Consider the following 95,503-nt stretch of genomic DNA (forward strand, 5'->3'; position numbering starts at 1 on the left):
ATACCAAGAGGACGGGTAGAGCTTCAATAAAGGTGCTTTGGGAAGGGTGGTTTAAACTACAAACCATCCTTGAAGGCTACGAACTCGCAATGTCTCTTGATCACTAGACTTGTGATCAAGAGACAGCGCAAACGCGAGGCTTTTTATTGTAGGAAATCTTCTTAATGTCACCAGTTTTTAAGCAGAAATTAGAGGCAAATCAGCAGGCTTACGACCATGGTCTAATCCTTATTGCTATTGTTGTTTTTGTATCGGTGTTAAGCTTAATAAAAAGAGCAACAAGGATAGGTTATGAATTTCCCATACAGAAATATTGTCGTACTTACTGGCGCTGGCATCTCGGCTGAGTCTGGTATTCAAACATTTCGAGCTCAAGATGGTCTTTGGGAGAATCACCGAATAGAAGACGTGGCAACGCCAGAAGGTTTCGACCGCGATCCGGATCTTGTTCAAAGCTTTTACAACCAACGTCGTTCAAAACTTCAAGGCGAAGATATCAAGCCGAATGCGGCTCATATCGCACTAGGACGCCTAGAAGAGCAGTTGGAAGGCAAAGTGACTATTATCACTCAGAACATTGATAATCTGCACGAGAGAGGCGGTAGCGCCAATATCATTCACATGCACGGTGAATTGCTTAAAGCACGTTGCAGTGAATCCAACCAAGTCATCGAACATTCAGAAGACATTGAAACCGGTGAATTGTGCCATTGTTGCCAGATCCCAGCGCAAATGCGCCCTCACATTGTTTGGTTTGGTGAAATGCCACTACGCATGGGTGAGATCTATGCGGCTTTGGAAGAAGCAGACTTGTTTGTTTCTATTGGTACTTCTGGCGTGGTATATCCAGCTGCAGGCTTTGTACATGATGCGAAGATGCATGGTGCACATACGATTGAAATTAACTTGGAGCCAAGTGCTGTCGAGAGTGAGTTTGAAGAGAAGCGTTACGGCAAAGCAAGTATTGAAGTGCCAAAATTGGTTGACGAAATTCTTGCTCTGGAAAACGAAGCCAGCGCTTAATTAAACGGACAGAACCTTCATTTTAAAAAGGCATCGAGTGATTCGATGCCTTTTTGTATTTTGAAACGTTGTATTCTGATGCTTTGCAATTTGAGCAGTATGGATTGAGCCACAAATAGCGATCTTCAGATACAAGAAAAGCGGCCTAAGCCGCTTTTCTACACTATTTCGACAGACTGATTAGTTGTCTACTTTTAGCTTTTGGAAGTACTCATCGTAAAGCACACTTGCTTCACCAACTTCGTCTTGCCATGTACCGCTGTCCATCACTTCTTGTGGTGGGAAGATGCTTGGATCGTTAGCAAATTCTTTCGGTAGTAGGTCATGCGCTGTTTTCACTGGAGTAGGGTAACCAATCTCTAGTGCAATCTTAGCAGCATTCTCAGGACGTAGTAGGAAGTCGATCATCTTATGAGCTGCATCAACATTCTTCGCGCCAGCTGGAATTGCTAGGCTGTCCATCCAGAAGATAGTGCCTTTTTCTGGCCAGATGATGTCGATGTTCGCGCCTTCTTGACGAGCCATGTAAGCAGAACCATTCCAAAGCATACCAAGTGATACTTCACCTGCTAAGTATGGGTTCGCTGGGAAGTCTGAGTTAAATACCAACACGTTTGGCATTAGCTTTTTCAGTTCTTCGTAAGCTGCTTTGATCTCGTCTGGGTTAGTCGTGTTTGGTGAGTAACCAAGCTTAGTCAATGCAATATGGAATACTTCGCGAGAATCATCCATCAGCATTAGTTGACCTTCCCACTTGCTATCCCAGAAATCGTCCCACTTAGAAACCGATGACTTGTCTAGCATGTCAGCATTGATACCAATACCGGTCGCACCCCAAATGTAAGGGATAGAGTAGTTGTTGTTCGGGTCGAACGGCTTGTTCAGGAAGTTAGTGTCTAGATCAGCAAAGTGAGAAAGCTTCTCTTTGTCGATCTTTTGCAGCATGCCTTCTTTACGCATTTTAGATACGAAATAGGTAGACGGTACTACCAAGTCGTAACCAGAACCTTGAGTTTTCAGCTTTGCGTACATGCTCTCGTTAGACTCGTACGTAGAGTAGATAACCTTAATTCCAGTTTCTTTTGTAAAGTCTTCAAGAACTTCGTTTGGAATGTATTCCGACCAGTTGTAGAAATACAGTTCTTGATCAGCAGCCATTGCAGGGGAAGCGATTAGCGTCGCTGCACACAGTGCGCTTGCGTAGAATTTACTTTTCATTTTATTTCCGTTTTGTTCAGCAACAGGTCAAATCAATACTAGTAACAGATACCGATTTGAGCCAAGTTGCGATAAGCACAATCCTGTTTATTTGAGCACGAACGTTAAACATCATGTCTTCATCGACGGAGAATGTTGAAGCTGTGTCAAATAAACCTAGCAACGTGTAATTATATCAGTCAATTACGAAAATAGGCAGCGTATTGCTGCCTATTTTCATTTACTAGATGGCTTATTAAGCGATTATTGGCCCGCTTTAAGCTTTAGGAAGTAATCTTCGTACTTCGCTGTCATGTCCCCAACAGAGTCTTGCCATTCAACACGGTCAAGATCTTCTTGAGAAGGGAACAATGGTGCAACGTCTTTAAACTTAGCGTTAGACTCTGCAACAGCAGTCAGGTAACCCGTGTCAGCCGAGATTTGCTCTGCGATTTCTGGACGTAGTAGGAAGTCGATCATCTTGTGAGCAGCTTCTACGTTCTTCGCACCAGAAGAGATTGCAAAGTTATCAACCCAGCCGATACCGCCTTCTTTAGGGAATACAAGCTTTAGGTTCATGCCTTCGTTTTGAGCAGCTGCCGCGCTACCATTCCAAAGCATACCAACACCAACTTCGCCAGACATGTATGGAGCGCCTGGGTTATCAGAGTTGAATACTAGAACGTTTGGCATAAGCTTTTGTAGCTCTGCGTACGCTTCGTCGATTTGTTTTGGATCCGTAGAGTTACCTGAGTAACCTAATTTACGTAATGCGATATGGAAGACTTCACGAGTGTCATCCATCAGCATTACTTGACCTTCAAGCTCAGGTTTCCATAGGTCAGCCCAGCTTTGGAACTCGTTTGGATCGTACATGTCAGCGTTAACCGCTAGACCTGTAATTGCAACAACGTGTGGAATAGAGTAGTCGTTGTTTGGATCGTAAGGCTTGTCTAGGTAGTTAGTATCTAGGTTACCGAAGTTTTTCAGTTTAGTCTTATCGATCTTTTGTAGCATACCTTCGTCACGCATCTTCGCTACGAAGTAAGTGGAAGGTACCACTAGATCATAACCTTGGTTATGAGTTTTTAGCTTTGCATACAAGGTTTCATTCGACTCGTAAGTCGAGTAGATGACTTTGATGCCAGTTTCTTTAGTAAATTGTTCTAGGATATTACTGTTGATGTAAGGACCCCAGTTCATAAATACTAATTCTTTATCATCCGCTGCCGCTGTACCAGAGAACAGAGAAAGCGCACATGCACTACCAGCTAATAGAGTAGCCCATTTTTTCATTGACGTTAGCTCCAAACCAAACGTTGTCCAATTTTGGACGATAGATAGAAAAACAGAATGGCATGTAACCATTCTGTTTCGTGATGTTAACGGATGCGGATTCTACTTTACTTTTTCTCTTGCTAGCAACTGAGAAATCACTACCAAGACCAAAGAAACAATCAACATGACCGTTGCTAGGGCGTTCACTTCTGGTGAAATGCCCACCTTAACCATTGAGTAAATCTTCAATGGCAAGATTTCGTAAGTTGGACCTGTTACGAACGAGCTAATAATTACGTCGTCCAGAGATAGGGTAAAGCTCAATAACCAGCCCGCAGCTACCGCAGGTTTTGCAAGAGGAAGAATGATCTGTTTTAAGATTACCCATTCACTCGCGCCTAGGTCTTTCGCTGCTTCCAACATTTTCACATCAAAGCCATTTAGTCGGCTGTACACTGTTACCACAACGAATGGTAGACAGAAGGTGATGTGAGCAATCAATAAGGTAAAGAAGCCAAGCTGTGCACCTAATACAAGGAACAAAGCAAGTAATGAAATCGCCATAACGATATCTGGTGACATCATTACAACAAATAACATGCCGTTGACCGCGCCTTTACCTTTGAACGAGTAACGGAATAGGGCAACAGCCGTTAAGCTACCAATGATGGTTGCCGCTGTTGCAGAGAATACCGCTACGTTCAATGAATGCCATGCAGCCTGCATTAGGCTGTCGTTGTTTACTAAGGTTTCGTACCATTTCGTGGTGAAACCACCCCATTTCATACCAAATTTGTTGGCATTAAATGAGTTAACAATTAAGACGATAATTGGTAGATACAGAAAAGCATATACCAGCGCCATAAAGCTAAATCTAACTGTGCGTCCCATTAGTCTAGCTCCACTTTCTTATTCAATAGTTTGCCTGCTCTGTAGTAAGCATAAAGCATAACAGCCATTGCGAAGGTGAGGGCGATACTGGTCGCAGCACCAAATGGCCAGTCACGAGCGTTCAATACTTGGCTCTTAATTACGTTACCGATCAGTAGGTTCTTCGCGCCGCCAAGAAGGTCAGAGATGTAGAACATACCTAGTGCAGGTAGTAGAACCAATAAACAACCGCCGATAATGCCAGGCATTGTTAAAGGCAAAATTACTCGCGTAATGGTTTGAAACTTGTTCGCACCAAGATCTTTTGCCGCTTCAATGTAAGTGTTGTCTAGCTTCTCGATTGCCGAATAAAGCGGCAAAATCATGAACGGAAGCAGGATGTATACAAGACCGATCATCACTGCCGTTTCTGTATACATTAAGCGTATCGGCTTATCGATGATTTCCATTGCCATCAGCGATTTGTTTAAGACACCTTGTGTACCAAGAACAATCTTTAGCCCGTATGTACGGATCAGAGAGTTTGTCCAGAACGGTACGATAACCAAGAACAACATAAACGGACGCCATTTTTCTGGCATTTTCGCTACGATGTAGGCAAATGGATAACCGATAACCAAACACAACAATGTCGCAATGATCGCCATGTAGAAAGAGTGCATCAGCACTTTCGCGTACAGAGGGTCAAGCAAGCGAAGGTAGTTGTCGAAAGTAAACGTTAATTCAATTAGGTTTGCTTCATCACGCGTCAAGAAACTTGTACCAATAATCATTAGGTTTGGTACCAACACGAAAAGTGTTAACCAACTAACAATTAGGGTAATGATCGCGTTCTGAAGATTAAGCTTCTTGCTTATCATTTAGTACTACCTCCCAGCTCTCAACCCAAGTGATAGCGACTTTCTGGCCGAGTGAGTGGTCCACATCTGGATCATCTTCGTTAAAGAATTCGCTTACCATCACGCGCATGCCAGAATCCAATTGAATAACTGAATCTAGCGTCATACCTTTATAGGTACGCTCGGTCACGTGACCTACGATGCCTTTTTCTTCAGACTCTTTGATCTCTTCGATACGCAAGTCTTCTGGGCGAAGTAGTACTTGAAGTTTGTCACCGGCCTGTGCTTCTTGATCGTAGTAAACCACCGATTCAACACCTTCAATTTCTGCACGGATACGTTTCTCATCGATACGATCTAGCATGGTTGCGTTGAATACGTTGATCTCACCGATAAAGCGAGCAACAAATAGGTTCTTCGGTTCTTCGTAGATCTCACGTGGAGAGCCATCTTGTTCGATAACACCGTCGCGCATAACAATAATACGGTCAGACATCGATAGGGCTTCTTCCTGATCGTGCGTAACGAAGATAAAGGTAATACCAAGTTGACGCTGAAGCTGTTTAAGCTCGATTTGCATTTGCTTACGTAGTTTGTAATCAAGTGCAGATAGAGATTCATCTAGCAGCAGTACTTTTGGCTTGTTCACAACCGCACGCGCAATGGCGATACGTTGTTGCTGACCACCAGAAAGTTGATGAGGCTTACGCTGTGCCATTTTTTCTAGGCGAACCATGCGCAGCGCATCCATTACTCGTGGCTCGATCTCTGCAGCAGGTGTTTTCTGCATACGAAGACCAAATGCAACGTTTTCAAATACGGTCATATGAGGAAAGAGTGCGTAACTCTGAAATACCGTGTTGACGTGCCTTTGCTCTGCAGGAACCTGTGTTACATCTTGGTCATCTAATACGATTTGACCGTTGTCTGCCGTTTCAAAGCCAGCGATCATGCGTAAAACCGTTGTCTTACCACAACCAGATGGGCCAAGAATCGTCAGAAACTCACCATGATTAACATCCAGATTTAAATTACCGATGATTTCCTTGCCATCGAAACTTTTGCTAATACCAGATAGACGAACTACTGGCTTTCCTGCTTGCTGTTTAGCGTTCAACGTCTGTATTTCTCCCACGTTCAAATTGGGTTATATCCCATTGATGTGACATTAGTCATTCACTTTTGAGGCGCGCATCATAATCACCAAAATTGTGAAATCAAAGCATTTTCTTATCTTGAAACAGAAAAAATTTTGCAGGCAAAAGTAAACATTCCTTACCATACTGTTTTTATGGGGGTATTTACGCTTTCGCTATCGTTTTGTAGGGTTTTAATTTCGCCAGCAAATGTTTTCAATTTCATAGATTTGCGAGTGGTTAATTATCGACCAAATAGAAGATATTGCAAGTATTGAGGCCGAGATCTGATTTTAGACTTGGAAAGATTTCTTTATAATGACGCCCTTATTAATTGGCTGGTTTTCCAGAAAAAAATTTACAAGTTAGCCTTGGATAACATATGAACAACGATTTTGAGAAAGATTTCAATTTAGGAGGGAGTGTAGAGCGAGCTCTTTCTGGCAAGTATGAACTAAAAGCGGGTGCTGTTTTTAGTGAGGCTTGGCGCACGACCATTCAACAATTTTTGTCCTTCTCGCCAGCGATCATCTTGTTGCTTTTCGTTCAGTTGGGCATCTTCTATATCGCATTGCAACTTCAATTAGGTGACCCAGGTGTGATTCTTGATGCGTTGCAAGACCCTGAGTCTTTTACCACTGACATCGTCTCTGCTATTTATGTCGCTAACTTTAGTTACGAAGTGATCAGTGCGCCAATTTATGCGGGTATCAGTTTGATGGCTATGAGCCATGTCGCTGGGTTGAAAACAAAAGTACGTCACGTTGGTAAAGGCCTACAATTCACGGTGCCAGTGATTTTAGCGACGCTATTTAGTCTAATGCTGCAGGGCGTAGCTGGGATGATTTTTCCTCTGCTATCGTTATACCTTTCTTTAGCTTTTAGTCATTCTATCTTATTGATTTGTGAGAAAAGAGTGCCACCAATGCAATCATTACTATTGTCTCTTCGTGCAGTCAACAAGAAGATTTTTGTTCTTGCAGGGCTTTACTTGGGCGTGATGTTGATGTTTATTATTGCTGCAATGTTCTACGGAATTGGCTTGATCTTCGTGCTTCCGTTCTTCTTCCATTTGAAGGGAATCCTGTACCGCGAAATGTTTGGTATCAAGTTAAAGATCGTAGCGACACAGCAAAATGATAACGATCACGATGGTAACTCTCAGGTGTTTGATGCCTAAATCTTTAAAATCAATGAGTTTACGAGTGGCGGCTATCACAATAGCCGCCACTTTTGTTTCTGTAGGACCATATTTGCACTATGACCGCGAATATCGCAATGCGATTGACTCGCAGGTGGTACACGGCCCGGTAACACACCCAGACTTGTCTAACCTCCCTTATATTGGTGACATTCCTGATTTCAACTCGATTCAGGACACGAAAGATAAGAAGACAGCGTTCTTTGACTTCCTTCGACCGAAAATTACGTTAGAAAATCAGCGCATAGAAAAAGAGCGTGCCTTCTTAACGGCTTTGAAACTTGGCGAGTTAAGCTCAGAACAAACTTCATATGCTAAACGCTTGGCTGCACTTTACTCTTACCCATTGGAAGACGAGACGGTAACGGAAGCTTGGTTGGATGAAATGCTTAAGCGAGTTAATGTTTTGCCTGAGGCTTTGGTGTTAACACAGGCTGCGAATGAATCTGCGTGGGGCACCTCTCGTTTTGCAACCGAAGCAAACAACTTGTTTGGTCAATGGTGTTATAAGAAGGGCTGCGGAATCGTCCCTGCGAAACGCGGTGCAGGTAAAACGCACGAAGTAGAGAAGTTTGACACTGTACAAGAGTCTGTACATGGCTATTTTATGAATGTGAATCGTAATCGTGCGTATGCTGATTTACGTGATATTCGTGCGAATTTAGCAGGGAAACACAAGGATTTGTTATCTGTGGCGACGGCATCAGAACTTACTCACGGTCTGCTTGCTTATTCTGAACGCGGTATCGCTTATGTGAATGACTTGCGGGCGATGATTCGTCACAATAACGCTTACTGGACACAATAAAAGAAATAACGGATCGGATGAAGAAGTTAAGCCTAAGTTTACTGGGTAGTGCGGTACTGATCTTGGCATCGCCTATCACTCACGCTCAAGAATACATGTTTACGTATTCTAAACTTTACACGCAATTAAAGAACAATATTAAAGACGGCCATGATGACGTTAGAGTCGGTGTTTTCTTTGTTGATTCTGATACAAAACAATTGTGTGAAATCGAAAAAGCATGGATGGAAAAGGAAGAGCATTTTGAGGAGTTTGTGATACCAACTTCGAAAGAGCTACCGCTTCCTATAGATAAAAACCTAAAGTCAGCGAATCCACTTGTCTTTGTACAAACGCCCAAAGATACGCGCTGTGATTACTCTCTTGTAGTCATGACGAAAGAACCGTTACAGGGTAGCGTTACGTACGAAGAATTGAAGCCTTTGATGCCTCAAATGCAAGCCTTACTTGAAGATCTTGGAGGTATGTTTGCGGGTTGGTTTACGCCACAAGTACAAGGTGTAACCATGGAGTTCGCTAACGAACTTAATGATACTATTACGTTCTCTAACGGGGCTCAAAAAGCGATTGTTAATGGGAAGGTGCAAGTCGCAATGAGTGAAATTGGCGAAGGTGGTCATATGACATTACCTCAACCAACGACTCGTGTATTACCTTATCTACCGAATGCAAAAAAATAAGCATAAAGAAACCGAAGAAGAGCTGCAATTGCGGCTCTTTTTTTGTTTCTAACGTTCATGACGCTGTTTTTGAGTGCATTTATTGATGAGTCCGTCACACAAACATTTAATCCTGCGCAAAAAGCTCGTATAATCCTCGCCCCATAGAAATCCAAGTTAGGAAGCCCTAGTCGATTTATCGGCGATGTGAGAGCCCGCAATGAACCAAGTAGATACAAGAAAAGAAACCCTAGAATTCAACAAGCTTCAGAAACGTCTTAGAAGACATGTTGGAAATGCCATTACTGATTACAACATGATCGAAGAAGGCGATGTTGTGATGGCATGTATTAGTGGTGGTAAAGATTCATTCGCGATGCTTGATATCCTGTTGAACCTACAAAAGGCAGCGCCTATCAAGTTTGAAGTTGTCGCAGTTAACCTTGACCAGAAACAGCCAGGTTTCCCTGAGCATATTCTTCCAGACTACTTTGAAACGCTGAACATTCCTTACTACATCGTAGACAAGGACACTTACTCAGTGGTTAAAGAGAAAGTGCCAGAAGGCAAAACAACTTGTGGCCTATGTTCACGTCTTCGTCGTGGTACACTTTATTCGTTCGCAGAGAAGATTGGCGCGACTAAACTGGCGCTTGGTCACCACATGGATGACATTGTAGAAACAATGTTCTTGAACATGTTCCATGGCTCACGCCTTAAAGCGATGCCACCAAAACTTCGTTCAGATGATGGTCGTAACGTAGTTATCCGTCCACTGACTTACTGTCGTGAAAAAGACCTAATCAAATACGCAGAACATAAAGAGTTCCCAATCATTCCTTGTAACTTATGTGGTTCTCAAGAGAACCTTCAACGTCAATCGATTAAAGCGATGTTGATCGATTGGGATAAGAAAACACCTGGTCGCGTAGAAGCTATCTTCAAGTCAATCCAGAACGTAAGTCCAAGCCAGCTTGCTGACCGTGAACTCTTCGACTTTGTTAACCTGCCATTAGATCGTGAAGGGAGCCGTGAAGAGTATGAGTTCAGTGAAGCGGTAGTGTCATCGACGAACATTGATGAATCGATGTTTATCGACGTAACAAATATCTAATCCTAAGAGGAGGCTCAGTTGGCCTCCTTTTTTGTACATGATGTTTACTTGTAGTACGACGTATAAAAAATCCCCCAATCGTTGGGGGATTTCTATTTTAGGTAATAATAAAACCAGAAGGCGTTAAGTGGCGGTATTTGGATCAAGAGGACTGATGTAACCGTTTGGTTTCAATGCCAGGACGTCACAGTTAATCTTATCAATTACATGCTCAGCTGTGTTACCAATGAAGACTGCAGAAAGCCCAGTGCGACCAGTTGTACCAAGAATCACCATAGCTGCACTTAGTTTTTCTGCTGTTACTGGGATAATGTCTTCTGGTAAGCCTTGCTCGACGATCGTTTGCTCTTCATCCAAACCATGCTTTTGGCGCAGTGCTTTCATTGCGGTTAAATGATGCCCACGTACAGCGTCTGTATAGGTTGTAGGATCAAATTCCGGCAACTCAATTGTAATGTTGGCTGGCGTAACAGGGTACGCATTAACAAGGTACGGGTCGGCATCAAGTCGGTTACTGATTTCTTTAAGACGCTCTACCATCGAATCATTCAAGTCAATATGTGTTGGATTTTCCGAACCAACATGAACAGAAGCGAGTATCTTCGCATGCTCAGGCCAATCAGCGTTCTTAATTAAAAGTACAGGGATAGGGCACTTACGCAACAAATGCCAATCTGTAGGAGTGAAAATGACGGATTCTAGAACGTCGTGCTTACGCGTTCCTTTAATAACGATGTCGTGACCGCCAGCAAAGACTTCAGCGATAATCGCTTCATAGGGGCGATTATGCCAAACAACACAAACATCAAAGTCGAAGCTATCGTCTAAATACGGTTGGGCTATCTTACGCATCCATTGTTCACGTTGGTGGATAACACCGCGACGCATAGCATCTCTTTCATCGACCGACAGCATTGAGGTCATGTCATACGAAAAATCGTAGATTGACAGAAAGAAAGTGATTCGGCTTCTGGATACACTTTTTCGAGCGAGTTGAACCGCTCTTGCAAGTGCTGGCTGCTCATCATTATTGATGTCAGCAACAACAAGGATCTTACTGTATATACTCATATCTAAGCCCACTTATTATTGTAAAACCAAATACTGAATATAAAGTAAATCAGTATATTGGAGTACACAAGGTACATTTTTACTGTAGCTCAGTTTGAAGAAGAATTTGAGGACTTTCGAAGGGATTTTAGAAGAAATATGATGTAGCTCATTTTCGAGCTACATCAATTGATAGGGCAAATTAGTCTTTGCTAACGCCTGCAAGTTCCATCAATGCATCGTGATCTAAGATGGTGATGTACTTACCTTTTACGCTCAGAATTTCAGATTTCTGGAAGCGGCCAAGTAAACGGCTAATGGTTTCTACCGTTAGACCAAGATAGTTACCAATGTCACCACGAGTCATGGTTAAACGAAATTCACGAGGACTAAAGCCGCGCTGGGAAAAACGTGTTGATAGGTTGTACAGGAATGCAGCAAGACGTTCTTCTGCATTCTTTTTAGAAAGAAGCAGAATCATTTCTTGGTCGCCTTTAATCTCGTTACTCATCAAACGCATGATTTGTTGGCGAAGCTTAGGCATTTTTCCTGATAGGTCATCAAGGATTTCGTATGGAATCTCACAAACCATAGAAGTTTCAAGCGCTTGAGCAAAACTTGGGTGTTGGTCACCTGTTATTGCGTCAAAACCTACAAGGTCACCAGCTAAGTGAAACGCAGTGATTTGCTCATCGCCTTGCTCTGTAATGGTGTAACTCTTTATCGTGCCAGAGCGGATAGCGTACAGAGATTTTAGCTCATCACCTGCTTTAAAAAGCTCTTGGCCTTTTTGGATTGGCTTTTTACGCTCGATGATTTGATCCAACTGATCCAGCTCAGACTCGTTTAGAGTGAACGGAATACAAAGTTGGCTAATGCTACAATCTTGGCAATGAATCGCGCAACCACCTGATTGGATACGCTTTGTTGCAGGTTTTTCAGAAATCATAACAACCTTTCACTATTTGATATACATCAATATTTTATCACCGCTTACTTCTAAAGGGTAGCAAAAAAATTATTGAAAACGACTTTCATACTATATGAAACCGAGCATTCGCATAGCTCCGGCGGCAGTATACACGCCATAAGTTATTAAGATTAACGCTGAGATGTTTCTAAATATTAACGACTTTTGCAACTTCTGAAAGTGGCTCGCTCCGTATCCGATCGCGAGCATCGATGGAAGAGTACCAAGACCAAATGCCAGCATGATCATCCCTCCACTTAATGCGCTTCCTGACACTGCTGACCAAGTGAGAGCCGAGTACACTAAGCCGCACGGTAACCATCCCCAGATAAACCCAAACGGGAGGGCATGTAAAGGGTGTTTGAGTGGGAGTAGGCTCCTACCGGCAGGTGAAATCAATTTCCAAAGGGACTGCCCAAGTTTTTCAATAATCAGCAGGCCTTGCCACCATTTAGCAATATATAAAGCAACCAAAATCATGAATATAGCCGCAATAAAGCGGAGCCACGCTAATGATTGGGTTAATCCACTCAGTTCAGACAAGCCAGAAATAGCCCCACCAACCATTGCTCCAACACAACCGTAGCTAGCGAGGCGTCCAATATTGTAGAAGAGAGGGATAACAGGTGAAGGCTTAGTGTTTTTTGTGCCCATAGAGAGTAGTGACGCGATACCACCACACATCCCCATACAATGACCAGCCCCGACCAAGCCAATCATAAAAGCACCGATAAAATCTGGACTCATAGAGTAACGTTACGGTTTTTTGTTATTTGGTTTTTCATCTTCATCGAGAAGAATGTTGTGGCCTTGTCGCTCTAGATCTTCAAACTGATCACTGCGAACGGCCCATAGGAAAATAGCAACCGCCACACAGACCAAAACAATGGCGATAGGGATTAAAATGTAAAGACTTTCCATGTTAGCTCTCTTACTTTACTTCTCTTTAAGCAGTCGCAATGAGTTGGATACTACAATGATAGAACTCGCAGACATACCAACAACGGCAACATAAGGTGCGACAAGACCTGCAACTGCCAATGGCAAAATTAGCAGGTTGTAACCTAAAGACCAAGCCAAGTTTTCTCGGATTATCTTTCTTGTACGTATCGCAAGTAATCTTGCTTCTAATAGCTTCTCTAAATTATCGCCTAGAAGGGTCATATCTGCAGAAGCTTTGGCGACATCCGTACCACCACCCATCGCAACGGATAGGTGTGCACCTGCAAGAGTAGGTGCATCGTTAATGCCATCACCGACCATCATAGTGATGTCGTTTTTATCTAGTCCTTGAAGATACGCGAGTTTGTCTTCTGGTTTTGCTGAGGCGATCACATGGTCAATACCCATTTCGTTAGCAACTGGTTGAGCGTTTTGCGAAGAATCACCTGTCAATAGCGTTGTCTTGATACCTGCATCCGCAAAACGCTGGATGAATGCTTTGCTCTCTTTACGAATCGGGTCACGGTAATAGAAGGTCGCAACGTGTTTTTCGTCGACGGAGAGATAGACGGCGTTGCTTTCATCTCGGTTCTCACCAACCACAAAAGTAGCACTGCCGATCTTTACTGTCTTATTGTTCCAATTACCTTGAATGCCAGAACCAATGATGTTTTGAACATTACTTACAGTAACGTCTTCTTGACCAAACCCTGAGAATGCCCGAGCAATAGGATGGTTTGCGTGCGCTTCAAGTGCCGATGCGATCGCAAGTGCTTCACCTTCGTTAAAGCTAGCGAAGGTTTGAGTTTGATTAATTTCGATGTCGCCTTTGGTCAGCGTACCTGTCTTATCTACGACAAGATGATTAATCTTACACAACGTTTCGAAAACATGGCCTTTACGTAGCAAAATACCAAAATTACCCATTCGAGAGGTTGCACAAGTTAGTGCGGTTGGCGTTGCTAAGGATAGGGCGCATGGACAAGTCGCTACCAAAACAGACAGCATAATCCAGAACGCATCATCAGGTTTGGTTTGGTGCCAGTAAAGCCACGTGCCAGCTGAAATGATTAGAATCGCGCCGACAAAATAACGTGCTACTACGTCGGCAATTTCGGCGATTTTAGGCTTAGAATGCTGAGCTTCATCTTGAAGACGAACGATATTAGAAATCATCGAATCTGCTTTTGAATTCGTCACTTCGAGATCGAAAGACTCCTCGCCATTCAATGTGCCCGCATAAACGGCATCTCCCGCCTTCTTAACTACATGAACAGACTCTCCGGTCAGCATAGACTCGTCGATATGGATACGACCAGAAATCACTTTGCCATCGGCAGGAATATGTTCGCCAGGAAGAACGCGAATGCGATCGCCGACCTTTAGTGTTTTAACTGGGATTTGTTCACCGTCTAACGTGGTGGCAATCGCAGGGATGAGTTTAAGAAGGTTACCGCTAGCAGCCGCGGCTTTGCGACGAGCACGCATTTCTAAGAATCGACCAACCAACAAGAAAAAAGTAAACATCGAGATGGATTCAAAGAATACTTCACCTTGCTCTGTCACCGTTGCGACTAGACTTGCCACATAAGCAAAGATTAATGCGATGGACACAGGAACGTCCATACCAAGCGTTCGTCCTCTAATACTTCGCCATGCATTGAGGTAAAAGGGAAGCGCAGAATAGAGCAGTACAGGAGTTGCGAAGATTAAGCTTACCCATCGGAAGTAGTTTTTAAACTCCGGCTCTAAATCGCCAAAAACTTCCAGATACAACGCCACTGCTAACATCATTACTTGCATGGTTGCAAGGCCTGCAATGCCTAAGCGATACAGGTATTGCTTCATTGTGTGGTGATATGCGGCTTCTTGTTTATCCGCTTCAAAAGGTGCAGCCTTATAACCGAGTTTGTGAATCACAGAGAGCAATTCGCTGAGACGAACTTGTGTTTTATCCCACGCAAGTAAAGCTCGGTTCGTGGTGGTATTTACACGGATAGACACTAAGCCTTTTACGCCCGAGACTTGCTTTTCGATTAGCCAAGCGCAAGCTGCGCAAGAAACGCCATCCAAGGAAAGCGTGACTTCAGAGGTGTTCTCATTATTACGAACAAACTCCGATTGCACTTCTTCATTATCATAATGAATCAGCGCTTGGAGCTGTTCCGGAACTAAATCTGCTTTTTCAGCTGGTGCAGTGCGGTATTGGTAGTAGGAGACGAGCCCACTCTCGACAATGGTCTGTGCCACAGTTTCACAACCCGGGCAACACATGTCGCGAATTTCACCCAATATTTCTACTTTGAAATCCGTGTTGGCTGGTACATCTTCACCGCAGTGATAACAGGATTTACACATAGACTTACTTCATTAATATTGTTGGTTGTGCAGGGAATTCAACTCGACCTTGAATCATCCATTCTTTGTTGTGTGGTTCAAGTTCAACAAACCAAGGACCTTGAATAGAGTCTTCTTGCGTCAAACGATAGTTGCCTTTCGCATCGGCAGTGAGAAGCTTAGTAAAATCACGGTCTGGCAACGTGCGGTGTGTAAACGTCGCGGTTAGCGCAGGGAAGTGCGGCAGTTCCCCTTTGTTAAAAGAGATAACTACCGTGTTATCATCTGATGAAACGGTAGCGTTAAGACCAAGGTCTCGAGCGACATTCATTTTACTGATGTCGATGTTGATACCTTTGCCTTTTTTATAGTAATCCTCAGCGACCAAAGATACCGAGTTGTTGGCGAATACGACCACAGTAACGATTGTCCAAATCACCACAGTTAGAGGTAGGATGATCAGGAACCACGGCCAAAATTGTTTATACCAAGGCTTTACCATAAAAAAGTTCTCAACAGCTAAATGAAAAAATGTAAGGCTTTAAATTTAAAGGAAAGACAGCCCCTATGAAAGGGGCTGTTATTGAAATGTTACTTATTGTCAGAGTTGCTTAAACTCCAGACGTATGCCGCGACAAGTTGAACTTTGTCTTCGCCTAGAATGTCCTTCCAAGCTGGCATCACACCAGAGCGACCGTTCATAACTGTTTCTGTTACTGCAGCGCGTGAATCGCCGAATAACCAGTCTTGGTCAGTTAGGTCAGGTGCACCTACAGCAGGGTTACCTTTACCATCTGTGCCGTGACAAGCTGCACACACTACAAAGCGAGCTTTACCAGCTTCCGCTTCACGTGCATTCACTTTACGACCAGATAGGCTTAGCGTGTAGCTTACTACTTCTTGAACACCTTGTTCGCCAAGTGCATCTTTCCACGCAGGCATCTGCCCGATACGGCCTTGCATGATAGTAGTAACAATAGCTGCTGGCTCGCCACCGTATAACCACGCGTCGTCAGTTAGGTTAGGGAAGCCTTTCTGACCGCGAGCATCAGAACCGTGACATTGCGAACAGTTCTGTAGGAACAAACGTTGACCAACTTTAATCGCTTCAGGATCTTGCGCAATCTCAGGAATAGGGCGTAGACCTTCTGAATTATGAGCAAGTGCACGGAACGCTTCTCCGAAGTAAGCATCTGCATCATCAAGCTCTTTAGCATATTGGTTAAGCTGCTTGTTTTCTTGTGCTCGTGCGATGGCTTCTTTAGATTCTTCCAACGTACGTACGGTTTGATCTGAACTCTGCCAGTTGAGGACGCCTTTAAAGCTACCTAGACCTGGAAATAGAGTTAGATACACAGCTGCAAACACAAACGTGCTCACAAATAAGTATGTCCACCATTTTGGCAGAGGGTTGTTAAGCTCGCGAATACCATCGTACTCGTGGCCCATGTCTTCCCCTTCCTCGACGCCCATTTTATCTTTAGCGCACCAAGTCAAGAGGATCGCACAGCCTACCAGCGTACCGACAGTAATCACGATAATCCAGAGACTCCAGAATGTAGTCATTACTTCTTCACTCCTTGGTTATTTGGGGTCGTTTTTTGCTCTTCGTCTGCAAACACCAAGTTAGCATCTTCTTCGAAACGTGCTTTACGTTTCTTACCAAATGCCCACCATACGATGCCAATGAAACTCGCGAAGAGTACTACGGTATAAATACTATGAATTGTACCGAAATCCATGTAACCCCCTTACTTCATTGCATGACCAAGAGACTGAAGGTAAGCGATGATTGCATCCATCTCTGTTTTACCTTCTACATCTTTAGCCGCATTCGCGATTTGTTCATCCGTGTACGGAACACCGAACTGGTTGCGGAATACTTCTAGTTTCTTCTGCGTCAGTTTGCCGTCTAGTACGTTCTCTTCTAGCCAAGGGAAACCAGGCATGTTTGATTCAGGTACTAGTTCACGAGGATCAATAAGGTGAACACGATGCCACTCATCAGAGTAACGTCCGCCTACACGAGCCAAATCTGGACCAGTACGCTTAGAACCCCATAAGAATGGGTGTTCCCAAACACTTTCACCGGCTACAGAGTAGTGACCGTAGCGCTCTGTTTCAGAGCGGAAAGGACGAATCATCTGACTGTGACAAACGTTACAACCTTCACGGATGTAGATATCACGACCTTCCATTTCCAGAGGAGTGTAAGCGCGTAGGTTCTCTACAGGCTCCGTCGTTTGCTTCTGGAAAATTAGAGGAGTGATTTCTACGAGCGCACCCCAACTAATTGCAAAGACGATGAAAATTGCCAACAAACCGACATTACGTTCTAGGATTTCGTGGCGATTATTCGAATTATTACTCATTCTTTAATCTCCTTATGCCGGTTGAGGGATAGCTTTTAGGCTTTCTTTAGGCGCCGTTACTGTTTTGTACGTGTTGTATGCCATTAAGAACATACCGAATAGGAAGATGAAACCACCTAAGAAACGTACGAAGTAGAACGGGTAAGATGCTTCTACAGATTCTACAAAGCTGTAAGTCAGTGTGCCGTCAGAGTTAACTGCACGCCACATTAGGCCTTGCATCACACCAGAAATCCACATTGCTACGATGTAAAGAACTGTACCGATAGTTGCCAACCAGAAGTGAACATTGATTAGGCTAACAGAGTACATGCGCTCTTGACCAAATAGACGAGGAACAAGGTGATATACAGAACCAATGGAAACCATAGCAACCCAACCTAGAGCACCGGAGTGAACGTGACCAATGGTCCAGTCGGTGTAGTGCGATAGTGCGTTTACAGTCTTGATAGACATCATTGGACCTTCAAAGGTAGACATACCGTAGAAAGACAACGAAACGATTAGGAAACGTAGGATAGGGTCATAGCGAAGCTTATGCCATGCGCCAGACAGCGTCATGATACCGTTGATCATACCACCCCAAGATGGAGCAAATAGAACCAAAGACATCACCATACCTAGAGACTGAGTCCAGTCAGGTAGTGCTGTGTAATGCAGGTGGTGAGGACCAGCCCAAATGTACAGAGAGATCAGTGCCCAGAAGTGAACAATAGATAAACGGTAAGAGTAAACAGGACGTTCAGCTTGTTTAGGGACGAAGTAGTACATCATACCAAGGAAACCAGCGGTTAGTAGGAAACCTACCGCATTGTGTCCATACCACCATTGAACCATCGCATCCACGGCACCGGAGTAAATCGAGTAAGATTTACCAAGCGATACTGGAATTGCCATACTGTTCACGATGTGAAGTACTGCTACTGTGAGGATAAAGGCACCGAAGAACCAGTTAGCCACATAGATGTGAGACGTATTACGTTTGACCAATGTTCCAAAGAACACGACCGCGTAAGATACCCATACAATCGCGATTGCAATATCAATAGGCCATTCTAACTCAGCGTACTCCTTACCTGAGGTAAAACCTAAAGGTAAGGTGATTGCTGCGGCTAGGATAATTGCTTGCCATCCCCAAAAGGTGAAGGCAACGAGTGGGCCACCAAAAAGACGTGTTTGACAGGTGCGCTGAACAACATAATAAGATGTTGCGAACAGAGCACTGGTACCAAACGCAAAAATTACCGCATTAGTATGCAGTGGACGTAAACGACTGTACGTCAACCACGGCGTATCAAAGTTTAGCTGTGGCCAAACTAATTGAGCGGCAATCAAAACACCAACAGCCATACCAACTATGCCCCATAAAATGGTCACAAGGGTAAATTGGCGAACGACTGTATAGTTGTAGTTTTGTTCAAGCTGCTTTACTTGGCTCATTTGCATGCTTCCAATTTCTAATTAACTACACTTTACTTCCAACACGACTTGCGTCGTAACACCACCCAAGTAAACTCTAGAATTTAAGTGTTATCATCACTTTATTTCCATTGCTGACTTTAATAAAAAGTGGCATTTTCAGCGAGTCACTATACTTGAATTAACAATTCAATGACAGAGTAGTAACCTTACTAGGCCTCTGGAAATCATTTTTTATTTAAAAAGTTTGAAGTTTGTAACAAGGATATTAGGAATTATGGCTGCACAAAAGTTAACAAAGGCAAGACTTGCACAAATCTTAATCATGCTCAGTCTTTTAATTGGTGCATTTTTCTGGAGAACCTTTACTTATGAGACGAGTAGCGTTGTGGATTGTTCACAAAAACAACGATGTGATGTAACAATCGGAACAGAAAAAATCACGATAAACAAGGGTTCTGATGGCTTTTCGATCGAAAGCACAGAAAATGGCAGTATAAAAATTGATCTAAATCAATCTGGTGAGTTTATAGATCTGTCGGATAAATATCGCCAGAGTAATTGGAGTGATATTTCTGAGACTCGAGTAATTAATTTCAAAATAAGCGAAAACATTGTCCAAGTTCATTTATAAATCAGATCTGACGCGAGATAATGACGCTTCTTTATACAATTATTACTTTATTGTCTAGCGCTATATTGTCGTAATGGTATAACGGTTAAAGATCACACAATAATTAAACTCGTATGCAGTGCCAATCATTATTTACTCATATTACAGACGAATATTTAGCGATTAAGAAATTTCGCACGGAACTCTTTGAAGAGAACCTCTCTCACCTCATCTGCTATTACACTGAGGAGTATGACTTCCGTGCTATTCAATCAGCGTTTCGAGAGCTGTTTCCTAAACAGTCCCTCCACGGTGCGAGCTCGTGTCAGGCAATTATGACTAACCAAGGTTACCATCGTGGACCAGTCATCGCCGTTCTGGCTATCTATGATTCGGGGCCACATTCCTATGGTACTGGAATTTCGAAATGTGGTGATTCTGTCGATACTTATGTGGATGAAGCGCTGAACATGGCCTTATCTCATGCTAACCGGCTCGGCGAGGTACCCAACCTTATTCTTTTACATGCCACGCCAGGAAATGAAGAGGCTGTAATTGAAGCGATCGATCAGCGGTTTGGTACTTTGGTTCCCATTATTGGCGGCTCTTCTGCCGACAATAACATAGAAGGGAACTGGTCTATTATAACCACGCAAGGAAGTGAAAAAGCTGGCATTAGCTTAACACTATTTTATTCATCTCAACCTGTCGATATTGCGTTTAGTGCAGGGCATTCCCCAACGGATATTACGGGAACTGCAACGAAAACCCATAACCGATGTTTATTAGAAATTGACGGTGAGCCAGCACTAGATGTTTATCGAAGATGGACAAACCACCAAAATAATCAACCAGATAACGAACAATTTCTGTTTACTAATGCCAGTGCTTACCCGTTAGGTCGTGTTGCCGGGTACTTATATGAAAGGCCTTATTACAAGCTGTCCCATCCCATTCGCGAGACCTCACACGGTGGCATCGAGTTGTTCACAACTATCGAAGAAGGCGAGCAATTAACGCTAATGAAAGGGAGTAGGGAGCATCTAATTGCAAGAGCTGCAAGGGTTGTTAATGCCGCTTTTAATCAAAAATTAGAAGAGTCTCGAAAAATAGGTGTGATCAATATCTTTTGTGCTGGTCCTATGTTGCACTTAAAGCAAGATATAAACAGTGTTTGCGAACAAATTAACCAAGAATTAGAACACCTGCCTTTTATTTGCCCATTCACATTTGGTGAGCAAGGAAGATTCATTGGTGGTGAAAATGGACATGGAAACTTGATGATATCATCAGCGATTTTCCATAAACCTTATGAAAAATAAATATTTAGAGATATATCAACAAGAAGCGTTGCAAGAAGCGTTAGTCGAACTTAAAGAAGCAAGGCAACGAGAAAAACTTCTGGCAGATGAAAACAAAGCCATTCTATCTGCTATCTCTGCAATGAGTGAGGCTCGAAATCGACACGAGATATTTTCCGGCCTTAACAACGTACTTAAAAAGTACATCAATTTTGATGACTTCATCGTGATCACTCGAGACCATACTAGAGACGCATTTAAAACCTTAATCTCTACAAATAGTGTGTTCGATAACTTAGATTGGTTACAGGGTAGCGTTTCCGAGCGAGCTTTAAACGGTGAGTGTATTTTACTGTTTGAGCCGCTAAGGTTACGTGAGTTTGAAAACCTTAACAGCTTCATACAAAGCCATGTTAATTCAGTTGTCTTAACTGGGATTAGAACCGAGGTAACCCAAAATATCATCTTATTGATCGGTGCTCAAAAAGGGCATTTTAGCATCGAGAACAAAGAGACATTAAGACGCTTTAGCCCCTTAATTGAACGCGCTGTTATAGATATTGAAACCAAAGAGAAGTTACAACGTATCGTTGACGTGCGTACATCTCAACTCGCCAGAGCAAGAGAAGAAGCGGAAAAGGCAAACCAATCGAAATCTGAATTTCTTGCCATGATGAGTCATGAGATTCGAACGCCGTTAAACTCGGTATTGGGAATGTTAGATATACTGCGCCAATCCATGCTTACCGATGACCAGTCCGAAGTCCTTGATCAAATGGAATGCTCGGCAGAACTCCTATTAGCGATCATCAGTGACATCCTTGATTTATCTAAGATAGAGTCGGGCAGCTTTCAATTAAATGAACAGTGGGTTGATTTGAGTGACGCTGTAACATTTGTTATTTCCCAACAAAAACAAGTAGCTACCAGTAAAAATTTGAACTTTAATTTAAGCTTCGGATTAGAAAAAAGTAAACAATATTGGATAGATTCCACCAGGCTTTCTCAGGTGTTGTTCAACCTGATCGGGAATGCCATAAAGTTCACTGACTTTGGTGAAGTTAATGTTACGGTCGAAGAACAAAATAACGAACTTAAAGTTTCAGTTATGGATTCCGGTATAGGTATTCCAAAGGCAAAATTGAATCACTTATTTACTGCATTTCATCAAGGTGATGGATCAATCACGCGTCGTTTTGGTGGTACAGGTTTGGGGCTTGCAATTACCAAACATTTAGTGGAAATGATGCGTGGTTCGATTTCCGTGAGCAGTAAAGAAAATGTCGGGTCTCATTTCTCTATAAGGATTCCAGTTCTCACACGTAGTAACCAAGAGCGCCCAGTAAAGATTGAAGCGAACAGACCATCGAAGGCTCTGAATATACTTATTGTCGAAGATACCGAATCAAATCAGTTGGTGATCAAACTGATTCTAAATAAGTTGGGACATAATGTTTGTATAGCAAACAACGGATCTGAGGCCATCAAATTCTTGGAGCAAAATAGCCAAGAACTCGACATGGTACTCATGGATGTTTCAATGCCGGTAATGGATGGCATAACAGCGACAAGACTTATCAGAAAAAAAAGGATTTCAATTCCCATCATTGCTCTGACAGCCCATGCGTTGGAGAGTGATAAGAGAATGTGTTTGAAGGCCGGAATGGATGGCTTCATTTCAAAGCCAGTTCGCAGGCAAGATATTTATGAAGTGATTCAGTCACTAGTAGAAACTGCATAGCTCCTTAATATAGATCTTAACAATCGCAAGATTATTAAGATCTATATTAAGTATTTTATGGTAAATCACCATTATGTTTAATGAACCTAACAAACGATGTCTGAATTTGAAATCTGAGAGGGATAGGAGACCAATGTAGAGAAGATTTGGCGTACGTCTATACTGCATTTAACATAATATACATAATGCGCACTGAAAGTGTAGGCGCAAAGTTGTAATGTCACTATTTACCAAAGTTAAAATGTCTCTTTAGCTCGTAGTCACTAAGCTTTGCTTACAACCAGCTAAGGATGCGTTTAAGATGCTAGTGACTATTTGAGTGTTCGCCAAGTTCAAAGGCTTATGAATCGCCTGAGAGAATTCGGTGCTGTAGGATTGACTCACCAAGCTCGAGGTAAGCCAAGTAATAACCGCTATCCCAGTGACTACCGAGACACAGTTTTAAAACTGATTCGTGATCACTATTCTGATTTTTCTCCAACGCTTGCTAGAGAAAAACTATTTGAGTTACATAGCCTTCCAGTATCTAACGAGACCTTACGAAGTTGGATGATTGCAGATGGTTTATGGACGCCTCATTCGCAACGCAAACCTAAAGTTTACCAACCTCGCTACCGACGTGATTGTTTAGGCGAACTCATTCAAATTGATGGATCGCACCACGATTGGTTTGAAGGACCGTGACGACGTAACCTTGTGTTATTCAGTTCTATTTATTACGACATTAAAAAAGCGACTTGATATAGTCGCTTCAAACTTTTTGTGACACTGTCGCTTCTTTATATCATAAGAGTCATCTTCCCTGGAGCACTCATTCTAATTAATGATAATGCTTCCGCCGATATCTGGACGTTAGCAAACCAAAATGGTTTGTGCTTTTCTGCAAACACCGCACTTCTTGATAATCCATCATAGATTGCATATGCCCTAGCCTGCGCTAATGCTGCGCCATAGACACTACGCTCTAAGATGGGTTTGCTTTCGATGTCTTCAAGAACAGCAACTTTTATATGTTCTACATTCTTCGGCCATTGAAAGTTTTCTAAAAGTCTTTTTGTCACCAGAGCTTCCATATCGACAATGACTTTAGGCAAAAAAGCGGAATTTGGTCGGACATCTGCACAGGCATAATACTCATCTTTCCTGTTCGTTTTTCTATAGTTCAGCATGACTTCAATGAGTGCGTCTTCAAACGTATCTGTGAAGTGATTAATCAATACGATGCTACCTAAGCTACGAAGCGTTCCGATCAAAGCACCACAATCGGAATCTTGAACATCTGCCGATTCCAATCGCATTTTGGTGACGTTGGCAGTCAAAACCAATTGTTGCCAAAACTTGGGAGTCAGGATTTTAGTATTACTATCTGACCATCTCATCATTGGGCGCGCCATTAAAACTGGGAATAGTTTGCGGCAATTTTCAATTCCAAGGCGACCAATCGCGACTCTTGCATCTGAACTAGTTTTAGCAGCACTTCCTCGCTCACGCAGTCTTGAGTTTTCAATCAGGTCTATAATCGTTGAGCTTAGCTGATGGCTATTGTTAGCCAAGTCTGTCAGTTTTGAAAAGCTTAGAGATGGAGAATAGGCAAACGATGCGAACAGCTCAAATGCGGGTATAATGCTCGATAATTTATCAATTGGAAGCGTTTCAAGCTTTTTCATTAACATTCGATCGGCGACTTTCGATACATCGCTGATGACTTTTTGCAGTGTTTTCTGCTTGTCTTCCACGATTTGGCGCTTTTCTTTTACTCGCTCTTGTTCGCACATGAGAAGTATTCTTTGGTTGCGCGTGATTCTGTCTTCTTCACTAAAGATCACGTCGTCACAATATCGCCCCTGTAAACTAAGGAGCTTATCCACTTGTGACTGATCCACTTGGTGATTCATACTAGCTAGCCACTTGGCATGTCTAAGTTCGACTTCTTTCGATACCTTGACTGCGATGTCCATTGCTTCTGGTGTATAGTTTTTCTGCGTGAGCAACAAACTGCTATTCCTAACGTTGTTTTTATTTTCCTGTTGGCAAGTTTATCTATAAAGACACAAGCAGTAAATGGAATGTGACATTAATTCCACTTATAAATATATCCAAGTTATCGAAATATTATTAGTGAATGCTAATCACCCGTTGTTATGTGAAGTCGTATGTATTTTTCCGCAAACTTATAACGATATCGTTTACCAATTTTTAAGTTTGATTTTGCAAATTTACATACGCTTTTATCACCACTTCCCTTTACTTTTTTAATCTTCGCAGTCTTACCTTTATGCTCCATCTCAATCATTAGGTCACAATAACCTTCATAGCTATCAAATCGTCTATTGGTCTTCTTTTGCAATTCTGTTTTAATTTTCTTTGCAATGGGGTTCGTCTCTGAATCATCGGCTTTCGCGGCTGATGCCCCAATTAAAAAACAGATTAAAGTGACAGTGTATCGCATGGAGCTTCCTTATGATTCATAAAAGAAAAACTCTAACTTACTGACTTAATAGATATAAAACGGGGCGCAATTAATGCGCCCCATTTAACAAGAATAAGTAACTGATAGTTTTCTTAAGCTCTTTTTTTCCCTTTGCTTGACTTAAAGCCTTGATGAGGGAAGACGTTACGAATTCGCTGCTGCACTTTCTTCGGAACTTGTTTCGAAAAGGTCAAACGCATTCCTGTTCGCTGATTATAAACTTTCATCTCACCATCAAAAGGGTCATGCTCAGCAATGTCTTGCAAGTTGTGTTTAAAGGAAGGAGGAATATGACCTTTCACTTTTGTAATGTGCCCTTTCTCAAACGATATTTTTAAGACAGGTCTATCTACAGCGATAAGCCAAAAAATAACAACAGCAGCAATCAAGATTACATAAAGCATTTGATACTCCATTAACTAGACAATAGTTTATTTAAATCTTCTTTAATCGAGGTTACTTTTTGACTGGCCTTCTCACTGCGAGAAGCTTCTGAGAGTAAATATTCAATTGCGTCAGAGAGTGTACAACCTAACTCGTTCGCACGATTTGACAGTTTCTCCCAAACTCGATAGTCAAGATCAATCGATTTCTTTTTGGTATGAACTTGTTCAGCATTGAAATGGCGTTTACGCTTGGCACGAATTGCCTGTTTGAGTTTATTCTCTAACTCTTCAGACATATGATTTTCAATCCAAGCAAGCACTAAAGTTGGTTCATGTTCTAATTTTCGTAGTTCTGCAACGGCAGCATCCGCTTCACTGGTATCAATATACTTGGTGATCGACTCACCATCTTTCCATTTTTTGATCAGATATTTCCATTTCCAACCACACTCTAGATTTTCAAGCTGCTGATATTTCATCCTTTCGACCCTTAAAACACATCTGGTGACAGCGTAACCCAGATGTTGCTATACAGCAATTAAAACTCCATAAAGTATCGATGTTGATCACTCATTTGTCGAAGGTTTAATCATATGAATATTCAGTATTTTTATATTGCTCAAATTCTCGCTATGGAGTTATAGGACGTTTCGTTATAATGACCTCAACATTGAATTAAGACGATTATTAATGAACCAACTTGACTGGCAAGACGTAACTCCTTCATTTAAGCCATATGAAGCACTATTAGAAACCGCCCCATTTCTCCCTGCAAAGACGTTCACTGACCTACAACCTCGCTTGACGGCAACGTTGAGTCGATTTGCTCGGGTAAATGGCCTCACAAGAGTCCTACTCGTAAACTGCGCAGATAATGCAATTTACCGTGAATTCGTTCGAGAAGCTGTAATCGATATTGCGTCTTTGCCAGTGGTTTCAACAGAGTCTCTAGACGCAAAAGATCTATTTGATCGATATAGCGTCAATACTGAAGGTCAATCAACTTTCGAGAATGGCTTATTATCGAAGGCTCATGGTGGCTATCTAATCGTTCCTGCTAACCTCATTTTGGCAAACGCAGTAAGATGGCCGAGTGTGAAAGCTGCGATACAAGGGGAAGCTTTTGCTCCGATTAACTTAACCCCGAATCGTATTGCATCCTCACCTTTTGTAGCTCAGCATTATGACGTTAAGTTGATCATCACAGGTGACCGAACTCAATTGGCAGAGATTGAGTTTGTAGATGACGATTTTTCTACGGGAATGACTATGTACACCGAAGTAGAAGAAGATATTCACATCTCTGAGCGTAGCCTCGCTCTTTATTTCGGCTTAGTGAATTGGATATGTAAAAAATATCAGCACCCTAGTTTGGACGATTCGGCATTTAAACGCTTAATGCTTGCCGGTATGCGTTATACGGAAGATCAACATTACCTACCTCTTGGTGTTCTTTGGCACAATCAATTGATTAGTTTAGCCAGTCAATATACTGAATGTGACACTATCAATTTTACATCGATTGATGCTGCCATTGATGACAAATACTATCGTGAGTCATATCTACCACAGCGGGCCGTTGACGACATTCTTGATGGGCAAGTGATCATTGAAACTACCGGTGAACAAGTTGGGCAGATCAATGGCCTAACCGTTATTGATATGGCCGGACACCCTGTTTCTTACGGAGAGCCCGCTCGCATTTCTTGTGTGATTCATTTTGGTGATGGTGATATCTCCGACGTTGAACGAAAAGCGGAATTAGGCGGTAACTTGCACGCCAAAGGTATGATGATCATGCAAGCATTCCTGAGCTCGGCGTTAAACCTTGATGAGCCTCTGCCATATTCTGCATCTATTGTATTTGAGCAATCTTACAGTGAAGTTGATGGCGATAGCGCCTCATTAGCGGAATTGTGCTGTTTGGTGAGTGCCCTGTCTGAGTCTCCCGTTGACCAACAAATTGCGGTTACTGGTGCGGTTGACCAATTTGGCCGTGTCCAAGCCGTTGGCGGCTTAAATGAAAAAATCGAAGGTTTTTACCAAGTCTGTAAGCACCAAGGCTTTACCGGGGAGCAAGGGGTTATTTTACCTAAGTCAAACCTTAAACACCTTGCGCTACATAAAGATGTAATAGAAAGCATTAAAAATGGCGAGTTCCATATTTGGTCGGTTTCTACGGTAGATGAAGCTATCCCAATTCTGATGTCGAAGCCATTCCGTGGTGAAGATGACAGCATCATTGGCAAGATCGCCGAACGTATTGAAAACTTTGAAAGACATGAGCATCCTTTAGGAATTGTGGAGCGCATCAAAAACTGGTTTGTCTAGTACTGATCGGAGTTGTTTAGCGTACACGTGTTCACTAAGATGCAGCTATCAAAAATTGGAGTAATTGATAATGCAAAACAAACGTGATTCTTATAACCGTGATGATCTTTTAGCCTCTAGCCAAGGAGAGCTGTTTGGTCCTGGTTATCCACAGCTTCCTGCGCCGAACATGCTAATGATGGATCGCATCAGTAAAATGTCTGAAACTGAAGGGGATTTCGGTAAGGGTTTGATCCTTGCAGAGTTGGACATTACTCCGGATCTTTGGTTCTTTGATTGCCACTTCCCTGGCGACCCAGTAATGCCAGGCTGTCTTGGTCTAGATGCAATGTGGCAACTGGTTGGTTTCTTCCTCGGTTGGGTTGGCGGCAAAGGTAAAGGTCGTGCTCTAGGTGTCGGCGAAGTTAAATTTACTGGCCAAATCCTACCAACAGCGAAAAAAGTAACGTACGAAATCCACATGAAACGCGTTGTTAACCGCAAGCTTGTAATGGGCTTAGCTGATGGTCGTGTATGTGTTGATGGTAAAGAGATCTACGTTGCGAAAGATTTGAAAGTTGGTTTATTCCAAGATACTTCTAGCTTTTAATCCCCTGCTTACAGATTATTCTTAAGGCTCCTTTTTGGGGCCTTTTTCATTTCTACATTCATCCTCGTTACAAATGTAGAAAAGGCTCTTAAAGAGCCTTTTCAAATCCTTCTGTTTGTATGTGGAGAGTTATTTGTAGAGACCAGATTGTTTTTCATCTCTGGCATCACGCCAACCACCTAACCAATATGACCGAGCATCAATTTGTTGATACGGACAAGCCTCTTGAGACCTCCCATTCAACCCAGCTTTATAGCCTTGAGATTGAGCTCGTTCTAGGCGATCACGCTTTTGTCTCTTCATAGTTAATTCCTCATACAGGTCCATTTACTAACGTACAGCTGATATTGTGAAACTTTGATGGAGCTTTTATGACTCCACTTATAAGAATCGATCAATTTGAGGATTTTCTCAAGGCATAAAAAAACAGAGGCTCATTTCTGTGAGCCTCTGCTTGATTTAAAAAATACTGACTATTTTCTACGGAACCCGAACAAACCTAGCATGGTCAAAGCCAACCAACCTAGACCCGCACCTTGTCGTTCTGCCGAATCTTCTTCAACGCTACGCGTTTCAATATCAGCAGCCGTTGCCCCAGCAATTGGGATTAGCTTAACGGCAACGATCTTCTCTTCACCATCACATGACGAGTTATGCGAGGTCGTTTTATAGCCACCACTACACATCATCGCTGTACCGGAAATTACGCCTGCATCGTTGATGTCCGTAGCATTAATGATACGGAATGCATTGTTCTCATCAGAGTGATCACCACCATTCGTTAAGTTATCTAAGAACCATGGCTTACCATCAAATAGTGTTGTAGAACGATCACTTGTCAGCTGTCCATCTTGGGTATACGGATAAATGAAACCACGTTTACGGCGAGGTTTACCATCATCTTCACGAGTGGCCTCTGCATCTAACTGACCCACAATTTCATTGTAAGCGTTAATACTACCCATGTGACCACCGGCGCCACTGAAGAAAATCCCTGTTGTTGGATAAAACGCACTAACAGACTCAGCAGTCACGTTATCAACGATAAACAATCGATTAGGAGCAGAGCCTGTTGGCATTAAATAACCACCGGAACGTTTTGCTTCACCAATGGCGACAAAATTGTCATTGACGTCGGTTAAGCGAGAGTTTGAATGGACTGTATCACCATCTATACGTTGCTGTGCACCACTAACTTGTTTATTTTCCCAAGTAACGCCTGCGATAGAACCTGCTGTCGGCAATGTACCAACAAAAACAGTCGCATTCATGTAGTTGTCATCTTTGTAAGTGTTGTAACCTACGCCATACACCTTGTTACCACTTTCAGCGATACCACGCATGCTGCCTTGCGCTAAACGCTCACCATCTTTCGCAGTTCCGCTTGGCCATTCAACCTGACTGACGGCTCCAGTTTGATCCCAAATCGCTGCTTTTGATGTGTGATGGGTCCCGTTATCGTTTGAGGCTTTCTCTGAGATACTACCTACCGTAAACTTGCCATCAGTACGCCATGCACGGCTAGCGACGACGGTTGCATCTTCATCGCTTGGGACTATTGTTGGAAGAACAGGAGCTACTACTGTGTTTCGAGTTTCCAATTCAGAAGAATCAGAGCTACTCACAATACTTTGGTTACCAACAGCCTCTCCGTCCTCGGTAAGGCTGTTAATGACATTGTTGTATTTGTTTTCGTAAGCGTTTTCATCGCCTTCGACGAATGCAAAAGCATTTGTTGTAAAGTCTTTACTTAGCTCTTTACTCCATGGCTGCCAATGAACTGATGCCCAGGACTCACATGTTGAATAACGACGTTCGTTGTAACAATAGCGTTCGAAGTCGTCATATTCTTGTACATAATAGAAGCCAGAGTCCATCGCAAAAGGCACTTCCTCTCGGTAGCTAACACCATCAACGGCTTCACTTGCAGATAACGGTGTTGTACGAGTCTCGAGAGCAAGCTTGAATTGTTCTGGCGTACACCCTGCTGAATCGTTGAAACAACCTAAGGCATACGGAGCATCTGTACCAGGGTTTTCTACATCCCCCTGTTGGATCGCGACACCATAAGCTGTTGAGTAATCAATATTGTCCCCGTTGACTCCAGGATCCACCTCAACCACTTGATACAATGCTGCATTCGCATTCATTGCCGTGCCAACCATCATCGCGACGGCGGTCAATTTGAATTTGTTACTACAATTCATCGAATTCTTAACTGTCCTGTTGCATTGCTTCGAGTTCTTCCCATCTCTCGAATGCGATTTCCAACTCCTGCTCTACAGCAGTGAGCTGTTCCAATACCGGTTGAGTTTCTTCTACAGATTTGGCAAAAAACGATGGGTCATTCACCTGTTCTTGTAGTGCCTCAATATCCGACTCTAATTGTTCTAGTTTAGCTGGAAGAGCCTCTAATTCTCTTTGCAGCTTATACGATAACTTCTTCGAGTTGTTCTTAGGTTGCGTAGTTTTGGGAGTTTCCTCAACCACTTTCTCTTTCTTCGCTGTTTTTTCAACCGAGCTGCGCGAAGCAAGAGCTTGTTCACGTTGCTGTCTTGCATCGTGATAACCACCAACAAATTCCTCAATTATACCGTTACCTTCAAAAATCCAACTGGTCGTTACTGTGTTGTCGACGAACTCACGATCGTGGCTAACTAATAGTAACGTACCCTGATAATTGGCAAGCATTTCTTCTAAAAGTTCCAACGTTTCGATATCCAAATCGTTAGTTGGTTCATCAAGAATAAGTAAATTGTTTGGTTTCAACAATATACGAGCAAGTAACAAACGGTTCTTTTCACCACCTGAAAGTGCTTTAACTGGCGTTCTAGCACGTTTCGGAGCAAACAAGAAATCCTGTAAATAACTCAATGCATGACGCTGGCGACCACCAACCATCACTTCTTGTTTGCCGTCTGCTAGGTTATCGATAACCGTTTTTTCAGGATCGAGAATTTCTCGGTACTGGTCGAAGTAAGCCACCTCGAGTTTTGTACCGCAATGCAAACGGCCGCCTTGAGTTTCTAACTGACCTAATAGCAGCTTGAGCACGGTACTTTTACCGCAGCCGTTAGGACCAATTAGTGCAATACGATCGCCGCGCATAATGTTGAAGCTGAAGTTATCAACGATATTTTTACCGTCAAAAGCAAAAGAGATATTCTCTGCTTCAAAGACAATCTTGCCTGAACGAGAGGCATCATCGATGTTTAAGTTTACCTTACCCTGAACTTCACGGCGGTCACTGCGTTCTTCACGTAATTTTTTTAGAGCTCTTACTCGGCCTTCGTTACGAGTTCGACGTGCTTTAATGCCTTGTCGAATCCACACTTCTTCTTGAGCAAGTTTTTTGTCGAATTCTGCATTTTGCATTTCTTCAACACGAAGCATCTCTTCCTTCTCTACAAGGTAGTTCTCGTAATCTCCAGGGAATGATGCTAATTGACCGCGGTCGAGATCGACAATACGCGTTGCCATTGACTTGATAAACGTGCGGTCGTGCGAAATAAAGATGATCGAACCTTTAAAGTCTTTGAGGAAGCCTTCTAACCACTCAATGGTGGTCACATCAAGGTGGTTCGTCGGTTCGTCCAAAAGCAATACATCTGGATCGCATACAAGCGCACGCGCGAGTGCTGCTTTACGTTGCCAACCACCGGACAAATCCGTCAATTTTGTTTCGGGACTCAGCTTGAGAGCGCCCAAAACGTTATTAACGCGGTCATCAAAACGCCAAGCGTTCAAGTGGTCGAGTTGTTCTTGCACTTTTGCAAGACGATTAATGTTCTTTTCGCTCGGGTCATGCGTAACAAGATCAAGAAGATCATGGTAGATCTTGAGTAAATCGCCGACTTCTGCCAACCCGCCAGACACAAATTCGTAAACCGTGCCCTCTTGGTTACGAGGGGGATCCTGTTCTAAACGCGAAACCACCACATCTTGAGTCACTTGAATTTTGCCATCATCAAGCAAAATGTCTCCAGCGAGTACTTTCATCAAAGTTGATTTACCAGCACCATTTCGCCCTACTAAACAAACCCGTTCGTTTTCTTGTAGAGCAAATTCTGCTTTATCAAGCAGTGGATGGTCCCCAAATGCAAGTTGTGCATTATGAATGGTAAGTAATGCCATTATTTTCCAACCAATTTTTGAGTTGTTCCAAGTCAAACGGCCAGTTCAACTCAGAATTTTGATATTTTAACACAGGGATTGTGACGCCGTAACGCGAGAAGAGTTCATCATCTAGTGCAATATCGACAATGTTTGTGTGTTCGGCGAGACCTGCCTGACCCATAAGGTCATGTGCCATCTCACAGAGATGGCATCCTTCAGTGCTGTATAGTGTGAACGCTTGTAACATCCTTTTATCTTTAATCCTTTGTTTATTCTACGTGAGACACTAACCAACAGTTGTGAATATGTTTATTGCGAGAGAAGTCTAGTGGCAATGTTTGCGAAGAAATATTCTGCGCTTTTAGCCCTAACTCTGCCAACGCAGCTTCATCCATTTTAAAGTGGCGTTTATTGTTTGAGAAAACGATCGTGCCACCTGAACGCAACAAACGCTTGAGATTGGTCATCAGCTTAATGTGATCACGCTGCACATCAAATGAACTTTCCATACGCTTAGAGTTGGAGAATGTCGGTGGGTCAATAAAAATCAAATCATACTCGCCTTTCGCATTCTCTAACCATTGCAAACAATCTGCTTGTTCAAAACGGTGTTGACGACCAACACGACCATTTAACTGCATGTTGTCTTTTGCCCAGTTCAGATAAGTATTCGACATATCTACCGTGGTTGTCGAACGTGCGCCACCCATTGCTGCGTGTACGGTTGCGCTACCTGTATAAGCAAACAAGTTAAGGAAGTCTTTACCCTGAGCCATTTCACCCAAGCGACGACGAGTGATTTTATGATCCAAGAACAGACCTGTGTCTAGATAGTCGTGAAGGTTTACGATCAACTTCACGCCGTACTCGTTCACTTCAAGAGTTTCAGACTCCTGACCTAATTTTTGATACTGGCTACGACCTTTCTGCTTTTCACGAACTTTAAGAACAACTTTATTCGCCTCAACACCTGTCACCTGAATTGTGGCACGGATGATATCGGTCAAACGGCGTTTCGCTTTCTCTTCTGGGATATTCTTCGGAGCTGCGTATTCCTGAATCACAATTTGGTCGCCGTAAACGTCGATTGCTACGTTGTATTCTGGAAGGTCTGCGTCATAGATACGGTAACAGTCTAACTTCTCTTTACGAGCCCACTTACCAATCTTACCAATGTTTTTCTTCAAACGGTTTGAGAAGTCAGGTGCGATTTGAACTGTGCTACCGTTCGCTCCCTTCACTTCATCAGCGCTACGCTCTGCAATGCTGTAGTTCTTCTGGTGACACGGTAACGCACCGTTATTCAGTTTAAACTGTTTATCAGCACGCATGCGAAGACAACTTAATAGTTCGTCTGAACTAGAGAAGATAGACGCGTTACAACCGCCAAATTCTGCTTTTAATTGGCCACCAAATGCTGTGTATAGCGCAATCAGACCTGGCTCAGTTCCAAGACGTTCACCATAAGGAGGGTTAGAAACGATAACGCCTGCTTCGAAACCAGCCGGACGGGTAAGAGTTGCAGCATCACCCTGAGCGAATTCAATCAACTCTTCGACACCAGCTCTGCGAGCATTGTCTTGCGCTACTTTCAGAACTCTTGGGTCGTTATCGAAGCCGAAAAACTTAGCGTCAACTTTTTTGACGCCACGACGAGCTTGTACATTAGCTTCAGATTTAATCTCTGCCCAAAGCTCAGGTTCGAAGTCTTCTAACGCTTCAAAGCCCCACTGTTTACGTTTAACACCTGGGGCCATGTTAGCGGCCATCATTGCTGCTTCAATCAATAAAGTACCAGAACCACACATAGGATCCAAAAGCGGTTGGTGAGTGTCCCAACCGCTGCGCATGATAATAGCTGCGGCTAGCGTTTCACGAAGTGGAGCTCGGCCAGATTCTGGACGGTAACCACGTTGATGAAGACCACTACCCACCATATCGACACCAAGAATCGCTTTGTCTTTATGCAGACGGACGTGAACACGGATATCCGGGTTCTCTTTACTGATGTTAGGACGAGGGAGCCCTTTTTTCTCGAAGCAGTCTACGATGCCATCTTTTACTTTCATTGCACCATACTGGCTGTTGCGGATTTCGCGGTTAGTACCGTTGAAGTCAACCACAAAACGCTTTGAGCTATGGAATTGGTTTACCCAGTTGATTGCAGACGTTGACAGGTAAAGGTCCATGTCGTCGTTACAGGTAAACTCCGATAAAACACGTACAAATCGAGACGCCAAGCGGCTCCACAAACAGCAACGGTAAATCTGCTCATTCGTTGCTTTAAATTTTACGCCTGCCTGTACTGGTTTGGCGTTTTCAATGCCTAGTTTAGTCAGTTCTTCAACCAGCAAGTTTTCCATGCCATTTGAAGTTACCGCGAGATATTGATTCATAGTGTTCTTTCGTCGATAAAAAATGGCTTTGATTATACCTGACTTTACGATCAATGCCTCGTTTTTAAAGGCTTTTTCGATTTGTTAGCGCAATCCATCACCAACCCTTCCCGCTGAAAGTCAAAACACAACGCCTGTCATCAAGAAATAAGTCTCTTTTTCATTACCTAATAAAAACAAGCTCTCCAGAAGGAGTGAATACTTATTTACCTTAAACTTGGTCTATACCAGCTGAGAGTTGATCGTGTAATTTACTTACAAAGCGAACGTATAGGGGAATAAAAGGTGAAATATTAGGCGCAAAATTGCCTAATTTAAGGAAGCGCTAATATGAAAAAAGTGAAATAAAAGTGAGCTGCTTCATATATGAGATACGAAATCCCCCTCACCTAGGGGTGAGTTTGGAGCATGTACTAGGAGAGATTTGGAAAATTCTAGGCAAAAAAAATCGACCTAGTACGGTCGATTAATGCAAACAAAGGAACGAAATACAAAGAAAATCAAAAAGGAAACTACCCTACCATTGCCATTGGTGTCATTATAAATAAGTGATTAGCACATGACATTCTGTCATGCATGACTTTGATAGGCTGGCCGAAACCAAGTGCTTTACTTCCATTGAGCAAGAACTCTTCTTGCCCTACATAAGCACAAAGGCTAGAAGTATCACCTGCCTCAAGGACAATAAACACACCTTCGGAGTGTTGATTCGTTAAGAAAACCATATCCCCTTCTTCCGGTTCGTGATCGCATGCTTGAGCATCGAAGAACCAGCTCTTAGGCTGTACAGGTTTGTGGAAGCGTTTGGCGGCCACACAATAAAGTGTTAACTCTGCTTGGCGGTATTCGTTTATGTCGAGACAGCGAATTCGTTCGTTGTATGTTTGAAACGCGCTTGCATCATCAACTGTGAATTCATTTTCTGAGAAGGCGCAATTGACCAACAGCTTACGGCATAGATTGGTTTGGAAAATCATTTCCTCCCCTAAATCCAGCATTAAGCAAGCTTTGTGCTCGTCAAAATACCAATTCCATTTGTCGCTGGGTTTAAGCATTATTCCGTTCTCTTGTGACTAATTAAACAGCAATAAGAGGTAAGACGCTTAATTACCTACTCATGATTTTTAAATTTTACAAACGAACGGACAAAAAAAAAGAGGAAACGAATTCCTCTTTTTTAGTAACAAGCGTCGATTTCTCAACGATTTAGCGATTGATCTTATAGATTTTTAACAATATCGCGTACGAGACCAGGTCCGTGGTAGATAAAGCCTGTGTAAACTTGAACAAGTTGCGCACCTGCCATCATTTTCTCTTTTGCGGCAACGTATGAGTCAACACCGCCCACACCGATGATCGGAAGTTTGTCGCCAAGCTCTTCATGAAGTTTACGCACAACTTCTGTTGAACGTGATTGAACCGGACGTCCGCTTAGACCACCCGCTTCGTTTGCATGTTTCATGCCTTCAACAACAGTGCGATCCAGCGTTGTGTTTGTTGCTATAACGCCGTCAATGTTGTTCTTGATCAGAGACTCACAAATCTGGCTGATTTCGTCATCGCTCAAATCTGGTGCAATTTTCAGAGCAAGTGGTACGTACTTGGCATGCTTTTCTGCAAGTTCTGACTGTTTTTCTTTAAGTTCAGACAGTAATTCGTCTAACGCTTCACCGTACTGAAGTGAACGAAGTCCTGGTGTATTTGGTGACGAGATATTCACAGCGATGTAACCTGCGTACTCGTACACTTTTTCCATACAAATCAGGTAGTCCTCTGCCCCGTTCTCAATTGGTGTGTCTTTATTCTTACCAATGTTAATACCAAGAACGCAGTTGTATTTTGCCTTTCTCACATTCTCAACTAGATGATCCACACCTAGGTTGTTAAAGCCCATACGGTTGATGATACCTTCCGCTTCAACTAGGCGGAACAAGCGTGGCTTGTCATTACCTGGTTGCGGACGAGGAGTAACAGTACCAACTTCGACAAAACCAAAGCCCATAGCGTCAAATGCTTCGATACATTCGCCGTTTTTATCCAAGCCAGCAGCAAGACCAACTGGGTTACGGAATGTAAGTCCCATGCATTCAACTGGACGGTTCGGTAATTGTTGACGATAGAAAAGATCGAGAGGAGTGCCGTTGAAGCGTTGGAAGTTTTTGATTGCAAGATCATGTGCCTTTTCGGCATCAAGTTGAAAAAAGCCAGTTCTGGCTAGACGGTAAAGCATTGTGCCTCCGAAAGAAAAAAGCCCCGTGTAAACGGGACAATATTATTTACTGTTTTTCGTCTCAATTCAATGAAAATGAATGAATTCAGCAAAATTGTACTTCTTATTTTAATTTTTCTTATAAAAACAGTCTATTATAGCGCTAATACCTATACAAAACTGATGGCTTTTTCGTTAAAAGCAAACGATTTCACGCGATGAAAACTTAAACTCTACGTTACATTGTCACTAAGGTTTGTGGTTTCGATTGCTTTAAGCATTAAAAAGCCTCGCATTTGCGAGGCCTTTATCTGAGTCAACTTACCCTATTCGTTCGAGGAACAATTTAGGTTAAGCAAAACCAACTCTCGAAGTGCTACTGAGAACTTCGCAAACTCATGAACTGAACCGACTTTAAATTCGTTTAGAATACTCTCCCAACGATGTAAAGACAGCTCATTCGTTGACATCCAATCCTCTAACGCTTGAATCACATCAAGATCTTCGCTTGAACAACCACAAGTCAACACTTGAGCCGTCAACTGACGTTGTTGCCAGTCTAGATCTTCACGGAATGCCGCTCGCGCCAATGCCTGCCAATTATTATCAACGGCTTGGCTATTGATTTGCTTCAAGAACCAGTGAAGTGATAAACGGTCACCCAAGTTGAAGTACAACTTCGAAGCTTGCTCTACTGTTTTACCTGTTTCACTTGCTACTGTTGAAATATCCAGTGCTGATTGTAAGCTTGATAGACGAGCAACATGATGTGCTAGCTTCTCTTCTACTCCGCGTTCAACCCACTTCTTCGCAAGTTCGTTGTGCTCTTCTACTTCAGACTCAACTAGCATGGTGTCTAGTGTTTCAGTGATAGTGTGAACATCGTCTTTATACAAAGCAACCAGCTCAGTCACTGTGCTCTTACTGCTACGATTACGTAGTAACCAGCGAGAGATACGGCGCAATGCACGACGTACGTAGAACATGATCTCATACTGTGCTTCTGCGGTTGCAACGTTATCAAGTGCACGGGTTTGCTTAAGAATATCTTCCAGTTCGAAGATTTCACGCGTCGCACTGTAAGCGTTCGCAATATCAACCACACTCGCCCCCGTCTCTTCTTGAAGACGAGTCACGAAGTTACAGCCCATTTCATTAACCATTTGGTTTGCCAGAGCTGTTGCGATGATTTCGGCACGCAGCGGGTGGTTTACCATTTGATCTTTATAGTTACGGCGTAACTCACTTGGGAAATAAGCAACCAGTTGTTTTCCATGGAATTCATCATTTGCGATTTCGTCAGCAACCAATTGCTCTTTCAGAACCATCTTACCGTAAGCTACGAGCACTGAAAGTTCAGGACGTGTCAGACCAAGACCTTGTTTTTCTCGCTCAATCAAGGTTTCATCGTCTGGAATGTACTCAAGAGCACGATCCAAGTACCCTGCCTTCTCCATAGTGTGGATAAAGCGGATTTGCTCTTTAACGATGCCAACACCTTGTTGTTCAGTCACCGAAATCGACTCAGATTGACGGTATGCATCGTCCAATACGATTTCGCCTACTTCGTCTTCCATCGATTCAAGAATCTGGTTGCGTTGTTTAACCGTTAAATCGCCATTTGATACAAGGCCGTTCAAGAAGATCTTAATATTTACTTCGTTGTCCGAACAGTCTACGCCGCCAACGTTATCAACAAAGTCAGTATTTACACGACCACCTGTGGTTGCGTACTCGATACGGCCAAGCTGAGTCATACCCAAGTTACCGCCTTCACCAACGACTTTCGCTTTCAAATCACGTCCATCGATGCGAAGTACGTCGTTTGCACGGTCGCCAACATCGGTGTGTGTCTCGCTAGAAGCTTTAACGTAAGTACCGATACCACCATTCCAAAGCAGATCCACTTCCATTTGCAGGATCATCTTAATCAGATCGTTTGGCGCTAGAGACGCTTTTTTCGTGCCCAGCATTTTTTGGATTTCTGGCGTTAATTGGATCGATTTAGAGCGACGAGAGAAAATACCACCGCCCTTCGAGATCAAATCCGTGTTGTAGTCTTCCCAGCTTGATCGAGGTAGGTTGAATAAGCGATCACGCTCTACCCAACTGGTAGCAGAGTCAGGATTCGGGTCAATGAAAATGTGCATGTGGTTAAACGCAGCTTGTAAGCGAATGTGCTTAGAGAGCAACATGCCGTTACCAAATACGTCCCCAGCCATATCACCGACACCAATAGCCGTGAAATCAGTGGTTTGACAGTTGATACCCATTTCACGGAAGTGACGTTTTACCGACTCCCAACCACCTTTCGCAGTGATACCCATTGCTTTGTGGTCGTAACCATTAGAGCCACCTGATGCAAACGCATCACCTAGCCAGAAGTTATACTCGTCAGATACAGAGTTTGCCAAGTCAGAGAAAGTTGCAGTGCCTTTATCGGCTGCAACAACCAAGTATGGGTCGTCCTCATCATGACGCACGACACTCTTCGGCGGAATGACTTCACCTTCGATGATGTTATCGGAAACATCCAATAGTGCGCGGATGAAGCGTTTATAACAACGCTGACCTTCGGCAAAAATTTCATCACGGTTAGTTAGAGTGTGCTGACGTTTACATACGAAGCCACCTTTTGCTCCCACTGGAACAATCACCGTGTTTTTAACTTGTTGAGCTTTGACCAGACCAAGAATTTCAGTACGGAAGTCTTCTTGACGGTCTGACCAACGCAGACCACCACGTGCGACTTTACCGCCGCGCAGGTGAACACCTTCGATATCAGGCGCATACACAAAGATCTCAAATGCTGGCACTGGTTGAGGAATATCTGGAATTTCGCTTGGTTTCATCTTCAATGATAACCAAGGTTTTGGCTGCTTATCTTCGTCTAACTGGTAGTAGTTCGTACGTAGCGTTGCTGTGATCATTTCCATATAACGACGGATAATACGATCATCATCTAGGCTTTCAACGCGATCCAATTGCTCGGTTATTTTCTTTATAAGATCGTTCTGACCTTTCTCACTACCCTTGTGTTTTGGATCGAATCGCTTAGCAAACAGATTCACCAAACCTGTTGCCAAATCTGGGTAATGGCTCAGGGTATCCTCAATGTATTGTTGGCTGAATGGGAAGCCAACTTGGCGCATATAGCGAGCGTATGCACGAAGAATTGAGATTTCACGACCAGACAGTGAAGCGCCCAGCAATAAGCGGTTGAAGCCATCACTCTCTAAATTACCAGCCCAAATCGCAGCAAATGCTTGCTGGAAACGATCGCGAGCTTCACGAAGATCAACGGTCTTGTCGCTCTTATGCAGCATTGAGAAATCAAGGATCCAAAACGTTTGGCCATTGTTGGTTTCGATCTCATATGGAGATTCGCCGATCACACGTAATCCTAGGTTTTCCAACATTGGCATCACGTCAGATAGGTGAATTGGCTCGTTGCGGTGGTATAGCTTCAAGCGCACCGCTTTCGATTCTGCCGCCTCTTCTTGCGGGCGATAGAACAGCATGCCGAGTTTGTTGTCATCGCTTAACGCTTCTAGACGTTCGATGTCTGCAACCGCAGAACCTGGCATCATGTCTTCTTTATATGAACGTGGGAATGCGCTCATATACTCTTTCGAAAGCGGAAGACCTTTGCTTTCACCGAAGTTAGCAATAATAGATTCTTTTAGGCGATCATCCCATGAAGTCGATACTTCCATTAAGTTCTGCTCAATCTTTTTCACGTCTACATCAATGTTGTTATTGTCTACACGAACAATGTAATGGGTTCTCGCCAGCGGACTCTCTGAGAAGAAGGTTGTGAATTCAACTTCTTGCTCACAGCCAAAATACTGCTTAAGAATACGTTGTGTTTGACGGCGAAGCTCGGTGTTGTAACGATCTTTTGTCACATAAACCATGCAGCTGAAGAATCGGCCAAACGGGTCTTTACGAACAAACAGACGTAACAAGTCACGATCTTGCATTTGCACGACGCCCATCCCCACTTCTAGTAGCTCTTCTTCACGAGCTTGAAGCAGTTCATCACGTGGGTAGTTTTCTAGGATGTTGTGCAGGGCTTTGTACGAGTACGATCCGTTACGGTAGCCACTCGCTTCTAGAATACGATCCACTTTCTCGCGGATCAGAGGAATACTTTGTACGGCTTGGTTGTATACCGCAGAAGTGTATAGACCAGTAAAGCGATGCTCACCGACTACTTTGCCGTTCTCATCGAATTTTTTAACACCAATGTAGTCAGTGTATGCTGGACGGTGAATACGTGATGCTTGATTGCCCTTAGTGATGATCAGCGCGTAAGGTTTTTTCGCTTCAAGGCGCGCAGAGTCTGACAGCTCAGAAAGCTTGATGCTGCGAACGCGACTGTCATCAGCAAACATGCCAAGGCCTTTCTCTTTCACCGGCTGAAGCTCAGTATCACCATTGACACTGACAAGATCATATTCCTTATACCCCATGAAGGTGAAGTTATGATCCCCTAACCAGCGTAGGTATTCGATCGTTTCATCTAAACGATCTGTTTTCATTGAAACACGATCTTTATTCTTCTCAAGGTCGTTGGTGACGATCTTAAGTTTTTCAACCATTTGCTTCCAGTCATCAACGACTAAGCGCGTGTCAGACAAGATAGTGAGCAGCTCATTTTTTAACGCTTGCATTTCATCTTTACTGGTTAAGCGATCAACTTCGATGTGGAATAGAGATTGAAGGACGCCGCCTTCACCATTAATGTCTGTCACTTGCCCTTTCTTATCGCGTTCTAGTTGCGTTGGGTTGTTAAGCATTAAGTGAGAGACAAGATCGAGTCGCGTTAGCGCCATCTTGATGGAATCCACCAAAAATGGGCTATCTGGAACAACAATTTCAACAATAGTGTGAGTCGATTGCCAACCTTGGCGGCTGACTGCTGGGTTAAATACCCTTACAGAGATGTCTTCTGGTTTCTTTTCATTGACGTGATGCCACAGACTAACCACGGCACCATAAAGGTCGGATTCGTTTCGCTGAATCAAGTCATCATCAGCAATGTTACTAAATAAGTGTTGAGCAAGTTTAGTTACAAGCGGTTGGTGAGAAAGCTCGAGTTTGTCTTGAATTAGTTGGTATACCTTTTCAAGCAGAACCGGCACTACATTTTCACGCGCGGTCATATTCACACTCCACATTAGAATTGTTGTTTTGTAGGGGGACTTAGTTTGGGGTTTAACCCCGAAACTAAGCATAGGTAATGCATACACTTATTGTAAAAGCATAATTACAAATGTTTAACAAAAATTCGCAGTGGTAAGAGGTGAAATGTTTGATTATGTGACTAAGATTCCTGTTTAACTCACTAGGAATATCAGGCATCACAGAGTTTCTAACTTTAGAAACTTATTATTTTGGTCAGTTGTGAGTCTAAAACGACCTCTAACGCCTAATTGACTAAGAAACGGTCTAAATTTTGATGCATCTAGTTGCACTCTTAAACCATTGTCAGTGATGACTTGTACCGAACTAGCGGCACCGGAATAGTGTGAAAGAAATGTTTGATAAGAGATATTGAGAGAGAAGTAATACTGGTTCATTAGAATGGATTATTGTCAGAACAAAAAACTAGGGTGACCTTAACGACCACCCTATTCTTTTGTAGATTATTCGTCTAGTGCTTTAGTCACTTTTTCGAATAGGTCTTTCGCTAAATTGTCCATCGCTTTAAGCTTTTCAAGCTCTGCACGGATAAGCGCTTGGCGGCCTTCATCGTATTTACGGAACTTCAATAGAGGATCGATCATACGAGACGCCACTTGTGGGTTGGTATCGTTCAACTGACGAAGGATCTCACCAGCAAACTGGTAGCCAGAGCCTGATTTATCATGGAAGCGCACAGGGTTTGCGTTTAAGAAAGAACCAATCAAGCTACGCGTACGGTTCGGGTTCTTCAAGCTAAATGCTTCGTGGCTCATGGTTTCTTTCACTTTCTCAAGTGCGTTTTCAACCGGGTTGCTGCCCTGAAGAACAAACCATTTGTCCATAACCAGACCATCGTGCTTCCACTTGTCACTGTAGTCCGCCATTAGGGCTTCACGACATGCAAGTTGTGCATTGTTCGCTGCACTCATTGCCGCGATCGTGTCTGTCATGTTGTTTGATGACTCGTATTGCGCTTTAGCTAGTTCATTGCCCTTTTCAGTGTGAGCTAGGAACTGCAGACATTGGTTACGCAAAGCTCGTTTACCAATAGCGTCGTGGTCAATGCTGTACTCTGCTTGGTTCAATGCATGGTAAGTAGCACTCAGTTCATCTTCTAGCTCTTTAGAAAGTGACACTGTAATGTTATTCAGTACCGTATCTACCGCATCAATATCAATCTGCTTATACCAACCGGTGATTTCGTTAATTGAAGGTAAAGACAGAACTTGTGCGATAAACGCTGGCTCAAGATTCGCATCAAGTAACACGCCACGGAATGCATCGATTAAGTCTCCTGATAGCTTAACCTCATCACCCGCTTGAACGTTAGTTACGTTTTGACGAATGTACTTCGCTAGCAGCATTTGGCTTGCATCCCAACGAGCAAAATCGTTTGTTGCGTGCTTCATCAAGAAGATCAGTTCATCATCGCTGTAATCGTATTCCAATTTAACCGGTGCAGAGAACTCACGAAGCAATGATGGCACTGGTTGTTCTGCAACGTTTTCGAATACGAAAGTCTGTTTATTTTGCTTCACGTCCAGAACGTTGTGTACCGATTCACCGTTGATAACCAGTGGAATCACGTCACCGTTTTGCGCGTATAGCTCAATATCGAATGGAATATGTAGCGATTGTTTTTCTGATTGGTCGTGCGTTGCTTCAGTAAATTGCTCAACCGTTAGTGCGTAAGTTTTTGCTTCCGCATTGAATTCACTGTTTACACGAAGTGTTGGCGTGCCAGACTGGCTGTACCATAAACGGAATTGCTTAAGGTCAACGGCCGTTGCGTCTTCCATTGCAGAAACGAAATCTTCACACGTTGCTGCAGTACCATCATGACGGTCGAAGTACAGTTTCATGCCTTTTTGGAAACCTTCTTCGCCAAGTAGCGTATGATACATGCGGATCACTTCGCTGCCCTTTTCGTACACGGTTAGCGTGTAGAAGTTATTCATTTCAATAACTTTATCCGGACGAATTGGATGCGACATTGGGCTTGAATCTTCCGCGAATTGAGGACCGCGGATAATGCGAACGTTGTCGATGCGGTTTACTGCACGTGAACCAAGATCAGATGAGAACTCTTGATCGCGGAACACCGTTAGGCCCTCTTTCAAACTCAGCTGGAACCAGTCACGACAAGTAACACGGTTACCCGTCCAGTTGTGGAAGTATTCATGACCGATTACCGCTTCAATGCCAAGGTATTCGCGGTCAGTCGCGGTTTTTTCATTCGCAAGCACAAACTTCGAGTTGAAGATGTTCAAACCTTTGTTTTCCATTGCACCCATGTTGAAAAAATCAACGGCCACGATCATGTAGATATCTAGATCATACTCAAGACCAAAGCGGTCTTCATCCCACTTCATTGAGTTGATAAGCGAAGTCATCGCATGACCAGCACGATCTAGGTTGCCTTTGTCGACAAAGATTTCTAGGTCAACTTTACGGCCAGATGTCGTCGTGTATTTATCACGTAGAACATCAAAATCACCTGCAACTAGTGCAAACAAATAAGCAGGCTTTGGATGAGGGTCTTGCCATTGAACCCAATGACGACCGTTTTCTGCTTCGCCTTCTGCAACGCGGTTACCGTTGCTAAGTAGGAACGGATAAACAGCTTTGTCTGCAATCACTTTTGTTGTGTATTTCGCAAGAACATCTGGACGGTCTAGGTAGTAAGTAATACGACGGAAGCCTTCTGCTTCACACTGCGTACAAAACGCACCACCTGATTTGTAAAGACCTTCAAGTGCCGTGTTTGCTTCTGGGTCGATTTTAGTAATGATTTCTAAATCAAATTCCGCAGGCAAATTGGTAATAACTAAAGAGGCTTCTTTTACTTCGTGATGAGCCCAATCTTCACCATTTACTTTTACGGAGCGAAGCTCTAGCCCTTCACCGTCTAATTCTAAAGTTGTTGATTCACCCTTTTGAACTACTTTTGATACTGCGGTCACGATAGTGTCGTTGTCGTAAAGATCAAACGTTAAATCGATATCAATAATCGCATGCGAAGGCGCTTGATAGTCTTTGCGATATTTTGCTTGGGGAGCTTGAGACATGTCCATAAATCCTTGTATATAGAACCACAAAAATACCAGGACCGGAGGCTCAAACACCTCACACTGGTATCACGATATAAGCTATTTGTAGGGGTTGTGGTATCAGAATACAAGTCTTTCTATAAAAAAACGGAGCTTTTAGTGGCTTAGCTCCGCTTTCTGTTTAACATTTAATCAACATCAGAATATTTCACTATTAATAAACCAGCGTGAAATAATGGAAATGAATCATTTAGGGTGTGACTCGATTGAGTACCGCGTACATCTCTCCACTAGAATCCTCAATAGTAAGCTCGTTTTGGTTCAGCTTATAGCGCGTGCCATGCTCACCGTTTTCGTACAAAAGGACTAGGTGTTCACCCTCGGTATAAAAGACACCCTGTTTCACTGATTCTTCTCCAGATTCATTAGCGACACGGAACATAAAGACAAAATCAGGCTGGAGGATAAGGTCCATTTGGTTGATGTTGTTCGCCAACATACCATCTCCTGCAACATGAGAACTCGACCAAATACCAGCTAGTGCGTTGGAGAGTCCTTTGGTAAAAGTCACACCGTTTAGGTCAAGCGTGTTGTGGTTGTTTTGATAGGCGTAGATTTGCGGTTCATCTGTGTTTAACCCAAGAACAATGGTGTCCTCATTAGCGTTGTATAGTCCTTCCCAATGATCGATAGAATAGTCTTTCTTTTGGATATCTATTGAAAAAGTATAATTAGAACCAAGTGTCAGTTTGATTGCGCGAAAATTCTCCGCTGAATCCTCAGGGTTTGGGTTCATTAAGTACCAATCCCCTATGAGAAAAGGAGTATCAAAGTGACTGAGTTCGTCTTCTTTGTTGGTTTCCGCACTAGAAACGCTAAAGCAGCAAAAGCTAAGTAAAATAATGAACCATTTCATAACGGTATCCTTATCGTTTTCTTTTAGCTTAGGCTTTAGATCTCACTTTCGCGAAATATTTGATCTACATCACGTAAATTGTTTAAGAAAATTAAGCGCAGAATTAACTCATTTGCAGTGAATACTCCTAGCGAAAAGCGCATAAAAAAAGAGCGAATCACTATGACTCGCTCTTAAACAACAGAATTGCTAGTTGTTATGACTAAATTTTTAGCCTTTCAACATATCAACCATGACCGCTACTGATTCGTCCAGGTATACGTCTGGTGCTTCGTAGTCTTTCGGCACGTCATCCAAAGTCTTAAATGGTTTTTTGCCCATTGCAACTTGGCGTTCGTTGATGCGCTTCAAACGTAATGCTTCTGCTTCATCAGATTCTTCTTCACGAACTTTTTCGTTAAGAGACAATAAGTTATCATCCTTCTCTTTACGATACTTTTCGATATCTTCATTGATAAAACGGAACTCCATTTCATCAGCGATACGTTTGTTGTGAAGTTCTGTTAGTTTGGTAACCAAAGCGTCATTACTTGGGAACATCTGATATTTCGCTTTATCAATGCTGTCCCATGGTAGTGCATTGTCCTCAACACTCTCTCCAGTTTCACTTGGTTCCACAGGCGTTGGATAAGCAATATCTGGAGCAACACCACGGTTCTGAGTACTTCCGCCATCAATACGGTAGAACTTTTGAATCGTGTACTGAACATACCCGAGTTCTTTATCGAAAAGATCATAAATATGATTCAATGAACGATGTTGCTGAACCGTCCCTTTACCGAATGAGTTTTCACCCAAAATCACAGCACGATCGTAATCTTGCAGTGCTGCGGCAAAGATCTCAGAAGCAGAGGCACTATAACGGTTAATCAATACCGTCAGTGGTCCATCATAGCTGACTTGGCCATCAGTATCCGCGTTAACTTTGATGCGACCATAACTATCACGAACTTGAACAACAGGGCCTTCTTTGATGAATAGACCAGTCAGTGCCGTTGCTTCGGTTAGAGCACCACCGCCGTTGTTACGCAAATCGACGATAATGCCATCAACGTTTTTCGTTTTGAGTTCAGAAATCAGTTTATCTGTGTCTTTCGAGAGACCAACATAGAAACTTGGTACTTCTAATACACCAATTTTCTTACCGTCTTTCTCTATTATTTCAGATTTGACTGCCCTGTCTTCTAAACGAACTTTGTCACGCACAATAGTGACAACGTAACTCTTAGCTTCTTTACCATCCGGCAAGATTTCTAGGTTAACTTTAGTCCCCTTAGGGCCTTTAATTAACTGAACAACGTCATCTAAACGCCAACCAATTACGTCAACAACATCTTCACCATCTTGCCCAACACCGATGATGCGGTCACCCTCACCTAACTGCTTACTTTTAGATGCCGGACCACCTGCAACAAGTGAACGAATCACTGTGTAGTCATCCGTCATTTGGAGCACCGCACCAATACCTTCAAGAGAGAGGTTCATCTCAGATTGAAATTGTTCAGCGTTGCGAGGTGATAAGTAGCTAGTATGCGGGTCTACTTCTCGAGCGAATGCATTCATGTACAGCTGGAAGGCATCTTCGTTACGAGTCTGAGTGATTCGCTTCATTGCGTTATTGTAACGCTTCTCTAAAACCTCTTTAATTTCTGGCCAGTCTTTACCAGTCAGTTTTAGGTTTAGAGCGTCGTATTTAACGCGTTTACGCCAAAGCTCATTTAACTCTGCTTCGTCTTTAGGCCAAGTCGCTTCAGAACGATCCAGTTCAATAAAGTCTTCAGTATCGAATTTGATTTCTTTATCAAGCAGAGTCAACGCATAGGCAAAACGTTCGAAACGTTTTTGCATCGAAAGGTTATAAACATCAAATGCAATCTTGTTGTTACCAGCTTTTAGCTGATCATCAAGATTGATCGACCAATCTTTAAAAGAATCAATGTCCGCTTGAGTAAAAATATTTCTATTGTAATCAAGCATTTCTACGTAGCGTTCAAAGATCGCTTTAGAGAAATCATCATTCAGATTGAAGTGCTTATAATGAGAGCGGGTAAATCGAGAAGTTACTCGTTTGCTGGCTGTTTCATGCTGAACTTCAGGAGCAAGAACCGGCAAGTCATCTTTGTTTAGTTTGGCTTCGAGAGCCTGAGCTGATGCTGCTAGCCAGAAGCTAGCAGCAATCAGTGTCACTTTTGAACGGCAATTCATGCGTAGGAGTATCTCCCTTATGCGCGCAAGTGCTCCGCTTTCACAACCATTTGCAGGCCGTTAGCAAGTTGAACACGTACATCTTCCTTATTGACTTCAACAATGGTCGCTGCCATGTTTCCTTTACCCATGTTCACGTTTACTGCATTGCCGATTGTGATTTCATCAGCGTTTAGCGCGCGTGTTTCAACAGGCTTACTTTCTTTTTGTACTTTTGGTTTGTTAGTACGACGAGGCTGTTGTGGCTTTTTAGCCGCAGGTTTTGCTTTCGCCTTACCCTCTTCACGAGCTTTTTGTGCTTGTTCTTTACGACGAGCCTGAACTTTCGCTTTGCTTTCAGCTAGTGTTGCTTTTGCGTGTTCTACGTGTTCTTCCTCTAGCTCACCACATGGGTTGCCATCTAGATCAACACGTACTGCACCTGGTTTTACACCGTGTAGGTAACGCCATGATGAAGTGTACTGTCTTAACGCTGCACGAAGCTGAGTTTTGCTTACTTTTTCGTCTTCATTTAGACGTTCCGCAAGATCTTGAAAAATACCAATTTTCAGAGGCTTTGCTTCACCTTCTAAAGTAAAGCACTTAGGGAAACATTCAGCAATGTATGCGATAACTTCTTTGCTGTTTTTTAACTTTTCAGTCATGAGGGTTCCTGGTTTGAGCGGATTTCCGCGAAGCATTAAGAAAAAATATTCTCGTATTATAGTGACATGCCAAGGAAAAACCACACTAGAGGACGAATTTATGCGTCGTTAGCGTGCGAATTAAGCAGCTTTTCTACTTCTGACATAAAATGAGTGAGTCCTTCTTCGTCTGTTTCATCGAATCGGCCGATATTTGGGCTATCAATATCCAATACGCCAGCCACTTCTCCATTGATAGTAAAAGGAATAACAATTTCCGAATTACTCGCAGCATCACAGGCAATGTGACCTTCAAACTCATGAACGTCGTATACTCTTTGTACGGTATTAGTTTGAGCAGCTGTACCACAAACACCACGCCCCATTGGGATACGAACGCAAGCAGGTTTGCCTTGAAATGGCCCAAGTACCAGTTCATTTCCTTTTTTAAGGTAAAAACCCGCCCAGTTGAGCTCGTCAAGCTCCATAAATAGTAGTGAGCTGATGTTGGCAAGGTTCGCGACGTAGTCTTTTTCTGACTCGATCAGCGCTACGGCTTGTTTGGTAAGTCTTTGGTATTGTTCTATGTTCATATTAACTTCCTACTTTTTATTTAGGCTTCCATTCTTACAGTATGGCGCTACAATGCAGCCCTACTTTTTAATAGGACTTATTCTCAATTACAATGAATCCGAAAAACGACACTATTAGCCGTTCTTGGTTGATAACACAAGTCAAAAAGCACAAGTCCAAGTTGATTGTGGCGAACTTGATTGCTGTTCTTGCAACCTTGATTAGTGTTCCAATCCCTCTTCTTATGCCTTTAATGGTGGATGAAGTCTTATTGGACAAACCGGCATCAGGCCTTGCGGCAATGAATGCAGTCTTACCTGAAACGTGGCATACACCTACGGGATATATTTTCTTTACTCTCTTTTTGGTTGTGCTCATGCGGGCAGGCAGCCAAGCGTTCAATATTCTTCAGAGCCGACAATTTACTTTAGTCTCCAAAACCATCACGTTTGAAATGCGAAGTAAAATGATCGACAAACTCGGTCGCATCAGTATTCGACAATACGAGACAAAAGGCAGCGGTGGCATCAATGCTCACCTTATCACCGACATTGAGACTATTGATAAATTCATTGGTTCTACGTTAGCTAAATTTGTTATCAGTTTTCTAACGGTGATTGGTACCGCCATTGTCCTTCTATGGCTCGACTGGCGTCTCGGCCTCTTTATTCTTTTGGTTAACCCTATCGTTATCTACTTCTCTCGCAAACTGGGGAGCATGGTTAAACACCTAAAACGTAAGGAAAACCATTCGTTCGAAATCTTCCAGAATCGATTAGTCGAAACGCTAGATGGTATCTATCAATTACGCGCAGCAAACAAAGAGCGCGAATTTCTACAGCAATTGAAAAACAACGCTGACCAAGTTCGTATTGATGCGGACAAGTATGCATGGCAATCCGAAGCCGCGGGTCGAGTTTCTTTCCTCTTATTTTTAATTGGCTTTGAGCTGTTCCGTGCTGTTGCGATGTTAATGGTGATGTTCAGTGACCTCACCATTGGTCAAATCTTCGCAGTATTTGGTTACCTTTGGTTTATGCTCTCTCCTGTCCAGGAACTACTGGGTATCCAATTCTCTTGGTATAGCGCAAAAGCCGCACTAAAACGCATTAACGACCTATTAGAATTGGAAGAAGAACATAGACCTGTCTCTAAGGTAAATCCTTTCAAAGAAAATAAAGAAGTTGATGTGAAAATCGAACATGTTGATTTTTCATACAATAATGAAAACAAAGTGTTGGACGATCTATCGTTACACATCCCTGCTGGTAAGAAAGTAGCCTTGGTCGGTGCAAGTGGTGGTGGTAAATCGACGCTGATTCAGCTGTTGATTGGCGTATACAGACAAAACGCAGGTTCAATCCGTTTTAATGATGAACTGACAGACGACATTAGCTTTGAAGTGATACGCGACAAAATTGCCGTGGTTTTACAACAACCTATACTATTTAATGACTCGTTGAGGCATAATCTGACCCTCGGTGGGGATTTTGACGAAATGTCATTGTGGCGCGCTCTAGAAGTTGCGCAGTTGCAAGATGTAATTTCTCAACTAAACCACGGTTTGGATACGCAAATCGGACGCAATGGTATTCGCCTATCTGGGGGCCAACGTCAACGTTTAGCTATTGCACGAATGGTGTTGAGTAATCCACAATTTGTTATCCTAGATGAAGCAACGTCTGCATTGGATACCGCAACTGAAGCGGCTCTTCATAAGGCGTTAACTGAATTCTTACGTGGTAGAACGACACTAATCGTCGCGCACCGCTTATCTGCCGTTAAGCAAGCTGATTTGATTTATGTGCTTGAGGACGGAAGAGTGACGCAAACAGGAACCCATGGTGAGCTTGTTGAGCAAGAAGGCTTATATCAAACCCTATACGGGGGCATTCAGTCCCACGCTTAAACCATTCTTAGTGGAGAGGTCGTTGTGACCTCTCTGTCTAAACATGCGTCGCAACCCAATAATGTTCGCTTATGCCAAGGTTGCGAGTTACCTGTCGATATTGTCGATTTACCTAATCGAAGAAATGCGCACTGCCCACGCTGCGGTACTGAGTTGTATCGAGGTGGCAGTCCAAGCTTGTCTGGTAATCTTGCTATCGCGGTTACCTGCATTCTCCTGTTCATCCCTTCACATTTTTTTAATTTCATCAGCATTCGTCTGTTCGGTGTAATGATACCGGCAACACTGCCATCTGGGATGATTACGCTGTTTCAAGAAGGCTTTGTCCTTCTTTCTATCTTAATTCTGTTTTGCAGCTCCCTCGCCCCACTCATCGTATGCAGCTCTGTCGTAACCGCACATTGGTCATTACACAAGCGTTGGTTTAAAGGACTAAGGGTTTCACTGTGGCTAATCCAACACCTTAAACATTGGGTCATGCTGGATGTATTTTTGGTCAGTATCGCAATTTCCTGTTTCAAGCTTCAGGACTACTCTGACATTTTCGTCGGACCAGGATTGATCGGCCTCGTACTACTGCAAATCTTCACTGTTTTGTTGATTTCTCGTATTAGCGTCCGTCGCTACTGGGAGTCATGGCAGTCTGAGACGAGCTATGACTTTGAACACAAGGACGTACATTGTCACGAGTGTCACCTTTCTCAACCAGAAGGTGATAAATGCCGCCGTTGTAATCATGCGCTTTACCATCGTAAGCCAAATTCAATCCAAAAAACTTGGGCTTACCTAATCGCAGCAACCATTGCTATTTTTCCGGCGAACCTAATCCCTATCTCTATCTTGCTTACGAACGGCAAACGTTTAGAAGATACGATATTTTCGGGCGTTGCTGGTTTAGTCAAAAATGGGATGTACGGTATCGCAGTGATCATTTTTGTTGCCAGTATTGTCGTACCTGTGGCAAAAATCCTTGGTCTCACCTACATCTTGCTATGTATAAAATTTAAACGTTCGGTGTTTCGAAGACAGCGAATGATGGTTTACTTTGCAGTAAAGTGGATCGGTAAATGGTCCGTGATGGATTTGTTTGTTATCTCTATCATGATGACATTGGTCGATCGTGGACAAATTCTCGATTTCACACCAGGCTACGGTGCGGTAGCGTTTGGTGTAGTTGTCGTTCTTACAATGCTCGCCGCGGAGAGCATTGATCCAAGGCTTATCTGGGACCAAGCCCCAAAACAATCAGAAAAAGAGTCAATTAATGAGTGATCAGAACAGTTCTCAAACGTCATACGAGCCAGAGATAAAGAGGAGTAAAGGCATTTCTCCTCTTTGGCTCCTGCCGATCTTGACGATGATTTTAGCCGGTTGGCTCGTCGTTAAGTCCATTCATGACGCTGGACAGCGGGTACAAATCCACTTCTCTGATGCAGCCGGTTTAATTGCTGGCCGTACGACGATTCGCTATCAAGGCTTGGAAGTGGGTATGGTACGCGACATCAACTTGTCTGAGGATTTAGGCAGCATTTATGTCGATGCAGACATTTACCCAGAAGCAACCAAATTGCTTAATGAGAAAACACGCTTTTGGCTCGTTAAACCGACCGCAAGTTTAACTGGTGTATCTGGGTTAGATGCTCTTGTCTCCGGTAACTACATTTCTATCCAACCGGGTGACAGTAAAGAGTTTGAAACGTCGTTCCACGCACTTGACTCCGCACCTACTGATCTTCGCGTCACTCAAGGGCTCAATATCAAACTAAAAAGTCGTGACTTAGGCGGCGTTTCTATTGGTTCTCAGATTGTTTATAAAAAAATCCCTATTGGTGAAGTTTACAGCTACCAATTAAACGAAGATGCGAAATCCATTACGATCCAAGCCAACATTCAGGATCAATACCGACACATCATCAACAACCGCAGTCGTTTTTGGAATGTGAGTGGTATTGGTGCAAGCATCGGTTTTGAAGGCGTTGATGTCCGCCTAGAAAGCATGAGCGCCCTACTTGGTGGTGCGATCGCAGTCGACTCACCAGACGATGGTGAGCCAGTCGAAGATTATAAAGAATTTCGTTTATATAAAGACCTTAAAACCGCAGGCCGTGGTATCGCAATCAAAATTGCCCTTCCAGATGACAACAAAATCAGCGCTGAAGGTGCTCCGATCATGTATCGTGGGATTGAAGTCGGCCAAGTCACGGATTTAAACCTATCTGAAGGTCGTGAGGTCATTCTTGCTTCTGCTGCAATCCAACCCGCATTCAGTGACATGCTTACCTCTGGTACACGTTTTGTTCTTGAAGAAGCAAAAGTATCACTCTCTGGCGTCGAAAATATCGCTAACCTTGTTCGTGGCAATTTCTTAACCATCGTTCCAGGTGAAGGTGAACGTGCACGTCAGTTTACTGCTATTCGTAAAAACGTCTTTAATCAGCAGCAGGAGAAATCGATAGCGATTCGCCTTGTTTCGGATAACTCATTCGGCTTAGATAGCGGTGCAAACGTCCTCTACAAAGGCATTGTTGTGGGTTCAATCATTAAAGTAGGACTACTCGATGAAGAGAAAGCTCAACAAGCGAATCATGAAGTTTTCATGGATGTGTTGATTGATCAAGAATACAAACACCTCATCAAATCCAACAACCGCTTCTATGTAACAGGCAGTGCATCGGCCGAGCTCACTGAATCGGGCCTCAGTGTGACGGTCCCACCGGCCAAACAACTTTTAACAGGTTCAATCAGCTTTGTTAGCCAAGGCGCGGAAAAGATTCAAAAAGAGTACCAGCTATTCCAAAGCGAATCTTTAGCTGAATTAGCGCAATACAACCAGAGTGGTTCGAAAACGCTTAACTTATTTGCTTCTGAGTTGCCTCCGATTTCGAAAGGCAGTCCTCTGCTCTACCGAAATCTGCCCGTGGGCAGCGTGTCTGATTTCAATTTAGTCGATGGTGGCGTCATCGTAAAAGCCACGATTGAAAACCGCTACGCACATCTGATTACGGCTCAAACCGTATTTTGGAATCGCTCAGGCGTTGAGGTCGACGCTTCACTTGCTGGAATCACCGTTAAGGCACACCCGCTTAAATCCTTAATTAAAGGTGGTATCGCGTTCGATTCAATTCCAGGTATTGAGAACAAAATTGGCCAACGCTGGAAGCTCTATCAAGATCAAAAGCAAGCGCGTAAGTTTGGACGTGTCATCGCTTTGGAAACAGACGGTTCTCAGGAAGTTAGCAAAGGGATGCCAATCAAATACCAAGGTGTCAAAGTCGGTGAAGTCACTTTAGTGGTCCCTAACTTCCGCCGAGAAATGGTTGAAGTGGCTGCCCGCATTTTGCCTGAATATGTGGAAGATATTGCCGTTACCGGGTCACACTTTTGGCTAACTGAACCAGAAATTGGCTTAGGCGGCGTTAAAAACCTAGGCGCATTAGTGTCTAAATCCATTAGCGTAGAACCGGGCCAAGGTGCCGCGGCATTCAAATTTGATCTAGAGAAAGGTAATGCGCGCTCACAAGGGATGCGTTTTACCTTACAAAGTGAACAGCGTGGCTCAGTGCAGATTGGCACCCCTATCCTATACCGTCAAATGGAGGTTGGTCAGGTAACGGATGTGCATTTAGGAGAATTCGCTGATCGTGTGATTACCCAGATTGAGATTCAGCCAGAATATGCCTACCTAGTTCGTCAGAACAGTGTATTCTGGAACGTGTCTGGCGTTGATGTTTCGATTGGTTTAGGTGGAGCAAACATTAAAGCAGGTACAATTGATAGCCTTGTACGTGGTGGTATCGCTTTCTCAACACCAGAGCAATCTCAAATTCCACCAGCAGCAAAAAAAGGTCACTCTTTCTACTTGTACCCTCAAGCTGAAGAGAGTTGGTTGGAATGGCGCACAGCGATCCCCAGACCATGATTCATAGATAACCAAGATAGACTAAAGAGCAGCAATCGCTGCTCTTTTTTATTACCGTAGCCTTTGTGGCTATTCGTTTCTAACCCAGTTTCGTATATCATTTGCAGCAAATTCTGCAATCGAGATTCCACTTTGCATCCTAATGTTTACATCCCAGAAGCATTTCTGGAAAAAATCAAAACTATTCTTCCTGCTCACCTCAACATGGATGACTTCGTAACGTCGTGCCAAAAGCCGTTGCGCAAGAGTATTCGCGTTAATACGTTGAAAGTCAGCGTAGAAGCGTTTTTAGAGCGAGCAAAGGCAAAAGGTTGGAAGTTATCTCCTGTACCCTGGTGTGAGACTGGTTTTTGGATCGAAGCAGATGAATCGCTCGTACCATTAGGCAATACCGCAGAACACATGTCTGGGTTGTTTTATATTCAAGAAGCCAGCTCAATGATGCCGGTATCCGCCTTATTCATGAATGACGAATCGTATGACGCAGTGCTCGATACCGCTGCGGCTCCGGGCTCTAAAACAACTCAAATAGCTGCCTTAATGAACAATGAAGGCGTTTTGGTCGCGAATGAATACGCGGCAAGTCGTGTAAAAGTGCTACACGCAAACATCGAACGTTGTGGTGTGCGTAACGCAGCATTAAGTAACTTCGACGGTCGTGTGTTTGGTGGCTGGCTACCAGAACAATTTGATGCCGTTCTGTTAGACGCACCATGTTCCGGTGAAGGTACAGTGCGTAAAGATGAAGACGCAATGAAGAACTGGACGCAAACATCAGTCATTGAAATTGCAGACACTCAAAAAGATTTGATCGAAAGTGCGTTCCACGCCCTTAAACCCGGCGGCGTGATGGTTTATTCAACCTGCACGTTGAGCACGGAAGAAAACCAACAAGTTTGCCATCATCTTAAAGAAACATTTGGTGACGCGGTTGAATTCGAGAGCTTAAAAGATCTGTTTAATAATGCCGAGGCGGCGTTGACTGAAGAAGGCTTCTTGCACATCTTCCCTCAAGTGTATGACTGTGAGGGTTTCTTTGTTGCACGTATACGTAAGCTTGCTGCCGTAGAAGCACCAAAAGTCAAAAAACGCATGGGTAAATTCCCATTTGTTAAAGCGTCTAACAAAGAATCCACTGATATCGCTAACCAGCTTCAAAGCGCAATGGAAATCAAGTTACCTGAAGACAGTACGGTTTGGATTCGTGATAAAGATGTGTGGCTTTTCCCAGACGCACTAGAGCCGATGATTGGTGAACTGCGTTTCTCTCGCATGGGTATCAAGATTGCCGAAGCGCATAAGAATGGCTACCGTTGGCAACATCAAGTAGCAACGGCGCTGGTGACAGGTTTAGAGAAAAATGCGATTGAGCTTACGATCGACGAAGCTCGTGAATGGTATATGGGCCGAGACGTTCGCCCTCAAAACATTCCAGCTGAGATGAAAACCGGCAAAGGCGAAGTATTAGTGAAGTACGAAGGCGCGATCATTGGCCTTGGTAAATGGGTAAGTAACCGCATTAAAAACGGCCTTCCACGAGAATTAGTGCGAGATAAGAACTTATTTTAGTAGCAAAGTGAAATGCTATAAATAAATGAAAAGCCATCGTATTTACGATGGCTTTTTGGTTCTAAAGCATGATTGGAACTGGGTTCACTAGCGATTCGAGTCCCCTGTACTAAACTGAAGATATCAAAGCATCGCTTTGAAACGGCATTTCTCTCTATGTTCACCAACAATATGTGTTGGTCAAAAGTTTAGCGCAGGCTCTATGAAAGGAGCCGTTTCCCCTAGGCCCAAAATAAGGACGAGTTTGGGCCATTTTTTTGACTGCTATTTTCGTCCAAATCGAGTTTGAACGTGATGAACCTCCGCCACCAGCAACTTAAAGCTCTATTCAGCGAGACGAATACCGTCTTTTTCAATCACGAGCTTACCTTGCTTGTACAAAGCGCCGATGGTTTTTTTGAACGTGCCTTTACTTGTACGGAAAGCTGCAAAAATCGCTTCTGGCGTAGATTTATCGTTTAGAGGTAGGAAACCACCCTTCTTCTCTAAAAGCTCTAGGATTTTACTCGAAAGATCATCCATTTTCGCCACGCCTACTTTTTGTAGCGCAAGGTCGATTTTGCCATCTTCGCGAATTTGCTTAATGTAGCCTTTCAGCTTTTTACCAATAAACAGCTTACCGAACACATCCGATGGGAAGATCATTCCCCAATGCTCGCCGTTCACAATCGCTTTATAACCAAGTTGGCTACGTTCTGCGATGATTAGGTTAACTTCTTCGTTCACTTCATAGTTTGCTGGCGTTTTATCCAGCCACTTATTGAACTTAGTTGTACCGACAATACGACCAGATGCTTTATCTGTGTACACGTAAACCAGAATGTTTTGGCCAGCGGTAAAGCGCGCACGTTGCTCACTAAACGGGATAAGAAGATCTTTTTCTTTGATGCCCCAATTTACGAAAGCACCAGTGCTACTGACACCTTCGACTTGCATTAGGCCCCACTCGCCAACCTGAGCAATGGGTTTATCAATGGTCGCAGCTAGCTGACTTTCTGAATCAAAGTAAAGAAATACGTCAATATGATCGCCTACATTCGTACCTTCTGGTACATATTTATTAGGCAGCATGACTGAACCGTAATCATCACCATCCAAAAATACGCCAAAATCAGCCGTTTTAGTGACTTCTAAGCTGTTAATTTGACCAATTTTAATCATTGAATTTGTCTCTTTTTAAATTTACTGGGAATTATACCCAAACTGACAAGAAAATCAGAGAGAAATACCATCCTCTCTGCTATGCTGTCGTCGTTCAACTACTTATCCTAGTCGACCTTAAGTTATTGTGCTTAATGGACGCTTATGGGTATAGGATGCTTTAGCAAAATCAGGAGCCTTCCTTGGTCACCGTCGACAAACAGGATTCGATAACCTTAAAAATTAGCCACGCATTGGCAAAGAGCAAAACGCTTGATCTTGATATCTATATTTTTGTGCCTGGTGAATTAGGTTTAAACTCCGACATCATCAGCGAGTCTGAGTTCTATTACACTTCCATCACGCAAAAACGTTCTTACTACAGTACAGAAGTGCTACTCCCTCTCGTGCATAGCCGCTTGGCCAAACGAGGGCGCTTATCTAATCGACAGTATCGCGTAAGTTTGAGTTTGTTTGCGTATCAATACGTCACGGCTCTGGATAAAGCCGTTGCAGCATTGAATAAGCATGACAACGACAGTGTTACCGCAGAAGAAGTAGATGAAGTCATCGAATTGACTATCGACATTCTTAAGCGCTTGAGACGTTCCATTCCTTACGAAGAAAATCTCAAGCGTTATTACGTGAACATTGATAACTACTTGTCTTGGTACACAGAGCAAAAATTTTTGTCTCTTGTCGCGCACCTTCCTCGCGAAGGCGATTACAGCACAATTAAAGATCGTCTGATTACTTTATGTGAGAAAGAGCAAGCCCACCGTAAACTCAACAACTATAACTCGCCGAGTGTCGTTGAAGATGTAACTCGTTTGTCGAATAAAATGCGTTTGCTGAGACGTTTGATTGAGCACCCTATCGTTTTAAGCGAAAAAACGATGTCGATGGGAAACAACATCAAGCGTGCGATTAAAGGCATAGCCACCGGCTTGGTGATGGTCGTGGTCACAAGTACCGTTATTCTTGCCCGAGATTACTTAGGAGAGATTTCTGCATCTTTTATCATTGCGATGTCGTTTATCTATGCTCTACGTGAAATCTTTAAAGATGACCTACGCGACGCGATGTGGCGTTGGATCCGCAAAGGCAAACCGAAGTGGCGTAAGAAGTACATGGACCCGACAACAAAGAAAGTGGTGGGTCGAAAATTGGAATGGTTGGACTATCGCTCCCTTTCGAGCTTGCCTGATCGCATTCAGAACATTCGTAAGAAACGCGTCGTCCAACGTGAAGAACAAATTCTTCATTACCACGCAAAAACTGAGATGGCGACGTCGTTATTTTTGAGTGGCTATGAACAAACTCGTGAAACGCTAAACATCAGTTTGCGCCCAATTATCCGTTTGATGGACAAAAGCTCTAACCGCGTATATCGCCTGAACGAAGGGCAAGTGAGTAAAGAGTCTGTAGAGAAGCGACACTTGGTCAACGTGATTGTGAAAGAAGACAACCACACTGACGAGCCTGGCTTCTATCGTTGGAAAGTCGTGTTAAACCGTTCGAAAATCGTGTCTATTGAGAAAATAGAGTTGAATTAAACTAACGTCAGTCACCATTCTTAAGTTAAGCAGCCTGCTTTTGGGCTGCTTTTTTGATGGAGAGCGTTAAAGAGAACTCGGCCATTGGTTCATCACCATTAATCTTTGGACACAATGCGGTGATCTTCACATCTCGATTAACGCGTTCACCGGTTTCTAGCGTGATTTTGAGCATTTCATCAATCACAGGGCCATCATGACAGACAAAGTGTACGTCACCCTCAGGACGTTTTAAGAATTCAGCACTTACTCCTTTAAACGCGAGTGAAATCTTCTCTCCTTGCTCTTGTGCTTTACTCATAGCAAGAAAGCCACCAGCAACATCTGCCCCAACAGCCAATGCGCCAAAATACATACTATTAAGATGATTCTTGGTTCTTCGCTTGAGCGGGATTCTTACTTCGACATGCTGATCATCAATCGCAAGGATCTTCGGTCGACATAGCCAAATTAAAGGCACTTTTGAAAAGCCAAACAGATTGAGGTAAAGGTTTGCACGACGAACCGCTGAAAACATTTTGAAACTCCCCTTAAACTAGTCTGACCAGTCAATCAACAAATTTCAAAGATGTCAAAGAAATGTTAACGAGAAATCGATCTTGGTTAAAAAACAAATCGTTTGCGCATTTTCGCGTGACATGGTCACAACATATGAAACTCCCAACCTACAACGCTTTGCTTACGATTTGGCACAATTATTCTGTTAGTAAATAGAAAAAACGGTTATAAATTCAAACAACTATGTATTGATATCCAGAGCATGTTTTGTCATTTATATATAAGCAACACCAATGAATACCAACAGCAGTACATACAATTCGGTATTTACTAGATAAGAATCCCGTGAAACGGTTTATTCCTAACTATAATTCCGTTATCTTTACCGCTTCGCAATAGAGAATAAAGCTATAACATGCCTATAAAAACAGATGAATTGAGAACCCAACCTTTGGGTCCAATGCCGACACCCGCAGAGCTAGGTAGTGTACATCCAATCACTGATGATGTAGCTGACCGTATCGCTCAATCTCGTCGACAAATTGAAAAGATTTTAACTGGTGAGGATGACCGTATCCTCGCTATCGTTGGCCCATGTTCAGTGCATGATACTGAAGCGGCAATTGACTACGCGACGCGTCTTAGCGAAATTCAAGATCAGTACAAAGACGAACTGTTCATCGTTATGCGTACATACTTTGAAAAGCCGCGTACAGTAGTTGGTTGGAAAGGTTTGATTACTGACCCTAACCTAGATGGTTCTTATGCGCTTGAAGCCGGTCTTCACAAAGCGCGTAAACTGCTACTGGATATCAACAAGCTTGGTCTTGCGACTGCTACTGAGTTTCTTGATATGATTACAGGCCAGTACATTGCTGATTTGATCACATGGGGCGCAATTGGTGCTCGTACGACTGAATCGCAAATTCACCGTGAAATGGCGTCTGCCCTATCTTGCCCAGTTGGCTTCAAGAACGGTACTAACGGCAACGTGAAAATTGCCATTGATGCGATTCGTGCGTCTAAAGCATCACACTACTTCTACTCCCCAGACAAGAATGGGCGTATGACGGTGTACCGCACTAGCGGCAACCCTTACGGTCACATTATTCTTCGTGGTGGTGAGAAAGGCCCTAACTTTGAAGAAGCTTCTGTTAAGCAAGCTTGTGACGCGCTAGCAGAGTTCGATTTGCCGCAGCGTTTGATCGTCGATTTCAGTCACGCAAACTGCCAAAAACAACACCGTAAACAAATCGATGTTGCTCAAGACATTTGCGACCAAATTAAGTCAGGCAGCACACGTATTGCTGGTATTATGGCAGAGAGCTTCATTATTGAAGGCAATCAGCCAATGACTGATATTAACAACCTAACTTACGGTCAATCGATCACTGACCCATGTCTAGGTTGGGATGATACTGTAACCATGCTAGATATGCTGGCAGCCGCAGTTAAATCCAGTAAGTAATTTCCCTATAACAAGATAATCAAGGAATCTTCATGCCATCGTTTGATATTGTTTCAGAAATCGATACCGTCGAACTACGTAACGCGGTTGATAACGCTAACCGTGAACTGTCTACTCGTTTCGATTTCCGCAATGTGAATGCGAGCTTTGAGCTAGTAGAAGAAAATGTAAAAGTGTCAGCAGAAGGCGAGTTTCAGCTCAAGCAAATGCGTGACATTCTGCGTAGCCACTTGGCTAAACGCAACATTGATGCAAATGCTATGGACGCAAAAAATCCAGAAGCAACAGGTAAAAACTGGCATCAAAACGTTGCTTTCCGCCAAGGTATTGATACACCAACCGCAAAGAAAGTGGTTAAGCTAATCAAAGACGCAAAGCTTAAAGTTCAAGCTTCTATCCAAGGCGACAAAGTTCGCGTAACAGGTAAGAAGCGTGATGATCTCCAAGCGACGATTGCAGCGATCCGTGAAGCAGATATGGGTATCCCATTTCAGTACAACAACTTCCGTGATTAATTCGGTTCCTCAATTAACACCTGTCGATTGAGGAAACCGAGAATTGAAAACGCCGACGAGTTATTCGTCGGCGTTTTTTATGTCCGTAAACTATATGCAAAATAATCAGATAACTAGGTCTTGCCCTTGCAATAAAGAGAATTCACTCGTCCCTGAAGGTACAAACACGCACACACGTAAGTTTTCTTTTCTCGCTTTAGTCAACATATCAGAAAGTTCGGTGGCACTTCTAAAAGGTTCACGTTCAGCATCCCTTCTTACCAACTCCATGACGTCCACTTCGCACATCGTCGAATACAAGGCAAGTTCGGCTTGCTGCATGTAACGGACTGCTTTGATAGGCAGCATTTCGACATCTTGCCCAACTTGAATCCAGGTACAGCTTCCCTCCTCGTCCAAAGGTTTTGCCATGGTTTGTTGATAAATGATTTCCAATTCGCGATTATCGCGAGCGTTCTCTACTTCTGGATGAGAGAAATAACTTTCCCAAAATTTCCTGCGTAAGTCGACGCTCGGTAGTGCCTCTTTAATCGAATTGCGTTTGGAGTTAGCGAACTCCGCCATCAATCCCATATTTTGCGGAAGAATAGCTTCAAGCTTTTCACGAATATTTCGAATCAAAACAGGAGACGCGCCACCACTTGAAATGGCAATTTGAATGCGGCCACGATTAATCATTGAAGGCGTAATAAAATCACAGTACGGCTTGTCATCAACAACGTTAACTAATATGCCAAGCTCTTTAGCGTCTTTGTAAACCTGATGGTTTAACTCTGGATTATCCGTGGTTGCCCAAACTTGAATGAACGATTTCGTGACAATGTCACTAGAATAAAAACGTTGAATCCATCGCACTTGTTGCTCTTGCGCAAGCTTATCAAGAAAGTCGACAAGGCTTGGGGAGACAATCGTAACGTCCGCCCCAGCTTTAAGTAGGGCTTCTACTTTACGGCTTGCTACTTCACCACCGCCTACAACCAGCACGGGTTTATCTACTAAATCTAAGAACAGAGGAAAATATCGCATTTCAATCCATGATTACTTCAAATAACTGTCGAAATTCATGCTACCAAAAACAGGGCAACCTGTTCACCTAGTTTCGATGTCACAAATAATTTTTGTTCAAATTTTCGGCTTACTCAGCCCGCCTCTACTAATGACACTTTTAATAACAAATTATTATCCTTTTGTTTTTGACACTCTTTTAGTGATTGTTCTGATGCACTAATTTGACAACCAGTTGCACTATTTACAAACATTTAACATTTCGCCATTCTAAATCGCAAGGTTCTTTGTAAGTTCTCTCCAAAACTCTTTTTAAATTATATATTTGAGAATTAGCAGATCCTTACCTACGCTTATAACTGGTTGATTTGTCGATTACCGTTTCATTGAAAATCAACCAGATAGGACGATAACACAAATAAATTGGACACGTTGTATCAGGTCGCTCCTGATTAAACATGGATCATACAGGAAGGATACAAATGGCAAATAAACTCACAGTTCTTGCTTCCGTCGTAGCGGCTTCTACTGCCATGATGGCGACATCAGCGCAAGCAGCAGACACGACTCTGGACAAAGTCACAAAACAAGGTTTTATCACTTGTGGCGTAAGTACCGGTCTACCTGGTTTCTCAAACCCTAACTCTAAAGGCGAATGGGAAGGTATCGACGTAGAATATTGCCAAGCACTGGCCGCAGCCGTTCTTGGGGATAAAACGAAAGTTAAATATGTACCCCTAACCGCGAAAGAACGTTTCACTGCTTTACAATCGGGTGAAATCGATGTGCTTTCACGTAACACCACCTGGACACTTCATCGCGACACTGCTCTTGGTTTGAACTTCGTAGGCGTTAACTACTACGATGGTCAAGGCTTTATGGTGAAGAAAGATCTTGGTATCTCTAGTGCAAAAGAACTTGATGGCGCTTCTGTATGTGTGCAATCAGGTACAACCACAGAGCTTAACCTAGCAGATTACTTCCGTAACCAAGGTATGGCTTATAAGCCAGTGGTATTTGATACCGCCGCGCAAACCTCTAAAGGTTTCGATGCTGGTCGATGTGATGTTCTTACTACTGACCAATCTGGCCTTTATGCCCTTCGCTTAAACCTTAAAGACCCTTCTTCAGCAACCGTACTTCCAGAAATCATTTCAAAAGAACCACTAGGTCCTGTTGTTCGTCAAGGTGATGATCAATGGTTCAACATCGCTAAATGGACGCTATTTGCAATGGTGAATGCGGAAGAATATGGCATCAGTTCTAAGAACGCCGATGAAATGTTGAAATCGAAAGATCCAAACATCAAACGCATTCTTGGTGTTGACGGCCCTAAAGGTAAAGGTCTAGGTATCCGTGACGATTGGGGTTACCAAGTTATCAAGCAAGTCGGTAACTATGGTGAGAGCTTTGAGCGTACGGTAGGTACTGGTTCGCCTCTTAAGATTTCTCGCGGCGTAAATGCGCTGTGGAATGCAGGCGGCTTTATGTACGCACCACCTATCCGATAGAAACGAGTTAAATAAGGGCGGTGCATGCCGCCCTTTTTCTTGGCTGAATCTATTCTATATAAGGGTTTGAGGTTATCGCTGTATGAAACCGACGAATAATGCATCGCAAAGTACGATGTCCAAACCAAGCGGAAGCAAGAGTCTGATTTATAACCCAGCTTTTCGTTCTGCTATTTTCCAGATCATTGCCATCGCCGCACTGGTATTTTTCTTTTACACAATCATCAACAATGCACTAACCAATCTTGACGCTCGTGGTATCGCCACCGGCTTTGGTTTCCTTAATCAAGAAGCGGGCTTTGGTATTGGACTCACACTCATCGAATATGACGAAACGTTCTCTTATGGGCGTACGTTTGTCATTGGCTTACTTAATACTGCACTCGTGTCTGTGTTGGGTATTATCCTAGCAACCGTCATAGGTTTCGTTATGGGGATTGCACGCCTTTCTTCTAACTGGCTGGTCAGTCGTTTGGCGGCTGTTTACATTGAAACGTTCCGAAATATCCCTCTACTTTTACAGATCTTTTTTTGGTATTTCGCGGTTCTACAAGCTCTTCCATCTCCAAGACAAAGCTTAAGTCTTGGCGAATCCGTTTTCCTGAATGTGCGCGGTCTTTACTTCCCCTCACCGGTAATTGAAGCTGGCGGTGGTCTTGTGGTTGCAGCACTCATCATAGGTGTCATTGCAAGTTTCTTAATCAATCGTTGGGCTAAAAACAAACAGCGATTAACAGGTCAACAAACACCAATGGGACGAATTGTGTTCGGTCTAGTGATTGGTCTGCCTTTGGTGGTTTACTTTGTAACAGGCATGCCGATCTCTTTGGAGTACCCAGAATTAAAAGGCTTCAACTTCCGCGGTGGTATCAGCATTATTCCGGAGCTCGCAGCCCTTCTGTTAGCGCTAAGTGTTTACACTGCATCGTTTATTGCTGAGATTGTTCGATCTGGTATTAATGCAGTGAATCATGGTCAGACCGAAGCCGCTATGTCGCTGGGCTTACCAAGAGCAAAAACATTGAAACTGGTGGTGATTCCGCAAGCATTGCGAATCATTATCCCTCCTCTAACAAGCCAATACTTGAACTTGACGAAGAACTCTTCGTTGGCAATGGCAATCGGCTACCCAGACCTTGTTTCGGTCTTTGCCGGTACAACGCTGAACCAGACTGGACAAGCGATCGAAATCATCGCAATGACGATGGGTGTATACCTAACATTGAGCTTGATAACGTCGGCGTTGATGAACTTGTACAACCGAAAAGTAGCGCTGGTGGAGAGATAATATGAGCACACATCAATTTCAGCCTGATCTCCCACCTCCGTCCAATACCGTCGGTATTGTGGGATGGCTGCGCAAAAACCTATTCAATGGCCCAGTTAACTCGGTTGTTACCATCATCCTTGCCTACATCGTGTTTTCTGCACTTTGGAACATTGCGGATTGGGCATTCATTAATGCCGATTGGGTTGGCACAACGAGAGATGACTGTTCCCGTGAAGGCGCATGTTGGGTATTTATCAGCGTACGCTGGGAACAGTTTATGTACGGTTTCTATCCAGAAGCTGAACTGTGGCGGCCACGTCTGTTCTACATTACCTTGGCGATATTCACAGTACTCCTTGCTTACGAAAAGACTCCAAAACGTATTTGGATTTGGTTGTTCTTTGTGAACATTTATCCGTTCATTATCGCAGCATTGTTGTATGGCGGGGTATTTGGCTTAGAAGTGGTTGAAACACACAAATGGGGTGGCTTGCTGGTTACTCTGATCATCGCCTTAGTCGGTATCGTTGTCTCCTTACCTATTGGTGTGGCGTTAGCGTTAGGCCGTCGTTCCGATATGCCGATCATCCGCAGTATTTGTACTATCTATATTGAGGTATGGCGTGGGGTACCTTTAATTACAGTACTCTTCATGGCGTCCGTCATGCTCCCGCTCTTTCTTGCCCAAGGCTCAGAAACAGATAAGCTCATCCGCGCCCTAATTGGTGTTGTGATGTTTAGTGCCGCTTATATGGCAGAAGTGGTTCGTGGTGGCTTACAAGCCATTCCAAAGGGCCAGTACGAAGCCGCCGATGCGTTGGGTTTAAGCTATTGGAAAAAGATGGGACTGATCATCTTGCCTCAAGCTCTTAAAATTACTATCCCTTCTATCGTGAACACCTTTATTGGTTTGTTCAAAGACACCAGCCTTGTACTTATTATCGGTATGTTTGATGTACTGGGTATAGGACAAGCAGCGAACACTGACCCTGAATGGTTAGGCTTCGCTACAGAAAGTTATGTATTTGTCGCGTTAGTGTTTTGGGTATTCTGTTTTGGCATGTCACGCTACTCGATATGGCTCGAAAATAGACTTCATACCGGTCACAAACGATAACTCATCAAGATCAAGGACGTATTATGACGCAACAACAAGACTATATGATCCAGCTGAAGGACATGAATAAGTGGTATGGTGAGTTTCACGTACTAAAGAACATCAACCTCGATGTAAAGAAAGGCGAAAAGATTGTTATCTGTGGTCCTTCTGGCTCTGGCAAATCGACCATGATTCGTTGTATCAACCGCTTGGAAGAACATCAAGCAGGCAATATCTATGTGTCAGGCACCGAATTAACCGAAGACCTAAAGAACATCGAAGCCGTTCGTCGCGAAGTCGGCATGTGTTTCCAGCACTTTAATCTCTTCCCTCACCTAACGGTCCTCGAGAACTGTACACTTGCCCCAATTTGGGTGAAGAAGATGCCAAAGGAAGAAGCGGAAGCCATCGCGATGCAGTACCTAGAGCGTGTTAAGATCCCAGATCAAGCAGATAAGTATCCAGGTCAGCTTTCAGGAGGTCAACAACAACGTGTAGCGATTGCACGCTCTCTTTGCATGAGCCCAAAGGTAATGTTGTTTGATGAACCGACATCAGCGCTCGATCCAGAAATGGTACGCGAGGTTCTTGATGTAATGGTTGAACTGGCGGAAGAAGGCATGACCATGCTTTGTGTAACACACGAAATGGGCTTTGCTAAAGAAGTGGCTGACCGAGTTATCTTTATGGATGCGGGTGAAATTATCGAAGAGAATAACCCTGTCGACTTCTTCGAGAATCCGCAATCGGATCGAACCCAGAACTTCCTTGCGCAAATCCTTCACCATTAATTAGTCGCAAAAACGCTAAAATAGTGAAGCGTCGATTCGAAAAAATCGGCGCTTTTTGTTTGCCTCAGGTCGATGTTACTAAAATCCAGTTGATTCAATACGTTGTAAATTTGTTCGATTTTACAAAAAAGTTCGTGAGGTAACCTTCATCCCTTTGATTGCCAAGCCCTTCCTAACTATGCAAGACAGTAATATTGTGTTACAAGTTGCCACATACATAACACACTATTTCTATTATTATTTTGTTCTAGAGATAGACGTGTCGGGCTTGATTTTTTGAACTTTCGGGCCCATATATGTCTATATATCAAAGATAAGACGGTCCCTTATAGAGGAAGATTATGAACAGTCCTATGTTTTCACGCACTACTACTCAAGAGAGTGCTCTACAAACCAACAAAGTATTGCGTAATACATATGCACTACTTTCAATGACTTTACTATGGTCAGCACTGGTTGCTGGCGTTTCAATGGCGTTTAACTTGCCACGTCCGGGCATTATCCTGATGTTGGTTGGTTTCTACGGCTTACTATTCTTGACTGAAAAGAACCGTAACAACAGCATGGGTTTGGTATTCACATTCCTATTTACTGGTTTCTTGGGTTACACCATCGGTCCAATTCTAAACATGTACATCGGTGCTGGTATGGGCGATGTGGTTCTTACTGCACTTGGCGGTACCGCACTGTCATTCATGGCAGCTTCTGCTTACGCTCTAACGACCAAACGCGACCTATCTATGATGGGTGGCCTGATGTTGTCTCTATTCGTTGTTCTAGTGGTGGGCATGATTGCGAGCATCTTCATCCAATCAACTATCCTGCACCTAGCAATGAGCAGCTTGTTTATTGTTTTCTCTACCATGGCTATTTTGATGACTACACAAGGCATCATCCGTGGCGGTGAAACAAACTACATCTCTGCAACGATTACGCTATACGTTTCAATCTACAATATCTTCATCAGCCTACTAAGCATTCTAGGCATCATGAACGACGACTAATTCGTTAGATTGAATCCAAAACTCAAAAGCCCGAAGTTATACTTCGGGCTTTTTCTTTTCACTTTTTAGCAGTGTCTATTCTGGTTCATAGATGGGCGCATCGTAGTCATACCCTTCATCGCTGTATGCCGTAACCATCGCGTCTTCAACTAATCCTGTCTCGGCTTTCACTTGAGTTTCAAAGAAATGTTGAATCTGCTTTCTTCGCCCATGCGCTGCCCAAGATTCTGCATCTTCCCAAATTTCATTAAACACAATCGGATAGTCATTTCTCATCGCACTGGGGTGATCAATTTGCCGAGTGAGCATATATTGGATGCATCCCTCTTCTCGATAGGAATCTGGCTCTAGTGCTTTGAGTACTTCAAATAACTCGGCTTCTTTTCCTTCTTTTGGTTTAAATTGAGCTAAAACATAGACACGGCTTGTCATTCGATTTCCTTCATTGTTGAGTAGTGCTATCAAAAAGGTAAACGAACAATGAAAAAGTTCACGTCCAGTAACGATAAAGTGCGATACACATCGCCAGCAATAGCTGAATAAAACAAAAGGCAGTGAAATAACGATAACTCTGCTCTATTCCCACTAATAAAACAGAGACATTATTCCAAATTCAGCATAAAAATGCAGATACCAAAATACTCACCCCGATAATTTTCCAACAACGTGAATAAACTTACATTTTTGTGAATAATGAAAAAGTAGTTAGGCTCAACGCCTTTACCTTTACGTGAGCTCTCGATTGTGTAAATTTACTTCGCTCAGAAGCTTTCATAGATTCTTTTGTTGAGTCTAAGCTTCGCTCTACGCTACCCTATACACACCAGTGTTTACTTAGCGGATACAAAGCGATGTTCGTATACAACGGCAAAGAAATAGAAACCGATTCTCAAGGTTACTTACTTGATCACACCCAGTGGGAAGAAGGTATGATTGCGCTTCTAGCAAAAGATGAAGAAATCGAACTTACCGAAGCTCACTTAGAAGTAGTTCACTTCGTGCGTAATTTTTATGAAGAGTTCAATACATCACCAGCAGTTCGAATGCTTGTGAAGGCGATGGAAAAAGCGCACGGCCCAGAAAAAGGTAACAGTAAATACCTATTCAAATTATTTAAAAAAGGCCCTGCAAAACAAGCGACAAAATTGGCAGGATTGCCAAAACCAGCGAAATGCTTGTAGTACTCTAGTTTGCAAAAACACGACTAAAAAGATCACTGCTTATAAAACTATAAGATCTTAAATCCGCGGAAAGGTTTGTAAGATACACTCTCTTGGGTAACGCTATCTACTGTTGCCGTCCGCGGTCCATCCTCCAACCACGCCGAAAACGCTGCGATTTGCGCCTCTGTACCACAAGCGATTACCTCAACATCACCATTGTTCAAATTCTTTGCATACCCCGTTAAACCTAACTTCAAACCTTGATGTGACGTGTGGTATCGAAATCCTACCCCTTGAACATGCCCTACTATCAGAAACTTCTCACACTTTAGTACCATCCGTATACCGCTCCCTATATTTGAGTGATATATTATTTGCGTCTATTTACCCCACTAAGGATAGTGGGTTTTTATATGGTTATAATAATTATGAAAGAAATTCCCTTCCGTTGGATTGATAAGTATCTCATCCATTTAAAAATTCAAGAAAAGTTCTATTTACTCTTCTTTCTTCCTCTTCTTGCATTGGTCATTCTCACTTTAGTCTTAAACAGTGCTGCTGACTCCATGATTTCTGGTTTGTATCAGGAAGAATTAATGCTGATGAAAGGGCTAATCGAGGCTGGTAACCTTTCGCAATCTCAAGTTGCAAACCTTATTGCTGGCTCAGACACCATTACCTTTGGTACTGGTCCAGATTCCGTGTCCGTGCTGAATGGCGCATTTAGCCTTGTAGCAAACCATGAGCAGTCTTTATGGACCGCACTTTCTACAACGCAAGTCAGTATTATTCTTGTGACTCTATTCATCATGGCGATGGGTGTTTACTACATCATGACTTTCATCGGTGGTGCGATGTTTACGATGAACAAAGCGCTCAACACGCTGGCAGATGGTGATCTAACCGCGCGTATGAATTTCTTCCGTGTTCGTGATGAGTTCAGCGAAATCGCGATTACTATCGACAAAGTAGCGGATCGCGAACAAAAGATGGTTCAGTCGATTCAAGAATCCGTAGCGCTGATGCAGCAAATCAGCTCTGACCTTAACCTTTCGATTCACAACAGCTCTGAGATCTCTAATACCCAACAAGAGCACCTTAACTCACTAGCAAGTGCAACAGAGCAGATGGCTTCCACGATTCGTGAAGTGGCAACGCTGGCTCATGACTCAAGCACACAAACTGATGATGCTCGCAGCGTCGCGCAATCAGGTCAGGTGAAAGTGGAAAATACCCTTCACTCTATCTCGAACCTTTCTACTGAGATCCAATCGGCATCTCAAGCGGTTGAAGAGCTAGATGCAAACGCAGCGCAGATTGATGAAGTGGTCACAACCATCAACGGTATCTCTGAGCAAACTAACCTACTCGCCTTGAACGCTGCAATTGAAGCGGCTCGTGCAGGCGAACAAGGTCGTGGCTTTGCGGTTGTTGCTGATGAAGTTCGTGCTCTTGCAGGCCGCACTCAACAAGCGACAGTTGAGATTCAAGCAATGATTGAAGCGCTACAACGTAACAGCCAATCACTGACTAAACTGATGGAAGTAACGGTTCACAATGCGAACGAAGGCCAAACTCTGATGGCTGAAGTGAACCACGAAATCGGCTCACTAGCAGACAAGAACCAAACTATCTCAGACAGCAGCATTCAAATTGCGACAGCAGCTGAGGAGCAAGGTGTCGTGGCAGACAATATCGCATCAAGCGTTGAAGAGATTCGCATACAAGCAAACAATGTATGTACGATGATCAGCACAACGTCGCAAAACGTTGAGCAGCTTCGAGCTCAAAGTGACACCATGGAGTCGCTACTGACTGGCTTAAAAGCGTAATCGCTAAAACGAATAACTAGGGTCACTTCGGTGGCCCTTTTTTGTGTCTGGAAAACCCATCCGTTACTCCACTCATCAGTTTATAATTAAAGCCTCTACAAATGATTGGATTGTCGATGGATATTGCTTTTGCGGGCAACATCCCGGACAATACGCCCCTTTCAAAATTCAACAAGAGCTAAAGAAATGACAGCTGCTATCTATTTGGTAAAAGGTCGTGAGAAATCGGTTAAGCGCAAGCACCCTTGGATCTTCTCTCGAGGCATCAGTAAAGTTGAGGGCGAACCAGCGCTCGGCGAAACCGTTGATGTATTCACTCACGACGGAAAATGGCTAGCTAAAGCAGCGTACTCACCAGAGTCTCAAATTCGTGCTCGCATCTGGAGTTTTGAAAAAGAAGAAATCAACAAAGCCTTCTTCGTTAAGCGCTTCAACAACGCTCAGCTTCTTCGTGAAGACATTATCGAACGCGATGGCCTAACTGGCTACCGTCTTATCGCGGCAGAATCTGATGGTATGCCTGGCGTTACTATCGACCGTTACCAAAACTTCTTTGTGTGTCAGCTTCTAAGTGCGGGCGCAGAATACAACAAGCAAGTGATTGTTGATGCTTTGGTTGAGTGTTTCCCTGACTGCAACGTTTACGAGCGTTCAGACGTCGCGGTACGTAAGAAAGAAGGTTTGAAAGAAACCACTGGCGTACTGCACGGTGAAGAGCCACCAAAATCAGTGGTGATTGAAGAGAACGGCGTAAAAATCAGCGTAGACATCGTTGGTGGTCATAAAACGGGTTTCTACCTAGACCAACGTGACAGCCGCCAACAAGCGATGAAGTACGTGAAAGACAAAGAAGTTCTGAACTGTTTCTCGTACACCGGCGGTTTTGGTCTGTACGCACTAAAAGGCGGCGCAAAACGCGTTATCAATGCGGACGTGTCGCAACCTGCTCTAGACACAGCGAAGTTCAACGCAGAACTGAACGAGTTTGACATCTCGAAAAAACGCGCTGTGTTCCTAAACGCTGACGTGTTCAAACTGCTACGCGAATACCGTGACCAAGGTACGAAGTTCGATGTTGTTATCATGGACCCACCAAAGTTTGCAGAAAGCAAAGCACAGCTAAACGGTGCATGTCGTGGCTACAAAGACATCAACATGTTGGCGATGCAAATTCTAAACCCAGGTGGCACACTACTGACCTACTCTTGCTCAGGCTTAATGGACCAAGTTCTGTTCCAAAAAATCATTGCTGACGCCGCAGTAGATGCAAACCGCCAAGTTAAGTTCGTAGAGCGTTTTGAGCAAGCTGCCGATCACCCAACGGACACGGCTTACCCAGAAGGTTTCTACCTAAAAGGTTTTGCGTGTAAGGTCCTATAATCGGGCTTAGTCATAGCCAACGATAAAGAATTGAAACAAAGAAAAAGGGCCTGTTGGCCCTTTTTTATTATGAATCTAAATAAACTTTCGTGAGAGCCGATAAGACATCTCTTTCAAAGTCCATATTTCCGATGATCAAGTCGCTAAACTCGGAAGCTCCTTTTTCAATGACGATCGTTTGGATGGAATTACCCTCGTTGTGGGTGATTTCAAGCGATAGATCTTCGCCGTCCACATTTAGGTCGATACTATTGAGCAGCTCTTCAATGGTGTTATGCCCTGCATCTTCAACAACTTGGTTTAGATCTAGAGTGTCGAGGTCTCGTTCAAAGCCACGCACCAAGTCCGTGCCGGAATCTAGTGAGTCATTAACCCATCTAAATATGTCCGCTTCGTTGTCATTACCTATTAAAATGTCATGGCTTACATCCACTTCCGCTTCGATGATGTTCGCAATACCACCGCTCGCCGCGTTTACGCCACCATTTTCGTCAATCACAAACTGAAGTGTATTTTCAGATTGGTCACCATCGTTATCGGTCAGTACGTAATCGAAGTCTAACGTTTCTACTGTGTCGCCTACCGCACCATAGAAGGCATATGCGCCATCATCCAAATCGACTTCCAACGAGTGCTTACTGTCGATGTAGATAGTGAGCAACTTCGTGATATCGTCAAACGCATGTGAGATGTCGTTGTTGTTGTCTACAACCGTCAAGTCTGTACCGTCAAATGAATAAGTGACACCGTCATGTTCTATTTCGCTGATGTAACCGCCATCTGCACCAATACCTGTATCCGGTGATGTGGTGTACATGAGGTTACCACCAACAGGTTGAATCACGGACTGCAACATAACTGGAGGCAGCTGAGTAACGTCAGGCACGACTACACCATCAAGGTCTTGGTTTAAGAAACCATCGTAAGCAACACGGTCTAACTGATCAGGCATCAGGTTCACACCCATACCATAAGCCAGCGCCGTGATCTTATTATCAGAATCGGTCAAGTGATCTATCCAACTGTTCTCACGAGCATCGTTGATGAATGATGAGGCTGGATTTGGTTGACCATCAGATAAGAAGTAGCTCACGTTTGATGCACTAGGTAATTTACCCGCATCATCCCAAGAGTCCTTCGCTTCATTAATTGCGCGATTGTAATTGGTTGCACCGCCAGCACTAAGCGTATCAATGTACGCTTTCGCTTCATCTACGGTTAACCATGTTGCCCCAGCAATAGCGTACGTTGTTGCCGAACCACTGTATTTGATTATTTGAACCCGAGTTTGGCCAATCGATTCGTACTGATTTAATAACTGAGTTGCCGAGTCCTTCATTATTTGAAGTCGATTACCCGTACGCATCGAGCCTGAAACATCCATGATCAATTGAACGTTAGCGCTCTCTTTTGTTTCCGCGACCACATCATGAACAATGGATGTCGAATCAGGTGAATCATCTTCAATAACAACATTTGCTACCGCGGAATTCGTCAACCCAAGAGCATTCGAAACAACGACAGGCACCTCAATGTTTAAAGAGTCCTCGCCAGAAGTATCTGGATGATCTACTGGGCCAAGAAGTTCAGTAGAGATTGCCCCCGTATCACTAACCGAAATCTTAATGACCTCTTCTCCATCCGCTGAACCAACAAGCAATTGGTCGTTGTTGGACAAGGTCCATGTGATTGCCTCACCGTTACTGGTTAGGTTCGCAGTTGGGACATTCAGTGCGATAGAGTCAACCGTTTGACCAAGTGTTAACTGATCCATATCTAACGTTGAGTCTGTAGTGTCCATAAAACCATTCAGCGCGAAGTCATCGGCAATGGCATTACCCAAACCTTCTTCAGAAACATTAAGCGTGACGCCTTCAACAATCGGAGGCGCATATGGATTAACCGCAAAATTCCCCGTTTTACTGTCACCATCGTTATCGGTAATCGTGTAACTGAAGTCGATATCACCATCACCACTTGGAGAAGTCAGAGGTACGTACTGGAAGAATTCCCACTTCCCGGTACTTGGCGTTAATTGAACTTCAAACGCCAACTCGCCGTTCGCTTCACCGACTAACCTGTTTGGGTTTTGAGGATCAATCGCAACACTGATAGCCTCGCCATCAAGCGTTTCTAGACCACTCTCTGCACCATTAAGAACGATACTTCCTGGGCCATCAGCACCATAGAGTGCGCCTAAATTCCCCTCTGCTGTTGCAATTGGAATGGCGGAGTCAGCCCCAGTAAAGGTGATAGATTTGACGGTAAAGTCACTGTTGTCTGCGGTGTTTGACCCGTTACCATTACCTGTGGCTTCAAGAATAACCTTATCAAAACCACCCTGTTGAACACTGAAGTTAGCCGCATAATCACCACTTGCCGCATCAGAGTTAAAGGCTTGCTGTGCGATCAAAACACCATCTCGATAGAAAGATGCAAGACCTTCTTCTAACTCACCACCAAACATTTTCTCGAATTCGATCTCAGCACCAAAGGCAATCTTATCGCCCAAGTCGATGATCAGTTGTTCTGAGACACCGGTATCATTGGCAAAACGATAATCCACCTCATTAGCAAGCGGATAACCGTTATTACCGACACTTTTCACACCAATACCTGATGAAGTTTGATTAATCTCTGCGGCGCCAAGATCGGTAGACTCATTAGACAAAAATCCCAAGGCAGTCACTTCGACATCTCCGAAAGTTCGGCTGAATGCATCGGATTCATTACCAACAAAACTAATATTGCCGGTGAGGATTTCCGGGATATCTGCCAGCGACACATCTACGGCTTGAGAAGACGTTGGAACATGTGGACAGTCATCCTCGACAACCACGTTCATACTTTGGGAGCTCGTGGTTTGACCATCACTCACTGAGATCTGCACATCAAAGTCGATCAAATCTTCGACGTCATTAACTGGATGATCGAGTGGCTCTAAGAGTGTGATGGTGTAACCCCATGTTCCTTGCCCTGCGGCATTTGGTTCTGTCAACACGACTGTTGCTACACTGGCAATACTTGCCGTTGATGCGGTGAGTGTTTGAGTATTGGCGTTCCAAGACCAAGTAACAGGTTCACCTCCAGATGCCAATCCATTTGGTCCGGAAAGTACAACACTCACGTTCGTCGTATCAGGGTCACTGACTGTGAATGAGCCAACAAAGCTCGCCGAGTTCGTGGAGTCTGAAGGAGTTCCCATAGTATCGGCGATACCATCAGGTAACCCTTCTTCAGAAACAATCGCATCAACCACATTGCCGATGGCCGGAGGCGCGTCGTTATCTAAAATCGTACCAGTACCTTGCACTGGCGTATTTTGGATAGAGGTTGCACCATCAAGCGTGAAGTTTTCAGAACTCTCAAAGACAGTATCATTGATGGTGTTTACAGTAACGCTGTAAGTTGTATCGTTCGCCGGTACGGTAACGTCAAAAGTACCATCTGGATTCACAGCCACCACTTGCGTTGAATTGTCCGCATAAGTAATAGTTGCTGAGGTCTCAGTGTAATCAACGCCACCATCTGCTGTACCATCAGCGAGTGTCATACTCACAACAGTATCTGTCGTACTCGGATTGCTTAACGTGACATTTAATGTGGCAGGATCACCTTCATTGACTGTCGCGCTGCTAATTGCAGCAACAACTGGATGGTCGTCATCTGGCTCAGGACCTGGGCCAGTACCATCATCAACAATGGTCCCCGTGCCTTGTGCTGGAGTATTTTGAGTCGATGTTGCGCCAGACAATGTGAAGGTCTCAGGACCTTCGAAGACATCGTCATTGGTAGTATTCACAGTAACGCTGTAAGAGGTGTCGTTCGCAGGTACAGTAACATCGAACGTACCATCTGGGCTCACAGCCACCACTTGGGTTGAGTTATCCGCATAAGTGATGGTGACTGAGGTATCGGTGTAATCCACACCACCGTCGGCAGTGCCATCAGCAAGTGTCATGCTGACAACTGTGTCGGTCGTGCTTGGATTGCTTAGTGTGACATCTAATGTCGCAGGATCACCTTCATTGACTGTCGCGTTGCTAATTGAAGCAACAACTGGACGGTCGTCATCTGGCTCAGGTCCCGGGCCGCTACCGTCATCAACAATCGTACCGGTACCTTGGACAGGAGTATTTTGAGTTGACGTAGAACCAGTCAGCGTAAAGGTTTCAGGTCCTTCAAAAACATCGTCATCGGTGGTGTTCACAGTAACACTGTAAGTCGTGTCATTCGCAGGAACAGTCACATCGAACGTACCATCCGGATTTACTGCGACCACTTGCGTTGAATTGTCCGCATAAGTGATGGTGACTGACGTGTCGGTATAATCCACGCCACCATCTGCTGTGCCATCAGCAAGTGTCATGCTCACAACTGTGTCCGTCGTACTCGGATTGCTCATGGTGACATCTAATGTGGCAGGATCACCTTCATTGACTGTCGCGTTGCTAATTGAAGCAACAACTGGACGGTCATCATCTGGATCAGGTCCCGGGCCGCTACCGTCATCGACAATGGTACCCGTGCCTTGTGCTGGGGTATTTTGAGTTGACGTAGAACCTGACAATGTAAAGGTTTCAGGACCTTCAAAGACATCGTCATTGGTAGTATTTACAGTAACGCTGTAAGTTGTATCGTTCGCCGGTACGGTAACATCAAAAGTACCATCTGGATTCACAGCCACCACTTGCGTTGAGTTATCTGCATAAGTGATAGTCACTGAGGTGTCTGTGTAGTCCACACCTCCGTCGGCAGTACCATCAGCGAGTGTCATGCTCACAACTGTATCGGTCGTGCTTGGATTGCTTAGTGTGACATCTAATGTCGCTGGGTTACCTTCATTGACTGTCGCGTTGCTAATTGAAGCAACAACTGGACGGTCATCATCTGGATCAGGTCCCGGGCCGCTACCGTCATCGACAATGGTACCCGTGCCTTGTGCTGGGGTATTTTGAGTTGACGTAGAACCTGACAACGTGAAAGTCTCTGGACCTTCAAAGACATCATCACCGGTAGTACTAACGGTGACGCTATAAGTCGTGTCATTCGCAGGAACAGTTACGTCAAATGTGCCATCCGGATTTACAGCCACAACTTGGGTTGAGTTATCTGCATAAGTGATCGTCACAAAGGTGTCTGTGTAGTCCACACCACCATCTGCTGTGCCATCAGCAAGCGTCATGCTTACAACTGTATCTGTCGCACTTGGGTTACTTAACGTGACATCTAATGTGGCAGGATCACCTTCATTGACTGTCGCGTTGCTAATTGAAGCAACAACTGGACGGTCATCATCTGGATCAGGTCCCGGGCCGCTACCATCATCGACAATCGTACCTGTGCCTTGCGCTGGGGTATTTTGAGTTAAGGTAGCGCCTGACAGTGTGAAGGTTTCGGGTCCTTCAAAGACATCATCATCGGTCGTATTAACGATAACACTGTAAGTGGTGTTATTAGCTGGAACAGTCACATCGAATGTACCATCCGGATTTACAGCCACCACTTGGGTTGAGTTGTCTGCATAAGTGATAGTGACCGAGGTGTCTGTGTAGTCCACGCCACCATCGGCAGTGCCATCAGCAAGTGTCATGCTCACAACTGTGTCCGTCGTACTTGGGTTACTTAACGTGACATCTAATGTGGCAGGATCACCTTCATTGACTGTTGCGTTGCTAATTGAAGCGACAACTGGACGGTCGTCATCTGGCTCAGGTCCCGGGCCACTACCATCATCAACAATGGTACCCGTGCCTTGTGCTGGAGTATTTTGAGTTGAAGTGGAACCTGACAATGTGAAGGTTTCAGGGCCTTCAAAGACATCGTCATTGGTAGTATTTACAGTAACGCTGTAAGTTGTATCGTTCGCCGGTACGGTAACGTCAAAAGTACCATCTGGATTCACAGCCACCACTTGCGTTGAATTGTCCGCATAAGTAATAGTTACTGAGGTCTCAGTGTAATCAACGCCACCACCTGCTGTACCATCAGCGAGTGTCATGCTCACAACTGTGTCCGTCGTACTCGGATTGCTTAGTGTGACATCTAATGTGGCAGGATCACCTTCATTAACTGCCGCGCTGCTAATTGACGCGACGACTGGACGGTCGTCATCAGGATCTGGGCCCGGACCGCTACCATCATCGACAATCGTACCGGCACCTTGGACAGGAGTATTTTGAGTTGACGTAGAACCAGTCAGCGTAAAGGTTTCAGGTCCTTCAAAAACATCGTCATCGGTGGTGTTCACAGTAACACTGTAAGTCGTGTCATTCGCAGGCACAGTAACGTCAAACGTACCATCTGGATTTACAGCCACCACTTGTGTTGAATTGTCCGCATAAGTGATGGTGACTGAGGTATCGGAGTAATCCACGCCACCGTCAGCAGTACCATCAGCAAGCGTCATACTCACAACTGTGTCGGTCGTGCTTGGATTGCTCAGGGTAACGTCTAACGTTGCCGGATCACCTTCGTTGACTGTCGCGTTGCTAATTGAAGCAACAACTGGACGGTCATCATCTGGATCAGGTCCCGGGCCGCTACCGTCATCAACAATGGTACCCGTGCCTTGTGCTGGTGTGCTTTGTGTCGATGTTGTACCAGTCAGCGTGAAAGTCTCCGCACCTTCCAAAATATCGTCATCGAAGGTATCGACCGTAACACTGAAAGTCGTTGTGTTTTCGGGTACATTTACCTCAAACGTACCGTCTGGATTCAGTAACACGACTTCGCTGGTATTATCTGAAAACGTGATCGTGACGGTTGTGTCCGAAAAATCCACATCACTTGTCGCAGTATCACCTGCAAGTTGCATGGTAACTACGGTGTTTGTTGTACTCGGGTTACTGAGATTTACGACAAGCGTAGCCGCCTCGCCCTCATTTACCGTTGCATCCGTAATAGATGCAACATTAGGTCGATCATCGTCTGGATTTTGACCAGGACCATCACCATCATCGCTTACGGTTGCTGTTCCTTCTGCGGGCTCTTCTTGAGTAGGTGTACTTGCAGTGAGCGTAAACGTTTCATCCCCTTCAAGTATTTCATCATTGTTCGTTACGACCGTGATAGAAAAGTCAGTATCATTTGCAGGAACCATCACTGTGAAAGAACCGTCCTCTGCAACGCTTACAGATTGCGATGTACCGTCTGAGAAGGTAACCAAAACAGATGTGTTATCGAAGTCACTCCCTCCTGTTGCACTGCCGTCGGCAAGTGTAAGAGTGACAGACGTTTCAGATTCACTTTGATTGCTTAAGACGACCTCAAAAACCGCAGGCTCTCCCTCATTAACGGTGACATCTGAGATAGAAAGCACAGTAGGGCGATCATCATCAGGATTCTCTCCCGGACCATCCCCATCATCGCTGATGGTTGCTGTGCCAGTGACAGGGGCTTGTTGATTTGGCGTTGAACCACTGAGAGTGAAAGTTTCATCACCTTCTAAAAGTTCATCATTAAACGTTTGTACAGTGACAGTAAAAGTGGTCGTCTCACTTGGTACAACAATAATGAAATCACCATTTTCATCGACGCTCGCTTGCTGCTCTGTGCCATCTTCAAAAGTAATCGTCACGATGTTATTGAGGAAGTCAACGCCACTGTCTTCTTGTCCACCTGACGCACTGCCATCATCCAAAGAAAACACTAACTCGGTTTCTTCGCTTGTTGGCCCATCAAGAGTGACATCAAAGTTTACATCTTCACCTTCGCTTACCGTTGGACTTGATATGTCCTGTATGATGACGTCAGCAATTTGACTCGGTTGTGAGACAAAACCACTAAAATACAACTCTAACAAGGTTAAGATCTGTGTCTGTGAAAGGCCAAGAGAGGCCAACCCTACTGTTTCGAAATCAGTCGCAGCAAGACTTTCAGCACCAGTCCGATCGATTACGCCACTCGCCTGAGGACTCGAACCCTCACTCTCACCCGCTGCTGGTTCAAATTCTGTTCCTAACAGTGTTGGGTCATCACCTTGTGCTATCGCCTCTACAACTCTCGCAACGTCGTCTGTAATTTCTATAGGCTCCTGACTTTCCTGAGTCACAATCCGCACGTTAGGCGTAGATTCATTCGATAAATCAGAGACTAGCACTTCACCTTGAGCCGGAGCTTCGCCCTGTTCCAACTCTCTTAAATTACCGTCTAAACCGATAACCACTGTCTGGCCCAATAATGAGCGTAAGGTTGCATTATTCATAGTTACCTCGACTCGCATCGTGCTGCGTCAAAAGTTTGTCACCTCATCATTTACGACTATAGTTTAGTCAAAATAATCGCAAATTTTGCTTACCTACACGGTTCTCAGAGCTTTACTTTCCTAGGGGCGGGACAAGTGAAGATCGATCAAGCCAAACGGTTCAAAAGCGCTATGACCTTAAAAAATCAGGATTTTTTTTGAGGAATTTCGCTTAAAACATAAGCAAACTTAGTCATATGTGCTACGGTGTTATAAGGGGTCAGGCTGAGAATTAACCTCAAAAGCCTAGGGATAACAGTGAGTTGATAAATAATGCATTCAACCGCTGTTTAATGTCGTTGAATCTCATTTGTGAGAGCGGCAAATTGTATGGATTTTTCTGGGAGAATCGCCGTGAAGTGGAGCCGACTAAGCATAGCGTGCTGCAGTTGCCTAATAGTGTCATTTCCTATTTTCGGTCAAACGTTAGAACAGGCTGTAGCCTTAACGCTGAAAACAAACCCTGATTTGAAAGCTGCATTTAACGAATTCACAAGTAGTCGTTACGTTAACGACGCTTCATCAGGCGCATATTTACCACAAATTGATTTGGACGCTGGTATTGGTTACGAGGGAATTGATCCAGCCGAGAGTGTCGGACGTGGACAAACCGACTTAACCCGTAAAGAAGCGGCCGTGACCTTAACCCAACTTATCTGGGATGGGTCTGCAACTCTGAACGACATCGATCGAACTGCGGCAGACGCAGAGTCACTGCGTTATCAACTCCTTGCTGATGCATCGGACAAAGCGCTAGAGGTGACAAAAGTTTATTTAGATGCGGTGAAAGCCTATGAAATTTTGACCTTGTCTGAAAACAATCTAGCGGTGCACAAACGCATTTACTCAGATATTAAAAAGCGTGTGAACTCCGGTATCGGTTCCACTGCAGATTTGACGCAGGTAGAAGCACGTTTAGCAAAAGCGCACGGCAATCTTGCTGCTGCACAAAACAACCTCTATGACACACATACCATGTTTACTCGGTTAGTGGGTCAATCCCCACAAGGCCTAATTTTCCCTAGAGCTGATGAGAACTTCATTCCATATACTGTCGATGAAGCTGTAGGAATCGCTTTTGAGGAACACCCAGTGGTGAAAGTAGCGGTTGCTGATGTCGACTCAGCTAAGTTCCAGTACAAGCAATCCAAAGGGGTTAACCTCCCTACTGTCTCTATCGAAGCTTCACAAACTTGGCGAGATGATGCAGATGGTATTGAAGGTCGAAGTGACGAAACACTCGCAATGTTGCGTTTAAGATACAACCTTTATAACGGAGGCAGCGATGCGGCAAACTCAGAAAATTTCGCCTACCAATTAAACAAGGCGAAAGATTTACGCGCGTCCGCATACAAGAATATAGAAGAAGGGTTACGACTTTCTTGGAGTGCTTTAGATTTAACCTTGCAGCAAAAAGAATTCTTATCTGATCACGTAGACTCCGCAGCAGAGACCGTAATTGCCTACGAAAAGCAATACCGCATTGGCAAACGAACTCTCTTGGATTTGCTCAACACTGAGAATGAACTTTTCGAAGCACGTAAGGATTATCTGGATTCAAAATACGCCGAGCAATACGCAAAATACCGCGTAATGAATGCTACAGGACAACTGCTCAACTCTTTGCGCGTCGATATTCCGCAAGAGTGGCTAGAGAAAGTGGAGTATTAATATGAGAGTAATACCTATTTTTTTCATGGCGTGTTTGATTTCAGCGTGCAGTTCTAATTCTAATACCGAAACGGGCGATGAATACGAGTACATTGAAACACCCACCGCCAATCAAATTGCCGACCTGATCGATGATGATCGAGATGGTGTCATCAATGCTCGAGATTTGTGTCCTGGTACACCGATTGGTTCAGAAATCGATAATGATGGATGTGGGGAATTCTTAAAAACGTCCCAAGAAATGCAAATTCGAGTCTTGTTTGCGAACGATTCAGACGAAATCAATCCTATCTTTTCACAACAGCTCCGTGAGTTATCTGAGTTCTTAAAAGAATACCCAAGCACTTCTATTGAACTTCAAGGATATGCGAGCCGAACAGGGACTTCGCAACATAACTTAGACTTATCCAAACGCCGAGCTGAAAATGTAAGAAGAATCTTGCTTCAAAATGGCATATCACCGAACCGAGTAACCATTGTCGGCTACGGAGATACGATTCTGGCGTCTACTGGCACGGATGAAACAAGTCATGCGCTTAACCGACGAGTCACCGCTACCGTCGTCGGATACAAAGGAGAAGTGAAGAAAGAATGGACCATTTTCACCACTCTTCCTAAAAGCTAGCTAAGCCCATACGCTCACATAAACTAAAAAGGTCTAGTGTTTACTAGACCTTTTTGATTGATAGCGCTGCCTTACGGTTTACCTAGTTACTAGATAAATCGTTGATCTTAAGCAGATCATTCAAGATTGCACTGCCATCTATTGGGGATAATACGCCATCGTTAAGGTATTCACCGTACTGACTTGAGCCTCCCTCAATCACGAGTTTCTGGCTAGATGAACCATCCGATTCTGAAATCGTTAGGATCAGGTTCTCTCCATCGGCTTCCAACCCAATCTCATTGTTCGCAAGTAGTGAATCAATAGAGTCTGAATTATCAGTATGAAGCAAATCAGAAATATCAATCTTATCTTCGCCTTTAGTGAAGTCTGTGATCGTATCAATCTCACCATCTCGAATTCCGGAACCTTCATCGACAAGTTTAAAGATATCATCACCAGAACCACCTATAAGGATGTCGTCCCCTTCGCCACCGACCAAGATATCGTTCCCGCCGTGACCAAATAAGATGTCGTCACCTTGTTCTCCATAGAGTGAATCTGCTTTATCTCCTTGGTGGTTTTGATTAAATTCATCGATATGATCTTTCACATAAGTATGAATAGCTTCGGCATCAACTTTAGAAATATCTTGACCAGTTTCTTGTGCGACATGGGATTGAATTGCACTGATTCCCTGTTCATTGCCACCAAACTCGATCAAGTCACCAAGAAGGATGTCATCACCCTCTCCACCGCGGATGATATCCGAACCTTGTTTCAATGGAACATCTTGACCAAGTATCGTTTCTGCAAGTTTCGTAACATCAATTTCTGATTCGACAACGCCATCGGTGTCGTATTGTTGCAGTATGCTTTCCGATACGCCGCTTCCCAGACCGATTGCCTCCACACTCGAAAGGAGAGCTAGAACTTGATACATATGCTGAGCCTGAACGGAACTTCCACCTCTGTCATCGTATTCAAGGATTCCATTCTTACGGTCTATATCACCGATTTTCTGCCCCGTTTGAGGAGAGAAAAGATGCCCATCACTGTTGATTAAGACGTTACCTTTGTAACTAACGGTTTGACCAAAGCTGTAGCTGTTATCATTAACCACATCTTGCAACGTAACAAGCTGCCCATCGTCACCCACATCAAGTATGACTTTAGAGAATTCAGGACGCTTTATATTGTCGAGGTTATCGTATGTATTTGGCTGACCGTCGGTAATAAAGTATGTGATATTTTCTCCATTGACGTTTGGCTGAGTACCAAACCAATCGACTGCCGATTGCAAACCAGATTCATAGTTCGTATTACCACTACCGTAATCACCGATCTCATTGAGTTCCTCGACAAAATCAGTTCTTGCAGTTGCAGAACTCAGATCCACTTCAATCACCTTCGTCGCCCCAGTAGCAAACTCAGAAAGCAATATGTTTACCGTACCGGGCTCAACACCTTGGTTAACGGATGCAAGTAGCTCGTCAAAAACGTCCAGAACTTCATCTTTTGCACTACCAACCCAGCTGCCCATGCTGCCAGACGTATCAAGCACAAACGCAATGTTGTAATCCTGTCCTGCGATGATTTCTAAACCTTGGACATCACCAACAATGAGGTCATTGTCGGCATTACCTTTGATCGTGTCATCTCCGTGCGAACCTGACTTAAGCTCAAACTCACGAGCAGTAATGTCAACCGATTCCGTTGTCGTTGCGGCATCATTATTTGATGCTTCTACAGACGTTGCGGTAACACTCATAGGAAAATCAAAGCTGCCTTCATAATCGAATGGTACTTTAATCTCCAACGATGCGTGGCCTTGACTATCGATATTGACAAGGTAACTGCCATTGAGCTCTGGAGTAACTATCAGGTCATTTACGTATAGCTCTACGCCCGACGGTAAGCCGTCGATGAGAACAGTTTGGTTCAAGCTCTCGCTGCCATCAGCGTCGACTAAATCGACATTAATATCGATAGGAATCCAACGATCTTGCAGTATCTGATAAGTCCCGTCAGGGTTAAGTTCTACTACTTTGTCGGCAAAGACGACACGCTCGATCTCATATAAGTGATCTCCACGGTCTTCTTGTCCTGTATTGTCATTAACCGAATCGATGGAGCGGTTATCCAAGAAGATCCAGTATGGAACATCACCACCGTGGTTATTCTTGAAGGTAAACTCGTAGTCACTAAAGTTACCTGTTAAGTAAACCGTATCTGTCCCATCGTGTTCCGTGATGGTTGAAGCATCATCACCATAGAATGAGTCATTCTGCCCACCTCCAACAAAGACATCGTCACCGCCACCACCATAGAAGGTATCGTTGTAATCGGTACCAACAAACAGACTATCTGTATCTGAAATGTCGTTATTATTGCCGAGCATTACGTTTGCTGGTGGATTGTCTTCTTGATAAACACTGTCTAGCCCCAACCCAGCAGCAACTGATGCATTCTGGGGTTTGGTACTATCAATCGCTGATGTAACTAGGCTGTGGTTTGAATCAACCGCATCGTTCTTTGAAATATCGCCAACTGAAATCGTAACTTTTGGCGCGTCTGCGACAGCAACGACCTCAATATCCAATGTCTCTGTTGCGCCGGTGTTCGTGGTGTATGTAATCGATGGAACATCACCAGACCAATGTTCAACCGGTTCGAACTTGTAGCTACCGTCTTGGTTTACCACCAATGAACCACTATCTAACGAGACCGTTTCACCAACAGCGTAGTCTGTATTGTTAACGGTAATATGGTCGACCAATAGGACATTATCGCCATCAGTATCATTCAATAAAACATTACCCTGTAGCGACACATCTTCATTCGTGATGCCAACATCACTAGTTGTGTTTGTCGCTAGATTTTCATGCACGACGACATTAATCGTGGCATGTGAGTCTTCAGTATCACCATTCGAGCTTTCTGTACTTGTCGCCGTTACCGTAATGGTAAAGTCATCGTGCGATCCCGCTGGTGGTGTCACCGTCAAAGAGTCAAGTGACCATCCTGTAACATCCAGTGCTTCGTTCACTGTCGCTACCGTAATAGAATTCACTCCATCAGAGAGCACCGCCCCAATTGGCAAACCTTTTAATGTCACTGCAAGTGATTCAGAGCCATCAGTATCAGTCAGACTTGCTCGAATTTCTGAAATTGGAATAGCGGTATCTTGCAACCCTTCATTGACTTCATACGTCTCATAGAACTGAACGCCGTCCACTTCTTTTAACTCAGAAGTTCTTGCATCGATTGCATCCAAAGCAACTGAGTCACTCACCACATACAAGTTGCTGTTACTTAAATTAACTGGCGTTTGGCCATTGATAGAGACATCTACATTAAAATTGCCAGGCCCACTCTGGTTGTGATGATAAATCTCTATTGCGTAAAAGCCGGAAACAGAAGGTACAAATTCACCACCTTTAATGTCGCCACTCCCATTACCCCAGCGAGCCTCATCAACAAGTGTTCCACCAATTTTAATTGCTAAACTATCATCAGCGGTACCTACGAAGTCGTAGCTTGTACCAGCTTCTAGGGAGACTAATGCTGTCACTAATACGGCTTCATCCGCTGCTGTTGCACCTGACGCGGTATCCTGAACATTGGTGGTGGTCGATTGGCTGCCATCTTCTAAATCTAAAGCTTCAATAGCATCAACCAAAACTTGTCCCGCAACACCTTGACCGTTATCAGAACCAATAATGACATTTGTCCAAGAAGTCACGTTGAAATCTTGTTGAGGAAGAGATAACCCTGGAGTCACTGTAACCAAATTCGGCGCATCTGCATCTGGGGTAACATCAATCGTCAATACAGATTCTTGCCCCGTATCTTCCCCATCCGTTGGTTTAAAACCAATTTGCGCATAGCTCCCTTCTTGATTACCAACTCCATTTCCAGTGAAGCTGTCATCACCAGATTCGTTTACCTCTGGAGTGAAACGTACACTATCGGCATCAAACTGCGATTTACTCAATACTTGGTCTGTTTGAACCGTCTGCCAATTTCCTTGCTCATCTTTGTACTCAAGTACACCGTCGCTAGGAAGCGACGTAATTTGGACAGACAGCGTCGATGTTTCTGAGTCGGCATCCGTGACGCCAAATGATTCCCAATCCAGAGTGACTTGGGAATCTTCTAGAGTGGTAACTGACGAAGGCGAAGCTTCTGGTGCATCATTCACGTTTACAAGTGAAACATTAACCTCTGCTGTGTCTACGCCACCCGTACCATCGGCAACCTTCACCTGCAGTGTATAGTCGCCTAAATCAACATCATCAATAGTCTTGTTGAGTGAAACCTCCCCCGTCGATGGGTCGATATCAAATAGGCCGTTCGTTGTTGTTCCATCAGCAAAACTGTAAGTAAGTTCATCGTTATCTAGATCTTCAGCAACAAGCGTACCCACAACAGTGCCACTAACACTGTTTTCATTTACGGTGCCAAAGTCATAAACATCATTGTTTGCTGCATCGCCAGGAAGATCACCGTCAGAAATAAACTCCGGTGCGTGCTGAGCGTCTGCGATAGAAACCGATGCCTCTTTCGAAGCCGCATTCAACGAAGAATCTGCACCACTCGTTCCAATAAGCGTCACTGTCAGATCTTCAGCGCCTTCATAGATACCGTCATCTAGCGTCTCAATATCAAGGGCGACTGAAGTTTGGCCCGCAGGAATAGTCACGGTGTAAGTGTTTGGCGCGGAGTAATCATCGCTGTCAACATCACCACCAATTGTGAATGTCACCACGACATCTTCATCCGCTTTCTGGTCGATGCTTACAGTAAAGTTCGCATCATTACCTTCTGCGGTAGAGCCAGTGTCAGCGACAATGCTGACTTTCGGTGCTTGCTGAGCGTCATTGATAGTCACGCTCGCACTGTTATTTGTCGAAGCCGTTGCGTCTTCTTTAATGGTGACAGTAAATGACTCTGCACCTTCATAAGTGCCATCAGTAAGCGTAGTGATGTCGAGGTCGACAGAAGACTGGCCTGCCGGTACTTCAATGTTTGCAACACCAGTAAAGTCAGTACCATCTTGAGCCGTACCAGAGTATTCGAACTCAACCGTTACTTTCTCATCAGCGACTTGATCCAAGCTCACAGTAAAGCCTGCTGTTTGACCTTCGTTGACGCTGTCTTGGTCGGCAACAATGCTGACTTTTGGTGCACTCTCTGCGTCTAAAATTGTTGCCTGGCTAGTCGCTTGACCATTAGTTGTCACCCCATTACTTTCTGTAACAGTAAGGCCAAACGTTTCATTTCCCTCGTAGATATGATCTTCGTTAGTCGGCACAGTAACCGTGATATCCTGGATTCCCGCAGGTATTGTTACATTCCCATTTCCATCAACATTCAATGATTGTGTTTGGCCATTAGTGTCTACATAAGTCACAACTAAGTCGCCAAGGTCATTATCCTCTGCTGAATAGTTTCCGTCCGTCTCTACCGATAGGTTAACAACAACAGCACTTTCAGTTTGATTTGATAACGAAACCGTAAAGACTGCATTTTCACCTTCATCGACATTCCCGCCACCATCTACGATTAGCGTAGGCTTGTCGTTATCTGGTGTTGTCGGCCCCACAACAGAGCCGTCATCTTTTATGTTCGCTTGACCAACGGCAGAACCATTTGAAGTGATGCCAGCAGACTCCGTCGCGACTAAACCAAAGCTCTCAGAGCCTTCGTAGACATCATCCTGAGTCGTAGGAACAGATACTTCGATTGCAGTAATACCAGCAGGAATAGTGACATCACCATTGTCTGAAACGGTTAGTGATTTCGTTTCGCCTTCACTGTCTTTGTAGGTTACGACAAAATCTTTAATGTCAGAGTTTTCTGCTGTATATGCGCCACTCGTGCTCGTAGCCAAATTGATGACGACTGGTGACTCTGTTTGATTAGATAAAGAAACAACAAATATTGCTTCTTCCCCTTCATTAATATCACCACCACCGCTGATAGATAGCAGCGGTTTATCGTTATCAGGCGTTGTTGGACCGACAGCTGAGCCATCATCCTTTATCACTGCCTCACCACTCGCCACGCCGTTTGATGTAATACCGCCAGTTTCGGTCACAACCAAACCAAAAGATTCTGCACCTTCGTAAACATCGTCTTGTGTCGTTGTTATTGTTACCGTGATATCAGTAACTCCGGCAGGAATAGTAACGTCTCCACTTGGACTTACATCCAGAGTCTGCTCGTGGCCTTCTCCGTCAATATAAGTCACCGTCATGTTACCAAGATCTTCATCTTCAGCGGTGTAGCTGCCATCTGTCTTTGGACTTAGATTGACGACAACAGGACTTTGAACTTCGTTAGACAGCGACACCGTGAATACTGCGTCAGAACCTTCACTCACGTCACCAGCATTACTCACTGAAAGTGTCGTACTATCATTATCCAAAATTGTTGATGAGCCCGACTCGCTACCGATTTCAACTTTCATCGTCTCGTCATTTTCAACAACAAGATCATCAATCGTCGGCACAATGATTTCGAAGCTACTAACACCGGCAGGAACAATCAGGTAGCCGCCTGCAAAAACAACACCATTCGTGTAGGTTGCATTTGAGAGGTTGACGTCTGAATCATCTGCCGATGAGCCTGGAGCCAATGTAGTTATTGGATACTTAACCGCCGTTTCTGTCGCCTCATCCAGTACCACAGAAAACGTAACGTCTTCTCCTTCTGTAACAGTGTTCCCTGTTAAAGATAGATCCGGACCGTTTTCCGACACGTTGCCGTCTAGAACCTGATTAGCAATAGTAACCGTTGCAGGGTCACTTTCAGCGTTACCAGAATCAACTACAACGTAGTCAAAACTATCTTTAGGTGGGAAGCCCTCTACATAACGCAACTCCCAATTCCCAGATGTTTTGGTCGAGAAGTCTAATTGAGTAATTACCGCCCCTTCAGGTAGAGGGTAATCCTTACCGAAGCCAATACTGGTCGCCTGGAATAGCATGTTGTTGCCTTCTGGCTTCAAGAACTCAATAACTTGAGTTTGCTCTGTGCCGTTAGCATCAAGGTATGTCACCGTGATAAGAGCAGCATTGTTGTCGCCGTGCTCAAACAAGCCTCCTAGACCATCCAGACCAAGATTCACGCTGCCAACAGGGTTCTCAGACAAATCAATGCTGATGGTTTCGCCGCGCTGAATGCCTTGCCCATCGTTATCAGCAATACCATGACCAATATGTGAGACTTCTCGGTTGTATTGAGCTAGCACACCACTATCAGAGGAGATATCAATAGACGCTCCATTTACTAGATATTCGGTTCGACTGTGTGACTCACCACCGTCTGCACTTAAACCCCAGTTGTAGAAATCCGTCGTTGACTCTTCTCCATTTGGAGAATTAGGTCTGTCTTTGATACCAAGCAAGAATCCAACATTATCCGCTTCGTAGTAGATGCTGTCTTTGTTGTACAACGAGCCATCGGCCGATGTAATTTCTTGAAGATCGCCATTTTCATCTTTGAAATACAAGGTGCCAGATGTTGGTAGCTCTGTTATCCGGATCTGAAGATCATCACCATTTAAGTCATCCTCAACGTCAGAAATATGATCGCTTTCTGAGCCTTGGTCCAAAGGCTTATCATCAGTATCAAAAATTACGTTAGTAATAAGTTCGTCAGCGCTATGGTCAAAGTCTTCGTTAAGTGGCTTGTCGTTTACAGGAGTAACGTTCAGCGTAACTGTTGTGGTTTCAGTAACACCGCCAGAAGTAACCGTGTAAGTGAACTCATCCGCGCCGTTGTAATCTTGGTCTGGCGTGTAAGTGATCGTGCCGTCGTTGTTCACAACCACACTGCCGTTAGTCGGACCATCTCCAGATTCAACTGTAACAACTGGTGATTGTCCTTCGAAACTATCGTTGTCTAACACATCCAAAATGGTTGGCGTATCTTCAACGATATCTGCACTATCAGCGACAATATCGGCAACGGCATTGACTGTGAAATCAACTTTCTGACTCACTTCCAAACCACTTGGATCTGTGGCTGTAAAAGTAAGCTCTTCAGAACCATTCCAGTCAGCGGTTGGGGTGATCGTCGCGATACCATCGACAATTGACACTTGAATGTTGCTGTTACCAGAAACAGTAAACGTTAGCTCGCTATCTGAGTTATCAACATCACTAAATGCATCATTCAAGTTGATGGTGTACTCAGCGAAGTCTTCCGGTAGAACTTGATCGGCAATGGTGTTTTCTACCGCTGGCTTGTCGTTAACAGGCGTAACGTTTAGCGTAACCGTTGTGGTTTCAGTGACACCACCAGACGTGACTGTGTAAGTAAACTCATCCGCACCGTTGTAATCTCGGTCTGGTGTGTAGGTAATGGTGCCGTCATCGTTAACAACCACACTGCCATTTGCAGGGCCATTGCCCGCTTCGACTGATACAACTGGCGATTGACCTTCGAAGCTATCGTTGTCTAACACATCCAAAATTGTTGGTGTGTCTTCAACGATATCTGCACTATCTGCGACAATATCAGCAACAGCGTTAACTGTGAAATCAACCGTCTGACTCACTTCCAAACCACTTGGGTCTTTTGCAGTGAACGTTAACTCTTCAGAACCGTTCCAGTCTGCTGTTGGTGTGATAGTCGCGATACCATCAACAATCGATACTTGAATATTGCTGTTACCAGAAACGGCAAACGTCAATTCGCTATCTGCGTTATCAACATCGCTAAAGGCATCATTCAAGTTAATGGTGTATTCAGCAAAGTCCTCAGGTAGAACTTGGTCTGCAAGGGTGTTTTCCACCACTGGCTTGTCGTTCTCTGGGGTAACGTTTAGAGATACTGTTGTGGTTTCAGTGACACCACCAGACGTGACTGTGTAAGTGAACTCATCCGCACCATTGTAATCTTGGTTTGGTGTGTAAGTGATCGTTCCGTCATTGTTCACAAACACACTGCCATTTGCAGGGCCATTGCCCGCTTCTACTGATACAACTGGCGATTGGCCTTCGAAGCTATCGTTGTCTAACACGTTCAAAATGGTTGGTGTGTCTTCAACGATATTCGCGCTGTCAGCGACAATGTCGGCAACGGCATTGATTGTGAACTCAACGGTCTGGCTAACGCTTTCACCATCAGGATCTGTCGCGGTAAACGTTAACTCTTCAGAACCATTCCAATCTGCTGTTGGTGTGATAGTCGCAATACCATTAACAATCGAAACTTGGATATTGCTGTTACCAGAAACACTAAACGTCAGATCGCTGTCTGCGTCGTCAACATCGCTAAATGCGTCATTTAAGTTGATGCTGTATTCAGCAAAATCTTCCGGTAGAACTTGATCAGCAAGGGTGTTTCCCACCACTGGCTTGTCGTTTACCGGAGTAACGTTCAGCGTAACTGTTGTGGTTTCAGTGACACCACCAGACGTGACTGTATAAGTAAACTCATCCGCACCGTTGTAATCTTGGTTTGGTGTGTAAGTGATCGTGCCGTCGTTGTTCACAACCACACTGCCATTCGCAGGGCCATTGCCAGCCTCTACTGACACGACTGGCGACTGACCTTCGAAGTTATCATTGTCTAACACATCCAAAATTGTTGGTGTGTCTTCAACGATATTCGCGCTGTCAGCGACAATGTCGGCAACGGCGTTGACTGTGAAATCAACCGTCTGACTCACTTCCAAACCACTTGGATCTGTGGCTGTAAAAGTAAGCTCTTCAGAACCATTCCAGTCAGCGGTTGGGGTGATCGTCGCGATGCCATCGACAATCGATACTTGAATGTTGCTGTTACCAGAAACAGTAAACGTTAGCTCGCTATCTGAGTTATCAACATCACTAAATGCATCATTCAAGTTGATGGTGTACTCAGCGAAGTCTTCCGGTAGAACTTGATCGGCAATGGTGTTTTCTACCGCTGGCTTGTCGTTAACAGGAGTAACGTTTAGCGTAACCGTTGTGGTTTCAGTGACTCCACCGGAGGTGACTGTGTAAGTAAACTCATCCGCACCGTTGTAATCTTGGTGTGGTGTGTAGGTGATTGTTCCGTCGTTGTTAACAACCACACTACCATTTGCAGGGCCATTGCCCGCTTCTACTGATACAACTGGCGATTGACCTTCGAAGCTATCGTTGTCTAACACATCCAAAATTGTTGGTGTGTCTTCAACGATATCTGCGCTGTCAGCGACAATGTCGGCAACGGCGTTGACTGTGAAATCAACCGTCTGACTCACTTCCAAACCACTTGGGTCTTTTGCAGTGAACGTTAACTCTTCAGAACCATTCCAGTCTGCTGTTGGTGTGATCGTCGCAATACCATCGACAATTGACACTTGAATGTTACTGTTCCCAGAAACGCTAAACGTCAATTCGCTATCTGCGTCGTCAACATCGCTAAATGCATCATTTAAGTTAATCGTGTACTCAGCAAAATCCTCAGGTAGAACTTGGTCAGCAATAGTGTTTTCTACCACTGGTTTGTCGTTTACAGGAGTAACGTTCAGCGTAACTGTTGTGGTTTCAGTGACGCCGCCAGAAGTGACTGTGTAAGTGAATTCATCCGCGCCGTTATAATCTTGGTCTGGTGTGTAAGTAATGGTGCCGTCGTTGTTAACAACCACACTGCCATTTGCAGGGCCATTGCCCGCTTCAACTGATACTACTAGCGATTGACCTTCGAAGGTGTCGTTACCCAACACATTCAAAACAGTCGGCGTATCTTCAACGATATCCGCGCTGTCAGCGACAATGTCGGCAACTGCGTTGACTGTGAAATCAACCGCCTGACTCACTTCCAAACCACTTGGGTCTGTCGCGGTAAACGTCAATTCTTCAGAACCGTTCCAGTCTGCGGTTGGTGTGATCGTCGCAATACCATCAACAATTGAAACCTGAATGTTACTGTTACCAGAAACGCTGAACGTCAGTTCGCTATCTAAGTTATCTACATCGCTAAATGCGTCATTTAATTCGATGGTATAAGGCGTAAAGTCCTCAGATAGAACTTGGTCAGCAATGGTATTCTCAGCCACTGGCTTGTCGTTAACTGGTGTAACGTTTAGAGATACTGTTGTCGTTTCAGTGACACCACCGGAGGTAACTGTATAAGTGAACTCATCAGCACCGTTGTAATCTTGGTCTGGTGTGTAGATAATGGTGCCATCATCGTTCACAACCACACTGCCATTTAATGGGCCATTGCCCGCTTCTACGGATACAACTGGTGATTGGTCTTCGAAGCTATCGTTGTCTAACACATCCAAAATTGTTGGCGTATCTTCAACGATATCTGCACTATCAGCGACAATATCGGCAACGGCATTGACTGTGAAATCAACTTTCTGACTCACTTCCAAACCACTTGGATCTGTGGCTGTAAAAGTAAGCTCTTCAGAACCAT

The 95,503-nt window shown here is 43.9% G+C and carries 67 protein-coding genes and 1 pseudogene; 28 read left to right on the forward strand and 40 right to left on the reverse strand.

Features of this window, described 5'->3' with window-relative positions; all coding sequences use genetic code 11:
- Positions 1–291 precede the first annotated feature (291 nt).
- The gene (gene cobB / locus ATB76_RS23425; protein WP_038872748.1) at positions 292–1,023 is read left to right on the forward strand and encodes a Sir2 family NAD+-dependent deacetylase; all 732 of its coding nucleotides are present in this window, start codon (positions 292–294) and stop codon (positions 1,021–1,023) included.
- Between the two features lie 180 nt (positions 1,024–1,203).
- Here cobB and ATB76_RS23430 read toward each other — a convergent pair whose 3' ends face one another.
- The 5 genes from ATB76_RS23430 to potA form a co-directional block, all read right to left on the reverse strand.
- Positions 1,204–2,241 carry an extracellular solute-binding protein gene (locus ATB76_RS23430; protein WP_038875062.1) on the reverse strand — a complete coding sequence of 346 codons (1,038 nt, stop codon included), beginning with the start codon at positions 2,239–2,241 and terminating at the stop codon, positions 1,204–1,206.
- Positions 2,242–2,484: 243 nt separating this feature from the next.
- On the reverse strand, positions 2,485–3,516 hold the full coding sequence (locus tag ATB76_RS23435; RefSeq protein WP_038872754.1) for an extracellular solute-binding protein: 1,032 nt from the start codon (positions 3,514–3,516) through the stop codon (positions 2,485–2,487).
- 102 nt (positions 3,517–3,618) lie between these two features.
- On the reverse strand, positions 3,619–4,389 hold the full coding sequence (gene potC, locus ATB76_RS23440) for a spermidine/putrescine ABC transporter permease PotC (RefSeq protein ID WP_005389180.1): 771 nt from the start codon (positions 4,387–4,389) through the stop codon (positions 3,619–3,621).
- Positions 4,389–5,249 carry a spermidine/putrescine ABC transporter permease PotB gene (potB, locus tag ATB76_RS23445; protein ID WP_061036180.1) on the reverse strand — a complete coding sequence of 287 codons (861 nt, stop codon included), beginning with the start codon at positions 5,247–5,249 and terminating at the stop codon, positions 4,389–4,391. Before potB ends, potC begins: the two co-directional genes overlap by 1 nt.
- Positions 5,230–6,345: a spermidine/putrescine ABC transporter ATP-binding protein PotA gene (gene potA / locus ATB76_RS23450; protein WP_009706100.1), complete on the reverse strand. Its 1,116-nt coding sequence runs from the start codon at positions 6,343–6,345 to the stop codon at positions 5,230–5,232. The genes potB and potA overlap by 20 nt, the downstream gene beginning before the upstream one ends.
- Before the next feature lie 401 nt (positions 6,346–6,746).
- On the opposite strand from potA, the gene ATB76_RS23455 reads away from it, so the two are divergent.
- The 4 genes from ATB76_RS23455 to ttcA all read left to right on the forward strand — a co-directional run bounded on the left by ATB76_RS23455 (position 6,747) and on the right by ttcA (position 10,146).
- Entirely contained in the window at positions 6,747–7,544 is a 798-nt protein-coding gene (locus ATB76_RS23455) for a hypothetical protein (RefSeq protein WP_038872759.1), read from the forward strand.
- The gene (locus ATB76_RS23460; protein ID WP_061036181.1) at positions 7,537–8,373 is read left to right on the forward strand and encodes a glucosaminidase domain-containing protein; all 837 of its coding nucleotides are present in this window, start codon (positions 7,537–7,539) and stop codon (positions 8,371–8,373) included. Before ATB76_RS23455 ends, ATB76_RS23460 begins: the two co-directional genes overlap by 8 nt.
- A gap of 17 nt (positions 8,374–8,390) precedes the next feature.
- A complete protein-coding gene (locus ATB76_RS23465; RefSeq protein WP_038872917.1) occupies positions 8,391–9,053 on the forward strand; it encodes a DUF2987 domain-containing protein in 663 nt (220 codons plus the stop codon).
- A gap of 199 nt (positions 9,054–9,252) precedes the next feature.
- A complete protein-coding gene (gene ttcA / locus ATB76_RS23470; protein ID WP_045465017.1) occupies positions 9,253–10,146 on the forward strand; it encodes a tRNA 2-thiocytidine(32) synthetase TtcA in 894 nt (297 codons plus the stop codon).
- Positions 10,147–10,269: 123 nt separating this feature from the next.
- On the opposite strand, the gene uspE is transcribed toward ttcA, so the two are convergent.
- From uspE to ccoN, 10 genes are all read right to left on the reverse strand, one after another.
- Entirely contained in the window at positions 10,270–11,217 is a 948-nt protein-coding gene (uspE, locus tag ATB76_RS23475) for a universal stress protein UspE (RefSeq protein ID WP_061036182.1), read from the reverse strand.
- 181 nt (positions 11,218–11,398) lie between these two features.
- A complete protein-coding gene (locus tag ATB76_RS23480) occupies positions 11,399–12,145 on the reverse strand; it encodes an FNR family transcription factor (protein ID WP_038872924.1) in 747 nt (248 codons plus the stop codon).
- A 90-nt stretch (positions 12,146–12,235) separates the two neighbouring features.
- A complete protein-coding gene (locus ATB76_RS23485) occupies positions 12,236–12,913 on the reverse strand; it encodes a sulfite exporter TauE/SafE family protein (protein ID WP_038881923.1) in 678 nt (225 codons plus the stop codon).
- 9 nt (positions 12,914–12,922) lie between these two features.
- Complete coding sequence (gene ccoS / locus ATB76_RS23490; protein WP_010447939.1) at positions 12,923–13,087, reverse strand: cbb3-type cytochrome oxidase assembly protein CcoS; 165 nt, start codon at positions 13,085–13,087, stop codon at positions 12,923–12,925.
- A gap of 15 nt (positions 13,088–13,102) precedes the next feature.
- Positions 13,103–15,466 carry a heavy metal translocating P-type ATPase metal-binding domain-containing protein gene (locus ATB76_RS23495; RefSeq protein WP_061036183.1) on the reverse strand — a complete coding sequence of 788 codons (2,364 nt, stop codon included), beginning with the start codon at positions 15,464–15,466 and terminating at the stop codon, positions 13,103–13,105.
- 4 nt (positions 15,467–15,470) lie between these two features.
- Positions 15,471–15,947 (reverse strand): FixH family protein, encoded by a 477-nt coding sequence (locus ATB76_RS23500; protein ID WP_038881926.1) that lies wholly within the window; start codon positions 15,945–15,947, stop codon positions 15,471–15,473.
- 89 nt (positions 15,948–16,036) lie between these two features.
- The gene (gene ccoP / locus ATB76_RS23505; RefSeq protein ID WP_042600806.1) at positions 16,037–17,011 is read right to left on the reverse strand and encodes a cytochrome-c oxidase, cbb3-type subunit III; all 975 of its coding nucleotides are present in this window, start codon (positions 17,009–17,011) and stop codon (positions 16,037–16,039) included.
- A complete protein-coding gene (locus ATB76_RS23510) occupies positions 17,011–17,187 on the reverse strand; it encodes a CcoQ/FixQ family Cbb3-type cytochrome c oxidase assembly chaperone (protein WP_009706108.1) in 177 nt (58 codons plus the stop codon). Before ATB76_RS23510 ends, ccoP begins: the two co-directional genes overlap by 1 nt.
- Before the next feature lie 9 nt (positions 17,188–17,196).
- A complete protein-coding gene (gene ccoO / locus ATB76_RS23515) occupies positions 17,197–17,817 on the reverse strand; it encodes a cytochrome-c oxidase, cbb3-type subunit II (protein WP_038872939.1) in 621 nt (206 codons plus the stop codon).
- Between the two features lie 12 nt (positions 17,818–17,829).
- Positions 17,830–19,257 carry a cytochrome-c oxidase, cbb3-type subunit I gene (gene ccoN / locus ATB76_RS23520; RefSeq protein WP_033006505.1) on the reverse strand — a complete coding sequence of 476 codons (1,428 nt, stop codon included), beginning with the start codon at positions 19,255–19,257 and terminating at the stop codon, positions 17,830–17,832.
- 256 nt (positions 19,258–19,513) lie between these two features.
- Between ccoN and ATB76_RS23525 the strand changes: the two genes are divergently transcribed.
- From ATB76_RS23525 to ATB76_RS23540, 4 genes and pseudogenes are all read left to right on the forward strand, one after another.
- Complete coding sequence (locus tag ATB76_RS23525; RefSeq protein WP_038881928.1) at positions 19,514–19,870, forward strand: hypothetical protein; 357 nt, start codon at positions 19,514–19,516, stop codon at positions 19,868–19,870.
- A 113-nt stretch (positions 19,871–19,983) separates the two neighbouring features.
- On the forward strand, positions 19,984–21,171 hold the full coding sequence (locus ATB76_RS23530; protein WP_042600809.1) for an FIST N-terminal domain-containing protein: 1,188 nt from the start codon (positions 19,984–19,986) through the stop codon (positions 21,169–21,171).
- Complete coding sequence (locus ATB76_RS23535; RefSeq protein WP_042600810.1) at positions 21,161–22,891, forward strand: ATP-binding protein; 1,731 nt, start codon at positions 21,161–21,163, stop codon at positions 22,889–22,891. Before ATB76_RS23530 ends, ATB76_RS23535 begins: the two co-directional genes overlap by 11 nt.
- A gap of 300 nt (positions 22,892–23,191) precedes the next feature.
- A pseudogene (locus ATB76_RS23540) lies at positions 23,192–23,569 on the forward strand (ISNCY family transposase); the annotation flags it as partial.
- A gap of 101 nt (positions 23,570–23,670) precedes the next feature.
- Here the strand turns inward: ATB76_RS23540 and ATB76_RS23545 are convergent.
- The 4 genes from ATB76_RS23545 to matP form a co-directional block, all read right to left on the reverse strand.
- The gene (locus ATB76_RS23545) at positions 23,671–24,885 is read right to left on the reverse strand and encodes an HDOD domain-containing protein (RefSeq protein ID WP_061036185.1); all 1,215 of its coding nucleotides are present in this window, start codon (positions 24,883–24,885) and stop codon (positions 23,671–23,673) included.
- A gap of 131 nt (positions 24,886–25,016) precedes the next feature.
- Positions 25,017–25,340, reverse strand: a complete 324-nt coding sequence (locus ATB76_RS23550) for a hypothetical protein (RefSeq protein ID WP_042605483.1) — start codon at positions 25,338–25,340, stop codon at positions 25,017–25,019.
- Positions 25,341–25,453: 113 nt separating this feature from the next.
- On the reverse strand, positions 25,454–25,765 hold the full coding sequence (locus ATB76_RS23555) for a DUF3634 family protein (protein WP_038872952.1): 312 nt from the start codon (positions 25,763–25,765) through the stop codon (positions 25,454–25,456).
- A gap of 11 nt (positions 25,766–25,776) precedes the next feature.
- Positions 25,777–26,226 carry a macrodomain Ter protein MatP gene (matP, locus tag ATB76_RS23560; RefSeq protein ID WP_038872954.1) on the reverse strand — a complete coding sequence of 150 codons (450 nt, stop codon included), beginning with the start codon at positions 26,224–26,226 and terminating at the stop codon, positions 25,777–25,779.
- A gap of 211 nt (positions 26,227–26,437) precedes the next feature.
- Between matP and ATB76_RS23565 the strand changes: the two genes are divergently transcribed.
- Together ATB76_RS23565 and fabA are read left to right on the forward strand one after the other, a co-directional pair.
- On the forward strand, positions 26,438–28,078 hold the full coding sequence (locus ATB76_RS23565) for a Lon protease family protein (protein ID WP_061036186.1): 1,641 nt from the start codon (positions 26,438–26,440) through the stop codon (positions 28,076–28,078).
- A gap of 70 nt (positions 28,079–28,148) precedes the next feature.
- Positions 28,149–28,667 carry a bifunctional 3-hydroxydecanoyl-ACP dehydratase/trans-2-decenoyl-ACP isomerase gene (fabA, locus tag ATB76_RS23570; protein ID WP_038872958.1) on the forward strand — a complete coding sequence of 173 codons (519 nt, stop codon included), beginning with the start codon at positions 28,149–28,151 and terminating at the stop codon, positions 28,665–28,667.
- A gap of 129 nt (positions 28,668–28,796) precedes the next feature.
- On the opposite strand, the gene rmf is transcribed toward fabA, so the two are convergent.
- The 14 genes from rmf to ATB76_RS23635 form a co-directional block, all read right to left on the reverse strand.
- Entirely contained in the window at positions 28,797–28,970 is a 174-nt protein-coding gene (gene rmf, locus ATB76_RS23575) for a ribosome modulation factor (protein ID WP_005532367.1), read from the reverse strand.
- A 170-nt stretch (positions 28,971–29,140) separates the two neighbouring features.
- On the reverse strand, positions 29,141–30,874 hold the full coding sequence (locus ATB76_RS23580) for a DUF3466 family protein (protein WP_061036187.1): 1,734 nt from the start codon (positions 30,872–30,874) through the stop codon (positions 29,141–29,143).
- 7 nt (positions 30,875–30,881) lie between these two features.
- Complete coding sequence (locus ATB76_RS23585; protein WP_038872963.1) at positions 30,882–32,801, reverse strand: ABC transporter ATP-binding protein; 1,920 nt, start codon at positions 32,799–32,801, stop codon at positions 30,882–30,884.
- On the reverse strand, positions 32,779–33,030 hold the full coding sequence (locus ATB76_RS23590; RefSeq protein ID WP_042603388.1) for a glutaredoxin family protein: 252 nt from the start codon (positions 33,028–33,030) through the stop codon (positions 32,779–32,781). Before ATB76_RS23590 ends, ATB76_RS23585 begins: the two co-directional genes overlap by 23 nt.
- Before the next feature lie 22 nt (positions 33,031–33,052).
- Positions 33,053–35,179 (reverse strand): bifunctional 23S rRNA (guanine(2069)-N(7))-methyltransferase RlmK/23S rRNA (guanine(2445)-N(2))-methyltransferase RlmL, encoded by a 2,127-nt coding sequence (gene rlmKL / locus ATB76_RS23595; protein ID WP_061036188.1) that lies wholly within the window; start codon positions 35,177–35,179, stop codon positions 33,053–33,055.
- Positions 35,180–35,691: 512 nt separating this feature from the next.
- Entirely contained in the window at positions 35,692–36,234 is a 543-nt protein-coding gene (locus tag ATB76_RS23600) for a cell division protein ZapC (RefSeq protein WP_042603386.1), read from the reverse strand.
- Positions 36,235–36,398: 164 nt separating this feature from the next.
- On the reverse strand, positions 36,399–37,409 hold the full coding sequence (gene pyrD / locus ATB76_RS23605) for a quinone-dependent dihydroorotate dehydrogenase (protein WP_038872975.1): 1,011 nt from the start codon (positions 37,407–37,409) through the stop codon (positions 36,399–36,401).
- 305 nt (positions 37,410–37,714) lie between these two features.
- Positions 37,715–42,556, reverse strand: coding sequence for an NAD-glutamate dehydrogenase (locus ATB76_RS23610; RefSeq protein WP_061036189.1), 4,842 nt, complete (start codon positions 42,554–42,556; stop codon positions 37,715–37,717).
- Positions 42,557–42,754: 198 nt separating this feature from the next.
- Entirely contained in the window at positions 42,755–42,973 is a 219-nt protein-coding gene (locus tag ATB76_RS27565; RefSeq protein ID WP_078607003.1) for a DUF2835 domain-containing protein, read from the reverse strand.
- Between the two features lie 66 nt (positions 42,974–43,039).
- On the reverse strand, positions 43,040–45,646 hold the full coding sequence (gene pepN / locus ATB76_RS23615) for an aminopeptidase N (RefSeq protein ID WP_061036190.1): 2,607 nt from the start codon (positions 45,644–45,646) through the stop codon (positions 43,040–43,042).
- 232 nt (positions 45,647–45,878) lie between these two features.
- Positions 45,879–46,544 carry a hypothetical protein gene (locus ATB76_RS23620; RefSeq protein ID WP_038872985.1) on the reverse strand — a complete coding sequence of 222 codons (666 nt, stop codon included), beginning with the start codon at positions 46,542–46,544 and terminating at the stop codon, positions 45,879–45,881.
- 210 nt (positions 46,545–46,754) lie between these two features.
- Positions 46,755–48,749, reverse strand: coding sequence for a carboxy terminal-processing peptidase (gene prc, locus ATB76_RS23625; RefSeq protein ID WP_045404443.1), 1,995 nt, complete (start codon positions 48,747–48,749; stop codon positions 46,755–46,757).
- 17 nt (positions 48,750–48,766) lie between these two features.
- Positions 48,767–49,393, reverse strand: a complete 627-nt coding sequence (gene proQ / locus ATB76_RS23630; protein WP_038872990.1) for an RNA chaperone ProQ — start codon at positions 49,391–49,393, stop codon at positions 48,767–48,769.
- Positions 49,394–49,491: 98 nt separating this feature from the next.
- The gene (locus ATB76_RS23635) at positions 49,492–49,965 is read right to left on the reverse strand and encodes a GAF domain-containing protein (RefSeq protein ID WP_038881975.1); all 474 of its coding nucleotides are present in this window, start codon (positions 49,963–49,965) and stop codon (positions 49,492–49,494) included.
- A 92-nt stretch (positions 49,966–50,057) separates the two neighbouring features.
- On the opposite strand from ATB76_RS23635, the gene ATB76_RS23640 reads away from it, so the two are divergent.
- The 4 genes from ATB76_RS23640 (at position 50,058) to rsmF (ending at position 57,342) form a co-directional block, all read left to right on the forward strand.
- Positions 50,058–51,854, forward strand: a complete 1,797-nt coding sequence (locus ATB76_RS23640) for an ABC transporter ATP-binding protein (RefSeq protein ID WP_045420910.1) — start codon at positions 50,058–50,060, stop codon at positions 51,852–51,854.
- Between the two features lie 24 nt (positions 51,855–51,878).
- A complete protein-coding gene (locus ATB76_RS23645) occupies positions 51,879–53,126 on the forward strand; it encodes a paraquat-inducible protein A (RefSeq protein WP_038872999.1) in 1,248 nt (415 codons plus the stop codon).
- Positions 53,119–55,773 carry an MlaD family protein gene (locus ATB76_RS23650; protein WP_061036191.1) on the forward strand — a complete coding sequence of 885 codons (2,655 nt, stop codon included), beginning with the start codon at positions 53,119–53,121 and terminating at the stop codon, positions 55,771–55,773. Before ATB76_RS23645 ends, ATB76_RS23650 begins: the two co-directional genes overlap by 8 nt.
- A gap of 132 nt (positions 55,774–55,905) precedes the next feature.
- Positions 55,906–57,342 carry a 16S rRNA (cytosine(1407)-C(5))-methyltransferase RsmF gene (gene rsmF / locus ATB76_RS23655; RefSeq protein ID WP_061036192.1) on the forward strand — a complete coding sequence of 479 codons (1,437 nt, stop codon included), beginning with the start codon at positions 55,906–55,908 and terminating at the stop codon, positions 57,340–57,342.
- 324 nt (positions 57,343–57,666) lie between these two features.
- Here the strand turns inward: rsmF and ATB76_RS23660 are convergent, their stop codons facing one another.
- Positions 57,667–58,503: a S1-like domain-containing RNA-binding protein gene (locus ATB76_RS23660; protein WP_061036193.1), complete on the reverse strand. Its 837-nt coding sequence runs from the start codon at positions 58,501–58,503 to the stop codon at positions 57,667–57,669.
- Positions 58,504–58,685: 182 nt separating this feature from the next.
- On the opposite strand from ATB76_RS23660, the gene ATB76_RS23665 reads away from it, so the two are divergent.
- Complete coding sequence (locus ATB76_RS23665; RefSeq protein WP_061036194.1) at positions 58,686–60,038, forward strand: hypothetical protein; 1,353 nt, start codon at positions 58,686–58,688, stop codon at positions 60,036–60,038.
- A gap of 25 nt (positions 60,039–60,063) precedes the next feature.
- On the opposite strand, the gene ATB76_RS23670 is transcribed toward ATB76_RS23665, so the two are convergent.
- Positions 60,064–60,555, reverse strand: a complete 492-nt coding sequence (locus tag ATB76_RS23670) for a DUF4442 domain-containing protein (RefSeq protein WP_038873013.1) — start codon at positions 60,553–60,555, stop codon at positions 60,064–60,066.
- 396 nt (positions 60,556–60,951) lie between these two features.
- On the opposite strand from ATB76_RS23670, the gene ATB76_RS23675 reads away from it, so the two are divergent.
- Both ATB76_RS23675 and ATB76_RS23680 read left to right on the forward strand, forming a co-directional pair.
- Positions 60,952–62,004 (forward strand): 3-deoxy-7-phosphoheptulonate synthase, encoded by a 1,053-nt coding sequence (locus tag ATB76_RS23675; protein WP_061036195.1) that lies wholly within the window; start codon positions 60,952–60,954, stop codon positions 62,002–62,004.
- A 32-nt stretch (positions 62,005–62,036) separates the two neighbouring features.
- The gene (locus tag ATB76_RS23680; RefSeq protein WP_038873018.1) at positions 62,037–62,519 is read left to right on the forward strand and encodes a YajQ family cyclic di-GMP-binding protein; all 483 of its coding nucleotides are present in this window, start codon (positions 62,037–62,039) and stop codon (positions 62,517–62,519) included.
- Positions 62,520–62,624: 105 nt separating this feature from the next.
- Here ATB76_RS23680 and ATB76_RS23685 read toward each other — a convergent pair whose 3' ends face one another.
- Positions 62,625–63,545, reverse strand: a complete 921-nt coding sequence (locus ATB76_RS23685; RefSeq protein WP_039976839.1) for an NAD(P)-dependent oxidoreductase — start codon at positions 63,543–63,545, stop codon at positions 62,625–62,627.
- Positions 63,546–64,006: 461 nt separating this feature from the next.
- Between ATB76_RS23685 and ATB76_RS23690 the strand changes: the two genes are divergently transcribed.
- From ATB76_RS23690 to ATB76_RS23710, 5 genes are all read left to right on the forward strand, one after another.
- Positions 64,007–65,035, forward strand: coding sequence for an amino acid ABC transporter substrate-binding protein (locus ATB76_RS23690; protein WP_038873022.1), 1,029 nt, complete (start codon positions 64,007–64,009; stop codon positions 65,033–65,035).
- Positions 65,036–65,117: 82 nt separating this feature from the next.
- Complete coding sequence (locus ATB76_RS23695; RefSeq protein ID WP_038873025.1) at positions 65,118–66,323, forward strand: amino acid ABC transporter permease; 1,206 nt, start codon at positions 65,118–65,120, stop codon at positions 66,321–66,323.
- Position 66,324: 1 nt separating this feature from the next.
- Positions 66,325–67,422 carry an amino acid ABC transporter permease gene (locus ATB76_RS23700; protein ID WP_038881964.1) on the forward strand — a complete coding sequence of 366 codons (1,098 nt, stop codon included), beginning with the start codon at positions 66,325–66,327 and terminating at the stop codon, positions 67,420–67,422.
- Positions 67,423–67,445: 23 nt separating this feature from the next.
- Positions 67,446–68,195 carry an amino acid ABC transporter ATP-binding protein gene (locus tag ATB76_RS23705; protein WP_038873031.1) on the forward strand — a complete coding sequence of 250 codons (750 nt, stop codon included), beginning with the start codon at positions 67,446–67,448 and terminating at the stop codon, positions 68,193–68,195.
- A gap of 341 nt (positions 68,196–68,536) precedes the next feature.
- Positions 68,537–69,199, forward strand: coding sequence for a Bax inhibitor-1/YccA family protein (locus ATB76_RS23710; protein ID WP_005446774.1), 663 nt, complete (start codon positions 68,537–68,539; stop codon positions 69,197–69,199).
- A gap of 75 nt (positions 69,200–69,274) precedes the next feature.
- Here the strand turns inward: ATB76_RS23710 and ATB76_RS23715 are convergent, their stop codons facing one another.
- Entirely contained in the window at positions 69,275–69,631 is a 357-nt protein-coding gene (locus ATB76_RS23715) for an antibiotic biosynthesis monooxygenase (protein WP_038873032.1), read from the reverse strand.
- A gap of 419 nt (positions 69,632–70,050) precedes the next feature.
- Between ATB76_RS23715 and ATB76_RS23720 the strand changes: the two genes are divergently transcribed.
- The gene (locus ATB76_RS23720) at positions 70,051–70,380 is read left to right on the forward strand and encodes a TusE/DsrC/DsvC family sulfur relay protein (RefSeq protein ID WP_038873035.1); all 330 of its coding nucleotides are present in this window, start codon (positions 70,051–70,053) and stop codon (positions 70,378–70,380) included.
- Positions 70,381–70,427: 47 nt separating this feature from the next.
- Here the strand turns inward: ATB76_RS23720 and yccX are convergent, their stop codons facing one another.
- Complete coding sequence (gene yccX / locus ATB76_RS23725) at positions 70,428–70,700, reverse strand: acylphosphatase (RefSeq protein WP_038881962.1); 273 nt, start codon at positions 70,698–70,700, stop codon at positions 70,428–70,430.
- Positions 70,701–70,790: 90 nt separating this feature from the next.
- Here yccX and ATB76_RS23730 point away from each other — a divergent pair, with 90 nt between their 5' ends.
- Together ATB76_RS23730 and ATB76_RS23735 are read left to right on the forward strand one after the other, a co-directional pair.
- Positions 70,791–72,194 carry a methyl-accepting chemotaxis protein gene (locus ATB76_RS23730; RefSeq protein ID WP_038873042.1) on the forward strand — a complete coding sequence of 468 codons (1,404 nt, stop codon included), beginning with the start codon at positions 70,791–70,793 and terminating at the stop codon, positions 72,192–72,194.
- 186 nt (positions 72,195–72,380) lie between these two features.
- Positions 72,381–73,574, forward strand: a complete 1,194-nt coding sequence (locus ATB76_RS23735) for a class I SAM-dependent methyltransferase (protein ID WP_038881960.1) — start codon at positions 72,381–72,383, stop codon at positions 73,572–73,574.
- A 67-nt stretch (positions 73,575–73,641) separates the two neighbouring features.
- Here the strand turns inward: ATB76_RS23735 and ATB76_RS23740 are convergent, their stop codons facing one another.
- Positions 73,642–81,780, reverse strand: a complete 8,139-nt coding sequence (locus ATB76_RS23740; protein ID WP_179946850.1) for a Calx-beta domain-containing protein — start codon at positions 81,778–81,780, stop codon at positions 73,642–73,644.
- 393 nt (positions 81,781–82,173) lie between these two features.
- Here ATB76_RS23740 and ATB76_RS23745 point away from each other — a divergent pair, with 393 nt between their 5' ends.
- Complete coding sequence (locus ATB76_RS23745; RefSeq protein WP_039976834.1) at positions 82,174–83,490, forward strand: TolC family outer membrane protein; 1,317 nt, start codon at positions 82,174–82,176, stop codon at positions 83,488–83,490.
- A gap of 1 nt (position 83,491) precedes the next feature.
- On the forward strand, positions 83,492–84,115 hold the full coding sequence (locus ATB76_RS23750; RefSeq protein WP_038873742.1) for an OmpA family protein: 624 nt from the start codon (positions 83,492–83,494) through the stop codon (positions 84,113–84,115).
- Positions 84,116–84,197: 82 nt separating this feature from the next.
- Here ATB76_RS23750 and ATB76_RS23755 read toward each other — a convergent pair whose 3' ends face one another.
- Positions 84,198–95,453 carry a tandem-95 repeat protein gene (locus ATB76_RS23755; RefSeq protein ID WP_179946851.1) on the reverse strand — a complete coding sequence of 3,752 codons (11,256 nt, stop codon included), beginning with the start codon at positions 95,451–95,453 and terminating at the stop codon, positions 84,198–84,200.
- Positions 95,454–95,503: the final 50 nt, after the last annotated feature.

Source organism: Vibrio sp. MOR3, from assembly GCF_001557775.1.
Taxonomy (GTDB): Bacteria; Pseudomonadota; Gammaproteobacteria; order Enterobacterales; family Vibrionaceae; genus Vibrio; species Vibrio jasicida.

Bases quoted from the DNA above. Each gene is read 5' to 3' on its own strand.
- cobB (WP_038872748.1), top strand. From the start codon at position 292: ATGAATTTCCCATACAGAAATATTGTCGTACTTACTGGCGCTGGCATC.
- ATB76_RS23430 (WP_038875062.1), bottom strand. From the start codon at position 2,241: ATGAAAAGTAAATTCTACGCAAGCGCACTGTGTGCAGCGACGCTAATC.
- ATB76_RS23435 (WP_038872754.1), bottom strand. From the start codon at position 3,516: ATGAAAAAATGGGCTACTCTATTAGCTGGTAGTGCATGTGCGCTTTCT.
- potC (WP_005389180.1), bottom strand. From the start codon at position 4,389: ATGGGACGCACAGTTAGATTTAGCTTTATGGCGCTGGTATATGCTTTT.
- potB (WP_061036180.1), bottom strand. From the start codon at position 5,249: ATGATAAGCAAGAAGCTTAATCTTCAGAACGCGATCATTACCCTAATT.
- ATB76_RS23455 (WP_038872759.1), top strand. From the start codon at position 6,747: ATGAACAACGATTTTGAGAAAGATTTCAATTTAGGAGGGAGTGTAGAG.
- ATB76_RS23460 (WP_061036181.1), top strand. From the start codon at position 7,537: ATGCCTAAATCTTTAAAATCAATGAGTTTACGAGTGGCGGCTATCACA.
- ATB76_RS23465 (WP_038872917.1), top strand. From the start codon at position 8,391: ATGAAGAAGTTAAGCCTAAGTTTACTGGGTAGTGCGGTACTGATCTTG.
- ttcA (WP_045465017.1), top strand. From the start codon at position 9,253: ATGAACCAAGTAGATACAAGAAAAGAAACCCTAGAATTCAACAAGCTT.
- uspE (WP_061036182.1), bottom strand. From the start codon at position 11,217: ATGAGTATATACAGTAAGATCCTTGTTGTTGCTGACATCAATAATGAT.
- ATB76_RS23480 (WP_038872924.1), bottom strand. From the start codon at position 12,145: ATGATTTCTGAAAAACCTGCAACAAAGCGTATCCAATCAGGTGGTTGC.
- ATB76_RS23485 (WP_038881923.1), bottom strand. From the start codon at position 12,913: ATGAGTCCAGATTTTATCGGTGCTTTTATGATTGGCTTGGTCGGGGCT.
- ccoS (WP_010447939.1), bottom strand. From the start codon at position 13,087: ATGGAAAGTCTTTACATTTTAATCCCTATCGCCATTGTTTTGGTCTGT.
- ATB76_RS23495 (WP_061036183.1), bottom strand. From the start codon at position 15,466: ATGTGTAAATCCTGTTATCACTGCGGTGAAGATGTACCAGCCAACACG.
- ATB76_RS23500 (WP_038881926.1), bottom strand. From the start codon at position 15,947: ATGGTAAAGCCTTGGTATAAACAATTTTGGCCGTGGTTCCTGATCATC.
- ccoP (WP_042600806.1), bottom strand. From the start codon at position 17,011: ATGACTACATTCTGGAGTCTCTGGATTATCGTGATTACTGTCGGTACG.
- ATB76_RS23510 (WP_009706108.1), bottom strand. From the start codon at position 17,187: ATGGATTTCGGTACAATTCATAGTATTTATACCGTAGTACTCTTCGCG.
- ccoO (WP_038872939.1), bottom strand. From the start codon at position 17,817: ATGAGTAATAATTCGAATAATCGCCACGAAATCCTAGAACGTAATGTC.
- ccoN (WP_033006505.1), bottom strand. From the start codon at position 19,257: ATGAGCCAAGTAAAGCAGCTTGAACAAAACTACAACTATACAGTCGTT.
- ATB76_RS23525 (WP_038881928.1), top strand. From the start codon at position 19,514: ATGGCTGCACAAAAGTTAACAAAGGCAAGACTTGCACAAATCTTAATC.
- ATB76_RS23530 (WP_042600809.1), top strand. From the start codon at position 19,984: ATGCAGTGCCAATCATTATTTACTCATATTACAGACGAATATTTAGCG.
- ATB76_RS23535 (WP_042600810.1), top strand. From the start codon at position 21,161: ATGAAAAATAAATATTTAGAGATATATCAACAAGAAGCGTTGCAAGAA.
- ATB76_RS23550 (WP_042605483.1), bottom strand. From the start codon at position 25,340: ATGCGATACACTGTCACTTTAATCTGTTTTTTAATTGGGGCATCAGCC.
- ATB76_RS23555 (WP_038872952.1), bottom strand. From the start codon at position 25,765: ATGCTTTATGTAATCTTGATTGCTGCTGTTGTTATTTTTTGGCTTATC.
- matP (WP_038872954.1), bottom strand. From the start codon at position 26,226: ATGAAATATCAGCAGCTTGAAAATCTAGAGTGTGGTTGGAAATGGAAA.
- ATB76_RS23565 (WP_061036186.1), top strand. From the start codon at position 26,438: ATGAACCAACTTGACTGGCAAGACGTAACTCCTTCATTTAAGCCATAT.
- fabA (WP_038872958.1), top strand. From the start codon at position 28,149: ATGCAAAACAAACGTGATTCTTATAACCGTGATGATCTTTTAGCCTCT.
- rmf (WP_005532367.1), bottom strand. From the start codon at position 28,970: ATGAAGAGACAAAAGCGTGATCGCCTAGAACGAGCTCAATCTCAAGGC.
- ATB76_RS23580 (WP_061036187.1), bottom strand. From the start codon at position 30,874: ATGAATTGTAGTAACAAATTCAAATTGACCGCCGTCGCGATGATGGTT.
- ATB76_RS23585 (WP_038872963.1), bottom strand. From the start codon at position 32,801: ATGGCATTACTTACCATTCATAATGCACAACTTGCATTTGGGGACCAT.
- ATB76_RS23590 (WP_042603388.1), bottom strand. From the start codon at position 33,030: ATGTTACAAGCGTTCACACTATACAGCACTGAAGGATGCCATCTCTGT.
- rlmKL (WP_061036188.1), bottom strand. From the start codon at position 35,179: ATGAATCAATATCTCGCGGTAACTTCAAATGGCATGGAAAACTTGCTG.
- ATB76_RS23600 (WP_042603386.1), bottom strand. From the start codon at position 36,234: ATGCTTAAACCCAGCGACAAATGGAATTGGTATTTTGACGAGCACAAA.
- pyrD (WP_038872975.1), bottom strand. From the start codon at position 37,409: ATGCTTTACCGTCTAGCCAGAACTGGCTTTTTTCAACTTGATGCCGAA.
- ATB76_RS23610 (WP_061036189.1), bottom strand. From the start codon at position 42,556: ATGACCGCGCGTGAAAATGTAGTGCCGGTTCTGCTTGAAAAGGTATAC.
- ATB76_RS27565 (WP_078607003.1), bottom strand. From the start codon at position 42,973: ATGAACCAGTATTACTTCTCTCTCAATATCTCTTATCAAACATTTCTT.
- pepN (WP_061036190.1), bottom strand. From the start codon at position 45,646: ATGTCTCAAGCTCCCCAAGCAAAATATCGCAAAGACTATCAAGCGCCT.
- ATB76_RS23620 (WP_038872985.1), bottom strand. From the start codon at position 46,544: ATGAAATGGTTCATTATTTTACTTAGCTTTTGCTGCTTTAGCGTTTCT.
- prc (WP_045404443.1), bottom strand. From the start codon at position 48,749: ATGAATTGCCGTTCAAAAGTGACACTGATTGCTGCTAGCTTCTGGCTA.
- proQ (WP_038872990.1), bottom strand. From the start codon at position 49,393: ATGACTGAAAAGTTAAAAAACAGCAAAGAAGTTATCGCATACATTGCT.
- ATB76_RS23635 (WP_038881975.1), bottom strand. From the start codon at position 49,965: ATGAACATAGAACAATACCAAAGACTTACCAAACAAGCCGTAGCGCTG.
- ATB76_RS23640 (WP_045420910.1), top strand. From the start codon at position 50,058: ATGAATCCGAAAAACGACACTATTAGCCGTTCTTGGTTGATAACACAA.
- ATB76_RS23650 (WP_061036191.1), top strand. From the start codon at position 53,119: ATGAGTGATCAGAACAGTTCTCAAACGTCATACGAGCCAGAGATAAAG.
- ATB76_RS23660 (WP_061036193.1), bottom strand. From the start codon at position 58,503: ATGATTAAAATTGGTCAAATTAACAGCTTAGAAGTCACTAAAACGGCT.
- ATB76_RS23670 (WP_038873013.1), bottom strand. From the start codon at position 60,555: ATGTTTTCAGCGGTTCGTCGTGCAAACCTTTACCTCAATCTGTTTGGC.
- ATB76_RS23675 (WP_061036195.1), top strand. From the start codon at position 60,952: ATGCCTATAAAAACAGATGAATTGAGAACCCAACCTTTGGGTCCAATG.
- ATB76_RS23680 (WP_038873018.1), top strand. From the start codon at position 62,037: ATGCCATCGTTTGATATTGTTTCAGAAATCGATACCGTCGAACTACGT.
- ATB76_RS23685 (WP_039976839.1), bottom strand. From the start codon at position 63,545: ATGCGATATTTTCCTCTGTTCTTAGATTTAGTAGATAAACCCGTGCTG.
- ATB76_RS23690 (WP_038873022.1), top strand. From the start codon at position 64,007: ATGGCAAATAAACTCACAGTTCTTGCTTCCGTCGTAGCGGCTTCTACT.
- ATB76_RS23695 (WP_038873025.1), top strand. From the start codon at position 65,118: ATGAAACCGACGAATAATGCATCGCAAAGTACGATGTCCAAACCAAGC.
- ATB76_RS23700 (WP_038881964.1), top strand. From the start codon at position 66,325: ATGAGCACACATCAATTTCAGCCTGATCTCCCACCTCCGTCCAATACC.
- ATB76_RS23705 (WP_038873031.1), top strand. From the start codon at position 67,446: ATGACGCAACAACAAGACTATATGATCCAGCTGAAGGACATGAATAAG.
- ATB76_RS23710 (WP_005446774.1), top strand. From the start codon at position 68,537: ATGAACAGTCCTATGTTTTCACGCACTACTACTCAAGAGAGTGCTCTA.
- ATB76_RS23715 (WP_038873032.1), bottom strand. From the start codon at position 69,631: ATGACAAGCCGTGTCTATGTTTTAGCTCAATTTAAACCAAAAGAAGGA.
- ATB76_RS23720 (WP_038873035.1), top strand. From the start codon at position 70,051: ATGTTCGTATACAACGGCAAAGAAATAGAAACCGATTCTCAAGGTTAC.
- yccX (WP_038881962.1), bottom strand. From the start codon at position 70,700: ATGGTACTAAAGTGTGAGAAGTTTCTGATAGTAGGGCATGTTCAAGGG.
- ATB76_RS23730 (WP_038873042.1), top strand. From the start codon at position 70,791: ATGAAAGAAATTCCCTTCCGTTGGATTGATAAGTATCTCATCCATTTA.
- ATB76_RS23735 (WP_038881960.1), top strand. From the start codon at position 72,381: ATGACAGCTGCTATCTATTTGGTAAAAGGTCGTGAGAAATCGGTTAAG.
- ATB76_RS23740 (WP_179946850.1), bottom strand. From the start codon at position 81,780: ATGAATAATGCAACCTTACGCTCATTATTGGGCCAGACAGTGGTTATC.
- ATB76_RS23750 (WP_038873742.1), top strand. From the start codon at position 83,492: ATGAGAGTAATACCTATTTTTTTCATGGCGTGTTTGATTTCAGCGTGC.